At 40.5% G+C, this 115,343-nt stretch carries 113 protein-coding genes, 2 tRNA genes and 1 other RNA gene (2 of these 116 cut by a window edge); 73 read left to right on the top strand and 43 right to left on the bottom strand.

Translation table 11 applies throughout. The features are described 5' to 3' along the window. Positions 1 to 4,196, bottom strand: partial view of a hypothetical protein gene (locus HY817_01170; GenBank protein ID MBI4835849.1) — the 5' portion only. 724 nt of this gene lie to the left of the window's left edge; the window shows 4,196 of its 4,920 coding nt (coding positions 1-4,196); the start codon lies at positions 4,194 to 4,196; the stop codon falls past the left edge of the window. 203 nt (positions 4,197 to 4,399) lie between these two features. Between HY817_01170 and HY817_01165 the strand changes: the two genes are divergently transcribed. Beyond that, positions 4,400 to 7,108: a cation-transporting P-type ATPase gene (locus HY817_01165; protein ID MBI4835848.1), complete on the top strand. Its 2,709-nt coding sequence runs from the start codon at positions 4,400 to 4,402 to the stop codon at positions 7,106 to 7,108. Here the strand turns inward: HY817_01165 and HY817_01160 are convergent. Further along, positions 7,097 to 8,005, bottom strand: a complete 909-nt coding sequence (locus HY817_01160; GenBank protein MBI4835847.1) for a hypothetical protein — start codon at positions 8,003 to 8,005, stop codon at positions 7,097 to 7,099. The genes HY817_01165 and HY817_01160 overlap by 12 nt on opposite strands. Positions 8,006 to 8,027: 22 nt before the next feature. Continuing rightward, positions 8,028 to 9,479, bottom strand: a complete 1,452-nt coding sequence (locus HY817_01155; protein MBI4835846.1) for a hypothetical protein — start codon at positions 9,477 to 9,479, stop codon at positions 8,028 to 8,030. Positions 9,480 to 9,640: 161 nt separating this feature from the next. Here HY817_01155 and HY817_01150 point away from each other — a divergent pair, with 161 nt between their 5' ends. From HY817_01150 to rplT, 7 genes are all read left to right on the top strand, one after another. Continuing rightward, positions 9,641 to 11,950 (top strand): hypothetical protein, encoded by a 2,310-nt coding sequence (locus tag HY817_01150; GenBank protein MBI4835845.1) that lies wholly within the window; start codon positions 9,641 to 9,643, stop codon positions 11,948 to 11,950. Between the two features lie 9 nt (positions 11,951 to 11,959). After that, positions 11,960 to 12,982: a PEGA domain-containing protein gene (locus HY817_01145; GenBank protein ID MBI4835844.1), complete on the top strand. Its 1,023-nt coding sequence runs from the start codon at positions 11,960 to 11,962 to the stop codon at positions 12,980 to 12,982. Between the two features lie 2 nt (positions 12,983 to 12,984). After that, positions 12,985 to 13,947: a PEGA domain-containing protein gene (locus tag HY817_01140; GenBank protein MBI4835843.1), complete on the top strand. Its 963-nt coding sequence runs from the start codon at positions 12,985 to 12,987 to the stop codon at positions 13,945 to 13,947. 7 nt (positions 13,948 to 13,954) lie between these two features. Beyond that, positions 13,955 to 15,115: a hypothetical protein gene (locus HY817_01135; protein MBI4835842.1), complete on the top strand. Its 1,161-nt coding sequence runs from the start codon at positions 13,955 to 13,957 to the stop codon at positions 15,113 to 15,115. Positions 15,116 to 15,195: 80 nt separating this feature from the next. Next, a complete protein-coding gene (locus HY817_01130) occupies positions 15,196 to 15,672 on the top strand; it encodes a translation initiation factor IF-3 (GenBank protein MBI4835841.1) in 477 nt (158 codons plus the stop codon). A 142-nt stretch (positions 15,673 to 15,814) separates the two neighbouring features. Then, positions 15,815 to 16,018 (top strand): 50S ribosomal protein L35, encoded by a 204-nt coding sequence (locus HY817_01125; protein ID MBI4835840.1) that lies wholly within the window; start codon positions 15,815 to 15,817, stop codon positions 16,016 to 16,018. A 3-nt stretch (positions 16,019 to 16,021) separates the two neighbouring features. Continuing rightward, entirely contained in the window at positions 16,022 to 16,360 is a 339-nt protein-coding gene (rplT, locus tag HY817_01120) for a 50S ribosomal protein L20 (protein MBI4835839.1), read from the top strand. Here rplT and HY817_01115 read toward each other — a convergent pair. Both HY817_01115 and mfd read right to left on the bottom strand, forming a co-directional pair. After that, positions 16,357 to 16,899 carry an N-6 DNA methylase gene (locus tag HY817_01115; protein ID MBI4835838.1) on the bottom strand — a complete coding sequence of 181 codons (543 nt, stop codon included), beginning with the start codon at positions 16,897 to 16,899 and terminating at the stop codon, positions 16,357 to 16,359. The genes rplT and HY817_01115 overlap by 4 nt on opposite strands. Before the next feature lie 3 nt (positions 16,900 to 16,902). Beyond that, positions 16,903 to 20,112, bottom strand: a complete 3,210-nt coding sequence (gene mfd / locus HY817_01110) for a transcription-repair coupling factor (GenBank protein ID MBI4835837.1) — start codon at positions 20,110 to 20,112, stop codon at positions 16,903 to 16,905. A gap of 253 nt (positions 20,113 to 20,365) precedes the next feature. Between mfd and HY817_01105 the strand changes: the two genes are divergently transcribed. From HY817_01105 to HY817_01090, 4 genes are all read left to right on the top strand, one after another. Further along, the gene (locus tag HY817_01105) at positions 20,366 to 21,379 is read left to right on the top strand and encodes a rod shape-determining protein (GenBank protein MBI4835836.1); all 1,014 of its coding nucleotides are present in this window, start codon (positions 20,366 to 20,368) and stop codon (positions 21,377 to 21,379) included. Position 21,380: 1 nt separating this feature from the next. Next, positions 21,381 to 22,628, top strand: coding sequence for a hypothetical protein (locus tag HY817_01100; protein MBI4835835.1), 1,248 nt, complete (start codon positions 21,381 to 21,383; stop codon positions 22,626 to 22,628). After that, on the top strand, positions 22,615 to 23,331 hold the full coding sequence (locus tag HY817_01095; protein MBI4835834.1) for a hypothetical protein: 717 nt from the start codon (positions 22,615 to 22,617) through the stop codon (positions 23,329 to 23,331). The genes HY817_01100 and HY817_01095 overlap by 14 nt, the downstream gene beginning before the upstream one ends. A 17-nt stretch (positions 23,332 to 23,348) precedes the next feature. Beyond that, a tRNA-Arg gene (locus HY817_01090) sits at positions 23,349 to 23,423 on the top strand. A 180-nt stretch (positions 23,424 to 23,603) separates the two neighbouring features. Here the strand turns inward: HY817_01090 and HY817_01085 are convergent. Beyond that, positions 23,604 to 25,043, bottom strand: a complete 1,440-nt coding sequence (locus HY817_01085; protein MBI4835833.1) for a phospholipid carrier-dependent glycosyltransferase — start codon at positions 25,041 to 25,043, stop codon at positions 23,604 to 23,606. Between the two features lie 23 nt (positions 25,044 to 25,066). Next, positions 25,067 to 25,458, bottom strand: an RNA gene (gene rnpB / locus HY817_01080) — RNase P RNA component class A. Positions 25,459 to 25,532: 74 nt separating this feature from the next. On the opposite strand from rnpB, the gene HY817_01075 reads away from it, so the two are divergent. After that, complete coding sequence (locus HY817_01075; GenBank protein MBI4835832.1) at positions 25,533 to 26,543, top strand: PrsW family intramembrane metalloprotease; 1,011 nt, start codon at positions 25,533 to 25,535, stop codon at positions 26,541 to 26,543. Between the two features lie 160 nt (positions 26,544 to 26,703). Here HY817_01075 and tgt read toward each other — a convergent pair whose 3' ends face one another. The 4 genes from tgt to HY817_01055 form a co-directional block, all read right to left on the bottom strand. After that, complete coding sequence (gene tgt, locus HY817_01070) at positions 26,704 to 27,825, bottom strand: tRNA guanosine(34) transglycosylase Tgt (protein MBI4835831.1); 1,122 nt, start codon at positions 27,823 to 27,825, stop codon at positions 26,704 to 26,706. After that, positions 27,818 to 28,348, bottom strand: a complete 531-nt coding sequence (locus HY817_01065; GenBank protein ID MBI4835830.1) for a PRC-barrel domain-containing protein — start codon at positions 28,346 to 28,348, stop codon at positions 27,818 to 27,820. The genes tgt and HY817_01065 overlap by 8 nt, the downstream gene beginning before the upstream one ends. 76 nt (positions 28,349 to 28,424) lie before the next feature. After that, complete coding sequence (locus tag HY817_01060; GenBank protein MBI4835829.1) at positions 28,425 to 29,069, bottom strand: ComF family protein; 645 nt, start codon at positions 29,067 to 29,069, stop codon at positions 28,425 to 28,427. A 91-nt stretch (positions 29,070 to 29,160) separates the two neighbouring features. Next, positions 29,161 to 30,843 (bottom strand): tRNA uridine(34) 5-carboxymethylaminomethyl modification radical SAM/GNAT enzyme Elp3, encoded by a 1,683-nt coding sequence (locus HY817_01055; GenBank protein ID MBI4835828.1) that lies wholly within the window; start codon positions 30,841 to 30,843, stop codon positions 29,161 to 29,163. Here HY817_01055 and HY817_01050 point away from each other — a divergent pair, their 5' ends adjacent. After that, positions 30,844 to 31,509: a class I SAM-dependent methyltransferase gene (locus tag HY817_01050; protein MBI4835827.1), complete on the top strand. Its 666-nt coding sequence runs from the start codon at positions 30,844 to 30,846 to the stop codon at positions 31,507 to 31,509. It abuts the gene before it with no gap. Here HY817_01050 and HY817_01045 read toward each other — a convergent pair. Next, complete coding sequence (locus HY817_01045) at positions 31,504 to 33,681, bottom strand: bifunctional (p)ppGpp synthetase/guanosine-3',5'-bis(diphosphate) 3'-pyrophosphohydrolase (protein MBI4835826.1); 2,178 nt, start codon at positions 33,679 to 33,681, stop codon at positions 31,504 to 31,506. The genes HY817_01050 and HY817_01045 overlap by 6 nt on opposite strands. 43 nt (positions 33,682 to 33,724) lie before the next feature. Here HY817_01045 and HY817_01040 point away from each other — a divergent pair, with 43 nt between their 5' ends. Further along, complete coding sequence (locus HY817_01040) at positions 33,725 to 34,366, top strand: hypothetical protein (protein MBI4835825.1); 642 nt, start codon at positions 33,725 to 33,727, stop codon at positions 34,364 to 34,366. Here the strand turns inward: HY817_01040 and HY817_01035 are convergent. From HY817_01035 to HY817_00980, 12 genes are all read right to left on the bottom strand, one after another. After that, positions 34,355 to 34,957 (bottom strand): hypothetical protein, encoded by a 603-nt coding sequence (locus HY817_01035; GenBank protein MBI4835824.1) that lies wholly within the window; start codon positions 34,955 to 34,957, stop codon positions 34,355 to 34,357. The genes HY817_01040 and HY817_01035 overlap by 12 nt on opposite strands. A 4-nt stretch (positions 34,958 to 34,961) precedes the next feature. Beyond that, a complete protein-coding gene (locus tag HY817_01030) occupies positions 34,962 to 36,053 on the bottom strand; it encodes a hypothetical protein (GenBank protein MBI4835823.1) in 1,092 nt (363 codons plus the stop codon). Then, a complete protein-coding gene (locus HY817_01025) occupies positions 36,043 to 36,432 on the bottom strand; it encodes a hypothetical protein (GenBank protein ID MBI4835822.1) in 390 nt (129 codons plus the stop codon). The genes HY817_01030 and HY817_01025 overlap by 11 nt, the downstream gene beginning before the upstream one ends. A gap of 4 nt (positions 36,433 to 36,436) precedes the next feature. Beyond that, a complete protein-coding gene (locus tag HY817_01020; protein MBI4835821.1) occupies positions 36,437 to 37,315 on the bottom strand; it encodes a hypothetical protein in 879 nt (292 codons plus the stop codon). 6 nt (positions 37,316 to 37,321) lie between these two features. Continuing rightward, on the bottom strand, positions 37,322 to 37,684 hold the full coding sequence (locus HY817_01015; protein ID MBI4835820.1) for a hypothetical protein: 363 nt from the start codon (positions 37,682 to 37,684) through the stop codon (positions 37,322 to 37,324). A gap of 4 nt (positions 37,685 to 37,688) precedes the next feature. Next, complete coding sequence (locus HY817_01010) at positions 37,689 to 38,246, bottom strand: hypothetical protein (protein ID MBI4835819.1); 558 nt, start codon at positions 38,244 to 38,246, stop codon at positions 37,689 to 37,691. A gap of 42 nt (positions 38,247 to 38,288) precedes the next feature. Further along, complete coding sequence (locus HY817_01005) at positions 38,289 to 40,403, bottom strand: PKD domain-containing protein (GenBank protein ID MBI4835818.1); 2,115 nt, start codon at positions 40,401 to 40,403, stop codon at positions 38,289 to 38,291. 12 nt (positions 40,404 to 40,415) lie between these two features. Continuing rightward, complete coding sequence (locus HY817_01000; protein ID MBI4835817.1) at positions 40,416 to 43,424, bottom strand: PKD domain-containing protein; 3,009 nt, start codon at positions 43,422 to 43,424, stop codon at positions 40,416 to 40,418. Positions 43,425 to 43,433: 9 nt separating this feature from the next. Next, the gene (locus tag HY817_00995) at positions 43,434 to 44,096 is read right to left on the bottom strand and encodes a hypothetical protein (protein MBI4835816.1); all 663 of its coding nucleotides are present in this window, start codon (positions 44,094 to 44,096) and stop codon (positions 43,434 to 43,436) included. An 83-nt stretch (positions 44,097 to 44,179) separates the two neighbouring features. Beyond that, complete coding sequence (locus tag HY817_00990; GenBank protein ID MBI4835815.1) at positions 44,180 to 44,785, bottom strand: hypothetical protein; 606 nt, start codon at positions 44,783 to 44,785, stop codon at positions 44,180 to 44,182. 3 nt (positions 44,786 to 44,788) lie between these two features. Beyond that, complete coding sequence (locus HY817_00985; GenBank protein ID MBI4835814.1) at positions 44,789 to 45,100, bottom strand: hypothetical protein; 312 nt, start codon at positions 45,098 to 45,100, stop codon at positions 44,789 to 44,791. A 17-nt stretch (positions 45,101 to 45,117) separates the two neighbouring features. Then, complete coding sequence (locus HY817_00980; protein MBI4835813.1) at positions 45,118 to 45,930, bottom strand: MBL fold metallo-hydrolase; 813 nt, start codon at positions 45,928 to 45,930, stop codon at positions 45,118 to 45,120. Between the two features lie 105 nt (positions 45,931 to 46,035). Here HY817_00980 and HY817_00975 point away from each other — a divergent pair, with 105 nt between their 5' ends. The 4 genes from HY817_00975 to HY817_00960 all read left to right on the top strand — a co-directional run bounded on the left by HY817_00975 (position 46,036) and on the right by HY817_00960 (position 50,057). Continuing rightward, positions 46,036 to 47,031, top strand: coding sequence for a mechanosensitive ion channel (locus HY817_00975; protein MBI4835812.1), 996 nt, complete (start codon positions 46,036 to 46,038; stop codon positions 47,029 to 47,031). Between the two features lie 57 nt (positions 47,032 to 47,088). After that, on the top strand, positions 47,089 to 47,394 hold the full coding sequence (locus HY817_00970; protein MBI4835811.1) for a ferredoxin: 306 nt from the start codon (positions 47,089 to 47,091) through the stop codon (positions 47,392 to 47,394). Positions 47,395 to 47,495: 101 nt separating this feature from the next. Further along, entirely contained in the window at positions 47,496 to 49,271 is a 1,776-nt protein-coding gene (locus HY817_00965) for an S-layer homology domain-containing protein (GenBank protein ID MBI4835810.1), read from the top strand. Between the two features lie 3 nt (positions 49,272 to 49,274). After that, positions 49,275 to 50,057, top strand: coding sequence for a bifunctional 5,10-methylenetetrahydrofolate dehydrogenase/5,10-methenyltetrahydrofolate cyclohydrolase (locus tag HY817_00960; protein ID MBI4835809.1), 783 nt, complete (start codon positions 49,275 to 49,277; stop codon positions 50,055 to 50,057). Position 50,058: 1 nt separating this feature from the next. Here HY817_00960 and HY817_00955 read toward each other — a convergent pair whose 3' ends face one another. From HY817_00955 to HY817_00930, 6 genes are read right to left on the bottom strand one after another with little or no spacing between them, the layout of a single operon-like run. Next, complete coding sequence (locus HY817_00955) at positions 50,059 to 50,565, bottom strand: hypothetical protein (protein ID MBI4835808.1); 507 nt, start codon at positions 50,563 to 50,565, stop codon at positions 50,059 to 50,061. Positions 50,566 to 50,604: 39 nt separating this feature from the next. Then, entirely contained in the window at positions 50,605 to 51,786 is a 1,182-nt protein-coding gene (locus HY817_00950) for a glycosyltransferase (protein MBI4835807.1), read from the bottom strand. After that, on the bottom strand, positions 51,774 to 52,625 hold the full coding sequence (locus HY817_00945; GenBank protein ID MBI4835806.1) for an aminoglycoside phosphotransferase family protein: 852 nt from the start codon (positions 52,623 to 52,625) through the stop codon (positions 51,774 to 51,776). The genes HY817_00950 and HY817_00945 overlap by 13 nt, the downstream gene beginning before the upstream one ends. Continuing rightward, positions 52,597 to 53,190, bottom strand: coding sequence for a histidine phosphatase family protein (locus tag HY817_00940; GenBank protein MBI4835805.1), 594 nt, complete (start codon positions 53,188 to 53,190; stop codon positions 52,597 to 52,599). Before HY817_00940 ends, HY817_00945 begins: the two co-directional genes overlap by 29 nt. Further along, positions 53,187 to 54,761, bottom strand: a complete 1,575-nt coding sequence (locus HY817_00935; GenBank protein ID MBI4835804.1) for an NTP transferase domain-containing protein — start codon at positions 54,759 to 54,761, stop codon at positions 53,187 to 53,189. Before HY817_00935 ends, HY817_00940 begins: the two co-directional genes overlap by 4 nt. Then, on the bottom strand, positions 54,758 to 56,038 hold the full coding sequence (locus tag HY817_00930) for a hypothetical protein (protein ID MBI4835803.1): 1,281 nt from the start codon (positions 56,036 to 56,038) through the stop codon (positions 54,758 to 54,760). The genes HY817_00935 and HY817_00930 overlap by 4 nt, the downstream gene beginning before the upstream one ends. A 141-nt stretch (positions 56,039 to 56,179) precedes the next feature. Between HY817_00930 and HY817_00925 the strand changes: the two genes are divergently transcribed. Both HY817_00925 and HY817_00920 read left to right on the top strand, forming a co-directional pair. Further along, positions 56,180 to 56,256, top strand: a tRNA-Arg gene (locus HY817_00925). Between the two features lie 122 nt (positions 56,257 to 56,378). Beyond that, positions 56,379 to 57,224 carry a class I SAM-dependent methyltransferase gene (locus HY817_00920; protein ID MBI4835802.1) on the top strand — a complete coding sequence of 282 codons (846 nt, stop codon included), beginning with the start codon at positions 56,379 to 56,381 and terminating at the stop codon, positions 57,222 to 57,224. On the opposite strand, the gene HY817_00915 is transcribed toward HY817_00920, so the two are convergent. Both HY817_00915 and HY817_00910 read right to left on the bottom strand, forming a co-directional pair. Beyond that, positions 57,221 to 58,723 (bottom strand): adenylosuccinate synthetase, encoded by a 1,503-nt coding sequence (locus HY817_00915; GenBank protein ID MBI4835801.1) that lies wholly within the window; start codon positions 58,721 to 58,723, stop codon positions 57,221 to 57,223. The two genes, HY817_00920 and HY817_00915, sit on opposite strands and share 4 nt — an antisense overlap. Before the next feature lie 126 nt (positions 58,724 to 58,849). Beyond that, positions 58,850 to 59,056 carry a hypothetical protein gene (locus HY817_00910; GenBank protein MBI4835800.1) on the bottom strand — a complete coding sequence of 69 codons (207 nt, stop codon included), beginning with the start codon at positions 59,054 to 59,056 and terminating at the stop codon, positions 58,850 to 58,852. A gap of 90 nt (positions 59,057 to 59,146) precedes the next feature. On the opposite strand from HY817_00910, the gene HY817_00905 reads away from it, so the two are divergent. Both HY817_00905 and HY817_00900 read left to right on the top strand, forming a co-directional pair. After that, positions 59,147 to 60,034 carry a hypothetical protein gene (locus tag HY817_00905; protein ID MBI4835799.1) on the top strand — a complete coding sequence of 296 codons (888 nt, stop codon included), beginning with the start codon at positions 59,147 to 59,149 and terminating at the stop codon, positions 60,032 to 60,034. A gap of 58 nt (positions 60,035 to 60,092) precedes the next feature. Next, the gene (locus tag HY817_00900; protein MBI4835798.1) at positions 60,093 to 60,761 is read left to right on the top strand and encodes a hypothetical protein; all 669 of its coding nucleotides are present in this window, start codon (positions 60,093 to 60,095) and stop codon (positions 60,759 to 60,761) included. A 37-nt stretch (positions 60,762 to 60,798) separates the two neighbouring features. Here the strand turns inward: HY817_00900 and HY817_00895 are convergent, their stop codons facing one another. Then, positions 60,799 to 61,473, bottom strand: a complete 675-nt coding sequence (locus HY817_00895; GenBank protein ID MBI4835797.1) for a hypothetical protein — start codon at positions 61,471 to 61,473, stop codon at positions 60,799 to 60,801. Positions 61,474 to 61,582: 109 nt separating this feature from the next. Here HY817_00895 and trxA point away from each other — a divergent pair, with 109 nt between their 5' ends. Continuing rightward, a complete protein-coding gene (gene trxA / locus HY817_00890; GenBank protein MBI4835796.1) occupies positions 61,583 to 61,909 on the top strand; it encodes a thioredoxin in 327 nt (108 codons plus the stop codon). Here the strand turns inward: trxA and miaA are convergent. Further along, a complete protein-coding gene (gene miaA / locus HY817_00885) occupies positions 61,884 to 62,801 on the bottom strand; it encodes a tRNA (adenosine(37)-N6)-dimethylallyltransferase MiaA (protein MBI4835795.1) in 918 nt (305 codons plus the stop codon). The two genes, trxA and miaA, sit on opposite strands and share 26 nt — an antisense overlap. Next, positions 62,774 to 64,066 (bottom strand): tRNA (N6-isopentenyl adenosine(37)-C2)-methylthiotransferase MiaB, encoded by a 1,293-nt coding sequence (miaB, locus tag HY817_00880; protein MBI4835794.1) that lies wholly within the window; start codon positions 64,064 to 64,066, stop codon positions 62,774 to 62,776. Before miaB ends, miaA begins: the two co-directional genes overlap by 28 nt. Positions 64,067 to 64,255: 189 nt before the next feature. Between miaB and HY817_00875 the strand changes: the two genes are divergently transcribed. After that, positions 64,256 to 64,504, top strand: a complete 249-nt coding sequence (locus HY817_00875) for a hypothetical protein (GenBank protein ID MBI4835793.1) — start codon at positions 64,256 to 64,258, stop codon at positions 64,502 to 64,504. 6 nt (positions 64,505 to 64,510) lie between these two features. Further along, entirely contained in the window at positions 64,511 to 67,036 is a 2,526-nt protein-coding gene (locus tag HY817_00870) for an SMC family ATPase (protein ID MBI4835792.1), read from the top strand. Here HY817_00870 and HY817_00865 read toward each other — a convergent pair whose 3' ends face one another. Continuing rightward, positions 67,037 to 72,889 carry an Ig-like domain-containing protein gene (locus HY817_00865; protein MBI4835791.1) on the bottom strand — a complete coding sequence of 1,951 codons (5,853 nt, stop codon included), beginning with the start codon at positions 72,887 to 72,889 and terminating at the stop codon, positions 67,037 to 67,039. Positions 72,890 to 73,019: 130 nt separating this feature from the next. Between HY817_00865 and HY817_00860 the strand changes: the two genes are divergently transcribed. The 4 genes from HY817_00860 (at position 73,020) to HY817_00845 (ending at position 76,756) form a co-directional block, all read left to right on the top strand. Continuing rightward, entirely contained in the window at positions 73,020 to 74,042 is a 1,023-nt protein-coding gene (locus HY817_00860) for a polysaccharide pyruvyl transferase family protein (GenBank protein MBI4835790.1), read from the top strand. Positions 74,043 to 74,133: 91 nt separating this feature from the next. Continuing rightward, positions 74,134 to 75,213, top strand: a complete 1,080-nt coding sequence (locus tag HY817_00855) for an SH3 domain-containing protein (GenBank protein ID MBI4835789.1) — start codon at positions 74,134 to 74,136, stop codon at positions 75,211 to 75,213. After that, on the top strand, positions 75,210 to 75,473 hold the full coding sequence (locus HY817_00850; protein ID MBI4835788.1) for a DUF1653 domain-containing protein: 264 nt from the start codon (positions 75,210 to 75,212) through the stop codon (positions 75,471 to 75,473). The genes HY817_00855 and HY817_00850 overlap by 4 nt, the downstream gene beginning before the upstream one ends. A 5-nt stretch (positions 75,474 to 75,478) precedes the next feature. Then, on the top strand, positions 75,479 to 76,756 hold the full coding sequence (locus HY817_00845) for an NAD(P)/FAD-dependent oxidoreductase (GenBank protein ID MBI4835787.1): 1,278 nt from the start codon (positions 75,479 to 75,481) through the stop codon (positions 76,754 to 76,756). A gap of 12 nt (positions 76,757 to 76,768) precedes the next feature. Here HY817_00845 and HY817_00840 read toward each other — a convergent pair whose 3' ends face one another. Next, on the bottom strand, positions 76,769 to 78,169 hold the full coding sequence (locus HY817_00840) for a peptidoglycan-binding protein (GenBank protein ID MBI4835786.1): 1,401 nt from the start codon (positions 78,167 to 78,169) through the stop codon (positions 76,769 to 76,771). A gap of 204 nt (positions 78,170 to 78,373) precedes the next feature. Here HY817_00840 and HY817_00835 point away from each other — a divergent pair, with 204 nt between their 5' ends. The 40 genes from HY817_00835 to rpsI all read left to right on the top strand — a co-directional run bounded on the left by HY817_00835 (position 78,374) and on the right by rpsI (position 107,629). Then, the gene (locus HY817_00835; protein ID MBI4835785.1) at positions 78,374 to 81,877 is read left to right on the top strand and encodes a DNA-directed RNA polymerase subunit beta; all 3,504 of its coding nucleotides are present in this window, start codon (positions 78,374 to 78,376) and stop codon (positions 81,875 to 81,877) included. A gap of 37 nt (positions 81,878 to 81,914) precedes the next feature. Then, positions 81,915 to 85,787 (top strand): DNA-directed RNA polymerase subunit beta', encoded by a 3,873-nt coding sequence (gene rpoC / locus HY817_00830; protein MBI4835784.1) that lies wholly within the window; start codon positions 81,915 to 81,917, stop codon positions 85,785 to 85,787. A gap of 44 nt (positions 85,788 to 85,831) precedes the next feature. Then, positions 85,832 to 86,248: a 30S ribosomal protein S12 gene (gene rpsL, locus HY817_00825; protein MBI4835783.1), complete on the top strand. Its 417-nt coding sequence runs from the start codon at positions 85,832 to 85,834 to the stop codon at positions 86,246 to 86,248. A gap of 6 nt (positions 86,249 to 86,254) precedes the next feature. Then, positions 86,255 to 86,686 carry a 30S ribosomal protein S7 gene (gene rpsG / locus HY817_00820; GenBank protein ID MBI4835782.1) on the top strand — a complete coding sequence of 144 codons (432 nt, stop codon included), beginning with the start codon at positions 86,255 to 86,257 and terminating at the stop codon, positions 86,684 to 86,686. Positions 86,687 to 86,705: 19 nt separating this feature from the next. Beyond that, positions 86,706 to 87,374 (top strand): NYN domain-containing protein, encoded by a 669-nt coding sequence (locus HY817_00815; GenBank protein ID MBI4835781.1) that lies wholly within the window; start codon positions 86,706 to 86,708, stop codon positions 87,372 to 87,374. Between the two features lie 61 nt (positions 87,375 to 87,435). Continuing rightward, positions 87,436 to 87,852 carry a hypothetical protein gene (locus tag HY817_00810; protein MBI4835780.1) on the top strand — a complete coding sequence of 139 codons (417 nt, stop codon included), beginning with the start codon at positions 87,436 to 87,438 and terminating at the stop codon, positions 87,850 to 87,852. Positions 87,853 to 87,995: 143 nt separating this feature from the next. Beyond that, positions 87,996 to 90,065 carry an elongation factor G gene (gene fusA, locus HY817_00805; protein ID MBI4835779.1) on the top strand — a complete coding sequence of 690 codons (2,070 nt, stop codon included), beginning with the start codon at positions 87,996 to 87,998 and terminating at the stop codon, positions 90,063 to 90,065. Positions 90,066 to 90,252: 187 nt separating this feature from the next. After that, positions 90,253 to 91,452: an elongation factor Tu gene (tuf, locus tag HY817_00800; protein MBI4835778.1), complete on the top strand. Its 1,200-nt coding sequence runs from the start codon at positions 90,253 to 90,255 to the stop codon at positions 91,450 to 91,452. Between the two features lie 19 nt (positions 91,453 to 91,471). Next, the gene (rpsJ, locus tag HY817_00795) at positions 91,472 to 91,798 is read left to right on the top strand and encodes a 30S ribosomal protein S10 (protein MBI4835777.1); all 327 of its coding nucleotides are present in this window, start codon (positions 91,472 to 91,474) and stop codon (positions 91,796 to 91,798) included. A gap of 41 nt (positions 91,799 to 91,839) precedes the next feature. Next, positions 91,840 to 92,424: a 50S ribosomal protein L3 gene (gene rplC / locus HY817_00790; protein ID MBI4835776.1), complete on the top strand. Its 585-nt coding sequence runs from the start codon at positions 91,840 to 91,842 to the stop codon at positions 92,422 to 92,424. Positions 92,425 to 92,441: 17 nt separating this feature from the next. Further along, positions 92,442 to 93,257 (top strand): 50S ribosomal protein L4, encoded by an 816-nt coding sequence (gene rplD, locus HY817_00785; protein MBI4835775.1) that lies wholly within the window; start codon positions 92,442 to 92,444, stop codon positions 93,255 to 93,257. A gap of 2 nt (positions 93,258 to 93,259) precedes the next feature. Further along, entirely contained in the window at positions 93,260 to 93,547 is a 288-nt protein-coding gene (locus HY817_00780; GenBank protein ID MBI4835774.1) for a 50S ribosomal protein L23, read from the top strand. A 20-nt stretch (positions 93,548 to 93,567) separates the two neighbouring features. After that, entirely contained in the window at positions 93,568 to 94,413 is an 846-nt protein-coding gene (rplB, locus tag HY817_00775; GenBank protein ID MBI4835773.1) for a 50S ribosomal protein L2, read from the top strand. Between the two features lie 7 nt (positions 94,414 to 94,420). Next, positions 94,421 to 94,711 carry a 30S ribosomal protein S19 gene (gene rpsS, locus HY817_00770; protein ID MBI4835772.1) on the top strand — a complete coding sequence of 97 codons (291 nt, stop codon included), beginning with the start codon at positions 94,421 to 94,423 and terminating at the stop codon, positions 94,709 to 94,711. Between the two features lie 9 nt (positions 94,712 to 94,720). After that, a complete protein-coding gene (rplV, locus tag HY817_00765; protein MBI4835771.1) occupies positions 94,721 to 95,050 on the top strand; it encodes a 50S ribosomal protein L22 in 330 nt (109 codons plus the stop codon). 10 nt (positions 95,051 to 95,060) lie between these two features. Beyond that, on the top strand, positions 95,061 to 95,768 hold the full coding sequence (rpsC, locus tag HY817_00760; GenBank protein ID MBI4835770.1) for a 30S ribosomal protein S3: 708 nt from the start codon (positions 95,061 to 95,063) through the stop codon (positions 95,766 to 95,768). 62 nt (positions 95,769 to 95,830) lie between these two features. Next, positions 95,831 to 96,238, top strand: a complete 408-nt coding sequence (rplP, locus tag HY817_00755; protein MBI4835769.1) for a 50S ribosomal protein L16 — start codon at positions 95,831 to 95,833, stop codon at positions 96,236 to 96,238. Between the two features lie 3 nt (positions 96,239 to 96,241). Continuing rightward, the gene (gene rpmC, locus HY817_00750; GenBank protein MBI4835768.1) at positions 96,242 to 96,436 is read left to right on the top strand and encodes a 50S ribosomal protein L29; all 195 of its coding nucleotides are present in this window, start codon (positions 96,242 to 96,244) and stop codon (positions 96,434 to 96,436) included. Beyond that, positions 96,433 to 96,837, top strand: a complete 405-nt coding sequence (rpsQ, locus tag HY817_00745; protein MBI4835767.1) for a 30S ribosomal protein S17 — start codon at positions 96,433 to 96,435, stop codon at positions 96,835 to 96,837. Before rpmC ends, rpsQ begins: the two co-directional genes overlap by 4 nt. Positions 96,838 to 96,846: 9 nt before the next feature. Beyond that, entirely contained in the window at positions 96,847 to 97,215 is a 369-nt protein-coding gene (rplN, locus tag HY817_00740) for a 50S ribosomal protein L14 (protein MBI4835766.1), read from the top strand. A 10-nt stretch (positions 97,216 to 97,225) separates the two neighbouring features. Further along, positions 97,226 to 97,531 carry a 50S ribosomal protein L24 gene (gene rplX, locus HY817_00735; protein MBI4835765.1) on the top strand — a complete coding sequence of 102 codons (306 nt, stop codon included), beginning with the start codon at positions 97,226 to 97,228 and terminating at the stop codon, positions 97,529 to 97,531. Positions 97,532 to 97,539: 8 nt separating this feature from the next. After that, complete coding sequence (gene rplE / locus HY817_00730; GenBank protein MBI4835764.1) at positions 97,540 to 98,094, top strand: 50S ribosomal protein L5; 555 nt, start codon at positions 97,540 to 97,542, stop codon at positions 98,092 to 98,094. 5 nt (positions 98,095 to 98,099) lie between these two features. After that, positions 98,100 to 98,324 (top strand): type Z 30S ribosomal protein S14, encoded by a 225-nt coding sequence (locus tag HY817_00725; protein MBI4835763.1) that lies wholly within the window; start codon positions 98,100 to 98,102, stop codon positions 98,322 to 98,324. 11 nt (positions 98,325 to 98,335) lie between these two features. Continuing rightward, complete coding sequence (rpsH, locus tag HY817_00720) at positions 98,336 to 98,722, top strand: 30S ribosomal protein S8 (GenBank protein MBI4835762.1); 387 nt, start codon at positions 98,336 to 98,338, stop codon at positions 98,720 to 98,722. 19 nt (positions 98,723 to 98,741) lie between these two features. After that, on the top strand, positions 98,742 to 99,278 hold the full coding sequence (gene rplF / locus HY817_00715) for a 50S ribosomal protein L6 (protein MBI4835761.1): 537 nt from the start codon (positions 98,742 to 98,744) through the stop codon (positions 99,276 to 99,278). 5 nt (positions 99,279 to 99,283) lie between these two features. Then, entirely contained in the window at positions 99,284 to 99,628 is a 345-nt protein-coding gene (locus HY817_00710) for a 50S ribosomal protein L18 (GenBank protein ID MBI4835760.1), read from the top strand. Between the two features lie 16 nt (positions 99,629 to 99,644). Next, positions 99,645 to 100,148 carry a 30S ribosomal protein S5 gene (gene rpsE, locus HY817_00705; protein MBI4835759.1) on the top strand — a complete coding sequence of 168 codons (504 nt, stop codon included), beginning with the start codon at positions 99,645 to 99,647 and terminating at the stop codon, positions 100,146 to 100,148. 27 nt (positions 100,149 to 100,175) lie between these two features. Further along, positions 100,176 to 100,616 (top strand): 50S ribosomal protein L15, encoded by a 441-nt coding sequence (gene rplO, locus HY817_00700; protein MBI4835758.1) that lies wholly within the window; start codon positions 100,176 to 100,178, stop codon positions 100,614 to 100,616. Positions 100,617 to 100,626: 10 nt separating this feature from the next. Beyond that, a complete protein-coding gene (gene secY, locus HY817_00695) occupies positions 100,627 to 101,937 on the top strand; it encodes a preprotein translocase subunit SecY (GenBank protein MBI4835757.1) in 1,311 nt (436 codons plus the stop codon). 110 nt (positions 101,938 to 102,047) lie between these two features. Beyond that, entirely contained in the window at positions 102,048 to 102,737 is a 690-nt protein-coding gene (locus HY817_00690) for a nucleoside monophosphate kinase (protein ID MBI4835756.1), read from the top strand. Further along, the gene (gene map, locus HY817_00685) at positions 102,734 to 103,477 is read left to right on the top strand and encodes a type I methionyl aminopeptidase (GenBank protein MBI4835755.1); all 744 of its coding nucleotides are present in this window, start codon (positions 102,734 to 102,736) and stop codon (positions 103,475 to 103,477) included. The genes HY817_00690 and map overlap by 4 nt, the downstream gene beginning before the upstream one ends. Positions 103,478 to 103,592: 115 nt before the next feature. Beyond that, complete coding sequence (gene infA, locus HY817_00680; protein ID MBI4835754.1) at positions 103,593 to 103,835, top strand: translation initiation factor IF-1; 243 nt, start codon at positions 103,593 to 103,595, stop codon at positions 103,833 to 103,835. Between the two features lie 5 nt (positions 103,836 to 103,840). Continuing rightward, a complete protein-coding gene (gene rpmJ, locus HY817_00675) occupies positions 103,841 to 103,957 on the top strand; it encodes a 50S ribosomal protein L36 (protein ID MBI4835753.1) in 117 nt (38 codons plus the stop codon). 25 nt (positions 103,958 to 103,982) lie between these two features. Further along, positions 103,983 to 104,366: a 30S ribosomal protein S13 gene (gene rpsM, locus HY817_00670; protein MBI4835752.1), complete on the top strand. Its 384-nt coding sequence runs from the start codon at positions 103,983 to 103,985 to the stop codon at positions 104,364 to 104,366. A gap of 20 nt (positions 104,367 to 104,386) precedes the next feature. Continuing rightward, the gene (rpsK, locus tag HY817_00665) at positions 104,387 to 104,815 is read left to right on the top strand and encodes a 30S ribosomal protein S11 (protein MBI4835751.1); all 429 of its coding nucleotides are present in this window, start codon (positions 104,387 to 104,389) and stop codon (positions 104,813 to 104,815) included. A 21-nt stretch (positions 104,816 to 104,836) separates the two neighbouring features. Next, complete coding sequence (rpsD, locus tag HY817_00660; GenBank protein ID MBI4835750.1) at positions 104,837 to 105,460, top strand: 30S ribosomal protein S4; 624 nt, start codon at positions 104,837 to 104,839, stop codon at positions 105,458 to 105,460. Positions 105,461 to 105,481: 21 nt separating this feature from the next. Further along, complete coding sequence (locus tag HY817_00655) at positions 105,482 to 106,411, top strand: DNA-directed RNA polymerase subunit alpha (protein MBI4835749.1); 930 nt, start codon at positions 105,482 to 105,484, stop codon at positions 106,409 to 106,411. Positions 106,412 to 106,416: 5 nt separating this feature from the next. Continuing rightward, entirely contained in the window at positions 106,417 to 106,773 is a 357-nt protein-coding gene (rplQ, locus tag HY817_00650; GenBank protein MBI4835748.1) for a 50S ribosomal protein L17, read from the top strand. A gap of 14 nt (positions 106,774 to 106,787) precedes the next feature. Beyond that, positions 106,788 to 107,222 carry a 50S ribosomal protein L13 gene (gene rplM / locus HY817_00645; protein ID MBI4835747.1) on the top strand — a complete coding sequence of 145 codons (435 nt, stop codon included), beginning with the start codon at positions 106,788 to 106,790 and terminating at the stop codon, positions 107,220 to 107,222. Positions 107,223 to 107,230: 8 nt separating this feature from the next. Further along, a complete protein-coding gene (gene rpsI, locus HY817_00640) occupies positions 107,231 to 107,629 on the top strand; it encodes a 30S ribosomal protein S9 (protein MBI4835746.1) in 399 nt (132 codons plus the stop codon). A gap of 50 nt (positions 107,630 to 107,679) precedes the next feature. On the opposite strand, the gene HY817_00635 is transcribed toward rpsI, so the two are convergent. The 5 genes from HY817_00635 to HY817_00615 form a co-directional block, all read right to left on the bottom strand. Then, complete coding sequence (locus HY817_00635) at positions 107,680 to 108,192, bottom strand: hypothetical protein (GenBank protein ID MBI4835745.1); 513 nt, start codon at positions 108,190 to 108,192, stop codon at positions 107,680 to 107,682. A gap of 132 nt (positions 108,193 to 108,324) precedes the next feature. Next, entirely contained in the window at positions 108,325 to 109,368 is a 1,044-nt protein-coding gene (gene queA, locus HY817_00630; GenBank protein MBI4835744.1) for a tRNA preQ1(34) S-adenosylmethionine ribosyltransferase-isomerase QueA, read from the bottom strand. After that, on the bottom strand, positions 109,293 to 110,105 hold the full coding sequence (rsmA, locus tag HY817_00625; GenBank protein ID MBI4835743.1) for a ribosomal RNA small subunit methyltransferase A: 813 nt from the start codon (positions 110,103 to 110,105) through the stop codon (positions 109,293 to 109,295). Before rsmA ends, queA begins: the two co-directional genes overlap by 76 nt. A gap of 2 nt (positions 110,106 to 110,107) precedes the next feature. Continuing rightward, positions 110,108 to 111,451, bottom strand: a complete 1,344-nt coding sequence (locus tag HY817_00620) for a tetratricopeptide repeat protein (GenBank protein ID MBI4835742.1) — start codon at positions 111,449 to 111,451, stop codon at positions 110,108 to 110,110. 122 nt (positions 111,452 to 111,573) lie between these two features. After that, positions 111,574 to 112,794, bottom strand: coding sequence for an Ig-like domain-containing protein (locus HY817_00615; GenBank protein ID MBI4835741.1), 1,221 nt, complete (start codon positions 112,792 to 112,794; stop codon positions 111,574 to 111,576). 148 nt (positions 112,795 to 112,942) lie between these two features. Between HY817_00615 and mnmA the strand changes: the two genes are divergently transcribed. After that, positions 112,943 to 114,013: a tRNA 2-thiouridine(34) synthase MnmA gene (gene mnmA / locus HY817_00610; protein ID MBI4835740.1), complete on the top strand. Its 1,071-nt coding sequence runs from the start codon at positions 112,943 to 112,945 to the stop codon at positions 114,011 to 114,013. Here mnmA and HY817_00605 read toward each other — a convergent pair. Further along, positions 114,010 to 114,900: a hypothetical protein gene (locus tag HY817_00605; protein MBI4835739.1), complete on the bottom strand. Its 891-nt coding sequence runs from the start codon at positions 114,898 to 114,900 to the stop codon at positions 114,010 to 114,012. The two genes, mnmA and HY817_00605, sit on opposite strands and share 4 nt — an antisense overlap. Before the next feature lie 92 nt (positions 114,901 to 114,992). Between HY817_00605 and HY817_00600 the strand changes: the two genes are divergently transcribed. Together HY817_00600 and HY817_00595 are read left to right on the top strand one after the other, a co-directional pair. Then, positions 114,993 to 115,193: a hypothetical protein gene (locus HY817_00600; protein ID MBI4835738.1), complete on the top strand. Its 201-nt coding sequence runs from the start codon at positions 114,993 to 114,995 to the stop codon at positions 115,191 to 115,193. Continuing rightward, positions 115,190 to 115,343, top strand: partial view of a PH domain-containing protein gene (locus tag HY817_00595; GenBank protein ID MBI4835737.1) — the start only. Its footprint extends 455 nt past the window's final position; only the first 154 of its 609 coding nucleotides appear in the window; it begins with the start codon at positions 115,190 to 115,192; its stop codon lies off the right edge, out of view. The genes HY817_00600 and HY817_00595 overlap by 4 nt, the downstream gene beginning before the upstream one ends.

Genomic DNA, 115,343 nt, shown 5'->3' with positions numbered 1-115,343 from the left:
GATTGCATCGCTTCTGCGTAGGTATCATGATTGGCAAAAAAACCTAATCTCTTAGCCGCACCAAAAACACCACCGCGGCCATCTTTGCCCTGAATATAATTGTTAAATATACCCTTATCTTTTAACTGTACACCGAACATACTCATGGATTGCCCAGCGACTTCTTTATTCATTAATCGCCAGTCATCAGCAGAAATATTCATATTGTCTGCCAGCGCCAATAAAAGCTGTTGAAAAGCTAAGCCAGTACCTTCATCATCAGTACCATCACGACGCTTCACCCATGAAATAGTGCCATCATCATTCACCACTCTTCTCTTGTTAGATACACGCCCAGAAGCTAATGCCTTGGAAATAAGTCCCATAAATTCTGGCACCTGTTGTCTTTCTCTAGCATTGATAACATTTTCTAAGTTCTTACCAGTTTCACCGGTAGTACTAATTTCTTGTGCTTTTTTGCCTTTCTTATTGGCAATAGCAGCAAGATTAGTTTCTTGCATACGCTCCAGGGCTGAATCCGCCTCTTCTTCACGCACACCATTAGCCAGTTCCAATGATTTGATATTATCTCGCAAACTTTTCCCATTCTCCATTATTTTATCCAAATCCAAGGCGCCACGTGAAGCCAAAATACGGGCCCGAGCCATTAAAGATTGTGAATCGCCTTTACCAATAGACTCATCTAACAATTTGCTTTGAATTCTTCTAGTGTCATAGAGATTGGACTCCAGCTTTTCAGTCTCAGAAATTTGGCCTTCACGATGTTGAGCCAAAATTGAACGAAACTTTTCACCACGACGAGTAAAACGGCCGCCAGAGAGATAAGCTGCAGCACTCAATTGAGAACGCTTGCGTCTATCCTCAGCGCCCTTTTTCAGATCTTCAGCAATATTTTTCACACCACCACCGACATTTGACGGTAAGGCTAGTACATGCCCAGCACCTCTAGTAAGCCACGCTAGTCCTCTACCCACTCTACCACTACCTCTTACATTCTCTAAACGATTACCAACTAAGCCTAATACTTTGGAAGGTGCACCAATACCCCACTTAGCAGCAAACTTTGCTCCAGCCAAAGGATTGGAGCCTAAACCTGCCACTCTATCAATAAGACCTTGAGCATAATCACCTTTGGCTGCAGTGAAGACACCTGCGTAAACCATAGCAATAATAAACAATAACTTAAGATAATCAGCCATGGTTTGAAAGCCAGCGGGACCAAGTGTTGAACCTGCTACCGCGCCAGGAGTAGTGACTGTCTCACTAAAAATTTGTGGCACCACACTATCAGCAGCTAGTACAGCTAAAGTAAGGAAGAAGGCCACCCCAACATGCAAAGTAGCATATTTGAAAAACTTACCTTGCCATTGACTGACCACACTCGAAGTAAATGGGAATAAATTACCCACTACATATAAGGGGGAAGTTATAGCCAAAGCCCAGAGTATCACTATACGGATAGTAAAGGTGATCGCTAAGGCCAAGAAACCAAAGAGAATCATTATCCCCATTAGGAGCAAGGCCATATTGGCTAAAAAGAAGTCTACTTGATTGCCCGGACGGTTAGCATCATTTTGATCGATATAACGCTGCATATCTTCAAATTTGAGTCCTTGCGCCAAGCGACAAAGAATACTGCCTTGTTTTACATTATTAGGAATACTAATTAAACGCCAACTATTTGCCGAGTTTTGGGCAGGTGTATATTGAGAACATTGAGCACTTCCACCCGCACCATGTGGTCCCATACCGCCCACCTGATAAACACCAGCTTCTACCACATTAGCAGCATCGATCACAATACCAACAAAAAGACGAGAAAAGTTTACTGCGATGACAATCAAGATTAATTTGGGCAAAATAGTCTTGATGGCATAATTATTGATTTGGTATTGAACGATATTTGCTACTGCGACGATTAACAAAGCTAAAATAAAGAAGAGATTGACGAAATCTCTAATCGCCTTCCACATCGTGATCACGAAACTAGAAGTGGTAAAACCGGTATAACTCAATACTGCTTGGAATAAACTCATCACCATCGCCGCTAGCCAAAAGACGAATTTAATTAATAAGGCTACTAAAACATTGATAAAGGCTAAAATTGAATTGAGTAAAGAATTCCCCGTATCCCGACCATCATCTGGTAAATTAGCATCCCGATTAGCAGCAGCTCCTTCATTTCTATCATTCAAAGTGAGACATACCGGATTGGCATTACAAGCATCAATTCGCGCAATCAATTGGCTCAAAGCTGTTCTTACTGACTCAGAGCGACGCATCTTGAAAGGTTCGGCACTGCCCGCTAAGGTCATAGTGAAGTTATTTCTACTTGTTCTATCTTGAGGTTTATGTGCTTTATTGGTGTCAGAGTGATCTACATAATCTTTTTCATGCTCTAGACATCTTTTCCAGGCTGGGAAATTTTCTTTGTTGATAGTGTCAAAGAACACGTTTGGTGAGCAGGCATTGGTAACTGCAGCCAAAAAAGGATCAGTAAATATAGTAGCCCAAGCGCCAGTGCCTGGCCGATCTTCTACTAACAAGCTCAAATCACCAGTTCTATGCTCAACAGCATTAGGATAATTGGGGTCGTGACTAGCCACTGCCATGTAATACCAAGCAAAGAGCATGGTATCTTTATTATTGGTGATAGTACGATTGATATAATCATTCATTTGCTCCAGCACATTTTTTCTACTTTGAGCCGCAGTACGATTAATTTGCGCTAATTGTGATTGAAATGCCGCTCTACCAGTAGCAACTGCAGTACTTGGTGGAGGAGGTGTTGGTAGTGGGCGATCTAGGTAGGTAGTGGATCTTTCAATCAATTTTCTATTTACCGCCATTAATTGGTACAAAATTGGTTTCTTAACTGCATCATCAAAATTGGATCGATAGCCGATAGTGGCATTGAGAGAAGTTGCTACTTGATCAGGATTTTCTGTGTCATAAACAAAATCTGAGCTATCGGTATAGCCATCATTAATGGTTTCATCTAGATAATCCTCTAGACGGTAATCAAATCTATTTTGAGCTAGAGGATCATATCCTTCAGCCAACTGAATATAGTCCGTACTAGCCATAAAAGTGCGCAATATGGTTTTCTGTTCAGCTGACCAAGTTCTGTATTGAGCTGCCAATTCAACTGTTGCTGGTTGTAATACCTCACGGACAAATTGACCAGCCCTTTCTAAAGTAGGGATGTTTCTATCATAACAATTGGCCACCTGTGTGACATATTCATCTGTTCGAGTACCAGACGTTGTTGATGTCACCTGAGCATCCCCTTGACAGGCTTGCATCATATTTTCTATCGGACCATTACCAAAGCCACGATCATAGTTTTGTTCATAAAAGCCTGTAAGATCAACATATTGACTACTATTGACTGTCTGCACAGCACTGGCAGGAGGATTCTGTAAATATGTTTTTAATGTGCCAAACAAACTTCTTGTTTGCTCAGCAAGAGCTGCATCATTGCTCATACTATCGGCCAAGACCCAAAGCAGGGCTGCGCTGAAACCTCTTACTAGATAAGGTTTTTCATCATTATTTAATATGTCTGCTCTAGTACATCTAGGGGTATCGCCATCTCGACTTGGCCCATAAAGAGCCAAACCTGCATAAGGACTTGGTAACGAATCGGTATTGGTACTAGAACCGCCAGGTGGAATGTTTAATAAAGTACATAAGTAGCCTCCATTAGATCCACTTAAGAAAGTACCGATTTCCTGAGCACCATCCATACCACCACTTTCTTCCCGTAAATAGATGTCAATGATGCGATCTTGGGTAGCATTATTTGGGGTAGAGCTACCATAGACATATGGCTTACTAATAAAGTCCCCTGGCAGTTCATAACCAGGCCCAGTAGTACCATGATTATCAAAAAATGTTTCTAATTTATTTCTAATAGCATTATTCCATCTGGTGCGCTCACTACCATTATCGAGAGCATTGCTGGGATTGTTCAAACAAGCTTTTATTTGTGCCCAGGTAACTTCATTATCGTCGTCAGTACAATCTTCAAAAAAATCATGGAAGCTTGGTGAAGAAGCATCGGCTTGAGGAACTTTGAAACTTTCAAAGATAAAAGATCCTTGACTGATCAAGCCACTTATCAGCACCAGCATCACCAATACAGTACTAAAGAGCCTTACAAAATACGAAAGTGGTCTGGGGGAGGAAACCATAATTTTTTGAACTTCATATCATTCTAAAACATTTTACGATGAGAAGCAATGGAGTAAGAGCAATTCTGAATGCTGAATTCTGAATGCGGAATGTACACTGAAGAAAACTAGGTGTTGAGCATCATTATCAATACCAAAGTCACAAAACAGCCTAGCTAACGCCTTTTATTCAGAATTCAGCATTCTTAATTCAGAATTGTACTATGTCCTCTTTTTCCCAACTTTCTCCCGCACAAGCACTGACTCAATTACGCAGCCTACGCCAAGGGATTACCAATGAAGAAGCGAGGCAAAGGCTGATTCAGTATGGTCCCAATGTGCTCAAAAAGGTAGGCAAAAAGGCCGCCTGGCAGAAATTTGTTGAGCAGTTCAGTGATCCGATGATTATTTTGATGATAGTTGCTGGATTACTCGCCTGGTTTTTGGGTAGTACACGGGATGCAGTGATACTACTTGGCATAGTTTTGATTAATGCCATTATTGGCTTCATACAAGAGTATAAGGCGGAAAATGTCATCGCCTCTTTACAATCATTTTTGACTCCCCAAGCCAAAGTGATGAGAAAGGGCCAACAATTGGAGATTCCGGCAGCAGAGCTCGTGCCCGGTGATATTGTTCTCCTCAGCGAAGGTGATGCTGTGCCAGCGGATATCCGTTTGCTGACAATAAATAATTTAGCCACCAATGATTTTTCTCTCACTGGTGAATCTAATCCTAAAACAAAGTTTATTCATGAGCTGAGTAAATTAGAACCTCTTGGCCGACAAGATAATCAAGTATATTTGGGCACTACTATCGCACGCGGTAATGGTTGTGGCGTAGTATATGCCACCGGCATGTTTACAGAAATTGGTAAAATCGCTGCAATTACTGCTGAAGTAGGCAATGATGCTTCTCCTCTACAAAAAGAAATCGCCAATATTGCCGTCCGTCTAACTATATTATCTCTTAGCTTGGCAGGGATCATATTTAGCCTCAATCTTTTACAGAACAATCCGGTACAGGCGAGCTTATTAGCAGCCTTAGGTATCGCTGCTGCTATGGTTCCGCAAGGTTTACCAGCACAATTGTCAGTAACCTTTTCTCTGGGCGCATCTCGCTTAGCTGCACAAAAAGCCATCGTAAAGCAGCTTTATTCAGTGGAGACACTAGGCTCTACCACCATTATTTGTTCTGATAAAACTGGCACTATCACTACTAATGAAATGACGGTGCAGCATATTTGGCAAGACGGTAAAGATTATGCCGTAGATGGTATTGGTTATGAGCCCAAAGGAACAATCGCCAAAGGCTCTAGTATAGATGAAAAACTTCTGCTCAGTGGCGCCTTGGCAGCAACAGGCAATATCGCTGAACCAGACGAGAAACATCGGCATTGGTATGCTTTGGGAGATCCAACAGAATCAGCTTTGGTCACATTGGCTCGTAAGGCTGGTATCGATGTAAATAAGGTGCGAAGGGATTGGCAAGAAGTACAACAATATCCCTTCGACTCAGTACGAAAAATGATGAGCTCAGTACGCAAAGTACCGGGCACAAAGAGTAAATACATTGTTTTTCTCAAAGGATCTTTACCTGCAGTATTAGCTATTTCCAAGCTTACAATCGCAAAGCAAAAATCCATTAAAGAAGCAAGCAATACTTATACCGAGCAATGTTTACGCGTCTTGGGCATGGCTTATCGTGAGATCGATGGCAAAGAATTAGCTAATTTAACTATGGCTACCGTAGAGCAAGGCATGAAGTTTTTGGGTTTTGTCGCCATGGTTGATCCCCCACGAGTTGGTGTGCGAGATGCCATAGCTCAGGCTCGAGCAGCGCATTTGCGCACTTTCATAATTACCGGCGATCAAGCAGAAACTGCTAAGGCAATCGCTAAGAATATTGGCTTAGACCAAAATCAAGCCTTAACTATTGTCAATGGTGATGAATTGCCTCAATTAAGTGATGCTGAGCTGAAAGAAAAATTAGTTTTACCAGCAATTATTTTTGCTCGTACCAGTCCTGAAGACAAATTGAGGATTGTGAAATTGCTTCGTGAACAAGGAAATGTTGTGGCCGTGACCGGAGATGGTGTCAACGACGCTCCAGCTCTCAAGCAAGCTGATATTGGTGTTGCTATGGGTAGAATCGGCACTGATGTGGCTAAGGAGGCAGCGGAAATTGTGTTAACTGATGATAGCTATGTCACATTGGTAACTGCTATCAAAGAAGGCCGAACAATTTTTACCAATCTGAGAAAGACCCTGTTCTCTACTCTTTCCAGTAATTGTGGTGAATTAACAGCAGTATTAGCAAGCGCCGTGCTTTATATTTTTGGCTATCCGGCTGCTATTTTTGCCATTCATATTTTACTCGTTGATTTAGTAGGTGAAATGTTGCCCTTGATGGCACTTACCTTTGATCCTGCTCCTAATGATTTGATGCGCAGAAAGCCACGATCACTCAATGATCATTTCCTTACGATCAAAAACATTTTAGATGTAGGTTATGCTGGATTATTCATGGGAGGCATAGCGGTATTTAATTTTCTTTGGTTCTTGGATAGAGCTAATTACACTCCAGGAACAGTACTTACTTTAGACAACCCTTTTTATTTAAGAGCACTAACACTGACTTATGTCACTATTATGTTAGGTCAGTTTGCTAACATTTTATCCCGGAGACATGAAACTGAAAGCATATTTAGTCGCTATTTCTGGAGTAATCCTAAACTGCTTGGCGCAATCATAATGTCGCTTGGCCTGATGTGCTTGGTAATCTACACTCCATTTTTACAACCATATTTAAGAACAGCCAATCTGCATTTTTCAGACTGGCTGTATGGCTGTTTAGGCTTTGTGGGTATGGTAGCTGCTCATGAACTACGCAAGCTATGGCGTAGAAGAAAACTAAGCAAACTATCTACCTGATCTAGCTCGTAGTTCTGCTTCTTCAGCAGTAGTAATGGGTGATTGAGCTAGTAAACCTGGACGGGTGCAAATAGACACAATATCCAAGGCCTCAGCTGGATGCTCACGCTTATAGTCAGACCATGAAGTTAATTCAAAGATACGTGATGCTAAGTTACGAGCAGGCACCATTTCGCCTTTGCGCCATAAACATAATACTATGTTTGATAAATGGCCTGGTTCGGAAATTTGATTGTCTAAATTACTATTTACAAATCCAACCCAATTCATATCAGGATTAGGTTGACCCTGAGCAGCCCCTGAAAAATCGCTTAAAGCCAAAGTAGAAATATCTGCGCGGGCAATCTGTAATGCTCTCATGATTTTTGCCAGTTTGGCACTATCAGTTAAGTCACTCGCCGCGACGGCCAAGTTGGGCACCTCTAATCTCATTTGTTGCTTCGCTGGATCAGTAAGTAGTGGACTTTGTAAGATATCATTCATTGTCCCAACATACTGAAAATTAATATCTTGATGCGCTTCTCCAGTCGCCAATTGAGCTTCAATAGCACGAATTAAACGCTCAGCCGTGTCAGCCCATGCCATAGTTTGCTTGCCATGTTCCCAAATAGCACTGGGACTGTTTGCAGCTGCTTCACGTGCATCAGCTCGCCGCCTGTCTGTACTTGTTTGAACAGATGTATCAGAGCTACTAGTGCCGATGCGTGACACTCCTTCTGTAAAAGCCACATAACCCGTGGCTACTAATGCGCCAACACCCAAAACTTTCCAAAAGTTTCCTCGTACTGCATCCCGGGTTCTACGCCAAGCGGCTGAGGGCGCGCTGGGAGCCGAAGTGGGTGCAGATGGAGCGCTTGAAGGGCTTGCATTACCTTGCCCAGACCAAATATCAGCCATAAAAGTATTTAAAAAGGTTTAATTAAGGATTTCCTCCGCCAGTTTGCCCAGTGCTGCCCGGTGGAGCCGGTGTTACTGGAGGTTGTGGTGGTGTGGGAGCAGGCGAAACGGGTGGCTGTTGTGGAGCAATTGGAGGACTTCCTGGTTGCATATTAATATTAACACCTTGTTGAGCCACCCTTTGTGCTGCAGCACCAAAAGCCACTGCTTGTGAAGCAGCAGCCACATCACGCAAACTGGCTGCCCCACCAGCTCCAAGTAATGAATTTGCTGCTATCATACTGGTAAGTTGATCGGTACCTGCTCCAGGGAACACTCTCTTTAATGCATCTAATCTTACCTCCATTGATGCCGCCTCACCTTTGGCCTGTTCTAATACAGTAGCTGCATGTTGAGTAGCAACAAGAGTCTCACCCCTTTCAACTTCTAATTGTCTAGCTTTCATTATGGCCTCTGTCCTTTTTGCTGCTAAGTTTGCTGGCTCTGACAAAGTGTTAATCACAACCGTATAATTGACGCCAGTGGCATTCCGAAGAGCCACTAAAGCTGGATGCTCATTGATCATAGTAGCAATAGCCGGCAAGGCACCGGTTACCGCGTGATAATCAAGCGCCTGCCCGCCTGGTAGACCAGGAATATTACTTGATCGTAGAGCACCAAATACGCTCTCAAATACTGCATCAAGCAAATTGGTAACCATTTTTTTCACATCTGCCTTATTGTTAATGTTAAAGGCTACCGCTGCTCGTGCAGGATCAGTGACCGGCAACTCTACGGTATACGTAAGTGGATGTTGAATACCATTAATATCGACCTGATGTGTTCGACTGATCGATTCATTAGTCAAATTGAGATAGTCATCAGGACCGACTTTTACTGTGCGTTGAAACCATCTGAAACGATAGGAAACTCCCTCTTGGAATACTTTCACGTGTTCAATAGCATCAGTAATCCTAGTATTTAATGTACTAATATGAGCAAGCATAGTTTGTATACGCTGTGCCGGTGGGGTATTAGGAGCAACATTCGGCGTAGCAGTAGCCGGCAAAACTCTCCCACGAGTGGGGCGCAAGAAAACATTTTCAATCACCCACACCTTCATATCGGTAGGACTAAGCATATGCCATTCCATCCCTTTCCATGCATACAAACCTGCCAGAGCAACTGCTGTTAAAGTACCATAGCCAGCAATTTCTCCCATGCTTGCTTCGCATCCTTGTAAACCGACTGAGGCTAGACCAAGCATTACCGCCTGGAGTTTTCTGTGTGCATCAGAATCAAGCACTGCTGGGACTTGTAAGTTTTGGCCCATCATGGCCAATCCCCTCGCCTCTTCCGGGCTCTCTAGAGCAGCTCTCAAGTCATCTCTTTGTGATCCTACTGCATTACGAGCCTCAGCAATTTCTAAGGGAGCAAAAGCTTTAGGAATATCATTTCTTTGTTTGGCAGGAAAACTCTCATTCGGTGCAGACATTGGCAATAGGTTTAAATACGCTTCAATCAATACTAACAAACAAAAAGCCTCACTGTCAACAACTACTAATAAGCGATTTTCAGCTCTCATTTTTCGTGTCTTTTGGATCTACTTGTGTTATAAACGGCAGGGAGAGAATATTCTTTTTGTAGTAGAAATGTATGTTTCTTAATTCAAGACGAATGCGTGGTTTAGGAATGCTAAGCTTAAGCATTTTCATCACAGCTTCATTACTTTTATCATTTTCACCTCAAGTCGAAGCTCAAAGTGGCGGTACACGCTGTACCACTAGCGGACAAACATTATTTTTGCATTTCAATTATCAACCAGTCCCTAATAGTACTTATCCTGAGAATAAAGCTGTAATTTACATTCCCAAAGAAGCACAATGTGCTGGTGAATTTCCTCTCTACATCCACTTTCATGGTGACAATAAATATTCTGATGGTATCAGTCCTTTTTATTTACCGCCTAGTGAAATTGTTCATTATACCGAGACACGACGAGATGGCACTACTACTATTCATGAGCAACATGGTTCAAGCAGATTCCAACGTGCCATAGAAGCTGCTATGCATAATGCTCGGGTACCAGGCATGATTTTTGTTTTACCAGCCAATGCTCATCCTACTTCAAATTGGACGGGAATGACTGGTACCAGTATAAAGACAGCTGTTCAGGCTGCATTGGCCAGCAACAGTGCTACTAGCGGACTTAATATCCGATTGAGTAACGACACGATTATTTCTGGTCACTCTGGAGCTGGTTGTCATGGTGATGATAGTGCTTTGATCAAAGCCAGAGACCTAAATCCTAAAGCGGTAGGGGTTATTGACACTTGCACATCTATTTATCCTCAGATTAGCACTACCTATCCCCGAGCTACTATTTTGTATTATGCCGCTGACATGGCTTATACTGGTGCTTCTTTTGCTAATAACCAAGAGAGTGGAGGGTATCATAATGTATTACCTGCTGGCTTTCAAAATTTAGCTAGCTGTGATGCCCAAATTTTCTTCACGCCTCACAATCCACAAGTCAGACAGAGAGATAGTACTCCCCACTATGGCACTCAAAATACCCACTTTAAACAGTATTGGGACAATCCCCAGTTACCATGCGCTAAACATTCAAGTAACCCTTGGTATGCTTTATTCGCTACTGAGATTGATCACGCCACGGCTGCTGGCCTGGGTGTACAGACATTGTTAAGCCTGGTGTATTCGGAAAATACGCCTCAGCAGACTAGTGGCACTGCTACAACTGGAAGTAACTTTGTTCCTACTCAAGGCAGCGCTGGTACTCAAACAAACACTGCAGGAGGAGTCCGAGTCAGTGCTCCAGTTGCTGGTGGAACAGTACCTTTGGAAGTCGGGATCAATGGCATTACCAGTATTGAAGGTAACAATCAGGGATATATTGTGAATTATACTCGCATTCTTTTCCTCTATGCTGCAGGTATAGCAGGCTCTTTGGCTCTTCTAGTACTGATCGGAGCTGGCTTGATAATTATTTTGGGCGGGAAAAGTGATCAGGCAAAACAGCTGATTATTGGTAGCATCAGTGGTTTGGCCCTATTGGCAACTAGTGGCTGGATTTTGTATCTCATCAATCCCTGTTTTTTTACTTTTAGTGCTAATCCTGTATGTACTCCTCGTGGCCCAGCAGCTGTTCGTTTTCAATTTGCCCCAGGAACAAATGGGACACCACTCAACAGTCAATTCAATCTCAATGGCACACCTCCCGGAGCCCCGCAAAGACAGTGTAACAACGGTGTCTGTGATATTATTTTGCCTGTTGAATTTATCGCGCAAGGTTCAGCACCAAGAGAGTGTGAATTCGATAATATTTGTGCTCAGAATCCTAATGCCGGTACTGATACTGCTGGCGAAAATCGCAAATGGGGAGGAGTAAGTTGTGGTGTCACTTCTTTTGCGATTGCTTATCGCTATGTAAGCGGTAACACTACAGCAGTGAGAGATATATTACGAGATATGATAAATAATTATTATCGTTGCGGTATTCACGGTAGCAACGATCGCAGCAGTATCGGTGGCTATGATGCTGTGTCGGCTCCGCGTACTTTTGACGATATCCTTTGTGCTTATGTGCTCGGTACTGGAGGGAATCCTAGTAAATTAACCAATATTCTGCGGACCCAATTAAACGCTCATGGGTCACATTCAGTACAGCTGACTCCAGAAACCATTTTCCGTGAGTTATCTGAGGGGCACCCTATGGTAGTAGGAGGTGCGATCAGTAGAGCACGCAATAGTGGCTTTGTATCTCATGCGCACTTTACTGTCGTGGTTGGTATCCAGGGTTACAATGAAAGCACCAAACAATTCACTAATTTGCTGATTCATGATGTTGCTCATAATGGCGGTGACAATAGCATTATGACTTGGGATAATTTCACTTCTCTACAAAGTTCCAATCACTATAAAACTGGTTACGCAGTAGCAATGTAATCTTTTTCTATGCTCAAAAAGTTCCTTCTCATTGGCTTACCTTTAATCTTCGTGATTAGTGCCATTTTGACCTGGAATCAATTTAATATGCCACCATCTAATTTAGTTGCACCAACTGGACCGAGCGCTTTACCTAGCACCCTAAAAGTAACACCGCAAATAATAGAACAGCCCAAAGAGGTAACTATTATTTCCACCCCTCAAGGTGCCAGTATTAGCATTGATGGCAAAGCAGTTGGCGAAGCACCTTTAAAATATACTTTTCCAGCAATTAAGGAGTATCGAATTGAAGCAAAAAAGATGGGATATATTACTTTGGTACTCAAGTATACCCCCACAGATACGAGCTTACGTTTGCAATTAGCGAGTGAAGCTTTGGTGGTAACACCAACTATTAGCATAGGAAACAGCACCCCCACCCCCCGCATTTTCTCTACTTCTTCGCCTATACAGACTTCTACTCCTATGGCAACAGCCGTACCTTTTCCCAATCCCCCCTCATTACAAATAATCTCTCAACCCAATAGCACTTTTTTCTATAATGTCCCAAGCACTAGCAGCACACCATCAAACACATCGTCTCCTCAAATTTCTCCCTCCCCCATTCCCACTCCTAATGTAGCTACTACAGTACCAACAGCATCATCGACAAACGCACAAGCCACCATACCCAATCAAGCTCAAATAGCGCACTATCAAAGATTGATTGCTACCTATTCTGGTATCCATGATTACGGCCCCGATGATCTTATCGAGGAAGGTACAGCTAATGAAGAAGGTATCGTGATTAGTGGCAATCATTTTTATCCTGCTTCAACTATGGTTGCCTCAGCTTATCCTTTACGCTTTATCAATGATAGTGGCGATAGCTGTACTTTAACTGCTAGTGGCAGTAGAGGTGAGTTTCACGTTGGCAGCCTCAATGCGAGAGAAAATTTATTATTTTCTGCTGCTATTGGTACCGATGAAGGTATTCAATTCTGGTGTGCAGAAAAACCACTGATCAAAACCACTGTAGTATTTTTACCTTAGCGATGAAAAAAGTACTGATTATTTTGCTAGTTTTATTACTTATTGGCTCAGGAATATTTTTCTGGAGTAGAAGGAATAATTCAGTTCAGAATTTAGAAATCAGAGATCAGAATTTGATTAAAAATAATGATGTTATACCTATCGCCCAAGCTCCCATTACTATAGTCACTAATCCCATAGGAGCAACTATTAAACTTGATGGCAATGAGGAGGGAAAGACTCCACTCTCATTAAGTAATTTGGTAAAGGAGAGCTATCGTCTGGAAATCCAAAAAGATGGCTATCAGACTATAGTGGCAACACTTTTTCCGCGAGAAAATAAAGGTTTTATTAGCCTTGCTTTGACACCAATAACACCAACACAGTCATCGGTCCCCATTGCTATAGTTTCAAGCAAGCCGACGAGCATATCTCACTCTGATCAACCGAGTACAGAAGATATGCAAACTTATTTAAACACTTTGCTGGAAAACGATCCAAACATTCCTCTTGCTTTAGCCGGAAAAGTAAATGTGCCTCTAGGGTATCGCTTTCCAGATACTTTTGACTTAACAAAAAAAGTATATTTAGAAATTATTAAGCCCACTTTAGAACAGGATTCACTGAGCAAACAAATGCCCTTGCTAGCAAGAAGCTTTCTTTTTGCCCAGTTACGAGATCGATTTTATTATGATCCCCAAAATGGGGTAATTGTCAGTGCTGAAAAAAATCAATTTGCCATCAGCATTATCAATTTTGGCTTTTTCGATCCTACTCATATATCGCTTAATCAAGGTATGGAGCTAGTATGGTTCAATCAAAATAACAAAGCCTGTGAACTCCGTACTGATCCTAAATCGCCGCAAAAGATAAATCAGACCATCATGCCGCAAACGACATCAAGTATTCAGTTGGTCGAAAAAGGTATTTATCTATTCTTTTGCCAGGGCAATCCCGGTCCCCTACAAACTGTCACCGTATCTTAACTTTACTATGCAAAATAAGCATCAAATTATTATTGCTTTAGTGCCTGCATTAATTACCACTCTGGGGATTGGTGTTTTCCTTTTGTTTTTTAACTATACCTCAGTCACTTTTGAAGGTAGTGGCCCTTTTCAAGTACAAGTAAATGGTAGTACTTATCAAGATAGTAATGGTCAAATAAAGTTAGATCTGTATGCCAATAGCCATACTTTTCAAATTCATAAAGAAAACCATTTTGATCAAACTATTACTCAAGATCTCAGCTGGCGCCGTCCCCTACATATTCCTATCGAATTTATCTTTAAACCGATAATCACAGAAAAGTCGCTTTCATCATTATTCAAATATCCTCGCGATAGAGTATTTTCTGACAATCAATCGGAGAATTTGCTCTTCGCCAATTTTACCGAAAAGGATGCTCAATCTATTCCCAAACCCTTTAACCACATAGTATGGGCTAGAGATGGCTCAGAAGCTTGTCTTTTTGCTCCTCAAGCACCGACAGTGTCTGCACAACTCTGGAGTCGTGGAGTCACTCAAGCTTTGCCCACTGGGACTTTCAATTGTTTCGCTACCTCCAAGGGATTGCTGAGCGCTCAATTATTAGGAACCAGTTTGGCAGTAAACGGCACAAATATTTACCTGGATTTAGATACTGACTTTACCCTTTCCATCAGCGATAATAGTAAGTATGCATTACTGAGCAAAATGGTAACAATGGAAAACATGCTTAAAACTGATGTAATAGTTATTGAGATCGCTCAACAAGTTATCACATCTTTAGGTGTATTCCATTTGTCTGAACCTCCTCGTTTCGTCAGCGAAGAAAGCATAGCCATTAATTTAAACAATCAGATCAAAATCTTCTCTGCTCCTTTTGGCTCTGCTTTCGAACTTCCCCTGACCACATCCCTAATTACCAGCGCTTATGATGACAAAACGAATACCCTTTATTATCTTAGACGCGCTGAAGCTTGGGGCAGTTTCTGGCAAGATGGGGAAGAAACGACTTATCAGTTAGTAAGTAATCGTAATGGCAGTGAACATATACTTCACACCTTCCCCGCTGGCACGAGTATAGGCAAGGTGGAAATCGATGCTACTGGTAAGATGTTGGTATTGCTAAATAAAGATCGGTCACGAGTTTATCAAGTACAGCTAAAACCTTAGCAAGCTGGCTTGTTCTATGCTACTATTTTGGTGATCTTAACTTTTTTCATATTAAAAACGTTCGTATCAATGGCGCTATTGTGGGCCATGTCGAAGTGCGCTTGGTAGATAGTGAGAATGAGCTAATCGGTATTGTTCCTTTACCTAAAGCACTTAGTTTAGCACAGGAAGCTGGTTTAGATTTGGTTGAAATCGCGCCAATGGCCAAACCACCAGTATGTAAAATTATGGATTTTGGTAAATATATTTACCGACAGCAGAAACTAGAAAAGAAGCAAAAAAGTAAAAGTCCTAAGAATGAAATCAAAGGCATACGACTTGGACTTACCACTTCCCCTCATGACTTAGAAACCAAAGCCAATCAGACTAAAAGATTCTTGGAAAAGAATGCTAAAGTAAAAGTAACTCTGATGTTTCATGGTAGACAAATGAGTAGAAAAGAATTGGGTGAGGCAAAAGTCAATGAATTCCTTACTTATCTAGAAGGATTATATACTATTGAACAGGGCATTACTTTACAGGGAAAGTTGATGTCAATGATGATTAAGCCGCTCTAAAAAATTTTAGTTTTTGATTTCCCATTCCAGAGCGATGCCAAAAACGTCTCAATCTACATCTGGAATTTATCATTTAGAATCTAGAATTCTTGTTTGACAGCCTCCACCCATATCAGTACTATACCAGCGCTTATTTTTTGTTATGAAGCTCAAGTCATCCTCAACGGCTAAAAAACGAGTTGCGCGCACAGGCAGCAAAAAGAAAATCAAATTCATGCGTGAAAAGGCTGCAAAAAATCACCTTTTGAAAAATAAATCCAAGCGCCAAAAGAATTTAGATAATGGTGGTGCTGTGGTGGACCAAACCAATGTAAAAAGTTTACGTCGTTTATTACCTTATAGCTAGTTTATGCGTGTAAAACGTGGAGTGGCAGCGCATCATCGCCACAAAAAGTTACTCAAGAGTGTCAAAGGATACCGTGGCTTAAGCGGTAAGACTTTCAAAATGGCTCGACAAGCTTTTTTCAAAGCAGGTCAGCACTCATTCCTTGATCGTCGCAAACGCCGTCGCACTTTCCGCAGTTTGTGGATTCAACGTATCAATGCTGCTTGTCGTGAACACAATATGAGCTATTCTCAATTCATGTCTAAGTTGCGAGTAAAAGGTATTGTACTCAATCGCAAAATGCTCTCAGAAATGGCATTTACCGATGGCAGCGCTTTCAATCAGCTGATTAAATCGCTTTAAATCTTGTAGATAAAGATTGCAGCGAAATTCTTTTCTGGTACTGGTGGAATTTTTTCATCCCATTGCCATCCGGGAATTTCAAAGGCGTACGAGATAATCTTGGCGCCTTTTTTTAATTCTCGTTTATATTTATCTGCATTCCGCCCTAGAGGTTTATACAGCATATAACAGAACATCACATCTACTTCACTTAGATCTGCGTGGTCACTATTACGAAACCAAATTTTGATTCGGTTGCGAAATTTCCATGTTCTTATCTTTGCTAGAATATAAGCAATGAAAAATAATTCATAACCAATCCCCCTCACTTCCGGATGCATTTTACAAGCCGTTACCAGCATCCGGGCATCGCCACAGCCGGGATCCATTACCGTCATACCCTTTTTAAGTTTAGCAACTTTTACCATATGCTCTACTACTGGCTGAGGGGTAGGAATAAAAGGCGCACCAATTAGTAACACATAGACCGTGATCACTAACAATATTGCCCCTAATGCATACAATAAAGGCATGATAATGAGCTCGAGAGAAGTGGCCATGGGTTATTTTTTAACAATCACCAATGCATCGTCAAATGCCGCTGCAAAAGCACGAATATCGTCACATAGACGGCTAAACCAATCAATACCAAGCTCATCTTTTTTGATCTTTAACACTTGACCGGAAATCATCCAGCGGGGATTTTGTGCAAGTAGCTTCATGATTTCCCTCGGAGTAACTCTGGCCCCAAGTACCAATTCAATCCGTTTTTGACGCTCAATATAAGTTTCCTTGATAGCAATTAAGTTAGCCTTGGTAGCATGAATCTTCAACTCCAACACTTTCAACAAATTGCGGGTTTCTGTCGGTAATTCACCATATTTCTCTGCTAATTCTTTGGTTAATTCGGTTAAATTATCCAAGGTGTCGCAACTCGCCAGCTGTTGGTAATACTTAATTTTATCGATGTGATCGTCGATATAGGTATCAGGAATGTATGCAGTGACAGGTAATTCAATCAATGCCTCTTCTTTTGGTTTATTGATAAAGTCAATTTGACTCTTGCCTGACTTAAGATTTTCAACCGCTTGTTTCAATAAACGGGTAAAATGTGTCACGCCAATGGCGTTAATACTACCATGTTGCTTAGCACCCAAAATGTCCCCTGCCCCACGAATTTCTAAATCACGCATGGCAATTTGGAAGCCACTCCCCAGTTCAGATGCCTCCACAATTGCACGTAAACGTTTCTTCGCTGTGTCGTCTAGCTTCTGACTGTGATAGAGGAAGTATGCATATGCCTGTGTCTTACTCCGACCAACACGACCTCGTAATTGATATGCCTGTGCCAAACCTAGACGCTCAGCATTATCAACAATCAAGGTATTGGCATTAGGCAAGTCGATACCATTTTCAATAATAGTGGAACTAATCAGTACATCGTATTTATGATCTTTGAAGCTCAAAATACGATTTTCTAAATCCTCATTGGAGAGCTGGCCATGAGCCACAATGAAGCGCGCCTCTGGTACTAAGTTTTGTAACTTCTCTTTCATACTTTCAATGGTTTGCACTCTATTATGCAAAAAATATACCTGACCTTTACGCTCTAATTCACGCAGAATAGCTTCTCTAATAAATGACATACTAAAACGTCGCACCTCGGTAACTACCGGCAAGCGACCTGGTGGCGGCGTGGTGATAGTGGAAATATCACGCAGACCAGATAAACTCATGTTGAGAGTTCGAGGAATAGGAGTCGCTGTCAGCGTCAAAATATCCACACTATGTCTCAAGGCTTTTAACTTTTCTTTTTGTTTCACACCGAAACGTTGTTCCTCATCAATTACTACCAAACCCAGATCTTTGAATTTTACATCTTCCTGAAAAAGCCGATGAGTACCAATAATGATGTCAACTTCTCCTTTTTTCAATTTCTCCAAAGTCTTTTTTTGTTCTGCGGGGCCATTGAAACGAGATATCATAGCAACACGGACACCAAAGGGGTCCATTCTTTTAGTAAAAGAGCGACAGTGTTGATCAGCCAAGATAGTGATTGGTGCCAAAATAGCAACTTGTTTACCACTAAGGAATGCTTTAAAAGCAGCCCTCATGGCAATCTCAGTCTTACCAAATCCCACATCCCCGCATAATAAACGATCCATGGGGCGTTCTTTTTCCATATCACGTTTAATTTCTTCGATCGCTTTCAATTGTCCCGGCGTTTCTACATAACCAAAGCTAGCATCGAATGCGCTCATTTTTGCCTCATCATTACTATGGGCGAAACCTTTTGCTGTTTCCCGAAGGGCATACAATTCCAATAGTTCTTTGGCAATCACTAAACTCTCTTTGCGCGCTTCAGAAGTAACACGATTCCAATCACCAGAACCCAATCTAGTGAGTGGCGGTGCATGCTCGCCAGTAGCCCCAATGTATTTATTTACTTTATCAGCTTGCTCGACAGGAACAAACAATTTGTCTCCCTTGGCATAATCAAGCTGTAGATATTCACGTGTAGTATTATCCACAGTTTTTTGAATAGTTCCCTGGAAAAGTGCCAAGCCATGATCGATATGCACGACCAAATCGCCGGGATTAAGACTTGCTAAAAACGCTGCATCTACCTGAGATTGGGTATACTTTTTGGGTTTTTGGAATTGACCAAATATCTCTTGATCTGTAATAACTAAGAGTTTTGTTAGGCTATTTTGAAATGCTTCAGGAAATTGTAATGATTGTGAACTAAAGCTATCTACTGCACTTTTGTTTAGCTTTTTCTCAACTAAACGGATACGTTTAATATCACTATCCGAAAACCCCTGATCTACCAATAATTGCCAAATCTTTTCGGCATCAGAAGTAAAAATTACTATTTGCCAAGCTTCTTTTACTTTTTGTTTTAAATTGGTAGTAAATTCTAAAGGATTATGGAAACGCAATACTGAAGTACAGTGTAAATCTTTACTCCCAGTCTTTTTACTGATGTCTTCTGCAAAAGGCAAAAAGTTAACTACTGCGCTATTAGCTGGAATGGCTGGCGTGAGACTCAATTCATCCAAAACAACGACACTTTGAGTTAAATAGTCTTTTAAAAAGGCGTTATAACCACGAGTGTCGACTGGGAATATATCTATACTATCATAAACATCTCCTTTTTCCTGAGTAGCCGGATTGAAGGACATGATAGATTCAACCTCATCATCAAATAGTTCTATCCGCAGAGGGGTTTCACGATTGACCGGGAAAATATCAATAATTCCTCCCCTTTTCACATAAAATCCCTGATCCACAATCAAACCACTAGCTAATTGGTAACCACTATCAATTAATTTATTGAAAAATTGGACAAAATGAATTTTTTTACCTTTTCTCAAACTTATCTTGGCTTGTTCAATATCATAAGGCGTAGGCAACTTTAAGTCAGCAAACACTTCTGGAGTCGTTACGACAAAAGGTTTTTTGCCCTGATGGATAAGAGCAACCAAACGCATCACTTGTAGATGATGATTGCCCAATAAGGTATCCGATCCCAGAAAGAAGAAATGCGGGACTTCCCAAAGCACACCATCTGAAGCGAGGCGTTCTAACATGGCCGGATCATCAGCTAGCCAGAGCACAGCACGATCTAACAATGTACTAATATGAAACATTGTTAGTATTTTGCTGGCAGAACTAGCAGCACCGGTAAAATGCAATACTTTCCCACTGGACAGCTCCGCGGCATACTCTTTGGCCGGCAAAGTTGTCAGTGCACAAACAGGCAATGACATGAATACTTTAAAAACAGCTGTGCGAAAGGAAGCACACCCTTACTATAAACATCTTCCGTATTTACTGCAAGAATGAAATACCATATCCTGCATGGGGAAATTCTGAATTCAGCATTCTGAGTTCGGAATATACACTGCAGTAAATTTTGTGATTTGACTACATGTTTGACACTATTCATTAAACTACATACCAAAAAGCAGCGTAGCTTCCTGCATCAATTCACCATTCAGAATTCCTAATTCAGAATTATTTATGTTTCTTAGTAAGAAAATTGCCATTGATTTAGGCACTACCAATACCAGAGTACATATGGAAGGCAGAGGCATTATTGCTCAAGAACCTTCTATTGTTGCTGTTTCGGAGCAGAAGAGAATTTTAGCAATTGGTGAAGAGGCCAAAGTGATGATTGGTAGAACGCCAGAAATGATTAAGGCCCATCAACCTTTGCAGGATGGGGCTATTGCTGATTATCGGGTAACGGAAGGATTATTACGCCACTTTATTAATAAAGCTGCCGGACGCTTTCGATTTTTCAACCCTCAGGTAATGATTTCTGTATCGGCGGGTATTACTAGCACAGAAAGGCGTGCTGTAATTGATGCTGCTATTTCAGCCGGTGCTCATGAAGCATTCTTGATCAAACATCCATTAGCAGCAGCTATTGGCGCTAATATTCCCATTGCTGAGCCAGTAGGTAACTTTATTGTTGATATTGGTGGTGGGACTACCGAAGTCGCGGTAATTTCTTTAGGTGGTATTGTCGTTTCAGAGTCAGTACGAGTTGGAGGCAATAAGTTAGATCAAAGTATAGCCGAGCATATCCGTAAACAATATGGTCTTTCTATTGGTCCCCGCACGGCAGAGGAAGTAAAAATTACTGTAGGGAGTGCAATCCCCATGAAGGAGGTTTTGCGAATGAATATTCGTGGCCGCGATTTGGTAACCGGTTTACCAAAAGTGATTGAGGTACATACTGGAGATGTGGTGAAGGCAATTGCTGATGAATTGGAAAAAATTATCTTGGCAATCAAAAAGGTGCTGGAACAAACCCCACCAGAATTAAGCGCTGATATTATCGACCATGGCATCGTGCTAAGTGGCGGTGGTGCCCAATTAAGAAATCTGGCGGAATTGATTAGCCATCACACTGGGGTACCGACAGTAGTCGTGGATGAACCAACGCTTTGTGTGGTTCGCGGTGTGGCGGTAGCTCTAGAGAATCTCGACTCTTATAAACGCAGTTTGATTGGTAGCAAATATCGCTAATATGAAGCGACTTTTTTTCTTCCTTACTTGTTTATTACTTGGATTACTCCCGTGGCATGCATTTTTAAAAACATGGTTAGCAAGTGTTTTTTTAGGTAGCAACGCTGATTACCTTCCTGTCAGTAGCAATATCTTAAGTCTTTGGAAAGAAATCCTTTTGCTTATTCTTTTCATTGGCCTAGCATGGTCCGTACGAAAAGTATTGCAAGATATTATTAAAGAGCATTGGTTCACTTTGTTAAGTATTTATCTTATCAGTTTATTGCTATTTGGCACTCTCTTTGTAGCCAATTTCCCCGCATTTATTTTAGGTTTGCGCACTGATGCCCTCTTCGCGCTTGCCTTATTAGTTGGTTTTTTAGGAGGAAATTATTTTGGCAAAGAGAAAATTGCTCATTTTCTCAAGATCACACTCTGGTCTTTATTAACATCTTTTGTGTTATTCTTAACTATATGGTTCGTATTTCCCAATATGGGAATATGGTTCGGTTACAGCCCATATCAAAGTTCGTATGTTGATGATAAACCGTTACCTGTATATCATTGTCTTTTTGTCGGTGAGCATTGCATACCCCGCTTACAAGCTAGTTTTTCTGGGCCTAATCAAACTGGTAGTCTAGCAATTTTATTGGGTGGCATCTTGGTAATTCTGGGCTTACCTTGGTGGCTATTAGTAATCCCAGCACTTGGTTTAATCCTTACCTTTTCTCGCTCAGCCTTTATTGGTGCTGCCCTTGGTAGTCTATTTAGTATTCCTAAAAAATGGCTTTTATGGAGCGGAAGTACGCTATTATTTATTTTATCAAGCATGTTTGTTGTGTATCCGGATGTAATTACTCACGGGCTCTCATCCTCTGAACACTGGCACAAAACTGTTGCCGGCCTACAACGTATCAGTGAGCAGCCATTAGGTTCTGGTTTGGGATCTGCCGGACCAGTGTCCAGGCGATTACTGGGTGAAGCTAATGCTCTCATCAGTGAAAATTGGTATTTACAAATTGGCGAAGAAGCCGGAATCATGGCATTTATATTGCTTCTCACTTTTACCATCTATATAGTGCTGTTGTTGCTCAGGAGTAAGACACATTTGTCTCGGATAATGGGTGCAGTATTATTAGCCACTTCCGTACAAGCATTATTTCTTCATCTCTGGGAAGACAGCGTAGTAACAATACTAATTTGGTTCTGGGTAGGCATTGCCTTATGCTACAATATAAATGATCATTCAAAAGATTATGCAAAACACTGAATCATCCTTCGGGCCACGTAAGTTTGAAGGAGTAACTGTTTTTTATCGTTTACTGGCAGGTATCGTCGGCGGAATTGCCGGCGGCTTGATTATTTTAATTGGCGTTATTTTGGCTAATTCACTTTTTCAGGCCCTAGCTGATCCTACAGCAGCAGTATCACCATTCGCGATATTCATGGGCATCAGTGTACTTTTTATTGCTGGTTTGATCGGCAATGGGATGAGTGTTTTCTTAATGAGTTTATGCGATCAAGATAAATATCAAAATCCCTATAGCGGCCTGCTGCAAGTAGCAATGATCAATATTTTTATTTTTGTTCTCTGTATCCCAGCCTACTTTTTAGCCAGAACAATAGATATTAACTACATGATGCTTGTTGCTCTGGTGCAAATAGTAACCTCTGCTCTGGCATCAATGCTAGCCTTTAATGCTGTTACGGTACGAGCTAATGAGTTCGTGATCGATATTTATGGAGGCTTTATCAGTATTTTATTTGGTTTAGGGATAGCAGCGATAGTAGCACTAATGAGCAGCACACCAGCTCCCCTTTTCTTTGGTCTACCTATTATTATCTGGTTTAGTATTGGCTTTTTCGGAGGCCTAACAGAGTTCTTCTATTATCAACTGTATCGTCATACTGGGGTAGATTTATTGGAAACTAGTGAGGATGATTACACTGACGAGGAGTTCGACAAAAAATAGTTGCCCTACTTACATCTGACCCTGTAGTTCAATGGATAGAACAAGGCACTCCTAAGGCCTAGATAGAAGTTCGATTCTTCTCAGGGTCACCAGCCTGCGCTCGGAGAGCTTCGGCTGGCGGAGCCATCTCTGAAGGTTAGTTTGATATGTCTGCTTGTTCGCAGATAATGCTCTCCGCTGAGTGAGCGCAGTGCTAGGCTGCTGAAGTGTTAATACACGCAGGCACGCCATGTTTTTAGAGAATCTTCAACAATCAACAACAGTTCATCATGTTAGGTTCTCCAGCTGGGAAACCATAGTACTTTAGGAATATACCAGGCTGGAATTGGAGTAGCTGTGAGTACAGGATAGGCCAAGAAAAACCACACGGCTGCTAGTACCAACAATACTGGCACGGCTATTTTACCAGATGGCTTTTTGTACCACTCCCACAAATTCAAGGCCAACAAAACTTGCCATACGATTGCCACCCCCATGAAGTAATAGAGGAATGATACGCGACCAATAAATAGCCACGGTAAATACATGACAATACTACTAAGAAGCAAAGCCCATTGCCATGATTTCTTGGGCCAGATGAAAAAGAACGTGATCAAGAATGAAACAAATGAACACCACCAAATAATAGGATTGCCTATAGCGGCAATTAGTCGCACCCAACAACTACCGTCACTGGTACAAACACTTAAAGGAGTCTGGGTAAGGAGATCTCGGGCTGGAGTAAAGGTTATGGGATCTACTTGTTCATAGTAATAAAGTAATGGACGTAGCATCAGTGGCCAGCTCCACCAAGTAGAACCATAAGGATGGGAATCCTTGAGATTTTTATTGAATAGAAAAGATTGATCATGCCATTGATAAAGCTTATCCCAATAAGAATGCGTTGGCTGATTCACATCGATAGCTAATTGTTGCCAATTGTTTGTTTCACCAATGAAGCTAAACAGATAGGTACTGACGGCCAAGATCAGAGCTGCCAAAACAGCAATCAGCCCCCTTGGTTTATGAATCTTTTGGAAATGGAAAAGCAACCAGAAAAAGCACAAAATAAGAGCTGCCATACCGAGCCACTTCACCGACATAGCCAAACCAGATAACACTCCAGCTAACAGCAAGTACCCTACTTGCCTAAAAACTTTGCGTTGCTTTAAGGCAAGCACACAAGCAAGAAAAGCGGCAAAAACAAAAAAATACATAATCCCATCCATAAGTCCTGTACGACCATAAACAAAAAGCAAACTATCAGTACTAACCAGTAACAAGGCGAAAAAAGCTGCTTGATATGATTTGGTAATATGCCAAGCCAGTTGCCAAATTACTAACAGAAACCCCATGCCAAAAAGATATGGCATAAAGCGCCAACTGAAGGAAAAGTTACCGAGAATGGTAGGAATAATGCGGGTAAAATAGTCTGTAGCACCAGCACCTGCCACAGCCAAGCTATAGTCAGCAGACTGATTATAACCAAATAACCATTCAGAGAGTGCTATTAACCACTTTGCTAAAGGTGGATGAATATCAAAAAAAGGCTGACCGGCAAGATAGCGTTGAGCAAAATAAGGAAAATGCACCTCATCAAATACAGGCATTTGGGGCGAGGACAAAAAAAGCGCTCTTAATATTGCTGCTAAAACTAATAAAGCACAGCCACCAAGATACCAAGGATTCTGGGCCTGCCACCAAGTTTTCATCGCCTCACGCCACCTCCTCATTTGTGATTTGTAATTTGTAATTCTTGATGCTTCTATGGTAAGCCGGATTCTGTTTCCTGCTCGCCCTTACGGGCTACAGAATGACTATTATCTATCTAGCCCCAACTTTGCAGTTGGGATCAAGCAGTGGGTGAAAAAAGACCTGCTAAGCGAAGTGATCCTTTTTCCACCATCCCACCTTGCAGCCCATAGGGTTTACCCACACTTCCTGTTCACACAGGATGTTCTACCTGAGGCAGACTTTTCACCTTTCCCCTGCATTTTGACAACACAGGGTAGTATTGTCTCTGTGGTACTTTCCCTACCTGACCCTTTACATATACGGTCAGATGATTCCCGTTAGGAATTATGGTGCTTAGCTGCTGTCCGGACTTTCCTCTCGCCTAGGCGAGCAATAGTCTGTCCAATAGAAGCAGGGTGATTGTACGAAGATAACCTGTAGTTGTCCATATCTTTATCATGTATAATAAGTAATGAACAGAAACAAAAATGCCCGCACTCAGCACAGCTTTTCAGGATTTTTTCACTTGGTCATACAGCTTGCTAGCTTGGATTGGGAGTCATCCAGGATTATTGGTGCTGCTTGGTACTGGAGCACTGATACCTGCACTGTTTTGGCTGTGGCTCTATTATCGCCAGGTTTTCATGGACAAAGAAGATAGCCGCCAAATGGCTATCACTTTTATTTTTGGCATGTTTGCAGTATTACCAGTATTGGGTATCAATTATTTACTGAAGAGCTTTCTCAATTTTGATTTAAGCCAATTTGTAGACCAAGCTACCATTGCCAATCACATTCCTTTAATTGCCTTAGGATTTATCTTTATGGGTGCATTAGAGGAATATGCTAAGTTTTTTATTATTAGAAGCGTTAATGATCATCAGGTTGCTTTCAACCGTATCGTGGATGGAATCGAGTATGCTGTAGCTGGAGCTCTAGGCTTCGCTTATATTGAAAATATCGCTTACTTTACTGTAGCTGCTGAGAACTTTGCCCCTGATGGACTAAACAACTTTTGGCTACTCATGAGTAATATGAGCTTTGTCCAAGTGGTAGCGGCCCGAAACTTCGGCACTATGCTTGTACATACCTTATTTTCTGGATTTCTAGGTTATTATTATGGTCGGGCTAAAATTATTGGATTAGAAGCAGAAATAAGCGAGAAAAAAAAGCTTCGCCAGTATTTACTTTTTGAAGGAGTCAAAACTCGAGTCCATAGACTAAAAATGCTCTGGCAAAAAAGGACATTTCCTTTACCAAGAAGTGTTCATATCCGTCAGGAAGAATTAATTGCAGAAGGATTGCTAGTAGCAGTAGTACTACACGCAACTTACAATATTTTCCTCCATCTCGATGTCAGCTTTCTCATCGCGCCAATGATCATAGCAGAATTTGCCATCATCATGCATGAGCTGCATGTAGACAAGAACTTAAAAGTATACGATCTCGAAAAAGAAGCCCGCAGTGAGATTAGGAAAGAACTACAGAAGAAATTCTGAATGCTGAATTCTGAATTCGGAATGGACAATAGAGCAAAAGTTATTGCACAAGCCATAAGGTATGCCCTTTTTTAGTTAGACTAAAAGGGGCACAGCTTCCTGCTTTAATTCAGCACTCAGCCGTCATCCTGAGCTCGCCGAAGGACCGCATTCAGAATTCTTAACTTCCCATATACTTATATTTGCTCGTAAATGCTTCCTTTTTTTGTAGAAAGGTACCATCCATAATAGAACTTCTGATAGTGCGAATTTGTTCAAAGAGAAAGTGCATGTTGTGCAAGCTACACAATCTTGCTCCTAAAATTTCATTCTCCACTATTAGGTGGCGTAAGTAACTAAGAGAATAATTCTTGCAGGTATAACAATTACAGGCTTGATCAATAGGCTGATCACTCAAGCGGTATGCGTTGCGGCGTACATCCACCCTACCGATTGGTGAAAAGACTCCTCCATGTCTGCCAATACGGGTCGGCAAGACACAATCAAACATATCAACCCCACGATGCACAGCTTCCCACAAGTCTTCTGGTGACCCCAAACCCATGAGATAATGGGGTTTATTGCTTGGCAAGTGAGGAGCCAGTGTATCTAATACTCTATAAGTGATGTCTTTGGGTTCGCCTACTGCTAAACCGCCAATCGCAACCCCAGGCAAATTGAATCGTTCGACAAATTGGGCGGACTCGATACGCAAATCATCGTAAGTTACGCCCTGAATAATAGGAAATAGAGCCTGATCACCTGGTCTCTTTTGCGCTTGCACGCAGCGCTCCAACCAACGATGCGTACGCTCCATGGCTGCTCGAGCGTACTCCTTATCTGCCTTACCAGGAGCACATTCATCGAAAGCCATAATTATATCAGCTCCAATATTTGCTTCCACTTGCATCACTCGTTCTGGAGTAAAGTAATGCTTTGAACCATCATGAATTGATTGAAATTCCACTCCATCTTCATCAATTTTGCGTATTTTTTTTAAACTAAACACCTGGAAACCACCAGAATCGGTCAGAATCGGCTTATCCCAGTGACTCCAACCATGCAAGCCGCCTCTTTCAGCTAAAAATTCATCTCCAGGGCGCAAAAAAAGATGATACGTATTACCTAAAATAATCTCTGCACCAACAGCTACTAATTCCTCAGGAGTAAAAGTCTTTACTGTACCTTTGGTACCTACGGGCATAAAGATTGGTGTCCGGATCTCACCGTGAGGGGTAGTGAAAATTCCAGTCCGAGCATAGGAACCTTTGACTGGGGCACTCAAAATACTAAAATCAAACATAGTTGGTTGCAGGTAAAATGACAGGACTAGTCTGCTCTGTCTCTACTTTCTTTTCTAGATCATCGACAAATATGGTTTCATTTTCCACTTTATTAATAGCACTAAGCGGAATGATTAGTTCATGAGCAATGGGTTTGAGAAGATAATTTTTTATCATGATTTGAGTAATCTGGCCGGTGTTCATGTCAAAAGTAAAATCACTTACTTTGCCTAGCATCACCCCATCCAATGTCTTACAATGTGCTCCTTTTAGATTGAAGAAGCGTGCCAAAACCTCTTGCAAACGAATCAAATCAGAGGCTTCGCTCAAGGCTGATTCTGATTGCACATACCAACCATTACTAATCTCTTGAATGTCTTGCCAAAGAATTATTTTTTTGTGAGTAAGGCCAAATCGTACCCACAAAGCAACAATTTGGAAATTTTGCCATTCAATAATAAATTGATAGGGTAAAGCAATAATAGTTTCGGTAGCTACACTAATAACAGGCAAATGAAATGTAGTGGAATAATTTTTTTTCATAGGCAACTTCTAACCAATGATAAAGTAACATAAAATTAAGCAAGACGTCAGAAAATAGATCCTGAACAACATGGCACTATGTACCTCTTTGTAAGACTAGTGCATCTATGTGAGAAAAACCAATTTGGCGCAGCAGAGCCGCACATTCTTGCAGAGTTGAACCGGTAGTTAAAATATCATCGATCAAAACAATACGATAATCGCATTGATGGAGAAACTTATTAGTGATATTGGGCATAAATGCTCTTTTCACGTTCTGTTGTCTTGCCACCCTGTTTAAACCAACTTGGGTACGAGTATTCTTGGTACGAATCAGTAGTTGTTGGCATATGTCGGGAGATTGTTCAACTAACATGTCTAGTAATTCTTTAGTTTGATCAAAACCACGATCCCGCAATCTTTGGCGATGAATGGGCACCGGCACACAAAGTGTTCTTTCTGTAGTGCCAAATGCTTCACTATAAGCAGCAAGAATTAACTTTTTTAAATATTCTCCAGCCCCATACCAACGTCTATATTTCCAGGCATAGAGTAAGCGACTGATGGTATGGGAATAATCATAGCAGCTAATAAAAACCTGATTCAAACTAGGTAATATCACTGCATGCACTTGAGTATGGAAATGTTTGTTGAAGTATTGCTGGCAACTTTCGCATAGCCAATGCGAAACTTTATTACAGTGAACACAACGAGGTGGAAAAACTAGATCCCAAACAGACATAGATCGATACCTGAATCAATCTTAGATAGATAGCGAAATAAAAATGAAAAGACAACTAAACATGGGCCCCCAGGGGCAAACATTATTGCTCCTATATTTTTTTCACCATATATGTACCCTCAAGTTCATATCCTAACTTTCGATAGTATCCTCTAACTCCTACACCGCTAATCACAGCTATCTTTTTGATTTTTTCCCGCTGTAATATTTGTTCCACTTTATCCATCATCATACGACCAAAGCCAATATGTTGAGCAGCCCCACTACGTCTTTCTTCCAAAGGAACAGCTTCACCATAGGTATGAACTTCGCGAATCAGTGCGCTATCGGTAAGTTCACGAATAAAATGTTTTTTCCCTGCCAATGTGTGATAGGGAATACGCAAACGCAAATGGGCATACAATATTGATCTATCTTTTGACTCTATACTAATAAAATATTCTTTTCCCTGAGAGGCAATATATTCTTCAACAAATAACTCAGCCTGGGTAATATCATGCGCACGATCACGCACTTCTCGACACCGAATACACCGGCATATATACCCTTTTTTCTTCATTGCTGCTTGTACTAACTCACGGAAGTTGGTGTAGTGACTACCATCCAAAATATTGGGCTGGGGAATATCTCTTCCTAAACGCACAATTCGTACCCAATAGGGCACATTTTTCTTTACCTCAGTCAGCATATTAATCAACTCTTCATCTGAGTAGGTGTGATACTCTCCCCTATCAAACCAATCTTTCAGCTCAGCATCAATGGTGACAACACAAGGATATATTTTGATTTGATCCGGTCTAAAATCGCTATCATTCCAGAGAATTTCGTACATTTCTTGGTCACGCTTTAAATCACTACCAGGAAGATTGGGCATGGTGTGATAATGCAGTTTAAAACCTGCTTCCTTAAGTAAAAATGTGGCTTCCTTAGCCTCCTTATTGCCATGTCCTCGTTTAGTTAATAAATTCACATCGTCATATACACTTTGCACACCTATTTCAATCCTTGTGCCACCTAATTTTCTCAGATGAATCACTTCATTTTCAGTCACATAGTCTGGCCTGGTTTCAAATGTAATACCGATACACCGAATAGCTGCAGATTCATTTTTTAACATTTCTGCTGGCAATGAGGTATGAACTTTAATACTGGAATCAAAACGTTTGGTAAAACGCTTGGGATTCTCTCTCATCACGACAAATTCATTCATCGCTTTTAACGCCTTGCGCACTACGCTGGCCTGATATGATCTAGGCAAAAATGAGAAAGTGCCCCCCATAACGATTAAGTCTACTTTCTCCACAGTGTGACCTGCGGTAGACATTGCATAAAGACGTTTTGCTACTTGCCGATAACTATCCCAATTGACAGTAATAGCCCGCATCACAGCAGGCTCATTGGAATTATAACTCTTGGGCACACCAGCTTCTGTGGGACAATAAACGCACTTACCAGGACAAGGATAAGGTTTGGTAAGTACTGGGATAGGTGCCACTCCTGACAATGTTCTGATCGCACTCTTCTTCAAGGTTTTATTAATCCAGTCATGTCGTCCCAATTTACCTTTTTCTACTAAATCTCGGTATACAGCCAAAATAATAGTTTGAGCTGGACATGGCACCTGAAACTTGCGCGCAGCTTCACGTTTCCACTTGTCTATTCTGATTCGATCAGTGACTTCTTCAGAAATAATTTTTTGCAAGACAAATGCGGCTGCTTCATAGAGCGCTGGCGTCATTTTCTGGTATTCTTTTTGGGGTACAATAGCTGACATATGAATGATTACAAAACAGATTTACGCAATATCTACAACACTATAGCCGATCACTTCTCAAAAACAAGAAGTTTCATTTGGCCGGAGCTGAAAGCTTTTTTACCATATATTCCTGAACAAAGCCATGTGATTGATATCGGCTGTGGCAATGGCAGACTAATAGAGCTCTTAGCAAGCAAATCATGCACCTACTTGGGAATTGATCAGGCAGAAGACTTATTGTATGAGGCTAAACAAAAATGGCCTAATTATACTTTCGAAAGAGCAGATATGACACTATATCATTATGGCAGTAACCGTTTTGATTGCGCTTTTTTCATTGCCAGCTTACACCATCTAGCAAGCAATGAAGAACAAATCAAGGTATTGAAACGCGTTCATAGAGCACTCAACCCTCAAGGCAAGTTATTTATTACAGTATGGAATATGTGGCAAGCAAAATACCGCAAGTATATTATGAAATCTCCTTATCATCATAGTTATGTACCCTATACGGCTCAAGAAAATAAACAGCAAAGATTTTACTATGCATTCACCAAAACAGAATTAATTACTACCTGTAAAAAAAGCGGCTTTCGTATTATTGAAGCTTGGTACAGCAATAAAGAAGCTATAGTAGCACGCTCTGAAGCGAGAAATTTATGTATTATTGCAGAGAAATTATAGACTTTGTGCTTCGACCATTTGATAAGCCCGCAGAACCCCTGTTATGGACAATATAGAATCTAGCACTGCGGTAATTTGATCAACACTGACTATTTCCACCACCATTTCATCTCGCACATTGCCGAGCTCATCTCGAGGGTGAATACGCAAGTTTACCACATTGACATTATAACGAGCTAATTCTTGGAGAATGTCACGCAGTAGACCAACCCTATCTTGTGCTTCAATAATAACCATTACATGGTACTTCGTCACAGCATTAGGGTGCAGCCAACTAGCATGAACCAATCTATCTAAAGCAAGATTTTTAACACAACGACAGTCTGTGGTATGAACGGTTACTCCACGACCACGAGTAATGTACCCAATAATTGGTGCGGGAGGAGTAGGAAGACAACATTTAGCGTAGGTAATCATTACATCTCGTTCACCTTGAATGTAAACTTGAGGCTTTTCTACCTCATCATTGCGAACAGTGGCAACAACTTTACCATGTAACAATTCTTGTTCAGAAAAAAGCTTTTTTAGAACGGTTCTTTGGGAAATTTCCCCCTCACCAATAGCCACTAATAAGTCTTCAAAACTCTTATAAGAAGTAAATGTTTGGAGCAAATCGTTCTTTTTTGCTTCATTCAGGTCGCTGACTTTCCCTTTACCAAAAAAGGCCAATTCCCTTTCCAGTAATTCTAATCCGGAATGCATATTGGCATCACGATCTTGACGTCGAAACCAAGCCTTGATTCGGCTTCGCGCTCGTACCGTTGCTGCTACTCGTAGCCAATCACGTTTAGGGCCAATAATATTTTTGGTAGTGAGTACCTCTATCACATCTCCAGTTTTTAGCGGAGTCTCCAGACGAACAATTTTGCCGTTCACTTTAGCCCCCTGACAGCGATAGCCAACATTACTATGCACAGCGAAGGCAAAGTCAATAGCATTAGCTCCTTCAGGCAAATCCTTCACTTCTCCTCGTGGGGTAAAAACAAAAATACGTTGGTTAAATAAATCAACCTTTACTCCTTCAATGAATTCTTTATTATCATGAATATTCTCTTGCAAATCTTTTAATCGTGCTAACCAGGCCATATTTTTTTCATTGACAGCTTTGCTGCCACCTTGATCTTTATATGCCCAATGAGCGGCAAAACCCAACTCAGCTTGCTCATGCATAGATTTAGTACGAATCTGAAACTCAATTAAATTTTCATCAACACCAAATACGGTGGTATGTAAGCTTTGGTAGCCATTAACTTTAGGCGCAGCAATATAGTCTTTAAATCTACCAGCCTTTGGTTTCCACATTTCATGAATAAGGCCAAGTACGGCATAACAGTCACTAACCTTATCTACTATGACTCGAATAGCAAATAAATCATAAATTTCTGACAAAGTCTTTTGTTTGCGTTCCATTTTCCGAAAAATAGAATACAAATGCTTGGCTCTACCATAAACTTCAAAATTAGTAATTTGCAGTTTGCTAACAATTTGTTCACCAAGAGCATCTTTCATCTCTTTGACTAATTCATCACGCTCAAATTGGCCTAAAGAAAGCTCTTTAGTCAATTTGTAAAATTGCAGCGGATATAAATGACGAAAACAGAGATCCTCTAATTCCCATTTAAAAGACCAGATTCCCAGCCGATCAGCTAAAGGGGCATAGATTTCCATAGTTTCCAGGGCAATGCGCACTCTTTTCTCTGGAGCTACAGCCGTCAATGTTCTCATATTGTGCAACCTATCAGCCAATTTGATAATAACTACTCGAAGATCCTGGGAGAGAGTAAGGAACATTTTGCGCAGGCAATCAACCTGATACTGTTCCATATTAAGCACATATTTTACTTTCGAAAGTTTAGTTACTCCTTCCACTAGATGACTGACATCTTCCCCAAATTGAGCAGCGACATCCTCAATAGAGACACTCGTATCTTCAGGAACATCGTGTAGTAAAGCTGCAATAATAGTAGCATCATCAACTTTCAACTCAGCCAATAGCATTGCAACAGCTAATGGATGGGTCACATAGGGCTCACCCGATTTACGGAACTGACCATTATGAGCTTGCTCAGCAAATAGATAAGCTTCTTGTATTTTGGCCAGATTGGAGTTCTGATTAAAACTCTTACAGAGCTCAAGCAAATAATTGATATTGGTATCCAAAGTTTTTTTCATTTTTTTTACTCTATATTGAGATTAACTTAACTTTTTTGTAGCTATGTTTCACACTGGCAACCTACATGCTTGCTCAATCTCCCAATTACTAAATTGGGCGTTAGCAGACCCTTCAGCTCAGGAATTTTCTGTTGAGATACTATATCTCTTAGCACAAAATCCTTCTCCTGAACATATTGTAGCAATAACCCAAGTGAACTTAAAACAGGCCCAACAAATTGCGGCCATTTTTACCTTAGGAAAAAAGTTGTTTGCCCAAAGCAAACCATACATTACCAAGATTAACTCACCACTTGCCGCCTACATGCATCTCAACGCAATGATCCCATTAGAACAAGAAATGATCAGAGCCCTATATCTCGATAATCAACTACACTTAATCCATGATCAAATTATTGCCTTGGGTAATTTAAACACTGCTTACACTGACCTAAAAGATATTTTAAGACCAGGATTAATCACCAATGCCTATACTTTTATTCTCGCCCACAATCATCCCAGTGGTGACCATATCGCCAGTAGCGAGGACCAAGAACTGACCCAAAAAGTTGCCAATGCCGGACATAATTTGGGAATTTCATTGCAAGATCATCTAATCATCACTAACAAGGGCTTTCTTAGCTTAAGGCAAAGCCATGCATACCTGTTTGGGATCGCGCCAAGTAGATCTCCTCTAGAAGCCTAAAAATCTCAAAGCAATGGTCACCCCACTCCAAGCAAGTAGTACAATGACAAAACCAAGGAGCAGATTAAAAATATTATTCTTTGCTTGACCAATACCATCAGCCTTTCCTTGAGCCAAGAAGAGTTGCAAGCTGGCGAAAATCAATCCAGCAATACCAACTAAGGCAATAAAATTCAAAGCGTTATTGATCACTCGAGTAATAATAGGTTCTAACCCCTCATTGCCTGGCAGACCATGATTAGCTGGGGTAGCAATATTTAGAAAGCCGCCTGAGCCCGTGTTAGAACTTTGATTATTTGGTTGACCATACACAGATGGTGCTGTAGTAGCACCAGTAGCGCCTCCTGGCAGCCCACCTGGTCCCGTTACAGCACCAGCAGCTCCCCCTGGCAAACCTCCTGGGGCACTAATAGCCCCTTGCCCACCACCTCCAGGCAAATTTTGGACATTAGGAATTGTTGGAGAACCAGGCACATTGGGTGCGGAAACAGCTCCAGCACCTCCACCACCAGGCAGATTGGGAAGATTTTGAGCAAAAGCAAAACTAGAAGTGCAAAGCAATAATACTAAGATAATAAAGATCTTTCTCATAAGTTTAGCGCGCATTAGTAAGAATATTATTGAGAATAGTGATGATACTAAGTGCCGCTACAGCTAGTACTATCGCGATGATAGAATAGAGAATCATATCCTTTGCTTGCTTGAGTTTTCCTGAATCGCCTTGTGCCATAATATAATTATATCCAGCCCAAGTAATGAGTAGTACCATTACAGCTACCATCCAAGGGAGTAATTTACGGACCAATAAATCAAAAAGAAAATTCACAAAGCTACTGATGCTAGGATTGCTGCCTCGAGCAAAAGCTGGGGCAAAAACGTCTTGCTCAGAAGGAGGCACAATACGTTGATAAATTGGCCGTGAATCAACTCCTGAGTTTGTCGAACCTGTTGTATTTGTTGGACCAACTGGACTTTCAGTACGACCTTGACGATTTGGACTGTCAGCGAGATTTGCTCTGCTAGAACTATCCACAGGATCTCCGCGATTATGACCTGCTAGTAATTCACGCTCACGATGACAAGGATGAGAACTAGCACTGGTTCGCGTTCTTAATTCTTCGATTGTTGTGGGCGCAGCGCGACCAAATTGCCAACGTGCAGCACCATTATCTTCAGCCATTAAGCACTCGAAATAGCTATCAAACTTAGCCTTCAAAGCTGGCTCATTGGAATAATAAATACCAAAACTCTGAGTGACGCCATCTTCTAATGCCCCTCTGCGCACGCTGGCAATTAATGGTGGATAGCCTACGTTCGGTTGACCAATAATAGATTGTAAATATGTAGCTAATGTAGCTTTTTCTGCATTGCAGGGATGGTTGTTATCATTATCAATCACTTCAACTAATCTTTCTCTAGTAGTTACTTCATTACCACCAACATGATACTGCCAGTTTTTTTGGCCGTTGTGGCCTGCCCAATCTCTATTCAGACAAGCATTAAGTGCCTCTAAGCGTGTATTTACTTCACTGCGGGCATTAATGTCTCTAATATTAGCAATCGCTGATATTCTGAGCCCATTCACATAATCATCCACAGCAGCAGCAAATGCAGTATTAGTACTAATACCTAAAAGGACCAAAGCTGTCAGAAGGCATTTACCATACTTTTTCATATTATGCTGCATAAAAAAGACGAGTAACGAATATAATTACCAAATAGGCCATAGAGGCTAAAACTAAACCAACAAAGGTGAGAATTACGACTTGTTTTGCCTTACCAATTCGACCATTATCCCCTCCTGCTGTCATATACAGCACGCCACCATACATCAAAGATGCTACCGCGATAGTCGCCAAGATACCGGAAACATAATTAATCACATTATTGATTAAACGATCAATAGTCACCGCACCGAAGCTGGAAAATGGTGTTACATTTACATAGTCTGGTCCACGATAGATAGTGGTGTTGCCACTTTGAGCAAACACTAGTGGGACAAAACAAAAAAAGATCAAAAAAACAAAAATGGTGGCAAAAAAATTCTGGAAAGGGAGTTTCTTCATACTATTAAAAAGGAATTTGTAATGTGCCACCACCAGGGCCACTTTGTAACTCTACTGGACCAATAGGGATGCGAATATTTGTATTTATTGCTGAGCCAACATCAAGCGCGGTATTTACAATGGCATAAACACCAAAAATAATTAGCATAGCAACAACTGCTTCCCATACGATCTTTTTACCTTTATCTACTTTAGCCTGTTCACCATTGGCAGTGATATAAACAAAACCGCCATACATGACAAATATCATAGCTGCAAATCCTAAAAAGCTGAGCAGAAATGCCGTGACACCACCAAAGCCTCCTTGGATAGTAGTGGCCCGGCTAATATTGCCTTTATATGCAGTCCCATATTGAGCAGAGTTGAGACCAACTTGTCCTTGGCTAGTGTTGATAAAACCACCGAATGCTCCACTATTATTCGGACTAGAAGATGCAGATGAAGAGGACGAGGCACTTGAGCTAGCAGTTGTGCTGGGGGAAGCCGAGCTTGTTGAGCTAGCAATATTTGAGGCTTGTTGTTGACTGGCACATTGTTGAATAATTCTATCCTTCTCACTACTACTTAAACTATTCTGATTTTCTGGCAAAGCTTGATCATAAGCAGTGAGACCACAACTAATAAAGCTGGCAGCAATAAAATAGCGCTCGCCTTCACAGTGTAACCGATTATCAAAACTTGCACGGTCACTAGAGCCATTACCCAATCTCTGGATACAAGCAGCTATGTTAGTTTGAACACTTTCTGAGTTATTCGCTGAATTATTCTGGGCATACAATGGTGTGGCACTCAAATTGATTGACACAGATACAGTTATTATCACTAAACCAACTAACTTGGTTAGCAATGATTTGATTCCCATATTAGTACTAATTTTTTTCATATACTTCTACAAGGATATACCAACACCAATACCCACACCCGAACGGCCAGGGGCTACTCCCCCAACCCAAGGTGTACCAAAAGTTCCAATCAAAGTGGCAACAATAGCAAAAGCTAAAATGATAATTACAAAACCGACAGCAGCTCCAATCAAAATAGTACGGCCACTTTTAAATTGCTCGCCATTGCCGGCTGCAGTTAACATTTTTACTCCACCAAGAATCATAATCACCAAAGCTACTAAACCTAAAAAGCTTAGAATGATATTCAAATAAAAAACCCCAACAGCTTCAACTGTTTGTGATGAAAGCAAACCAGAACCAGCTGGATAATTAGGCAATAAAGCGGAAAGCAAGTAGGTAGTAGGCATAGAATTAGAAAATATTACCAATTAGCCGACCAATACCTGTACCCACACCAAAGTTCAAACCTTGCCCACTACTATTAAGACAGATTCCCCGCTGAACATTCACACACTCATTCACTCCCGGACGTGTGGCTGTAATAATGGTCGCAACAATAGCAAAAGAAATTACTATCAAGAAAAAACCAACAATTGCCGATGTCATAATACCCTTAGATTTTTTGATTTTACCAGAATCTCCCATAGCGATCACATATTGATAACCACCATAGACAATCATACCCAACACAATCAAACCTAGAAAATCTAACACAAAATTAATAACACTAACGACATACGATTCAGCAGTAGGATAAACTGGGACTGTAAATGCAGGAGGCAGTGCAGGCCTGGGATTGGTGTTTGGCCCGAAGTGAAGGTAAGGATTGGTACTATTAGTATCTAGGCCTCCTAGTTGTGTTGTGCCTGCAGAACTAGGTACTGCACTCGTCGCGGCAAATATGTTGGTGGATAGCAAACACACTATACAAAGTGCTAGAGCTAGACGCTTTAAAACAAATCCGATCACAAGCATTACTTAATCAAGATAGTATAGCACAAAACTGGAATATTATTCTACTGTCACTTGCAATGTCGCCTCATCAACTTGGCCAGCAATATCAGTCACTTTCAATACCACATTATAGCGGCCAGGTTGATTGAATATATGTTCCACAGTACGACCCAAACCAGTGGTCCCATCATCAAAATTCCACTGAAAATCAGTAATACTACCTGTTGAACCAGAAGCATTAAAAAGAATATTTAATGGAGCTGTTCCGCGTGATCTGCTGGCTTCGATTTGAGCAACTGGTGCAGCAACTCTGACTGCCACAACCACTGTTTGGGTATTAGTTTGATTGGCAATATCACGAGCAGTAAGGCTGACCGTGTATACCCCCGGTGAATTGTATGTATGCGAGATCCTTGCATTGCCTATTACCTTTGCTCCATCACCAAAATCCCACTCATAAGCAATAATATTACCGTTACTGGAGCGAGAGCCAGAAGCATCAAAAGCAATTGTAAAAGGAACATTGCCTGATGGTGTCGGTGGATTGCTGGTAATTTGGATAATTGGTTTCTCTAAAGTTGGCGGCTTTACTTGCACACTCATCATGGCCGGAGCACTCTTTTGATTATCATTGTCGGTCACTACCAAGGTGATACTAAAAGTACCTGCTCTAGTAAAGGTATGTGTTACACGTTGTCCAGATACTTTTTCAGTATTATCACCGAAGTCCCATTCATATGCTACAATAGAGCCATCTGGGTCGCGTGAAGTCTCAGCATTAAAGCTGACTTGAAAAGGAAAGACTCCCTCTAAACTGCCTCGCTCTGGAGCCCTAGGTTCCGTGATCATAGCAGCTTGGGGACCTTGTTTGGGATTGCCCACGATTACTTCTATATTTTCTTCTGAGACATTGTTATCATCATCTTTCAATCTAACAGTTATCTTGTAAGTACCTGTTTGGGCAAAGGAATGATTCACCGTTTTACCAGACTCGGATTGGTCACCATCTCCATACTCCCAATCAAAACTAACTATTTGACCATCATCAGTAGAGTCAGCAGCACTAAAACGAACCGCTAGTGGTTTTTCACCACGAATTACTTTTTTCCCTTCTACTTCAACCAAAGGTGGATTAGTAGAAAGTTTAATTACCGGAGCATTCAATGGAGGACCGACAGTAATAGTTATCGGAAATTCGGTAGTATCGAAGTTGTTGTCTGTTAATGTCAGCACTGCAGTATAGGGACCCTCTTTTTTATATTCATGTTCAGCTATCAAAGTATTCACAGGTTCACTATCATCACCAAATTTCCATTGCTGATTTACTATTTGACCATTAGGATCCTTTGAAGCGCTACCATCGAATTTTACTTTAAGTGGTGCCGGTCCAGTAGATTTGTCTACGGTCACTATAGCTTGGGGACGAATATTATTAATGACTACGACTGTGCTCGCTTGGACATTTTCCCCTTGGGCGTCTGTAGCTGTAACAGTAACAATGAATCTGCCTTCTTGAGTAAACTCATGGGCAAGAGTCGGACCAGTACCAGTAGTGCCGTCACCAAAGTCCCATTGTAAAAATTTACCTTGTAGGGCGAGGTTGGAAGTAGCAAATTTTACTGAGAACGGTGCTGGTGCCGTAAGCATTGCTGGTTCAGTAGTTATTTTGAAACCAGTCTCTATTGGTTTACGCTGAGGTAAAGAAACATTTCCTAAGAGAATAGTAAAAATGATCCACAATACAGCTGTAATTATTAAGGCAACGCCAGAGCGAATTAACAATCTTCTCGCCTTTCGTACTTGATTAGGTTCTCCTAGAGCAGCCAATTGCATAAATATGCCGATCACCAACAAAACAATGGTAACGACAAAGCTAATACCAAAAACCACATTAACTACTCGAGAAAGCAAAGCACGAATATCTGTATCTAAACCAAATGCTGAGAGTAAGTTATTACCACTGCCACTGAGAGCAGCAACAAATAAGGCAATAACGAAGATTAAAATGAAGCCTAATGCGATAAAGACTAAAATGCGTCTAGCATTTTGCTCCCCAGGTGTGCGAAGAGTGCGTCTGGCCCCAGTTTCTTTGACTGCAAAGCGTTCTTTCACTTGATTTTGCGCAGCTTCTTTGCGTGAAGGTGGAAAGTCTTGTGAGGGATCATTATCCATACTATAGAAATGTTATTGGGTCACTGTCACGGTTTGCTCAGCACTAATGCTCTCTTCACCGTCACGTGATTGAGTTTTCAGCTTCACTTTATATGTTCCCGCTTTTTTGTAAATATGCGCAGCCTTAGCTTGTGATGACACGGTTGTTTGATCATCACCAAACTCAAAAAGATATTCAACAATAGTACTATCTGGATCTGTAGAGCTACTGGCATCAAATTGCACCGTAAGTGGCGCAGGACCAGAAAGTGGACTCGCTACAAAACGAGCTTGAGCTGGAATTCCTTTTACCACCGCGGGTACTTGAATCCGACTAATTTTACTTGCTTCCGTATCAGTAATAGTAAGAGTAACATTATATGTACCATTTTTAGTGTATTGATGAGTCACGCGAGTACCAGTAGTCAAAGGAGATTCATCGCCAAAATCCCAAGAATATTCTAGATTATTAGACAGTCCCGCAGCATTGACTGATTGGCTAGCATCAAAAGTAAATAAGGTACTAACATTCCCGGTCAATGGGAAGCTAGGTGTGTAAAACACGCTAGCAATTGGCGTTGCACCATCGCCAATATGTACTGGATAAGCAGAAATAGCCTCTTCACCTTCACGGTTTTTTACCTTTAAAGTAGTAACATAACGTCCTGGTCTATTATATGTATGGGTCTTTTCTTCAACACCCTGAACAATTTGATTACTGGTTTCTATTGGAGAACCATCACCAAAATCCCAAATAAATTGCGTAATACTATTGGTGTCTGGTCTAGTTGCTAAACTGCGGAAACCACCGCCGACAAAAGTAACGGCCAAAGGCGCCTTACCAATAGCGCGAGAACCTTCTTTGATTTGGATAGTGGAGACTAGTAAAGAACCAATCGCAACATCTTTTTTGGCTTCACTGGTAAGACCAGCACTGTCACTGACTTGTAACTTTACGGTACTCAATCCGACTTTATCTAATGTCCGTTTTATTTCAGGACTTCTACTCCCAGTAATTTCGAATATGCCATCATTATCGAAATCCCAACTAAATGATAGGATATCGTTTTTGTCTGGATCAGATGAACCTTGGGCATTGAAGAGAACAGAATTAGGAATATAAGGATCATAAGAAAAATCAAAAGTTGCTTGTGGTGGACTTGATGCGATAAAGAAATCTTCAGCTACTCTACCACTGACACCACCTAGATTAGTATTCACCTGAAGTGAAACTTGATACTTACCAGGTTTCGGAAAGCTATACACAAAACTCTTTTCTTGACTGGTAAATACTAGTTCATTGGCTGCCGATACAATACGCCACTCATATTTTACAATGGATCCTTGAGGAGCCGCCGAAGAGGCCGCATCAAAACGAACTTGAGCGGCAGTGGTTAACTCTTTGTCTGCAAAAAAATCAAAATCGGCTGTAGGAGTAGAGCTGTCATTAAGAATAATAGTTTTAAGCACCTGACCAACATTTCTAGCCTCATCGGTGATCTTTAAGCTCACAGTATAAATACCGGGTTTCTCATAGGAATGACTCACTTTTTCTTTAGCATTGAGCTGATTTTGATTTTGGATCACCACCGGGCTACCATCGCCAAAATCCCACTCTGCTGATAAAAGTTGCGTACGTGCATTAAAACCAGGCACCAGAGCACCACTGCTCTCTTGAGCAGTAAAATCAAGTACGGTTGGTCCAAATATATTTTGGGTAAAAAACTTTTTCTTAGCATGTGACCAGCTCGTTTGGGTTACTGATCGCACTTGCAATCGAATGTCTGGAGGAGAAGCGATAACACGAATTTTTCTTTTAGTTACTCCTGTTAATTGACCATTTTCAGCGCGAAGAGCTAAATCATATGAACCAGGAACAGCATAACTATGAGTAATCACTCCATTATCCACTCCGCTATCCTGCTTACCGTCACCAAAATCCCAAACAAGCTTCAACTTAGCTCCTGGTGATGGATCATATGATGATATGCCCGACAAGGTAAGAGGCTCATTGGCAGTCAAAACTAATTCTTCTGGTACCGGCCCCAACAAAGAGTCTTTATCAGAAATAATTACTGCTACGGGAATTACTGGTACCACCTTCACTTCACTGGTGACAGCAGAAAAGCCTGATGGTCCTTTCACCATTAATTTCACTAAGTAGGTTGCCGCTTTGGTATATGTGTGAGAAACAAATGGACCAAAGGCAAAAGTTCCGTCACCGAAATCCCAAAAGTGATTAGCAGCCGGAATAGTACCTAAGGCATCAGAAGAACCAGAGGCATCAAAATTAATTACTTGGTAAGTAGAATTTGTTGCTTTGGCAGCCTGATTGCTTTTGAGATCTGCTTTAATAGTTCCCGAACCTTCGCGATTGGTAAACAATCCTTGTAATGATTGATATAAAAATACTGCTGCCTCCATTTGAGTTTGATATTCGGCAACATTGATATTGCCATTAGTAGACAAGGCCACTGAGCCAATGGCAATAATATTGTCGCCAATACTTTGTAAACTCTGACCAATAAGAGACATACTAGGAAAGAAAAACTGGCCAGTACCTTGATTAACATCATGCAAAGTGCTTGCTGCCAGAACTAAAGATTCAGCTAACAAATGGATGCCAAAGCCGCTAACAATCATGGCGTGCTCCAGTGGAATTACCTGTTGTCGCGCATTCATATCATCCCCCAACTTTTTCAAGGCCGCTCCATAAGTAGAAATTACTTGAGCCACATCAGTCTTTTCTGGTTCCACCTTGAGAATATAATCAGCCACTTGAAGCAAATAAGCACTAGTACTCAAAAACCATTGTGCTTGAGCATCCATGTTACTGCGCACATAGGTGAGCTGCTCACTAAGCAATGATTGGGTATTTGGTCCCGGGTTTGTGGTTGTCTGGGGTAACTGCGTATTGGTTCCACTAATTTGACTACCAGGCGGCAGTAATTGTGGCACTGCCACAGGATCGCTGGCAGCAAGCGCTACTGCTGGGGCAAAAGCAAGTATCGTTATTATTATTTTTGTCAGCAATTGCTGCATGAAAGAAGATTAGAGACGAAACCCAACGGCAAAGCCTAGATTGACAGCTCCTCCAGGAAAACCTGGGAAGCCACGTTCTCTACCAATACCGACAAATCCTTCACTTACTTGTGGCCCAATACCAGCAATCAAGGTGTTGGTAGCTGCATAAGAAAGAGCAATTACTACCACACCGATTACCGCGTACATAATAGTTTGTTTACCCTTTTTTGTCATTTCTGGATCTCCCGCTGATGCAAGGTAACGAAAACCACCATAAACGAGCATCAAAAACGCAATCAAACCAACAAAACCTAAAAAGAAGTTAATAATTTGCACTATTAACGGTTCTAACTGAGGATTATTAGCTTGCAATACTGTTCCTTGAGGGACATGAATACCATAATTACTAAACTGACCTAAATTAAGCCCCGGCACACCACCACCAAGTCGCCCCGATGCGCCCGCAGCCGCACCGGCGATACCACCAGCAAGAGCACCGACACCAGCCCCGATCAGAGATCCAAGGCGTTGGTTACCAGCAGCTCTACCAATCAATCCTCCAACACCAGCACCCAGGGCACCACCTGCAGCCGCGCCAGCCAAGCCACCACCAATACCGCCAACTACATCACTAATAGAATCAGCATGAACCTGTTCGGCATTAAAAGGCAAAATCAAAGTGAAGCTCATAGTTATCAGAAGCAGAATGGATGCTAGTACTTTGCGCAACATAGAGAGATTAATTAAAGATTGTGTTGAATTTTAAAGATTTTTTACAAACCTATTCCCACACCCACACCGACATTGATACCAGCGCCTGTTTGCGGTGATTCTGTGCTTTCTCCACCAGTAACCGCAACAGACACAATGGTATAGGCAAATATCGCTACCAATATACCAATAATTGAACTCCAAATCGCTTTTGTTGCTTTACTCACCTGGCCAGAATCGCCACGAGCTGTCATATACATATATCCACCATATACGAGATATATTACTGCCACACTTCCGATCAAAGCTAAAAGAAAGTTAGTGATACTAATAATAATTAGATTAGCGCCACCAATATTAATCCCTCGAGCAGGATCAAAGACAGCACCAATGCTTTCACCCAAGGCAATAACCATTAAACCAACTACAGCAAAGGTCAGGCTGTCCTTAGCTTTCTTTATGGTGCCATCATCACCACGGGCAGTGATATAAAAGTAACCAGCAATTACTATATAAAGGATAGCCACTGAACCTGCGATGCTTTGTAAAGTACGAATAATAAACAAAAAGAAATTAGAGGCTTCGGTAATTTGGGGCACGCCACTGATATCAGAAGGCAGTGGAATTGCATATACTTGAGGAATCAGCTGGAAAAGAAATTTATACATAAATTAACGAGCTAAGCGAGGTAATTCTCCGGTAACTACACGCACAACAAGGAACGATAAAGTGACAACTATGATGCCAGCAACGGCCCCAAATATCTTTGTCTTTCCTTTCTGTTTGGTTTCAACATCCCAGCCCCAGATGTATTGACTAGCCCCAATAAAGACAAAGAGAATGGCTACACCACCAGCTAACCCCAAAAGGAAATCGATCGCATAGTGGACCAGAGTGGCGACATCACCAAGGTTGGGGTCATCCAAGATATAGTCACCTTGGTTCGGCGTCAATGTCGTAGCTGCTAAGTAAAGCCAACTCATAAATTTAGTAATTCATATTATTGTAACAAAAATTTTCCCATCGTACCAACTTCATCGCTGCGATAAACTGCTCCGAAACCACATAAGCGGTATAAAGTAGCCCTATTTGGATGGCCGTAACGATTATTTCTGCCGACACTAATAAACATTTCTTGCGCATTAACTAACTGTAAAAAAGGATAGGTAGAGCTAGTTTTACTACCATGATGCCCCACTTTTAAACAATTTGATTGCAAACTTTTACCATAATAATTGCCTAATAACCCTTCTAACTCTTTTTCCATATCACCACTGAATAAACACTTACTTTCTCCTTGCTCAACCTGGAGCACAATGGAAGCATTATTAATATTAGCAAATGCCAGTTTAGCCAAAGAAGCAAAAGGGAAAAGAATATTAATTGTTATATCATCTATAACCAAATCTTCATCTGCCTGTGCCCTAATCAATAGGATGTTCTTGGTAACAGCGATGTTTTTTACTTTTTCATAATTAATGCTTTTATAATCGACATCGGTGAGCATAAAAGCTCCGATACGATAATGTTTAGTTAAAGCTAATACCCCGTCGATGTGATCAGCATGAGGATGGGTAAAAATGATTAGATCTAAAGTAGACTGAAAAGGAGGTAAGTATTTAGCCAAAGGTGCCAAGATATTCTGTTGAGGCCCAGCATCAATAAGAATTGTGTGCCCTCGAGATGTTACAATAAGGGTAGCGTCTCCCTGAGCAACGTCTAGAAAGTATATTCTGGTTTGGTTGGATATAGGATATAAGCCATACAACATTCCCAAAACGAACAAATGAAAACAAATAATGAGTTTCGCCATGAAGATCAAAATAACCGAATACAAATTGTAGCAACAAAATAATGAAACCTCCGTTTTGCGACATTGAAAGTGAATGTGGTATGATGTAACTGAAACAAAAATAATATGGCAACTTCCACAGTCTCTGATGTTCAAAGTCAAACTTCAGATAATGTAATAAGCTTCGTGAGTGCGGTAGTGAATAAAATACCAGCACTATTTTTGGCAATCTTAGTTTTCTTTGCTGCTTTTTTGTTAGCAAAAATCGTGAAAGCATGGGCACAACGTTCAGTTCTCAAATCTGGAAGCAATGAGGGGGCTATGAATATAGTGGGGAAAACAGCTTACATAGGCACTATTGTATTAGGACTTACAGTTGCTCTAAAAATACTGGAGATTGATATCAGCTTCATTGTGGCAGCAATGGGTTTCGGTTTGGGTTTTGCCATGAAAGACATTTTGGAAAACTATTTCTCTGGGGTATTAATTCTTGTCCAAAAACCGTTTAGTGTTGGTGACACAATTAAAGCCGGCGAATATGTAGGCAAAGTAGAGGAGATTGAAGCTCGTGCTACTTTTTTACGTGTTTTTGACGGTCAAAGAGTAATTATCCCCAATTCCAATATGATTTCTGGTGCCGTAATCAACTATTCCTCTTTCCCTGAAAGAAGAGTGAATGTTGATTTCAGTGTTTCCTATGATGCTAATTTACAGACAGTAAGTGAGCTGATTCTGCAATTGATGAAGAGTCATCCCAAAATCATGCAGGAACCATCCCCAAATGTGACTATTAAAGGTTTTGGTAATAGCAATATTGATCTGCAAGCTCACTTCTGGGTAGATAGAAGTCAAGCGAATTGGATAAAACTAAATACCGAAATAAAAAGACGGATCAAAGAAACATTGGATCAGAATGGTATTGGAGTCTCTTACCAAGTAGTCACACTTAATGTTAATAATCATGATTCGGGAGATATCTATAATGTCATGAACAGTCATGTTCCTGAAAGAAAACCCCAAGTTGAAATGGCCATCCCCCCTTCTACCCCAGCGATAGAAAATGAGAGTAGTATGCATCTAGAGCCAATAGCTAGCAATGAGAACCCTAGTGTGCAGGGTTAGGGTGGCATAAAAAAATGTTTTTGCTTAGAATGCTGACGCTATTTGAGCTTATTTTCTATGTCACAAAATCAATCCCAAACACCAGCAGGGCAAAATAACGCCAATCCTTTAATTAAACGCCGCGTCGGAAAGTATATTATTGAGATTGTCCGCAATAAATGTATTAGCGTCGCCAATTGCGTAGCAATAGCACCTGATGTATTCGCCCTGGATGAAGAGCAGATAGCGATACTTCTCGACGCTGATCCCAAAAGTAATTTATACACAAGTGATGATGAAACGATACTGATGTCAGCCAGAAGTTGTCCTACCCAAGCCATTATTGTCTATGATGCAGAAACTGGACAGCAACTTTTTCCATAAGACACGAAAAATGTAACAATCAAGGTAAGATGGCGTAGTTGATATAGCAACGGCAGATCATTGTGCTACAATGGCGCCAACTTACTATTAAAGTTCATGGTATGAAACAATCTCGCAAGTGGAGTTCAGCAATAGCAGCAATCGCCTTATTCTTGGTAAGCGCCACGCCAACAAGTGCCATGATATTAATTCCCACATTAATACCAGATTTTGGCGCATTATTGACACCATCCGTTATCGCTTCTAGTCCCACTGACAATGAACGTATCGTAATGGATTTTCTCCATACTCCGTCAGAAGTGGTACCAGTTATTAGTGTGATGTTTAATGAGAAGATGAAAGCTGCCAGCACGCCAGCTGCTGCAGTGAACGTTTATAATGATACTGATGGTTTAGTAGTAATACCTGCTAGCGTTACTATCACAGATAATATGCTTTATATAGAAACCGGCGGCTTAAGAGTAGGACGTTCCTACACCGTTACCGTAAGATCTGAACAAATTATGAGTCTTGCTAGCGGTTTACATCCAGCTGACTATATATTTCATTTTAAGATCGACCGAGCTACTTTAGGTGGTGGATTTCCTCCTTCTATGAGTGAACCATCGACTTCACTGAGTGTAGAGAAGACAACACTTACTCCTTCTGTTTCGATGTCAGGTGTATCTTCTGGATCTGCTAAGTACCGCATCAGTATTTCCAATATGGGAGGCTATGATTTATCAAATGTCACCGTAAAAGATACATTACCCGTTGGCTTCAGCTTTGATTCCATGGTTAGTGGTGCCACTGCTTCAGTGAGTGGAACACGAATAGTTACATTTACGCTTTCAGGTACCTTAGCCAGGGGAGATACAACGTCATTTGAATATCGCGTCATCATTGATGGTAGCAACAATTCTTCTGGAGAGAGAATAGTGCCTGCTGGAACCTATAATAATTCTGTCTGGGTGTCAGGTGAATTTACTCCAAGCGGAGATAGAGTTGGTGAATTTACCAATCCAGTAACTACGGCTGCAGATCAAAATTCTGAAAATGATGAAAATGTGACTATTACTAGACCTTTTGTTCTTCCTACTTTCATTACTCCAAGCATCCCCTTCCTCCCCACTCTTTTCCCAACAGTGACGTCTTCCCCTTCTTTAACTTCAACACCAACAGTAACAGCATCCCCTTCTTCAACCCCAACAGTTACCGCTCTTCCTACAGTAGCTCCTAGCACGCTGCCATTTTCTCATCCTAGCACAGATCCGCTGACTTGCTTGAGACTTAATGGTGCAACTGCAATGAGCTTCAGCGATGTTAATTCTACTGAAATTCAAGCCCCTTATGTGCAATTTCTCAATACCACAGTTTTTACTGCTAATCCCGAATTACGTCTTTCACAAGGCTATGGCAATGGATTGTTTGGTATGAACAACACACTTACTCGTTTTGAGTTAACCAAAATGGCATTAGGAGCAAACTGTATCAATTATGTTAGTAGTCCAGCACCAAATCGCTTCTTCACTGATGTACCTCAAGATGATTCAGCAATGTCCTTAGTAATTGGCAAAGCTAAGGCATTAGGTATTGTGCAAGGTATTGGAGATAGATTCTATCCTAATAGACCAGTTAGTTATGGTGAAATGGTGAAGATCCTCATCGGCTCTGGTGTTTATTTTGATCACGGCACCCCTACTACAGTTTTGGCACATACCCTAACTGGTATCAATGATGAGGGATTTAGACAATATGCTGAGTTTAGTGCCCGAATGAATTTGGTCAACCTAGGCAGTGGCAATTCTTTCCCCCAAAATGATTCCGTGCAAAGACGTTTTATGGCACAAGCTGTTGCTCGTTATATAGCTTGGCTCAAAAATATTTCTATTTTATAGTCAATGTCAGCTCAGATCATTGATGGTAAAAAACTAGCCCAGGAATTGAAAGATCAATTACGCTCAGCCTCTCCCCATGGAGGGCTGGGCGTTGTTTTAATTGGTGAAAATCCTGCTTCATTAATTTATATCAAACAAAAAGAGAAACTTGCGCAAGAACTTTCAATTCCATTTGAATTACTGCATATCCGCGAATGGAAAGATATCGAGGAACTGAAAGAAAAAGTGCTACACTTTGGTAACCAAGAGAAGCTGGCTGGAGTGATTGTTCAAATGCCTTTACCAGAAAGGCTACCAGTAGAAGAGTTTCTGGATTGCATCCCCATTGAAAAGGATGTTGATGGTTTAAAAAGGGCTTCTCCTTTTATACCCGCAACAGCACGAGGCGTAATGTATGCGTTGAAGAGCACAAAACAACTACTTACAGGTAAACATGCTGTTATTATTGGCAGATCAAAATTGGTGGGACGGCCCTTGATTGATTTACTTTTGGCAGAGAATTGCACCGTGACGATTGCTCATTCTTATACTCAAGACTTGCCCTTTATTACCCAATCTGCAGATATTCTCATAGCTGCAGTCGGTAAAGCAGGTTTGATCAATGGTGATATGGTAAAAGACAGTGTCATTGCAATTGATGTGGGTATCAATCGTCAAGCTGACAAAATTGTAGGAGATATAAGTTTCACTGAAGTAAGTGAAAAAGCAAGCTTTATCACTCCAGTACCTGGTGGTATTGGCCCTTTAACAGTAGCTTTTTTGATGGCTAATGTTCTGCACCAATAGTCTAATTTTGTAATGCTGACTGAGCAAATCGAGCACTGCCAATAGCATCCAATATTTCGTTCAATCTTAGTGTGGCTGATGATTCTTGAAGTGCGTTTCCTTGGCCAGAATCGGCTTCAAGTGAAGTAGATACTGATCCCTTTACGTTACCTTCGGCATCAACTCTAAATTTCAACTCTCTTTCAGGATTAAGAGAATTGACCTCATAAGAGCGATCCCGATTACGTCGAATTTCAATAGTACTATGAAAGGGTAGGGCAACAATCATGATGTCATTCATCATTAAAATCCGTTCAATCTTAGCCGCAGAATGCATAGCAGTAACAGCTACCCGTTCGGCAGCCACAGGGAACGAAGATAGAGCAGACGCTAGACTTAAACGTGTATCCTGCTTAACGACCATTACTTCTCGGTCATGGGGATTAAGAGTAGCGAGTACAAACCGTCTGGCATCAAGCCTCTCGAGATCACGTTCTATACGGATAGCCCCATCTAAGGAAGAATTCATTTTGTGTTTGATAATCATTTAATTATACGCTTTTATTCTTCACTTAGAAATACTATTTACTCTTTCAGTTTTATATTTTTCTAAATTGATGGGAAATAATAAAACTTTGATCAAGAAAAAGAGGAATTGGGCTAGTCTTAATCCATATCCCAAAATATGTTTAAAAGCATTCAATAGCGACAGTTGTTGCGCCAGAACTAAGTTAATAATCACTTGAATTAGGAAAATAACTGGTAATGACCAGCTATTTCTTGCTAGAGCGATGGGTAATATGAGAATGCTATAAAATTCAGCTAAATAAATACCATACCAACCTAAGCCATAGCATATGTGGGCAAGTGTGAGTCTGAGCTGAGACTTCTTAGCCAAAGCAAAGTAGGAGAAAACTCCTTTAAATATAGGAATGATTTGCTGGAAAGCATTAGTCATATTTGGTGGCGCCTGAACTAAGGTAAAAAAGGGTAAAGAAGAGTAGTGTAAGCCATTCAAATATAATTGGTACCGCAATGGAATATCATCTATTGGTTCAGGAAACTGATCAATCTTCTGCCACAATTGTGGTTTTACAAGCATTGTTGCTCCCATCGGATAGTGCCAAAAGATGGTATCGCTAAGGGCTGCTGCATATTCAAAAACTAACATGCGCTCTTGATGGTGAAGCATCAGTGATTGAACCAAGAAAGATCGTGATGATTGTGGTTTGGGTAAAAAAGAAAAAAGCAGAGCCTTTTCGTGGTTTTGGATATAGGCAAGGGCCTTAGGCCAATCTTCAAGTGCAATACGGGCATCGCAATCAAAACAGACCAAAATAGGCAAGCTACCATGACTTTGCGCCCTTATATAATCTAAGGCCACATTAAGTTGAGTTGCTTTGGTACCTTTAAGATTATGGGAATGAATAATCTTCATTCGTTCTGCATACTTTGAGCCCTGACAGTAGTGGCCAATTATTTCTGCGGTGGTAGGTCTCTGAGTTTCTTTGTCAGTAGCTACAAATAGTAATGATATATTTGCATAATGAGCTAAGAATTGTTCATAATAGCTGATAGTTTCTCGAATTATTATCTGTTCATTATATACCGGGAAGACAAATACATATGAGTTTCGTCGAGCAGAGCGACAGTGAGGAATCTTTTTCACTTTGTGCAAAGCGACATATAACGAAATCCCCAAAACAGCTAGTCGATAGAGATAGGCTGGTAGTAATATCAAAGCATCCATTGTTCCAAGTAGTTAAATGCTGCATCTTTGTAGGGATAACCTTCTTGATGCCCACGATAAGCAAAGTACGAGATTGAACCGAGACATTCATAGACAATAGCAGCAATAAGTTTGCGCTGCTCATCAACTGTTACTTGTCGAGCAAAATAACATTCTAAAAGTTTACCGCTGGCGTAAGCGTTACCCTTTAAGGCTCGCCATGTTAACTTTGCTAGATCAAATATTCCATCTCCTCGGTAAGCACGCTCAAAATCAATCACCGCATATGGCTGAGGCAAGTAAGGATGATATAACAAGTTTCCCAAATGCATATCGCCATGGACCAGCTGATCTGATCGGTAGTGAACACTATTCCAACAATCTTTAACTTCCTCAGCTGCTTTGGCTGCAATACATTTTTCACCTGAAGACAAAGTGTCAGTAAAAACGATATTTTTTGCAAACAGGGCTAGCCTAGTATGCAAATCGACACGTTGCAAAGTTCTTATACTTCTTTCTTGATGTAGCGACCGGAGCACAACTGCCAATTCTACTAATCTTTGTTCATCATTAGCTATTTCGATATGCTCTCCTGGCACTTTATCTAGCAAAAGAGTGGTTATAGCTTCGGCATCAACTAAAATCTTGGGCACGCGAAATTGACCTGGAGGAAGATGGTTAAAAGCTTTCAGAACAGCCCTTTCTGTTCGGTAGTTTTCTAAAGAGGCATATGATTTAACATATACGGGTGCCTGATCTTTGCATCCTTGCAATACTGTATTTTGAAAAGTATTTGCTTTACCGGTTACTTTGACCGCTGGAAAAGCGGTGCTAATAGCACTCAGCGATGGCAAGGGCATGGTACTTATGCTTATGATCTAAAAAGTAATGGGTTAGGGAACAGTAAGGAACTTTCAAGGCAACCACTTCCCGATCAATCCCTTTCATATAAGCAATTGCTGCTCGAATAACATTCTCATGAGTAACTAAGCCAATATGCTGATACTGGTTACCACGCATAACTTTTTGTATAAAAGCACCAACCCTTTTTTTGACATCATCTAAACTCTCACCATCATTGTGATGAAAGTAGTACGGATCCTTTCGGTACGCTTCATCTATATGTACTGGTACTTGAGAGATTAAATAACCTGACATTGCCCCAAAGTCTTGTTCTTTAATAGTTTCAGTAACAATCTGAGGGATTGATTTATCGATATTCAAAATCTGAGCAGTTTCTTGAGCGCGACTATTACTGCTGATATATAGAACTTCCAAGGGAATACCTTGGACTTTTCTTGCTAAGGCTTGAGCCTGGGCTATACCTTTGGCAGTAAGAGGTGCATCTCCCCTACCCCCCATCAATCTTTGCTCGAGATTGGCCACAGTCTCACCGTGACGAAATAAGTACAAATGTTTTGTCATAATTGTTGATTAAGTAAATAAAGGCCCTGTAAGAAAAATTGCGCACGTAAAGATTTATTTGTATAGCATCGACACATGCTCAAGAAACACAATCCTTCTATCCAGAGAACGTCATCAAGAGATATTTGGTACTTTTTAATAAGTTGATCAATAAGGAGCACGCAATTCCATGGATCGGAAGGATAGGAAAGTACATATTCTTGCGTAGCTACTTTTTGGAACAAGGAAAGGCCTCGCTTAATATATTCATATCCACCATGGAAAGAGTGGAGGAACTTGGCAATGTCATAACGGATATCACCATAGATAGAATATTGATCTCCCCACATACCACGAGGATCAACTAGTAAGAAGAAGTGACTCACAGGATCATAAAGAATATTGGCCAAGTGAAAATCACCGTGGATATGAGCCATACGCGCTGTCTTGGCTAAATGAATTGCTCTTTTCAAAATAGCTGTACGTAACAGAGGCCAACCATAAATCTTGTGATTGTTCAGCTTAACATCATCAATAGTAGCCCATTCAGGCATGGTTTCTTCTACTAACAAGACCACTCTCTCACCATACATCCAATTAGTTTGTGCTTGAGCGTCAGAACAATAGACTTTTCCAGTATAAAAGGACTCAGCCATGTGATGCCATAAACCAGCATTGATATGCTGTATTGCCAGCACATTCATAGGCTCATAAAGGCCGTAATAAGCCAGAGATCTGAGTGGACAATAGGCAGTTTCTAATTTGTGTCTTGTCGCTCCAATTAGTCGAGGAAAAGATTGAGGACTTCGGGTATGGCGATAAAAGTACTGTTCTGCAGCAAAACTTTTACTATGAGAGCATTTGATAACTGATTGCCCAGCCCGAAACACCTTTACTTTTTTTTGGGTACAAAAAGCTTCTTCAACACTGTGCAAATGTTGAATTTGGCCAGCATCTTGCCAGTCACTACGAAGCTGAGCATATATGCTAGTACTTTGTATATACTTGCCAATTACTGCACTGATATCTAGCGCTTTAGGTACAGCTGCCAAAGCACCAAGAAAAAGTTGGGCATCAGAGAAAAAGTATACGCCAGCTATCGCCTCCTGCAATTGACTGTGTGCAGGCTTATCGTATAGAGCACGTAGCACTCGATCCTGAGATATTTCGGCCATGCACCAGTCTTGAGTACTATTTACTATTCCAGTCAGGACAAAACTATTGGCAAAGTCTTTTTCTACAAACACTTTCTGTAGAAGAGTATCTGCTAAGTGAATACCTATCTGATCGGCATCATTAAGCTCACTGCTAGCTTTTTTTATCGCATCTAATAAACCATTAGGAGTTTCTTGCTCTACCAAAACAATAGGGAAACAGCTGGAAAAAGATTGTATTAAGCTGGTGAAACGAGCTCTAGTATGAGGAGGAATAATGATCACAATCCGGTACCACTTTGTCCGCCTATACAAAGCTAATATTTTGGCAATAAGTGGTTCATCTCCCAAGGGGATAAGACCTTTGGGATAATAGGTATTCAAAGGACTTAAGCGCGTGGCTAAGCCGGCAGTTGGAATAACAAGTATTCTTTTCATATACTGCCCCTTAATGACGCAAGAATATGCTTAGCACATGCCAATAAAGTAAACGTGGGATTGAAAAGGCCATTGCTAGGAAATACAGCGGTGGACGCGATAGATATATTGGGCCAATTATGCAGTTGCAAGTTTTCATTAACCATTTCTGGAAAAGTGACTCCTCCAGTCAGGTGTCCAGCGAAGTAAAAAGGGAAATGACGATTCAAAAGAACTAGGCGATTATCAGTCAAAAATTGCGTACGAATGTAGGACATAATCACTTTTCTCTGCCTACGAAAGGTGCTCAAAAATATCGGACTAGGATTAATTTGCCTATAATCTCTGCCCCTAACTTTTAGACATGAGCCTAGTAATGGAGGGAGATTGTAAACCACTACCAGTCGCATAAAATGGTCGGTAAATTCTTGTCCTGAAAGTATTTTTAGTCGGATTCGTGTTCGTTCAATTAAACTCTCGATTGGCGGAGCAACGTGAAACTCAAGTCTGAACGGAATTCCTTGATATTGCCTATCTTGATAGCAAAATGCGGGTATGGTTGTGCGAGGAACTACTGTTTTAGGTAAAAGTATCCCCAATGATGTTTGGGCATGATCAGAAAAGTATCTACCCAAGGCATCGTGTGGCCTAATGCGGTTGAAGGCATACGTTCTCAGCAAAAGTGCAATACTGCCCGGGACATGACAGGCAATAATAAAGTGCTTTGCTTTGATGCTTATCTTTTTGCCATGTTTATCAGTACCAACTAGTTCAGATATTTTGTCATTGCTTACCACAAAGTATTGGGCATGTAAGTACTCAGAGGCATCGTGGCTAAAGGGCCAAAGTAGTTGATGATCCTTTTTATACTTTTCGAAATCTTCCCGATACTGAAAAGCAGTATCAACGTTCTCAGGCTGCCTTCCCCAGAAGTAGTGCATCTGACTTTCAGGGAAAATGCTTTCTAAAGTATTGGTAAACCCCTTATATCTAGCGCTTGAATAAAACGAAGCAAAATTAACTAGCTTAAGTTCGCGTAATAATTCTGTTTGATAAAGTTGATACTGATCTTTATGAAATGGAAACGACTTGAGATCTTTTGTACTTAGAAAAGATATTAGACCACTTGCATAGGCTTGCCATGTATCTTTTGGTCCAAGATATTGTTCAACTTTATATTCACCTTTTGATTGGTATTGAGGGTTTTGGCCACTAACCCAAAGAATACTTTTGTGACGCAAATGCCAAGCAATATATTTCCCTGCAATACCGCTACCTATGATGCAAATGTCATACATACAAGATCTTTACCTAGACTATAGGGTAAAGAGATTTAGGATGATTACCTAGCAAAAAAAGATTAAAGATTTCTAATTATTCATCACTTTTTAATATGTTGACTCTCCGATAAATTCCAGTATGCTAGGCATGTTTTATATGTATCCGTAGCTCAGCTGGATAGAGCGCAACCCTGCGGAGGTTGAGGCCAGAGGTTCGAATCCTCTCGGATACACCAGCCTGCGCTTGCAGCTTCGGCTGGCGGGGCCAGACCTGATAGATAAATACGATACTAGACCTAATTGTAACTTTCTAAATTGATTGCTACTTTTGTCGTGATAGATTTTAGCTGTTGCTAGCATGTCTTTTTCGGTTAAGTTTTTATTGTTTCTCAATCGCTTCTTTAAAGGCCGCCCCCATCCGTTTAATATGCGTGCTCAGCAGAAGCTGGCTTATTATGATTATGAACGGGAAAGCGCTCCTTTGGTATTTAAAAGTTTTGAAAAAGTACTAGGAGAAAAGTTTTGGATAGAAAAGAGCGTGATGGACTTTGGCTGTGGTGCTGGAGGAAAGTCTCATTGGCTCAAGCTGCATGGTGCGGCAAATGTGATTGGTTTAGACACTTCAAAAACGCTTATTGAACAAGCAAAAGAACGAACAAAAGGTGAACAGGGATTAGAGTTTATCGAAGGAGATATTACCAAACCTAGCTTTATTGAGAACAATAGCATTGATATTGTGATTGCTAATGATGTTTTTGAACATGTCAGCAATCCTCAGAATATGCTGAAAGAAGCTGAGAGAATTTTGCGTCCAGCAGGATTGCTATGTATTAATTTCGAGCCCTATTACCATTTCTTGGGGCATCATATGTGGGACGCCATCCATATCCCCTGGGCACATGTGTTTTTTGCCGAGACAACTTTAATTGCTGCTTATAAACACCTGGTTCAGGACTTGCCTGATGGCCAAGAAAGAATTGATTTTCGTATTAGTAGAAATGCTCAAGGCCAAGAATATGTTGGTTATCTCAATCATATTACGTTGACTCAAGCAGATAAGATCTTCAAAGAAAGCAACTTTTCTCTTGAACACTATGTAATAGAAAAGTTTGAGAAACCGATTCTGCGCAACTTAGCAACAATGACAAAGTTGCGGGAATTTCTCACTAAAAAGCTAATTGTAGTACTACGCAAAAAAGCTTAAGCAGCCCAATCTAATAATTGATCCCTACCTGGTCCCACGCCAACAGCGCTAATGCTCGCTCTAGTTTTTTCTGCTATCGCTCGAACAAAAGCTTGGGCCTGGAGAGGCAAGTCTGCACTATTAGTGATCCCCGAAATATCTTTCAAGAAACGTGGATGGAGCTCTAACCGAGACACTACCTGGCGAAGCTCTGATTCAGTAGTTGGCTCATAATCAATCTCCTCACCACCTAGTTCATACCCAGCAATTACAGGAATATCACCATGCCACAACTCAGCACCACTAAAATCCGCTAAGCGATCAAGCTTGGTGATAACTATGTCATCTATACCATGAATGGCCACGTCTTGCTGCAATTTGTGGACATTTAATGGTGCCAAACGTCTTGGTCTACCGGTAGTAGCACCATATTCATCTCCTAGCATACGCAAAGCAATACCAACCTCCATAGGATTTTTAGATCTAAGCAAAGTAGCAATTTGATAGCGAGCCTGCTCTACCACTCTGCCAGGTACCGGATCTGCTGCACAGTACTTTTCAGATTCTTCTCCACCGAATTCGCCAACGAATGGGCCATTTCCCACTCTAGATGCAATTGCCTTGATCACTCCAGTAACAGTACCCATAAACTGGGGTGCTACATCCATACCTACTAAAACAGCCCCCGGTCCTGCATTACTTGAGGTGACATAAGGATGAACCCCGTAGGTAACATCAATACCTATGGCTTGAGCTCCCTCTCCAAGTACTCTTTTCCCTTTCGCTAATTGGGAATTCATCCAGCCAGCATTTCTTTCCAACCAGCCTTGGCGAGACATCACTTTTACTGATTCTATAAAACTATCAATATCGCTTAATACTTGCTTTTCTACTGCTTCCAGAGCAAAGTCAGGTGATAATTCTTTCAAAGATTCTTGTTTACGACAATAAAGAATAAATAAGGCCTGGTACTTTTCTAAAATAGCAATTTTAAGCGCAGACCAACGTTGATGTAGTAAGTTTTTTACTCTTTGAGGATCACTCAATACGTCAGATACACGTAAATTCGTAAGACCCAATTCATCACTGCGCATCACTTTACCTGTATAGGCCTGTCCAATTCCATTACCTGTAGTGCCGATTGCTGCACCAGTTAATTTGTCTTCTAAAACATGTAAGGGTGTCACTGTGGTCGCTAATACAGAAATATGCAATCTATCCCCTACTTCAATGTCGTTAGCTCTTAGATCAGCAATTTCTGCTAGCACTTTGATCGGATTTACTACACAACCTGAACCGATATAAAGCTCTTTGTCAGGATAAACTACACCTGAAGGCAATGCATGTACTACAATTTTTCTACCATCTTTGAGCACTAAGGTATGTCCAGCATTGCTACCTCCATTACCTCTGCCGCAAATTTCGTACCCTCGAGCACGTTTATGAACCACACGCCCTTTGCCCTCGTCTCCCCAACCTAAACCAACAATACAGTCAGCGCTCCCTCTTGCTAAAGACATATTTTGTAATCAAAGGAGCGTATAGTAAAGTTCTTTATGCAATTAGGCAATACTAAAAACACTAAAAAGCAAGCACCTACTGAGAGCCCCTTACTTTTTAGTGTTGATCGGCAATACACACAAACTCTAAGCAGCGTCGCGGCTACGATATACTCCTGACTTTGCTTGAGCTTCAGGCGCTGGTGGTGCAACATGTAAGCCTGCAAGACGTGCGCGAACTCCAACTCTAGCAGGATTCAATTGAGCTGCCAATTCTTCTTCACTTGCTAAAACTCCAGCCATTTCTACTAGATCCCCTGGCTCGCTTTCTTTTAAATTTTCAACTCTAGACATATAGTATTTTTTAATGTCATCCCCATTGTACTCACCCCCCTTGCTTTTTGCAAGTAATGATTGTAATTTACTATCCCTCATTTTTTAATTATGGCAAGGTTCGATCCCGTTAAGATTGGTGGAGTAGAATATGAACATCTGCGAGAAATTTGCGTTAATCCAAAAGCACAAACCACTTTTTTTGATGCATGTGGGCAAGAAAGTAGACGTCTGGCTGAAGAGGTAAGTCAAATACGTATTCGAGACCTTTTAGAAAAACGCTTACGAGCTGAGAGAAATATCGATGTACGCAGTATGGAAAGAGCGGCAATTATGTTTGACACAGCACGACCATCATTAGCAATTAAACTAGATGCAGATAGTCAGCAAAGAAAAGTGGAGTTGGTAGGAGAATTAGAGTTATTAGTAGAGCATTTACTTTTAGCAGCAAAAGCTAGAGCAGCATTGACAGAAGTGCTGAGACCTGAGTTGGCAGTGAAAACAGCCGATAGATTGCCTCATATATCTGCTATATATGGCGCCGCTCTTATGGTCACAACAAATAGAGCAATCTTTCATGATGCAGAAATCCCAGTCCAAGCACGCATACCAAGCTCACCAGTTAGACAACCGAGAAAACGTGGTCATGTAATGATTGATCTGAATTCAGTAGAATTTATTCGCATGCAAACGGTTAATAAACTCTATCGTTTAATTAATGCTTATTTAGCATACGGCGAAAAGCAAGTTCAAAATGCTATCACCAATGAAAAAGCAGATAAAGATTTCCTTGCTAAAGTACAAAAAGTGTTTACAGAGCTACTAAAACCAAGCTTAGCCGATCAGACAAGCCATTTCTCGCATCAACATTTGGCACTATTGCATGGCACATTCGTTGAGCTAACAACCAGATTACTAGAGCACCCTCATATCCCTCTGTTACATCAGCTCACAGCACTGGAAGAAATTGCTAAAGAGACAGCTTTACCCCGAGCTTAATTTGCTTATAATCTGAGCATATATTATTACTGCTAAGTCCTACTTACGCAGCTACATTATGTATGTCCAGCATCAGCTACAATCAATGATTACTATCGTAAAAGTTTGGTATCAGCTGATACTAAAGACCAGTTTCTTTAGCATCATTGGCATCTTAATTGGTGGCACTATTCTCAACGTACAAGAAGGCTCTCTATTCGCCTTTGATCTTGCTCTTTTTTATTTGTATTGGTCTTTGGTAATCCCCTTATGGCTACTAGGACAACATTGGGTTAGTTTAATTCCAGTAGCATTTACTTACCAAAGTGACATTGTGCCATTATCCAATACTTTGGGAGTTTATATTATTTTGTTCTCACTAATTATAAACTTGCTTCTTTTGATCTATCACGGACCTAAAGTCATTTTCACTCTTTACTTTTTCTTTACAGGGCAAGCTAATCCGATAGGAAGCTCGATTCAGCTGACCAAGAGTCGGTATGTTTATTTGGCCTTGCGTATCGGCTTAATAGTACTGCCTTGTTTGCTCATCCAAAGTATATTACCTATTGTGACAAATGCGGTTATACAGCTATTTGTTCCTCTTTATAGTGAGATTTATATCGCCACATCATCGTATGGGCAAATCCTAAGTTCAATAGTAGCCACTTTATTCACTAGTATTATTACTACTGTTTATTTTTATCACCTGTGGCAAGAAGAAATTCATTTACAAAAAAAGAGCTAATAGAAATTATTAGCTCTTTTTTCATTACCTACTTAATTTAGCGACTGTAATTGTAGTAACGAATATTGATTTCTGTCAGACCACTTTGCTTTTCGAATTCAATGAAGACACGATCATCATTAGTGCCTTGTAGTTTTTGTAATTCAATATGACTTTTATCAGAACCGTTTGCCTGACCTTTTACCTTCCATTCCCCAGCTGCAGATGTTTTGGCTAAACTACGATAGAAATCGCCTACTGTTTTCAGTGTGTCCATAGTCAGATACGTCAAACGCAAATCAATTGGGTCCATAGATTGGAATGAAGCACCAGAAAGTTTTCCATTAGTATAATTGAAACTTTTTACACTATCTGGCACCCCCTCAGGGAAATCGACGCTTTCTAATTCTTGAAAATCACGAGCTGCTTGGGCTCGGGCAAATTCTTCAAAGGAATTAACGATACCACTCACAGCACTAGGGTTGGTAATTGTACCATCAGGACCTACAGCCTGGCCGAGTTGGCCAAGAGCATTTAGTCCCTGGAGTGCTGAATTCAGATCACTATTCGGTAAGTTTGTCGGCAAACCGGCTAGTGGATTATTCAGAATATTAGGTAGTGCAACTGGCGGAGATGGTGGTGTGGGTACTGCTGGTGACAAACTACAAGCAGCTAATACTAGAACTCCGAATATCGGTAACAGCAGCTTTGCCTTAGAAAAAGAAGTGTGCATAAACAAGCAAATTGGTTAATACAAAAGTATTGTAGCATATTATTTTCTACTCCCTATACTTCGGCTAGAGAGAACATGTATAGTATGTGAGCAATTAATTTCTGCAACTATGGTAGTTCATATTACTGATCAAAATTTTGGCCAAGAAGTTGAACAATATCAAGGTATTGTTTTAATCGATTTCTATGCTGCCTGGTGCGGTCCCTGCAAAATGCAAACTCCGATTGTTGAAGCTCTGGCGGAAAAATACCAGGAGCAAATAAAGGTGGCAAAGCTTGATGTCGATGAAGCAGGTATCACTGCTGGTAAATTTGGCATTTCCAGCATTCCTACACTTTTGTTCATACAAAATGGCAAAGAAGTAGAACGCTTTATTGGTTTACGACAACCTGCTGAATTGGAAGCAAAAATCAGTCAGTTACAGAAAGCCAAATAATTTCTTTGTTTCGTTTCCACCAGGTCATTTGCCTTTTGGCATAAGCACAGGTATCGCGAATGACCTGGTCTTTCATTGCCTGCAAAGAATATTCGCCATTTAAATAGCGAATCACTTGTCTATAGCCAATGCCCGTTAAAGCATTGGGAATGATTGGACAAGTCTTCTGAAGTCGCTGAACTTCCTTTATTAGGCCATCAGCCAACTGTTTTTCCACCCTGGCAGCAATTCGTGCACGTAGTAACTTTTTGTCAATTGCCAAGCCTAAAAGTAAATAAGGATATTTGCTAGTTCCTCTTTTTTTTTGTTGCCATAACCAAGCTCCAGTTTGATCATAATATTCTAATACCCTCATAAGACGCACGCTGTTTTGCCAATCAATAATATGTTGTGCCTGAGGATTCAGCGTCATTAGTCGATCTTGTAATTGGACCAATGGCCAATTACGGTAATTAGCAACTTTTTTCCCTTCACTACCGGGTAACTGATAATTATATACCAAGCCATCAATATAAAGCATGGTGCCACCGACAAGCAGGGGCACATGGGTGTTAGCAAATACTTTTTCTATTGCTTCATTGGCTTTGGGTAAATAATCTGCCAAAGTAAAATTATCCTCTGGAGACACAATATCAATGAGATGATGGGGCACTTGCTGAAGTTCAGCAGCTTGAGGTTTGGCAGTACCAATATCCATGCCTCTATATACTAGCCGAGAATCCGCTGAGACAATTTCTAAAGGAAACTTTTTTGCCAATTCGCAAGCCAGACTTGTTTTCCCTGAAGCAGTAGGTCCCAAAAGTACTAATAGAGATTGTGGCTCTTTCTTCAATTGAGTCTCTATATATTGACTCGCCTGCTCCACTATACTTTCTCGCCACGAAGTACCCATGTCAAAGCTTCATTAATCTTTACCGTTACAATATCTCCGATCTGCACACCTTCAGCCGGCAGCTCAACATATTTAAAATGTTGTGAGCGTCCTGATGCTGTATCATTTTTTACCCTATCAACCAAGACGCTTACACTTGTACCTAAATACACCTTATTTTTTTCTTCGGCAATTTCTTCTTGCAAGGCATGTAATTCACGAAATCTTCTTTTCTTTTCCTCTTTTGATATATCATCATTCATCTTGTAGGCCAATGAGTGCGGTCGAGGTGAATACATACCTATGTATACTAAATCAAATTGGGCCTTACGATAGATATCCAGAGTATCTTGAAACTCCTCTTTAGTCTCACCGCAGAAACCTACGATAATGTCAGTACTGATAGTAATGCCAGGCACTGCCTCATGAAACTTTTTCACCAGCTCCAAGAAACTTTCTTTAGTATAAAAACGATTCATACGACGCAGTACCGTAGATGAACCTGACTGTACAGGTAAGTGGATCGTGGGACAGAGATTGGCAATCGTAGCATGAGCCTGAATAACATCATCTTTCATATCTTTGGGATGAGGAGACGTGTAGAATATGCGCTCAATGCCTGGAATTTTGGCAACTTGATGCAGTAAATAGGCAAAACTTGCCGATTTACCATCCTCTTTCGCACCTCGGAAACTGTTTACGTTTTGACCCAAGAGCGTCACCTCCTTGGCACCTTTAGCAGCAAACGAAGTAATTTCAGCAATGATATCTTTTACTGGGCGACTACGTTCTCTCCCTCGGGTAAATGGCACGATACAAAAGCTACAAAAATTATTGCAACCAGTCATGATCGGTACATATACTTGAAAATTATTTTTTACTTTTGGGATTATATTTAGATAATCATTATATTCACTGACATTCAGATCAACCCCCATCAACTCAGCTAACTTTCCTGGTAATGTGGGCAATTCCTCAATAGAAAAGGTGATATCAACCTCAGGAAGCTTTTGTTTAAAGTTGTAGCCTTTATGAGAAACCATACACCCGGTAACACCAATAACCATGTTGGGATTTTGTTTCTTCATTGCTTGCCATTTTTCTCTACTACCCAAAATTCGATCCTCAGATTTCTGACGTACTGAGCAAGTATTATAAATAACGACATCAGCCTCACTCTCTTTTGCAGCTTGAGCAAAATTTAGGCTTTCTAACACTGCTGAGATCCGTTCTGAGTCGGAAACATTCATCTGACAGCCAAAAGTTGTAATGTGATATTTTCGCATAAGGAAGACCAATAAGAACGGGACCAAAATAGCATGGCACAAGGTAAAGAGCAAAATACCAAGTATTGTCAAAACAATTCCCAGCTAAAGATAACCAGAGACCACTAGGAGCAAGTTGTAAAGACCTTGTCGATAGGTGGGCTAGGTTTCAGTTTATCCCATGCTATAGTTAAATCTTATAAAGTTCCTATGCTCGTTTCCCAAGTTGCCCAATCCATTTCACAATATCTGACATTTGCTTCTGTCGAGCGAATTGAGGATAGTCAGGCTTTGCTTAAATTAGATGGCACTGGCGAGACGGTTTATTGGCCACTTAGTCATTTGCCTGCCCATATAGAAACTGGCATGCAAATTAGTATTCAATTTGGTGATGAGAAACTCCTCAAACAAGAAAGAGATATGATCGCTCATAATGTACTTCAGCAATTAATGCAGTAAGCATCAATGCATCCTAAAAATCTTTATCTCAAAAACTTCTTAAGTTATGGAGAAAAAGGTGTAGATATCGATTTCAGTCGATATCATACCTTATTGTTTTTAGGTGCCAATGGTGCTGGGAAAAGCTCCATTTTGGATGCAATGCTATGGGCAATTTGGGGAAAAACACGAGCTGGAGGAGATACGGAAATTATGCATAGTGGCAGTACTGATATGGAAGTACGCCTGGATTTGGTAATTCGCGACCATACTTACCGAATTATTCGCAAAAAGAGTAAAAAGGGCAAAGGATTTGTCTCAATCTTGGAATTACAAAGTCTTACTGAGCCAATCACAGTACTTACTGACGCTACCATTAGTGCGACCCAAGAGAGAATCAATGAACTGATTGGTATTGATTATGACCTTTTGATTAGTTCAGCTTTTTTAAGGCAAGGTGACGCTCAAGAGTTTACCCAAAAATCTCCTAGCAAGAGAAAAGAACTTTTGGCAACAATTTTGAATCTTGAACGCTATGTTCAGTGGCATGAAATAAGCAAGAATCAGCTACGTGAAGCCGAAAGCAAACAGCAGGCGATAACTCAACAAAAACAGTATTTACTTGCTGAAAAAGGCAGAATCAGTAATGAAATCACTCAAATCGAAATTGCTTTGGGACAAATAAATCACACTCAGTTAACACTAGATAGTCGAAACTTGGATGAACAGATTAAAAGTATCGAAGCTGCCTTACAGATTAAACAAACTCAGGAAGAACAATTGCGTTATTTAGAGAATGCACATGCACAGTATGCTCAAAAGTTGGCAAGTACCAAAAGCAAAATACAAACTTTGGTGGAAAGAAGAAAACCACTACAAGCCCGGCTACCTGAAAAACATCCGGCACCAATAGACCATATTAAATTGCAAGCCCTTCATGATCAGGTTACCAAGCTACAGAAAGCAAAAATAGTTGAAGAACATGCTAAAGAGAAGCTGTCCTATATAGATCACCAACTTGAGCAGATACAGACACAAATCAATGGACAAAATGAAAAGTATAAACAGGAATATGAGAAATTAAAACATTCACCATTGATCATAGGTGAAACATCTGAACAATTGGCAGAAAAGTTGTTAGCAACAAAAAAAGCACATGAGACTTATGCTGCAGTTCAAAATCAATTGATTGCAATCAGTAGCCAAATCGGTGGCTTAGAACAAGAACTAAATCTGATCGTTCATCAGGGTAATCAAATTAAAGTAAAAAAGGAGCAACTTTTGGGATTAGGTGAATTATGTCCGCTTTGCGAACAAGGGGTAGATAGCCATCACAAAGAAACAATAGTCAAAAAGTATGATGAGGAGAGAAGTGATCTAGTTCAACATTACAATACGCTAAAGGAGCAAAATGATCAGTTATTAGCACAAAAAGTTATTTTATCTGAGCAGAGTATAGTGTTGCGAGAGCAGATTGAAGCGGGCGCTAAGCTGCAAGAAGCACAAAGTATTTTTCAGCAATTACAACAACTCACTGAAAGAAATAAAGAGATATTACTGAACTTCGAAGCACAAAAAGGTAAGTTGGCCCAAGAAAGAGATCTCCTCCAAGTTGAGATAAAGACAAATAAAGTATCCGACCAGGAATTAGCTCTTGTCCAACAGCAAAGAGATCAATTATTGGCTGACGATAGTTTGTATAGAGATTATCAAAATTATATACAAGAATTACAAGGAATAGATAAAGAAGTTTCGTTATTAACAGAGATGGAGCAAGGAGACAAAAAGGAATACGCCGCTCTAGATGAGAAATTACAAGAGCTAAAGATGATCCTAAGTAAAACCACTGTTGATAATGAAACTTTAAGAAAACTCCGATCGGATAAGGAAGTGATGCTCAAGAAACAAGCAGACCTATTACAACAAAAAAATCTAGCTCAACACTTAGGCAACGAAATAGACAGAATCGGCGAGCAGATCAAAGGCTTAGAAGAACAGCTCCACAACTTAAACATAGATCAAGATGTTTTAGGCCTATTAGTAGATGCCTTCGGTTATCGAGGAATACCAACAATGATCATTGAAGAAGCCATTCCTCGTCTAGAACAATATGCCAATGACATTTTAAGTTTTCTTTCCGACAATACCATGAGTATTCGTTTCAGCCTGACCAGAACAAGTAAAACTGACAAAGACACTCAAATTGAAACCTTGGACATTTTGATTGGAGACACCTTTGGTACTAGGACCTATGAACTTTTTAGTGGCGGCGAGGCTTTTCGCATTGATATTGCTTTGCGTTTGGCTTTGACCAAGCTCCTGACCGAAAGAAGTAATGAGCACGTTGACTTCCTGGTAATTGATGAAGGCTTTGGTTCCCAAGATGAAAGCGGTCGAGATCATATAGTGCAGATCCTGCACAAACTGGAAAAGTTTTTTAGCTTAATTATCATCATTACTCATGTCGATGAATTAAAGGAAACCTTTCCTGATCGATTGCTAATCAGAAAAGGTCCCTTGGGTTCCGAAGTGCTGGTCGATATGGAGGATTAATTAGGGGGTTACTATAACTTCTTTTGCCGCACTGGTACCAAATATATCCGGTGCATGCTGGACAAATGCTCGGGCAGGTCTAACTTGATAAGTGCCTGACACACCGGCTTTCGCTATATAATTTATTTGATAAACACCTTTACTGAGGAAACGGGCATAGGTAATCACTCGATCATCTTTCATCTCTTGATGAGTCCATGTCCAAGGCAATATCATATTTTGTAAGGTATTACGATCTAATTGTAAGGCTGTAATTTCATCAAGCAAATGTTGCTGCCAACGCGAGCTAGTTTGAAATACAAAGTTTTGCGCATTGAGGCCTGCCGGTAAAGGATCATCTACGGTGACCAAGTACTGATCATGGGGAACAATTACACTTAACCTCACGTATACATCCTGACCTTGATGAAAAGAGTGTAAAGGTGTTTTACCTTCTTTGTCTTCGAGAGCAAAATATTCACGATAGACATTAATTCCTTGAGTAAGTGGCATAGCAGCAACATTGCGCTCTTCATACTCTAACAAACCGGTATAATAGAGATTAGCATTACCTGTTTTTTGAATTAGCAAAGTATTTTCTTCACCAGCTAACTTTAGCTGTTGGGCAGAAAAAGAGACTTCACCAGCTCCATTTCCCTGGCCAATCTCTTTATCATTCAAAAGCACTTTCCAGGTGACAGCAGCACTGTTTTGTTGATTCAATTCATGAGCAACTAAAGTGTATAAAGATTTCGTAAAAATATCAGGACAAATATCATTATTTCGTGCTGATAGAACATAGCGCATAAGATCAGCAATAAGAGGATCATTGGCATTTGCTGTGGCTAACAACTGCAAAATTACTGTATTAGTATAGAGACCATTATTCACTGGATTGATGGTCACAAGTGGCACTCTATTGTCTTGGAAATGAGCTAATGTAGCAGTTTTTACCACTTTGTTTTTAATAGCTAACACTATAGATTGAGCCTGATCATCACGATGGAGATGCAATAGTGCCATTGCCAAATGCGCCTGGGAAGCTAACGACATTTCTGTCAATCGGTCCACGAGAGTCTGCGTAGGTAGAGTGCTCTCTCCTGCTTTAGCTAGAACAAAGGCAACATACGCCTTGTTGTCTAATGTTTCCCGCATTTGTGTTTCGGCAACTTTTCTAGCCTCATTGGTAAAACTCTTTTGGGCATTTTGGTCTAATTCTGTTGGCTGATTGAGATAGTCTACTAAATAATCTTTAGCCCGTTGAAGAATCTGACTATCAATTGTTATGTTTTGGCTACGAGCATGAGTAAGTACAGAAAAAACATAGGCACTCACATAAGGATTACTGTTACTTAATCCCGGGAAATAATTAAATCCACCATCATTTTGTTGATAGACATAAAGCCTTTGTACTAATTCAGCAGAGCGCTTTTCTTTTTCGATGGGAGTAAACTTATCGTCTAAAATCGTTACTAGCAATTGAGCAGCAATCACATCTGAAGAGCTATAAGGAAGCTCCTGGATATCAGTGGAAAACCTCATTGCCGTATCTTGTAATTGCGATGAGACCTTCACCGTTCCTTTGATACTTTCAACCACGGTGCCAACAGGGATAATGATCTGTTCTACGACAGCTTGTTCTCGTACAGTCCCACCAAAAGCAGTAGCCAATTGAATCGCTTGAGCGTAGACAGGAATAGTTTTTTCCACATTGTCATTATTGTTCTCTCCTTGTAAATGAAAAGTCAATTTTGCTAATGAGGGTTTGGCTGTAACCTTACTTTCCCAATATATTACCCTGCTACTTTGGGCCGGCAATTGAACATCTTGTATAGGATTACTGAGAATATCGATATTCTCAGTATCAAGACTTACTTTTACATTAGTATTTTTAACCGAAGTGTTATGAACTGTAGCACCTATTTTTATTCGATCGTTACTAGTAGCAAACTTAGGTAGTATCGGCTCAACAAAGACATCTTTTTTGCTCAATAAGGGTAGTGTAGCACTACCTACTGATGTGTCATCAGTAGCTCCAAAAACCCACACTTGCCAGGTAGTAATATTATCAGGAAGTGTAAACTTTATTTGCGCCTTACCTTCTTCATTTACTTGGATATGGGGGTTAAAGTAAGCGGTATCCTTAAATTGTTTTCTCTTTGCTAAAGCGGCTGCTCCATCACCTCCTTTACTTCCGCCCCCTTTTTTCACATCTATTCTCTTTATAAGAGTCACCAAACTATTAAAGGTATATACCGACAAAGACCTCTGTCCAAAAAAACGTTCAATTAGATTATCATCTCTTTGACCACTTAATGCCAATAAACTTTGATCCACCACGGCCACGGCAAAATCCCCTCGTACGGGCTTGCCATTGGCATCCTTAACAGTCAAATTCACTGTTGCAACGGATTGAGGTGTATACACAGAAGCATCAGATGATAAATCCAGATGTAATGCCTTAATGCTGGTATTGATCCGCAGATTAACATATCCCAGTTTGAAACCCGGAATATTATCCTTGCCATATCCTTTGACTGCTAAAAGTGAAACAAAAACGTTAGGCAAATATTCTGGCTTTAGTGGCAATTCGATTACTGTGGCTGTTGTGGAGATATCAATGATTCTTTTTTCGATGATACCATTCCGTTCAATAGTGAGGAGACCTTTGACACCTTCATAAGGCGATTTAACTAAAAGTTTTGCGGTCTCACCTATAGTGTATTCTTTCTTGTCGGGAATGATGTCCATTCGATCATTATTATCTCTTCCCCAATTAATATAAGTTTCACTATTGACCCAGACATTAGTGCCACTAACAACGGTGTGCCCTTTATTATCACTAGCTCTAACGCCCACATGATATTGGCCGCCTTCTGGAATAGAAAACACTAAATTAGTTTTGCCATCACTGCCGGTAGTGAAAGCAGTATTTTTAATTGCAGTATCTATGAATGAAGTATCGTAATAAAAGAAGCCATCCACTCCCTTTTTCTTTACAGTTTTATATTCGCGTTTATAGAGTGTTGCCTCACCACTGGTATGAGTACGTGCCGTTCCTTTCACATTTACACTCGCGATAGCAAAAGTAGCATTTTCTTTCTGCTCAACAACATATTGCTGATTGGCTATACCAAGATAAAAGTCACCTTTATGAACTATCACATTTTGACTTGAGTAAATCATCTCTTTGGTATTTGGATCCTCTACACCTACCTCAATATTCAGCATCTGGGACTCTTTCTCATCGGTAAAAGTGGTAGGTATAGTAAATTCAATTTCCCCTTGTTCATTGGTAGTTGTCGTTTTTTCTACCCATGGCTTCCCGGATCGACCTGTGGGATCACAGTACAAACACGCAGCTTCTATATCTGAGAATTGGTAACGATCATAGCCATCAGGATAGAAGAAATAGTCACTGGCATAGACGCGATATGACACTTTGGCAGTACTTAAAGGCATACCAAAGTAATAAGTCGCCTTGGCCTTTACATTAATTACCTCATCACGCACATATTCCTCCTTTGGAGTTTGTACCTCTACTTTAAAAAGAGGCTTTTTATATTCTTGTACTTGGAATGTAATATACTGCCTTTCATTAGCTATTTCTGTCTCTAAGGTGTAATTACCCAAAGATGCTGACACTGGCAAATTAACTGTATCACTAACAGTAGAATGACTATCAATCAGTAATTCTTTACTCCAAATTTCATCTCCTGTTGGATTAATTAACTTTGCTTTTACTTTTGTGGCATTGCTAAGAAGCTGATACGTATTATCTCTCTCCGTACGATATATTCCTTTGAAAAACACTTGCTGCCCGGGTAAGTACAGAGGACGATCAGTAGTGACGAAACCCCGCACCTTTTCTGCTGAAGAGCTCTGAGCAATATAAAAATTCCAGGCCTCAATTCCTTGACCCCAACTATAATCATTACCAGTGAGAGCGAAGTCGTCACCTTTCTGACCAATAGCCAAAAGAGATGGGAAGTTATAATAGCCATTTTCTTCTAGAGACAAACTGCTTGGCCATGGAAATGAAAATAGACCATCAGCATCAGTGGTTCCTTGGAGTAAAGTATTTTGAGCATCTTTAAAAAGAGTGATTTGCATCCCTGCTACTGGTAAGCCAGACTTCAGATCAGTGGCCCAAACCATTCCGCCAGTAGGATAAACTTTCAAAGTCAAAGCAGTCTTGCTTACCAAAAAAACTTGCCTTAAGTTGAGATTATCATGCCCCACTGCTTGAGCTCGCATCAGATAAACACCTGAGGTAGGTATTTTGCTGGTAATATCAACTGGAATTTCTACCACTTGATTCAAAGGATTGGGAGAGGAAATATCCCATGTACTCTGATTGTTTAACTCTATTCTGTTTGTAGACTCCCGTTTCAGCATTGGCCAAATATCAGCGACATTGATTTTCCCTAGGCTCAGCCGAACTTTCTCAACATTGATAGCTTGGAGAATTTGTTCATAGCGATCGCCGTAGCCATCAATCAGACCGAACTCCTGACGGCCGACAAAAGCAACATCTGCTGGAATAGGAGCAGTGTCGAATTTTAGAATAAAATCGAATGGCATTTTTTGTCCATATTGATCCACCCAATTCTGATTGAGAGTAACTACATAATGAGTTGATGGTAAAAAGTCACCACTAATAGTTAATGTTTGGTTTTCAGCGTATTCACTAAGATCATTAAATTGATTTTCAATTCTTGGTTCCACTTTAATAAAGCGGTCAATATCTTTGTCACTCATTGGGTTGGTAAATTGCATAGTCACCCCATAGCGGGCTGCGTCTTTGCTGCCTTCTTGCGGCTCAGTTTTTTCTACCAAAGGCAAACCGACGGTGCTAAAAGATAGGACAAAATCTTGCTCCAAAGCAAAGGTGCCATGAGCTGACTTTAGGCCCTTGTGTACTGTGGTAAGGAAACTAGTTTGATAAGGCAAAGGTTGCTGTGGAGTGAGCACCACTTTGGTCCCCTCTTCCTCTAAGCGTAAGGCAAAAGATACCTTCTGTCTCTTCTCAGTGATTTCCCAATCAATATTTTGTTCTAATGAATGCTGGTCTATAGCTTGATTAAAACGGATGATTACTTCTGTCTGTGGTCCTGCTTTTTCATAACCATTGGCAGGATAACTATATAATATGGTGGGATGTGCAGTATCAAAATGCCAAGAGTAATCTTCCTGGAGCGATAGGCCATATAAGTCCTGAAAAGATTTCGCAACTGTGACAGTATATGAAGTAGCAGGCTGCCATTGCTCAGGGGTAAACTGCAATGTATTGGTTCCTACCCATTGATACTTACCAGGTGTCGAAGGAGAGATATTTACTGGTGGCACAACAGGCATTTGAGTGAGGGTAGAGGCAGATATCATTGGCCTATCAAAAACAATTATCAAAGGGGCTGCCACATCTTGAATTTCGCCTTGGGGTAAATTCATTATCACTGTAGGAGGCCCTGATATTTCAAATCCTTGATAGAATGTTTCAGCAAGTTTTTTGCGTAAAATATCTTGAGCACTAGTATCTATCCATACTTGATATTGTTTTTTTTCTCCCCAATTTCCTGTTTGGGGGATAAAAACTAATGTGCTTCCTTCCCATTGGAAGGAACCTTCAATATAGGGGGTAATGTGAAAAGCGGCCTCCACTGAAGCTTTATCCATCCAACGTGAGAACGGAATACGTACTGGGGAGCTGTGATCGATCTTTTGGATTTGGCCAAGCACTAAATTATCACCACGAACTTGCGGTGGAGTCAAAAAGGAATATCCTACCATCGCTACTCCGACCAAAATAAATAAAGTGACAGCTCCAATAAGAAATTTATACCATACTGAAAGCTTTTTTTTTGCTTCGGCCATAAAATAGCAATTAAATTGAAAGTAGTTTTACGTGAACAGCATAGATCAGGTGATCAAAACATCAAGTGAGTGATGGTCCGGCTTGTTTTAAAATGATTGATATTTTACTTTATGAAAGCAAATAAATTTTATGCGCATTGCATTATTAGGCAGTTATGGAAGAGGAAATATCGGTGATGAAGCAATAGCACAAAGTATTCATGCCCAGATCAGGCATTTATTTCCTCAGTCAGAAACAGCCCTATTTAGTCATGATGTTACCAACAGTAAAGCACTCCATACAGAGTTTAGCCATATATTCCCCATGATTGCCACTGGTGCCCGGAGTTTCTATTGCCAATGGCGAACAAAAGTTTGGCACAAAAGTATTTCTTATTTAAAAAGTTGCGACTATATCGTTATTGGTGGGGGTGGTATCTTGCATGATCAAGAAATTGGCCAAAAGGGATTTAGTCCTCTCTTCATTTGGTGGCTGAGAACCTTATTATTCTCTTATTTCAAAAGGAAAATTATCATTTGGGCAGTTGGTGTAGGACCGATCAAAAACTCCCTTAGTGAACTTTGGCTAAAAGGTATTTTAAAGCGCGCTTTTTTAATTACTGTACGAGATCAACATTCTAGCGAATGGGCACAAAAACATACTCAAAAGCCAGTTACGATTGTTCCTGATCCAGTTTGGGGATATTTTTCTGCTCCAATTCACCATCCCAGTTCTACCATTTTGGGAATTAATATTCGAGAAAGTAAGCGGCTTACTTTTGATGAAGTTAAAAGGCAATTATTGCAAGCAGTTGACCAGATTCTCCAGAAGAAAACTATTACTGAAATCTGGCTTATTCCCTTTGCCCTACATCAACCTGATGACCGAGACATTCTCTCTCAATTACAGAGGACTTTGAATCAAGCTTTTAACCTGCCAGTTGCGCTCAAAGTTGAGCACACACCAGAGAAAGTATTTGCCTTGGTAAGCAGCTGTACACATTTTATAGCTATGCGATTTCATAGTTATATTTTTGCTATTTCCGCCCAAGTTCCTTGTACATTATTGAGTTACAGTAAAAAAACTGATGAAATTACCAAATACTCATTGAAGGAATATTTAAAGCACCAAGAGGACACCAAACAATTCTGGCTCAAAAAGCTTAGCATTTGACTCCAACAAACCACGCTTGTAGTGTTCCTCCTGATATTTTCATTCTATGCTCAAAACATTTCGCTCCCTTGTGATACTTTCCTGTGTGCTAATGCTTACAAGTAATGTGGCACTCGCCTCTTGTGGGTGTCACTTGGTGTTAAAAAATGCCAATGTCCGTTCGCTGCCAAGTGTACAAGGTAAAGTAATTGATGTGTTAGATAAAGGAATGCATGTAGAAGTATTAGAAGAAACAAATCAATGGTGCAAGATAGCCTATACGATGGACAAACCAGCCTATGTTTATTGTCCTTTATTAGAGCCGATAGCTAATGAAGAGCACCATGATAACTCTGAAGATACTGATTATGAAGGTTGGAATGATGGAGAAGATGACTATGGCTACAGTGATGATGAGCCAGATTACTTGAATACTGAATGGAATAATCTTTCAGCAGATGACACCCCTTGTAACGCTGTTACAGAAAGCTGCAGCTCAACTTTTAAAGCTAGCGTAACTGGTAATATGGTATCAGCTCAAGATGGCAATCTGGATATTAATCTTCATCTCAATGGAGCAATAGATTATAGCAACAAAGCGATAGCAGTGAATATTAATGGCTCAGGAGTTCATCAGGACATGAGTATTATGGGTGGTATGCAAATGATTATTAATCAGCAAGGGATGTTCTCCCGATTTGAAAATATGCAGGCAACTGGTAATCACGCTACTCCCTTTCCCCTACCTCAAAACCAATGGTTGAAATTGCCAGCAGAAGATAGCTTTCCTTTGGCAATGTTCTTACCAAGAGCAGGCAATCTGCCTGAGTTTGTTGAGTTATCATCAATAAGTACCTATTTAGAGACAGCGACAATCAATGGAAAAACATATTATCACTACTCCTTGAAAAATATGGACTTAGCTAACTTAGAAAACTTATTTACTGGCACTAGTAAAACCTTGGGTTCAATGCTAACTCCTCAACTTGACTACTGGGTGAATAGTGAGCAAGTACTTACTGAACTGCATGGAAAATTTCATTTACCAGCAGACGACATATTCGCAGGTGGCGAACTGGAAATCTCTATTTCCCTTGATACAGCCAATCCTAAAGTAACTATCACATCTCCGGCAGAAGCGGTGGAATTTAGAGGAGATTTTGACACACTTTTACCTGTTGATTTGCTATGAAAGACTCAGCATCTTTAGAACAAGAGCTCCTGCAAATCAGCCAAACTTTAAAGGCTGAAGATCAATACACCCATTATAAACATCCGGACAGAAAATATAAAATCATTAGCATCGCTTTTTTAGAAAGCAATGAAGAGCCGTGCGTAGTCTATCAGGCGCTTTATTCACCTTATGTAACGTGGATACGACCAGTTAGCAATTTTCTAGAAGAAGTGATTATTGAGGGGAAAAAGATCAAAAGATTTATCAAGACAAATTAACAATCATGGGCAAACAGTATGACGTAGTTATTTGTGGCGCAAGTTTCGGTGGCATCACTCTGGCACTCCATCTGGGCCGACATTTAAAGGTATTATTAATTGATCGCAAACCTGTTATTGGTAGTCAAGTAGAGTCTACCGGTTTAATTACTGAACATACACGGCAGATTTTTGCTCAGTTTTTTGATATTGATCGCTACATCACCAATCCCATCACCTCAATCGCGGTAATTGCCACCAATTTTAAAAATCACTTCATTTCAGAAACAGATCATAATTGGATTTATCAAACTGACACTAGAAATTTGGTCAGAGCATTAGCCGATTCTTTACCTGAAAATGTCACTGTTCTTACTGGTTGTTCATTACAAACATATCAACAAATTGGCGAAAGATTAACTATCAACTTAAAGCATAAAGATGCGCCCCTAACAGTAGAGACGAAGTTTTTAGTTGGCGCTGATGGCGGCCACTCAAAAGTTGCCGAATCGCATGATCGACTGAGCAAAAATAGACGATTTCTCTTTGGTATAGAACAAGTCTATTTAGGGGAAGTATTGCTTGGTAAAGAGCCGGAAAAAACCATTTATCATTTTTGGTTCGGAGAATTTTCTTTGGGTTATGGAGGCTGGCTTTCCCCCACTATTATTGATGGGAAAAAAGCATTTCGTATTGGGTTAGCAAAACTTTTTACTGATGAAATGAATCAAAGCGGGAAGCTCTTGCAAGAGTTTGTCCAAAAATTGCTTGCAGAAAAAATCATCGCCATTGATGCTGACAATACTAAACCGGTATTTGCCTTCGGCAGTGGCATTCCTATTGCCGGCCCTTTGAAAAAGATTATCGACAAGAATGTCATGTTAATTGGCGATGCTGCCGGCTTGTGTGGTGCATTTGCCGCTGACGGGATCAAAGGCGCAATAGTTTCAGGTATTGAAGGTGCCAAACTAATAGAGGAATATTTCCAGGGTAAGAGTTTACACTCAAAACAATTGCATGCAGCCGTCAACAATTATAATCAATTGATGGCATACTTTCACAAACAGTTACGTTATCGCTGGATTTGGGATCAAATGAAAAGAAATGATACATTCGACACTATGTTCAAAGTGATTGAAGCAGAGAAGAATAATTTTTTACAACAATTCTGTGATAGTAAGGACCGACGACGCAGTTTGATCTGGACCGTATTGAAGGCCAAACACTGCATTCGACTAGCTAAGTATAGTATTTTAGTACTCCGTGATATGATTCTTGGTAAACGAAAATCAGCTAGAAACTAAAGGACTACTATCTTAATTGCCTTTAGTCAAAGTGCCTTGTACTAGAGTGAATTGTTCGATGTAACGAATGAAAGTAGGACTCAAACTAATATCCATACCTAAACTCTGATCTAGCCTAGTAGCAGTTTTAAGCTCAAATGAACCTTCACTAGCTGCTGAAGCTAGCTGTACATGGTATTGGGATTGGAAGTCTTTTACTGCTTTTTCTGTTTGCTCACCATAGAAGTCAGTAATAGGACCAGTGTAAACCCCTATCTTTTGAAGCTTTTCTTGAAGGATTTTCACTTCAGTCCCCTTACTACCACGCTTAAGTACTAAAACAGGATCAGGCACGGTAGTCTTTTTGCCTAACAATACCGCTAACATTTGTTCACGCGTCTTTTCATCAAAGTTTCCGGCTCGAGTATCATCGGCTTTAGCAATTAACTTCTCAGCTAATTGGAAACGGACAATGGCGGCCTTGGTAGAAGGACCAAAGTAACCAGTAATGGTTGGTCCATCAAAGTAGCCTAGCAAACGTAAGTTTTCCTGTAATTTACTTACTTCTAATCCTTGGGCTCCATATTCTAAGGCAACCGTAATCACTTGACCGGAACCTGAGGCATCAGATTTGCCTTCAGGCGCTTCTTCAATTAACTCTTTAGTCTCAGGTTTCTGGCTAAGCAATGCCTGCCAGGTACGAGGACCTACTATGCCAGCACCATAACTCTCAGCATTAACGATAATCTTTTGTTGAATTTGAAAAGCAATCACCTGATTTTCTAGAGCCTTATCAAATTCACCAGTTAACGCTACCTTTAGTCCAATATTATTTAAGCTTTTGCGTAAAAACAACACATTTTCACCACTCTCGCCAAGACTGAGATTTTTGCGTCCACCGGAAAGCTTCTTTTCCCAGTATGAAGATGGCAAAGATGCTGGGGGTAAATTATATTTACCAATGCGCTCTTTAACTTCTGCAGGAACTGAACTGCCTGGTAAGTAAACTGTACAATTTGTGGTCCGTTTTCCCCAATTCAACGCTCTTGCTAAACCCTCATCCCCCTTTCCTACCCAAATATCAAAACGATTCCCCTTAATAGCCCCTCCACGGTCATGCACTTCGCCAACACCAAATCCGTGAATATCAACAATTGTACCAAAAGGATAGTCAGGAGGAGCTGCTACTAATCCTAGTTTCACTTTGGTACCATCGGCAGCGGTATCATCACCATTCATAGCAATATCGGCAGCCAAACTCCCTCTTTCGAAGTTTTTTTGTTCAGCAATTGGTTGGTAGTAGGCAGTAACTACACAATTTAAATTAGTCACCAAATCTGCCACTTCATCATTATCTGCAAAAGCGTGCTGGGGCACTAGAGAAAGTAGCAAATTAGCAATAATCAGCGCATGTATATATTTGTAATTGAACATATTTATTTGTGTTTTCCTTTCATTATATCAGGGATTGTGTCTCTTTTGCCTTCATACAGTGCACTTTTTGTTGACAGGGAAGTAATGTCTCACTATAGTCTCGATACTATCTGTTAGACTACCGGTAATTATGTTCCTGCCTAGTAGGGACCCGAGAACAGTCTTTTGCTCTGATTATTTTTATTTAATAAGTTCTCCACGCTTATGGCCCAATCTTTTACTGAGCGCAAGTACTTCACTCCAGCAGCAGATATTTTAGATTTGCCCAATTTGATTGAAATACAGCTCGATTCGTACCGTTGGTTCCTGGAAGAAGGTATCCAAGAATTATTGGAAGAAGTAAATCCTATTCAAGATTTTACCGGTAAAAATCTTGAGCTTCATTTTCTTAAACATATGTTGGATAAGCCAAAGTATGATGAAAAGGTGGCCAGGGAGAAAAATATCACTTATGAATCCCCCTTACGCTGTCAGGTGCAGCTAATTAATAAAGTCACCGGTGAAGTGAAAGAACAAGAGGTGTTTTTGGGCAATTTACCAATGATGACCCCCCGGGGGACATTCATTATCAATGGTGTAGAGCGCGTGGTAATTAGTCAGATTGTGCGCTCACCTGGTGTTATTTTTACCAAAGATGAAAACACTGGTTTCTTTGGCGCAAAAATCATTCCTAATCGGGGAGCGTGGTTAGAAATTGAAACTGGTAAAAAGGGTGTGATCACCGTAAAAGTTGATCGCAAAAGAAAGGTGCCGGTGACCGCTTTATTAAGAGCATTTGGCTTTGGCAAAGATAAGGATATTTTGGATTTATTCAAAGGTGCCAGTGAAGGAGCGGAAATTGATTTCGTTTTATCTACTCTAGAAAGAGACAGTACTAGTAATGAAGAAGAAGGATTGCAGGCTGTTTACAAACGTATTCGCCCAGGTGATTTAGCTACTTCAGAGAATGCTAAATCTCTATTACAATCTATGTTTTTTGATTATCGCCACTATGATATTGGTCGTGTGGGCAGATATAAGATCAACAAACGACTCGCAGTCAAAACATCAATAGACCGAGAGCATCGTGTTTTCCAAGTAGATGACCTGGTGCTTATTATCAAAGAAATTATTAGACTTAATAATACCCCAAGCGCAACAGAAGATGACATTGATCATTTAGGTAATCGCCGGGTCCGTCCAGTTGGTGAATTGGCGCAAAATAAGTTTCGCGTAGGTTTATTGCGTACTGAACGTATTTGTAAAGATCGCATGACAGTACTAGATCTAGAGACTGTGGTACCAACCCAGTTGATCAATGCTCGTCCTATTATTGCTGCCATGAGAGAATTTTTCGCCAGCTCTCAATTGTCTCAATTTATGGATCAAACCAATCCTTTGTCTGAGCTTGATCACAAACGACGTCTATCAGCCACTGGACCGGGAGGACTTACTCGTGAACGAGCATCATTTGACGTTCGTGATGTACATCGTACTCATTATGGCCGTATTTGTCCCATTGCCACTCCAGAAGGACCAAATATTGGTTTGGTAGTACATATGGCCACATATGCACGCATCAATGAGCATGGTTTCATTGAAACACCCTACCGTAAGGTAGCTAGTGTGGTGCCAAATAAAGAAAAAAATTTACTAGGCCGCACTCTTGGCGAAGCTATTTTTGATCCAAAAACGAAGAAAGAACTAATTGCTGATCGTTCTGTAATAGGTAAGAAAGAGCTTGCCATTTTGAGCAAATTAAAGGACTTAAAAGAAGTGCAAGTACGCCCTTTTGTCACTGAATTTGTTCAATACTATGATGCTGATGAAGAGACTGATTTTGTCGTATCGCAAGCTACCGCGTCATTAAATGACATGGGAGAATTCGTGGAGAATCGTGTTTCTGCACGTAGAGATGGTGAAGCTGCTTTGTATCATATCAAAGAGTTGACCCATATTGATATTGCTCCAAAACAAGTAGTGTCAGTATCTACCTCCCTTATTCCTTTCGTAGAACATGATGAAGGAGCTAGAGCTTTGATGGGATCAAATATGCAACGTCAAGCAGTGTCTTTGATTTTACCTGAGGCTCCAGTAGTTGGTACTGGTATGGAAGGTTTTGCTGCTGTTAATTCTCAACAAGTTGTTATCGCTGAAGACGATGGAGAGATTTCTTATGTAGATGCTACTCATATCACTATGATTACCAGTGCTGGTAAAAAAGTGACGTATGAACTCAATACATTTTCTCGCTCTAATCAAGGCACCTGTATTCATCAACGCCCTATTGTAGAAAAACATCAAAAAGTAAAAAAGGGTGATGTTCTGGCTGATGGCCCAGCAACTGACCAAGGAGAATTAGCTCTTGGCAGAAATCTACTAGTAGCTTATATGCCATGGCAAGGAGGAAATTTCGAAGATGCCATTCTTATTTCTGAAACAATAATTAAGAATGATTGTTATTCTTCAATTCATATTGAAGATTATCCTGTAGATGTTCGCGATACCAAGCTTGGACCTGAAGAAATTACTCGTGATATTCCTAATATTGGTGAAGATAAATTAAAAAATCTCGATGAAGATGGCATTATCCGAATTGGTGCTGAAGTAAAAGAAAGTGATATATTAGTTGGCAAATTGACACCCAAGGGTGAAACCGAATTAACGGCTGAAGAAAGATTATTACGAGCAATTTTCGGTGAGAAAGCACGTGAAGCGAAAGATAGTAGTTTACGAATGCCCGGAGGCAGCCAAGGTAAAGTGGTGGGCATTAAAGTTTTTTCTAGAGACAAAGGTGACGAATTACCAACTGGAGTAATTAAACAAGTGGTAGTTAGCGTGGCTCAAATTAAACGTTTGCAAGTTGGTGATAAATTAGCAGGCCGTCATGGAAATAAGGGTGTTATTTCTCGCATTGTAAAAATTGAGGACATGCCCTATCTCGCTGACGGAACACCAGTAGATATCGTGCTCAATCCCCTCGGTGTGGTGAGTCGTATGAACATTGGTCAATTACTAGAAGCCGAATTAGGTTGGGCGGCTCGTCAATTAGGATTCAAAGTGGCAACACCAGTATTAAACGGTATTTCTGAACAAACTATTCGTGACCTACAAGCAAAAGCAGGCATTACGAAAACAGGAAAAGTACAATTGTATGATGGTACCACTGGCGAACCGTTTGATAATGAAACATTGGTGGGCGTGACTTATATTATGAAGCTGTCACATCTGGTAGATGACAAGATTCATGCTCGTTCTATCGGACCATATTCATTGGTTACTCAACAACCGTTGGGAGGCAAAGCACAACATGGTGGCCAGAGATTTGGGGAAATGGAAGTATGGGCACTTGAGGCCTATGGTGCTGCCTATACTTTACAAGAAATGCTGACTATTAAATCAGATGATGTTGTCGGAAGATCAAAAGCTTATGAAGCAATTGTCAAAGGCGAGCCAATCAAGAAACCTCGCACACCAGAATCATTCAACGTATTGGTACGTGAGTTACAGAGTTTAGGTTTGAATGTTGATCTTTATAGCCGAGAACAGGTGCCTTCAGAAGACTTCAATTTCAATGAACTCTTAAGTGGTAATGTTGATGCATTCTTAGAAAGACAACAAGCAGCAAAAGTAACCGCTCATCATGAGCCAAGAGCTAGTAGCGAAGTACCAGCTGAAGCTCCAGCAGCAGCTCCTGTGCAAGCAAATACAGACACACCACAAGCATAATTTCAATCTTCTATTTTTATAACATTGCTTATAACTTATGGCACAATCATTTCATCGCCAAGACAAAAGCTACATTCCTCATGATTTCGATGCTATTGCAGTATCGGTAGCATCACCAGAGCAGATTCTCTCTTGGTCATATGGCGAAGTCACCAAGCCGGAAACTATTAATTATCGCACCCAGAAACCAGAGCGCGATGGGCTATTCTGCGAAAGAATATTTGGCCCTACCAAAAATTGGGAATGTTACTGTGGAAAATATAAAAAAGTCCGGTATAAAAATATCGTCTGTGATCGCTGTGGTGTAGAAGTTACCCGTTCATCAGTCCGTCGTGAACGCATGGGACATATTAAATTAGCTGTACCAGTAACTCATATTTGGTTTTTGCGTTCTACTCCTTCTCGTATTGGTTTGCTGCTCAATCTTTCAATCAAAACCCTCGAACAGGTAGTTTACTTTGCTAGTTACATCATTGAGGATGTGAATCAAGAAGCAAAAGCCTCTGCAGTTAAAGAGTTGGAACACGATTATCGCAATCGTAGCAAGCGCATGCAAGAAACTTACGAGCAGAAAGCAAATGAAATGCGTGTCCAAAAAGCAGCCGCTAAAGAGCTGCAGAAATATCAAGAAGAACAAGCAGAAGAATTGAGCCTACTCACAGAGAATTTTGAAAAGGCGCGAGAAGATCTTAAGAGTATTGAAAAGTACGCAGTGGTATCCGAATTGAAATATCGTGATTTATCCATGAAATTTGGTCATGTATTTCGCGCTGGTATCGGTGCTCAAGCAATCCGTGATGTAATCGAAAATATTGATTTAGTGAGTTTATTAAGAGAATTACGTGAAGAGTTAAAGAATGCTCAAGGGCAAAAGCGTAAAAAAATCAGTAAGCGTCTCATGCTAGTAGGAAATTTGATTAAATCTGGTATTCGTCCTGAATGGACAGTAATGACTATATTACCGGTAATTCCACCAGATATTCGTCCTATGGTTCCATTGGACGGTGGCCGCTATGCAGCCTCTGATCTCAATGATCTTTATCGTCGTATTATTAATCGCAACAATCGCCTGCGTCGTTTATTAGAGATCGGCGCACCAGAAGTTATTTGTCGCAATGAAAAGCGTATGTTGCAAGAAGCGGTAGACGCGTTGATCAACAATTCTGCGCGTGCGGGTCGTGCTGTAACCAAAACAGGATCTTCTCGATTACAATTGAAGAGTCTCTCCGACATGCTTAAGGGAAAACAAGGACGATTCCGTCAGAATCTGCTGGGCAAACGCGTTGACTATTCTGGTCGCTCTGTAATTGTAGTTGGTCCCAAATTGAAACTCCATCAGTGCGGATTACCAAAGAAAATGGCACTTGAGTTATTCAAACCATTTATTATTGGCAAATTAATTCAAAAAGGTCATGCCCACAATATTAAGAATGCCGAGAAACTAATTGAATGGGAACGCTCAGAAGTATGGGATGCTTTGGAAGAAATTACCCAAATGAATTATGTTCTTTTGAATCGTGCACCGACATTGCATCGTCTGGGTATTCAAGCTTTTCAACCAGTTCTCATTGAAGGCAAAGCTATTCAGCTGCATCCCCTTGTTTGTTCAGCATTCAACGCTGACTTCGATGGAGATCAAATGGCCGTACATCTTCCACTTTCTGTACAAGCACAGGAAGAAGCTCATGAAGTGATGCTATCTGCTAAAAATTTACTTAAGCCATCAGATGGTCAAGCCATCACCCCACCATCTCTTGATATGGTATTGGGTTGCTATTATCTCACTCAAGAAGGAAAGAAAGCATCTAAGATTGTATTTGGCACTATTCATGAAGCAATCACAGCCTATCGTCTCGGCTATGTAGGCTTACGAGACAAGATCAAGGCCCGAGTGAAAGATCAATTAGTGGACACCACGGTAGGACGTTTAATTTTTAACAGCTTTTTACCTGAAGAATTAGGATTCCAAAACAAGACCTTGAACAAAAAGGAATTGGGAGGATTAATTGGCGATTGTTATGAAAAGTGTGGCCCAGAAAAGACAAGTTTATTGGTTGACGAAATCAAACGAGTAGGATTTAAATTTGCCACCAAATCAGGAATTAGTTTGGCTGTGCATGATTTTCAGGTACCAGCCAAGAAACAAGAAGTGCTTGAGCAAGCTGGTGAATTGGTAACTGAAGTTATTCGTAAGTATCGCAAGGGTCTGCTTACTGATGAAGAACGCTATACTAATATTTTGAAGGTGTGGAAAAATGCTAAGGAAGATATTGCTAAGGAAATTACTAAAATCATTGATAAAGATGGCACAGTGTTCACCTTAATTGATTCTGGAGCCCGTGGTACTTGGAGTCAGATTACTCAGATTGCCGGTATGAAAGGACTGGTAGCTAATCCTGCCGGAAAGACAATTGAATTAAATATCAATTCCAACTTTATTGAAGGCTTCCACGTATTGGAGTACTTCATTGCCCAACATGGTGGACGTAAAGGTAAATCTGACACTGCACTAAAAACAGCCAATGCGGGTTATCTAACACGTCGTCTCGTTGATGCTGTACAAGATTTTGTGGTTAGAGAGATTGACTGTGGCACTAAAGGAATCAATCCAATAGCTATTGCCGAAGCGAAAAAAGCTGGTGAGAAACTAACCAATCGTATTTTTGGTCGTACATTGGCACAACCAATCACTAATCCCAAGACTGGTGAAGTACTTGCTGAAGCGGGTGATGAAATTGATTTAAACTTAGTACGCCTAATAGAGAAAGTAGATATTGATACCATTTTTATTCGCTCAGTAATCACTTGTGAGACAATAGATGGTGTGTGTCAACGATGTTACGGTAGAGATCTGGCTTACAATAAAACTGTGGAACTAGGTACTGCCGTTGGTATTATTGCTGCCCAAAGTATTGGTGAACCAGGTACCCAGCTAACCATGAGAACTTTCCACTCTGGAGGAGTTGCCGATGTAAAGGATATCACCCAAGGTCTTCCTCGTGTGGAAGAATTATTTGAGGCAAGAACGCCTAAGACACCAGCAGTGTTGGTAGAAATTGATGGAACAGTGAGCATTGAAAGAAGAACTAATCAAAATGCTGTTACCATTACTGCCAATAAATTAGGCAGTGATGTTTATGACATCGAGGGTTACACTGCTTTGGTAAAGGATGGAATGATAGTGAATCCTAAAGAGATCATTGCCAAGAACCAAAAAAATCAAGATGTTATTCGTGCTATCAATAGAGGCAAAGTGAAAGTATCTGGCACCAAACTTACCATTGCACATACTGAATTAGTAAAACGTGAATATGTTATTTCTGCTCGCTCCCCTCTTCGTGTACCAGAAGGAGCTAATGTGAAGGCCGGCAGCACACTCACTGATGGGCATTTGAACTTAGTAGATTTGATCAACCTCACCGATATTCTTACCGCTCAAAAGTACATCATCAATGAAGTGCAGAGCATTTATTCTGCCCAGGGACAAACTATCAATGACAAGCATATCGAAATTATTGTGCGCCAAATGTTTTCTAAGGCGCGCATCGTTGATAGTGGTGACTCAACCTATTTACCAGGACAAGTAGTTTCTTTCCTGCGTATTGGTAATGTGAATAAACAACTAGAAGAGCAAGGGAAACGACCAGCTCGCTTCGAACGTTTACTACTAGGTCTGATCCGTACTTCACTTACTACTGAAAGCTGGTTGTCTGCTGCTTCATTCCAAGAAACTATTCGTGTCTTGGTGGAGGCTGCTGTAACTAAAAAAGTAGATAATCTCCGCGGCCTCAAAGAGAATGTGATCATTGGACGACTGATCAAAGCAGGCAAAATCTATAAGGCTGAGTATGAAGGAAAGACCGTAGAACAACCGATTTTGAGTGAAGAAGAGATTGCAAGCCTAGCTTGACGGATTTACAACCTTTCGTTAATTTAACCCAGCTTACAAATATTATGCCAACAATTAATCAATTAATTCGCAAACCACGCAAGAAAGTGTGGGCAAAATCCAAGTCTCCTGCACTACAATTTGCCCGCAATGTTTTGAAAAAGGTGGATGTTCCCTTGAAACGTGGAGCACCACTGAAGCGTGGTGTTTGTACCAAAGTGACAACGATGACACCCAAGAAACCAAACTCAGCGATCCGAAAAATTGCTCGTGTGAAACTTAGTAATGGCCTAGAAGTAACAGCTTATATTCCTGGTGAAGGTCACAACTTGCAAGAGCACTCTGTAGTAATTATTCGTGGTGGCCGTGTGAAAGATCTTCCTGGTGTTCGCTACCATATTGTTCGCGGTAGCTTGGATACCTCTGGTGTAGATGCTCGTCGCCAAGGCAGAAGCAAATATGGTAATAAACGTCCTAAGTAATAGTGTATGAAAAAACGTGTTATAACTCTCAAAGACAAGCTCACCAACATGGTCATGATGCGCGGCAAGAAATCTCTTGCGGTAGACATTGTGAATCGTGCTTTCGCTAAAATTGGCGAACAAAAGAAAAATGCTGATGATATCTTTCACCTAGCATTTGAAAATGTTGCCCCATTAGTAGAAGTAAAAGCACGGCGTATTGGTGGTTCCAACTATCAAATTCCAATGGAAGTAAAACCAAACCGTCGCCAGACTTTGGCATTACGATGGATTATTGGTGCTGCCCGAGAACGAAAAGGTGATGATATGGCTGACAAATTAGCGGCTGAATTATTGGAAGCGAGCCAGAGCCAAGGTGGTGCTATCAAAAAACGTGATGACACGCATCGTATGGCAGAGGCAAACAAAGCATTTGCTCATTTTGCTAAATATTTTTAGACAACATTGCTGACTCAGCATGAAAAAAGGTACTCTACATTTAGTAGGTACCTTTTTTCATATTAGCTTTATGCCCCAAACCAATATTGCAGAAATTCTCCAAGGTAGAGTCAGCATTTTTATTGATTCTAGTAATGTTTTTTACATCAGTAAAAGATTACGAGTACGGATAGATTATGAAAAGGTTTTACAATTTTTCCGTAATTTTGATCAAGATGTGAAGTGCTACTTTTACTCTGCCTATCAGGAAGGGTATGAAAAACAAATGGAATACTTTGCCACTCTAGAAAAAGCGGGAATAGTGGTAAGAAAAAAACCTTTGAAGTTTATCACTACTCCCCGAACCACTAAAGGCACAAAACATCAAGATAAGACTAAAAAAAGTGATGCGCTAGAGCCAGAAGAAGAAGGCTTTTTTAAGGGCAATATGGATGTCGAATTAGCGATAGATGCTATTCGCATGATGTCTCAATATGATACCTTTGTCCTTTTTTCCGGAGATAGCGATTTTCATTCCCTACTTGCCTACTTAAAAGAACACGGGAAAAATGTAGTGGTAATATCTCACCCTGGTTTTGTGGCAGAAGAACTCACTGAGACAGCTCATTTTATTAATATAGGTGAATATCTTAGAAAAAAACGCCGAGATCAAACCATAAACAAACCATCTCACAGGACACGAGGTTGATGAGTTAAATCATTGACACAATAAGATTTTGCTGTGATATTGTGGTACTTTTTCAAAGTTTATGAGCATACGAGAGTTACTACCAGAATCAGTCATTGGCGAACACTCCCCTGATGAATTAGAACGACAACGATATGAACGCGCATTTAGCAGATTACCCAAAGAAGTGGTGGCCATGCTAAGAATAGGCATCAGACATGTATTAGGAGGAGACCGAAGTGGTAATTGGTTTAGAAACCAAGAAATTGGATTCACTATTGCATCATCCACACATCTGGCTACTATAACTGTAAGGGCCACAGGTCATATTGTAGCTACGGCTGAAAGTGCTGCAATTCCTACTATTACTTGCTTATTTGGCCATGTACCACCGAGAGTCCCTCGCGATACCATAGTAACAAATACTATCAGTAATGATTCCAGAGAAATCATTCCTTGTGCAGACGCATTAGTTAAGTTTGTTTCCCAGACTGAGTAATTAGATACTATCTAAAGTCTTACAAATCTTTCCCAAGAGTTAAATTGCCAACTTGCAGCTTTTCTTTTAGAATGCTCGCGCTTTATCGACTTTAAAAAGTTCAAAGCTTAATTAGTTATTATTTATTATTCATTTCTTAGTTTATGGCTGATCTCACGAAGCTACGTAATATTGGTATCATCGCCCACATTGATGCGGGTAAGACTACTGTCTCTGAGCGTATTCTTTTCTACACTGGCAAAACTTATAAAATCGGTGAAGTGCATGAAGGTGAGGCAACTATGGACTGGATGGAACAAGAGCGTGAACGTGGTATTACTATCACCTCAGCAGCCACCACTTGTGCTTGGAAAGGTATTCAGATCAACTTGATCGACACTCCGGGACACGTAGATTTTACTGTGGAGGTAGAGAGATCTTTGCGCGTACTTGATGGTGGTGTCGCAGTATTTGATGCTTCTCAAGGTGTCGAACCACAATCTGAGACAGTATGGCGCCAAGCTGATAAATATCACGTGCCTCGCATTGCCTTTGCCAACAAAATGGACAAAACTGGCGGGGACTTTTTTATGACCTTAGAATCTATCCACAAACGCTTAACGCCAAATGCTGTCGCTATCCAATATCCAATTGGTAAAGAAGGCGCATTTAAAGGAATAGTAGATTTGGTACAAATGAAGGCTTTCACCTTTGACGGCGAACATGGAGAAAATATAGTGGAAATGGAAATTCCCGCTGAGATTAAAGATGAAGTCACTTCCTACCGCGCCACCTTGGTAGAAAAAGTATCAGAACATGATGATGCTTTGATGGAAAAGTTTTTAGAGGGCGCTGAGCCTAGTACTGATGAAATCAAAGCAGCTTTGCGCAAGGCAACGGTTAGTGGCAAACTCTATCCTGTTCTTTGTGGTACAGCATTGCAAAACAAGGGTGTTCAATTAGTACTTGACGCTGTTATTGACTACCTTCCCTGTCCCTTAGATTTACCACCGATTCAAGCAACCACCCCTAAAGATGGTCAACCAGTAGAGATCAAACCCGATGATAAGGCAAACTTCTGTGGTTTAGCATTCAAAATCGCTAGTGATCCTTTTGTGGGGAAATTGATATTCTTCCGTGTCTATTCAGGTATATTAAAGTCCGGTAGTTATGTAATGAATTCATCTACTGGCAATAAAGAGCGCATTGGTCGCTTGGTGCAAATGCATGCAAATAGCAGACAAGAAATTGAAGAGGTACATGCTGGCGATATTGCAGCCGCAATTGGTCTAAAAGATACAGTAACAGGAAACACTCTTTGTGATCCCGATCACCCATTGCTACTTGAATCTATTAAATTCCCTGAACCAGTTATTCAAATTGCGATTGAACCAAAGACCAAGGCAGACCAAGACAAAATGGGTATTGCGCTCAGTCGTTTAGCTGAGGAAGATCCTACTTTCCGAGTATCTAGCAATGAAGAGACGGGCCAAACATTAATCGCGGGTATGGGAGAACTGCATTTGGAAATTATTGTGGATCGCATGAAAAGAGAATTCAAAGTTGAGGCAAATGTTGGTAAGCCTCAAGTGGCATATCGTGAAACCATTCAGAAGACCACTGAACAAGAGGGTAAATATATCAAACAAAGCGGTGGTCGCGGACAATACGGTCATGTATGGCTACGTCTTGATCCAGTAGAACCAGGAGTCGGTTACTCATTTGAGAGTGAAATTAAAGGTGGTATTATTCCTCAAGAGTTTATTCCAGCTATTGATAAAGGTATTCGTGAATCAATGAAAACCGGCGTGCTCGCTGGCTATCCAATGGTTGATGTTAAAGCAGCCGTATTTGATGGTTCTTATCATGATGTTGACTCATCTGAAGTTGCTTTCAAAGTTGCTGCCTCTATGGCATTCAAAGATGGTTGTAAGAGAGCAGATCCATGTTTGCTCGAACCAATCATGAGTGTAGAAGCAACCACACCAGAAGAATTTATGGGAGATATTATGGGCAATTTGAACTCTCGTCGTGGTCGTATTGAATCTATGGAAGATCGCGGTATGGCAAAAGTTATCCGCGCTAAAGTACCTTTGGCTAATATGTTCGGCTATGCCACTGACCTTCGCTCTATGAGCCAAGGTAGAGCCGCGTATAGTATGGAATTTTTTGCTTACGAAAAGGTCCCTCAGAATGCTGCTGAGTTGATTATTAAAGAGCGAACAGGAGCCTAGGTGAAAGAGCTAAAAGCTTAAAGCTAAGAGCTGAGAGTGATGCTAAATATCTTGGCTCTTAGCACTTAGCTCTAAGCTCTTCTAAAGATTGCTTTACAAACCAGATCTTTTCCGTTAAAGTCATGACGCTTTTTTCCAAGCAATTAGTTTTGTTTATAAAAATTTACTTTTAATCACTTTACGTTTTATGGCTGACAGCAATGTTTTCCAACGCACAAAACCTCATGTAAATGTAGGAACCATTGGTCACGTAGACCATGGCAAAACAACTCTTACCGCTGCTTTGACTGCTGTTGCAGAAAAGCAAGGTTGGGGTAAGGCAAAAGACTATAAGGACATTGCCAAGGGTGGTATTGAGCGTGACTCAAGCAAAACCGTAACTATTGCTACAGCCCATGTAGAGTATGAATCTGGCAAGCGTCACTATGCTCACGTTGACTGTCCTGGTCATGCTGATTATGTAAAGAACATGATCACCGGTGCTGCTCAAATGGATGGTGCGATTTTAGTAGTTTCTGCTGCCGATGGACCTATGCCACAAACTCGTGAGCATATTCTTTTGGCTAGTCAGGTTGGAGTGAAGAATATTGTAGTGTTCTTGAATAAGGTGGATTTGGTTGATGATCCTGAATTGTTGGATTTGATTGAGGTTGAAATCCGTGATCTGCTTACTAAATATAAATACGATGGAGCTAGTACTCCTATCGTTCGTGGTTCTGCTATCAAAGCACTCCAGAATCCTGGTGATGCTGAAGCGGCTGCACCAATTCTTAAATTACTTGAGACTTTGGACAGTGCCATTCCAGAACCAGTTCGTATTCTGGATAAACCATTTTTGATGTCAGTTGAGGATGTGTTCTCAATTAAAGGACGTGGAACTGTGGCAACAGGAAGAATTGAACAGGGTGTGGTAAAGGTAAATGAAGAAGTAGAAATTGTTGGTTTGCGTGACACTCGCAAAACTGTGGTTACCGGAGTTGAAATGTTCAAGAAACTTCTTGATCAAGGTCAAGCTGGAGATAATGTTGGCCTTCTACTTCGTGGTATTGAGCGTGAAGATATTGAACGTGGCCAGGTTTTGGCTAAGACTGGTAGTATTAAGCCTCATACTGAATTTGATGCAGAGGTATATATTTTGAGTAAAGATGAAGGTGGTCGTCATACTCCTTTCTTTAAGGGTTATAAGCCTCAATTTTACATCCGTACTACTGATGTTACTGGAGAAATTGAATTGCCAGCTGGTGTTGAAATGGTTATGCCTGGTGACAATATTCAGATGAAAGTTAAGTTGAGTGTGCCAGTTGCCATCGAAGATGGTGTTCGCTTTGCTATTCGTGAAGGTGGTCGTACAGTGGGTGCGGGTGTGGTAGCAAAGGTTACTAATTAATCGCTGAACAGAGTATTTTATGGCCCAGAGCAATAAACCCAAAATTCGGATCAAGGTAAGAGCATATGATCATCGTGTCATTGATGCTGCTGCTAAAGTAATTATTGAAACTGCAGAGAGAACTGGTGCATTAATTGCTGGTCCTATTCCTCTTCCTACTCGAATCAAAAAGTTTACCGTGCTCAAATCCACATTCGTGCATAAGAACGCTCGTGATCAGTTTGAAATTCGTACTCACAAAAGAATTATTGACATTACCGAAAGCACTTCAAAAACAATTGACGCTTTAAGTAGCATCACCCTCCCTGCGGGAGTTGAAATTGAAGTGAAGATGTTAGCAGCTTAAGCTTTATTGTTTAGGCTCATTTAACCGCTCTTATTTATTCTATGAAAGGTTTACTAGGCAAAAAAATTGGCATGGCCCAAATGGCTGATCAAGCTGGCAATCTCACATCCGTGACATTGGTAGAGATCGAGCCTAATACTGTTCTTCAGGTTAAAACTGCTGAAAAAGATGGTAAGGCAGCATTGGTGTTGGCTACCGGAGCGCGAAATAAGATGAAGAGAAATCCTTATGCTAGTTACTCATTTATTCGTGAGATTAGTTTTGCGAGCATAGATGGTATTGAGAAAGACTCACAATTAACTATTGAGATTTTTGCAGTGGGTGACACTGTAAATGTAACAGGTATTTCAAAAGGTAAAGGATTCCAAGGTGTGGTTAAACGCTATGGTTTCAAGGGTAACCCTGATTCTCATGGTCATGAAGATCATCGTGAACCTGGTGGTTTCGGTGGTCGTACTTGGCCAGGCCGTGTTGCCAAAGGAAGAAAATTACCAGGACATATGGGACTTGATACAGTAACTTTAAAGAAACTCCCTATTGTGGCTATGGATAAAGAAATGCGTATTTTAGCCATCAAAGGTCCCCTTCCCGGCGGTATTAATAGTTTTGTTAAGATCTGGCAGTAATCGGCCTTTATATCTATATGCTTAATATTCCAGTTTACAATTCGCAAGGCAAAGAGTTAACCAGCTTAGCTCTTCCTAAAAATATTTTTGGGCTCAAGGTGAATAAAAGTCTTCTTCATCTAGTAACTACTATTTTCTTGGGCAATCAGCGCAAGGGCACTGCCAAAGTTAAGACTCGTAGTGAAAGAAGAGGTGGCGGTAAAAAACCTTATGGTCAAAAAGGCACAGGTAATGCTCGTGCCGGCACTATTCGCAGTCCAATATGGCGCAAAGGTGGTCGTGTATTTGGCCCGACGGGTGAGCAAAATTATCATCGTGATTTACCTGCCAAGGTTCGGATCAAGTCATTGTTAATGGGGCTTTCAGCCAAAGCACAATCAGGTCATATTATTGGCCTTGAAGATATGGGTATAAGCTCCATCAGCACCAAGGCAGTTGTTACATTATTGAAGAGCCTTCCAGTTAGTCGCTCAATTTTATTGGTAGTACCAGAAAAAAATAAGAATGTAACACTATCTACCAGAAATATTTCTACCGTGACGACAAGAACATACAATAATATCAATACTCTAGACATTTTGAGTCATGACTTTATCCTACTTATTACGGAGGCACTCCCTCTGATCGAGAAAAAGTGGGGAAGTTATACATTTAAAGGTGTAATGGAAGATGAAGAGCTTGGTGCAGCATTGGCCAAAGCACAGACTATGAAAGAGAGCCAAGCAGAGAAAAAAACAGTTAAGAAAAGCACTAAAGCAAAAACTGCTAAGCCAAAGGTTGCTAGCAAAAAACCAGCTAAAAGCAGAGCCTCAACCAAATCATCTAAAGCATAAGTATGAACAAATTATATAATGTGCTCCTTACACCAGTAATTAGTGAAAAGAGCGTTTCTCAGTCCGCTGGCAATCATTACATTTTTTATGTAAACAAAGATGCCAACAAGATCGATGTTGCACAAGCTATTCATACCATCTATGGTGTAAGTCCAGTCAGTATCAAGATCCTACGCATGCCCAAGAAAATATCAGGCCGAGGTAGAGTGAAGAGAAAAGAAAGAAAGAAGGCTGTCATTGTTTTAAAAAAAGATGAAAAGCTCGATCTCAATAAAATGCAATTAGCTTAAAGTATTTAACCTACAAGTTTGTGCCAACACTCAGCTTTAAACCCACCACTCCCGGAAGACGCCATGGAAGCAAAGAAGATTTTTCTACTTTGACTCGTGATGTTAAGCCTGAAAAGAAATTACTGCAGCGCTTGAAAGAAAATGCTGGTCGTAATAATCAAGGTCGTATTACTGTCCGACACAGAGGCTCAGGCAGTCATCGTAAAATGTATCGTGTGATTGACTTCACAGGTAAGATGAATGTTCCTGGGGTAATCAAAACTATTGAATACGATCCTAATCGCAATGTCAGAATAGCTCTTGTGAACTATCGTGATGGTGACAAACGCTATATCCTTTTACCAGGAAAAGTGAAAGTAGGCTTTGAAATTCTTACTGCTGCCAAAGCACCAGTGCAACCAGGCAATCGTATGATGCTCAAAAACATTCCTGAAGGTGTTGATGTTTTTAATTTGGAGATATACCCAGGTAGAGGTGGTCAAGCAGTGCGTACAGCAGGAAGTAGTGCGAGACTAATGTCTTTAGAGGGAGAATATGCCCAAGTAAAAATGCCATCTGGCGAAATTCGTTTGTTCAATAAAGAATGTATGGCTACAGTAGGTATTTTAAGCAATCCTGAGTTTGTGAATGTGAAGATTGGTAAAGCAGGTCGCAATCGTTGGAAAGGTATCAGACCTACTGTTCGTGGAAAGGCAATGAATCCCAATGATCACCCTCATGGCGGTGGTGAAGGTAGAAATCCAATTGGTATGCCACATCCTAAGACACCTTGGGGTAAACCAGCTCTTGGTTGGAAAACTCGTAAGAATAAGCGAACTAATCGTTGGATTCTGAGAGATAGTCATGGTTTAGCTAAAGTAAAGTAAAAAGTTTATGTCTAGAAGTTCAAAAAAAGGTCCCTATGTAGATCCAAAGTTGCTCAAGAAGATTCAAGAGCTCAACAAGTCTAGCCAAAAAAAATTGGTTAAGACCTGGGCGAGAGATTCTAGTATTCATCCTGATATGGTTGGCCACTCAATCGCCGTACACAATGGCAAGACGCATGTACCTGTATTTGTTACTGAAGAAATGGTTGGTCACAAATTAGGTGAATTTGCTCCTACTAGGAAATTCACAAAACATGGTGGCAAATTACCTGGAGCAGCTGAAACCCCTAACGCATAATCAAGATATATGAAAGCCTATTCACGCTATTTACGAATCTCTCCTTACAAACTTCTAGTAGTTGCTGGAATAGTACAAGGTAAAGATGTTAACTATGCTTTGAACTTTTTGAAGTATTTACCCAAGAAAGGTGCAGGATTACTTTATAAAGTAATCAAATCTGCCGCTAGTAATGCAGAGAATAATTTCAAAGTGCCAGTCAAAAATCTTAAAGTAGAAAAAATAGTAGTCAACAAAGGGCCAGCACTCAAGCGTGGTCTAGCAGTATCTCGTGGCCGCTGGCATCCAATACTTAAGCGCACGTCATACGTAGCAGTAGAATTAGCAATGAAAGAATAACTATCGCTTTATGGGACAAAAAGTTCATCCATTTTCCTTCCGCTTGCCAGTAATCCGTAATTGGGCTTCAAACTGGTTTAGCTCTCGTAAGAAAGATTACGAGCAGTCTGTACAAGATGATATTAAGATCCGTCAGTATCTCAATAAGAAATTATCTGATGCTGGTGTTGCCAGTATTGATATTGCTCGCAACAATCAAAGCATTACAGTTACCATCCGCACGTCAAAACCCGGCGTAATCATTGGTAAAAGTGGTGCTAATATCGATCAACTTCGCGATGAGCTCAAGCGAGTAATGAATAAACCTATTGAGGTTAAAATTTTTGAAATTCGCAAGGCCAATACCACAGCGTCCTTAGTGGCCCAGAAGGTTGGTCATCAGTTAGAACGTCGAGTAGCTTATCGCCGCGCAATCAAAGGCGCAATTCAAGAGGCAATGGAAGATGGAGCGCTTGGTATCAAAATTGCTATCGGCGGTCGCCTCAACGGAGCTGATATCGCTCGACGGGAAAGTTTTAAAGAAGGCAATATTCCTCTTCACACTTTACGTGCCGATGTGGATTATGCTATTTATCACGCGCAAACAACTTATGGTGTAATTGGTATCAAGGTGTGGGTATATCGTGGTTTGGTATTCGATCGTGAAGCGGTGCTAGAAAACAGCGTACAAGAAGCTAAAGGTAGTAAGAAACCAGAGGAACAAAGTATCGCTGCATAATGCATTTGACTAACAAACTTTTTTACTTATAATGACAGGGCCTTAAACGGCCTATATATCATATGTTACAGCCTAAGAAGACTAAATATCGCAAGTGGCACAAAGACACATTGGCCGGCGCAGCCACCAATGGAACCACGTTATGTTTTGGGACATATGGACTCAAAACCATGACCAGAGGCAGAATTACTTCTCGCCAGTTGGAAGCAGCACGTCAAGCAATGACCCGTGCCGTGAAGCGTGGTGGTAAAATCTGGACTAGAGTATTTCCTCATAAACCTTTTACAAAAAAGGCACTTGAAGTTCCCATGGGTTCAGGTAAGGGAAATGTTGAGTTTTATGCAGCGGTAGTAAAACCTGGTCATATGATATTTGAAATTGATGGTGTGAGCAAAGAATTAGCTATGGAAGCATTTACTCTTGCCGGCCACAAATTGCCTATTAAATTTAAAATTGTAGAAAAATTCTAGTATATGTATACCCTTGCTGAACTTCGCAACCTTAGTGTGGTTGAACTAAATAAAGAGCTTCTTAAAGCTAAACAAGAAAAATTTCGTGTTAGTTTAGCCGTACGCACTGGTGCTGAAAAAAATACCAGTCTCGTTGACAAGGCTAGAAAGTATATTGCTAGCGTAGAAACTGTTCTTAATTCACCATCAAAAGTATGAGATTTAAAACTGGTGTCGTTGTCGGCACAAAAATGGCAAAGACAGTTACTGTCCTAGTGGATCGCTTAAAGGCTCATCCCAAATATAAGAAACAGTATAAAGTGAGTACCAAGTTTTATGCTCACAATGAGGACGCCACCATTAAGGTTGGTGATCTAGTTACGATTGTAGAAACCAGACCGTTAAGTAAATTGAAGCGTTGGCGTGTGATCTCTGAAAAAGAACAAAAAATATTGTTAAAAGAAAGTGAGAAACAATTAAAAGAGCAGAACAAAAAAGACGCCCAACATGTTTCCCAGAAAAAAGAATTTTTGCTTCCTTATAAGAAACGTACCAAGAAAGCGAAGAGTGAGGCAGCCCCTGCTCCAGTTCCAGCCTCAGAAAGTTCCCCTGCATCCTAATTACTGTTTATGATTCAACAACAAACGATTGTAAATGTCGCTGACAATACCGGAGCTAGAAGCCTTATGTGTATTAAGGTCTTAGGTTCTACCAAGGCTCGCTATGCACGTGTGGGGGATGTGATTATTGGGGCCGTAAAAGACGGATTGCCTAATGGTACAGTAAAAACTCATGAGATCGTAAAAGCTGTCGTAGTCCGTACTCGAAAAGAATATCGCCGCACAGATGGTTCTTATGTTCGCTTCGATGATAATGCAGTGGTCATTATTGGCGGTGATGGAGATCCTCGTGGCACTCGCATATTTGGCCCTGTAGCTCGAGAATTACGTGATCGGGGCTATATGAAAATCGTATCATTAGCGCCTGAAGTTGTTTAATCACAAGTCTATGAAAATCAAGAAAAATGATGTTATCATTGTCATTGCCGGAAAAGATAAAGGGAAAACAGGTAAAGTATTGCAAGCTTTCCCGAGATTAGATCAAATCTTGGTCGAAGGGATTAATTTGGTAACCCGTCATGTAAAGGCTCGCCAAAATATTCCTGGTGGTATTCTCAAAACCGAAAGACCAATTCATGTGTCTAATGTTATGTTGCTCGATCCAGAAAGTAAAAAACCAACTCGTATTGGTTATCGCTTTGAAGGAGAGAAAAAGGTACGCTATGCCAAGGTAAGCGGTGAAATTCTTTCTTAAATAAGTTTATGAAATTGAGTCAAATTTACTTAAAAACAGTTGTTCCTGCTCTACAAAAAGAGCTTGGAGAAAAAAATATTCTTGCCTTACCTCGTTTAAGCAAAATTGTGTTGAATGTTGGTATTGGTAGTATGTTCACCAAACAACAAATCAAAGATTTTACTAATATTGAGAAGGGAATTGCCTCAATCACCGGTCAAAAGCCAGTAATTATCAGAGCAAAAAAATCCGTCTCAAACTTTAAATTACGTGAGGGAACTCCTAATGGAATCAAGGTCACTCTTCGTGGGGAAATGATGTATGACTTTTTAAGCAAACTCATCAATATTGTTCTTCCTCGTGTACGTGATTTTCGAGGTGTGTCTGTACACAGTTTTGACCAAAACGGTAATTATTCTTTAGGACTAAAAGAAACAATGATGTTTCCGGAAATAAAAGTTGATGACGATTATCGCCCCTTTGGTTTAGAAATTACGGTGGGAATCAAAAATAGCGACGCCAAAAAATCTGAACTGTTATTAAGAAAATTTGGTTTTCCTTTTAAAGAAAAAGCTACTAACTAAAAATTATGGCAAGAACAGCACTATTAGTAAAAAATGCACGGCTACAAAGAAGAGTGGCAAATGCTCGCAAAGAAGGTCATCTTCCCAAATTATGGGTGAGGGCTTATAATCGCTGCAAAAAATGCGGTCGGGGTAAAAGTTATTTGAGACTATTTGGCCTATGTCGCATTTGTGTTCGAGAAATGGCTAATAAAGGTGAGTTGGCTGGAGTTCGTAAATCTTCATGGTAATCTAATTTTATATGCATAGTGATCTTATTTCTGACTTATTAACAAGAATCCGCAATGCCGGACGTGCTAGACAAAATAGTGTCAAAGCGCATTTTAGCAACATCTGTTTTGCTGTTGCCCAAATTCTAGCTAATGAAGGATATATCTCATCAGTTCAAAAAGGCAAAGATAAGGATGGTTTTGAGCAAATTGAAATTGAACTGAACAATAAAAAAAGAGACGTACATTTGAAAAGGATCAGTAAACCTGGACAGAGAATTTATGTGCCCACCAAACAATTACCTCAGGTACTCAATGGTCTGGGTATTGCTATCATTTCCACCTCAAAAGGTATTATGACCAATAAGGATGCTCAGGCTCAAGGATTAGGTGGTGAAGTTTTGTGTGAGGTTTGGTAATAAGTTTAAAAATTTTTGTATGTCACGTATTGGTAAAGTCCCACTTCCACTTCCTGCTCAAGTACAGTTACAAGTACAAAACAATGTATGTATTGTCAGCGGTCCCAAAGGAAGCTTACAATTCACTCTTCCCGCAGGCGTAACAATTTCAACCAAAGACAATATTGTCTTAGTAGAAATTGTTAATCAAGAACTTGCTGGCAGCCTACATGGTACTGTACGTACTCAATTAGGTAATATGGTTAAAGGTGTAGTTGACGGCTATCAAAAAGAATTAGAAATCCAAGGTGTGGGCTATCGTGTGAGTATGAAAGGGAAAAATCTCAATTTGAGCCTCGGTTTCTCACATGCTATTGAATTCCCAGCACCAGAAGGTATAGTCTTTTCTGTTCCCAATGAGACTCAAATTGTCATCACTGGAGTAGATAAAGCTCTTGTTGGCCGAACAGCTGCTACCATTAGACAAATGAAAAAGCCTGAACCCTATAAGGGCAAAGGTGTTCGTCTCAAGGGTGAATACGTTGCTCGTAAAGAAGGTAAAAAAGCTGCTAAATAATTAGTATGAATACGAAAAATTTTTCTCGACTCGCTCGTCGCAAACGCATTAAGGCTAAGCTGCTCAAAAGTAGTGATCTGCCTAGACTAGTGGTATACCGCAGTCTGAAATATATTTATGGTCAATTGATGAATGATCAAGATCATATTGTCATTGCCAGTTCCAGTGATTTAAGTGAAAAGATGAAGGGCACCAAAAGTGAACGCGCTTATGAAATTGGTAAAGTGCTAGGAGAAAAAATTCTCGCAAAAAAAATCCAGCGTATTGCTTTCGATCGCAATGGCTATCGTTACCATGGTAGAGTCAAGGCACTTGCTTCCGGCCTACGAGATGCTGGTCTTACATTTTAAAAGTTTTGATTGATTTATGAAAAAGAATAACTCTTCTCGCACACCTAGACCTCGAAGTGAATTTGATGAACAAGTCATCCAGGTAGATCGTGTTACTCGTGTAGTGGCTGGTGGTCGTAGAATGCGCTTTCGAGCCGCTGTTGTTGTTGGTAATCGCAAAGGGAAAGTTGGCTTAGGTATCGCAAAATCAGATGAAGTGGCAACTGCAGTAAAAAAAGCAGTCAACCAGGCGAAGAAGAATATGATCAATGTTGCTTTATTCAAAGACACCATTGCCCATCATGTCAAAAGTAAATTCAAAAGCTCAGTAGTAATCCTCATGCCTGCATATACTGGAACAGGTGTAATTGCAGGAGGTTCAGTACGCACTGTAGTAGAACTAGCTGGTATCAATAATATTTTGAGTAAGTCACACCGTTCTAACAATAAGATCAATACTGCATACGCAACTTTAAAAGCTTTAGCAGCTTTGCGTATGGTAGAAGAACCTGCTAAATCTGCTCAAGGTACGGAAAAATAATAATAGCGATTTTAATAAGTATATTTTATGTTACACACACTCGCTCCCCATCCCAAAGCTCGAAAAAATAAGAAGCGCGTCGGTCGTGGTGATGGCTCTGGTCACGGTAGTTTCTCTACTCGTGGCTGTAAGGGACAAAACTCACGTGCTGGTAGTAAATTCCGTCCTGGATTTGAAGGTAATCAAACTCCCTTAATTCAACGATTACCACAATTGCGTGGTTTTAATAATGTTAATAAAGTTTTTTTTCAGGTAGTAAATATCGCTGATTTGGATGGCTTGAAAAGTGAAAAAGTAACCATCGATGAACTAAAGAAAAGTGGCCTGATTAGCTCCACTAAGAAGAGAGTTAAGATTTTAGGTTATGGTGAGTTGAAGAAAAAGCTTCATATTGAAGCCCATGCATGTTCAGCACAAGCGAAAGAAGCAATTGAGAAAGCTGGTGGCACTATTGAGCTATTAAAATAAGCTTCCTATCATGAATTCCACGTGGCTTCATATCAAACAAATTTTTCACAGTAAAGAAATCCGCAGAAAGATTTTGTTTACTCTATTCATTGTTGCGCTTTTCCGTTTATTTGCTCATATACCGGTACCTGGTGTAAATGTTGATAGCATCCGTGGTCTGTTGGAAAACAATCAATTATTAGGCACATTTAGTTTATTGACCGGAGGCGGACTAGAGAGATTCTCTATTATGTTGATGGGAATTTCTCCTTATATCACCGCATCTATTATTGTTCAATTGCTCGCAGTTATTGTTCCTTCCCTCGAGAATTTATCTAAAGAAGGTGATGCTGGTCGAGAAAAAATCAATCGATATACTCGTTTTCTTACCGTACCTTTAGGTTTTCTTCAGGCTTACGGTATGATTCGCTTATTGGATTTAAATCTGACTGGTGATCAGGCACCGATCATAGCTGATGCTTCTTGGGGAAATATGCTTTTTATTATGCTAGCTGTTACTGCTGGTACTATGGTGGCTATGTGGCTTGGTGAACTTATTTCAGAAAAAGGCATTGGTAACGGTATATCCGTCTTAATTTTCGCTAACATTTTGGCTGGTATCCCACTCATTCTTGGTCCTGCCTTGGATCTTACTCAAGTTGATGCTTCTTATCTTCTCCCTTTGCTGGGCATATTGGTGTTCACAGTAGCGCTTACTATACTGATTATACTTATTACTGAAGCACAAAGACTTATTCCCATTACCCATGCAGGTCTGCAAGCTCGAGGTACAGCAGGAAGTTCCACTCTCCCCCTTCGTATCAATCAAGCTGGTATGGTGCCAATTATTTTTGCTGTTTCTTTCATTTCATTTCCTTCTTTAATTGCTGCTTTCTTTCAAAATGCTCGAACGCCATGGTTAGCTGAGACAGCTAAATGGTTAGTAAATAATTTCAATGCTAATAATTGGCTTTATTTATCTCTCTATTTTCTACTAGTTATCGCCTTCACATTCTTTTACGTATCAATTACTTTCAATGCGGACCAAGTAGCAGAAAACTTACAAAAGCGTGGTAGCTATATTCCTGGCATTCGTCCAGGTAGTGAAACAGCACACTATTTAAGAAGTGTATCTCAAAAGATCACCCTTTTAGGCGCAATTTTCTTAGGCTTTGTCGCAGTCATGCCAATGTTAGCTCAAGTAATTGGTTCTCAATTACAGACTAATGTACCATTACTCATTTCCGGTGCTGGCTTAATTATTATCGTAGGAGTGGTATTAGAAATCGTGCGTCAAATCAATGCTCAATTGATGATGCAAGATTATGAGAAGCTCTATTAGAGAGTTTATAAGTCGATAACCAAAAGTTAGATTACATCTCATTGGATGGAGGCTTTATGTTTTTTTTGCTATGGTCTGAGTGACCATTTAGATTTTCGCTTTTAGATTTCATGGATATATTACTATTCGGCATTCAAGGTTCTGGTAAAGGCACCCAAGCAAAGGCTTTAGCTTTAGCATTAAATTTTCCTATTTTTGAGGCTGGCGCAGAGCTGCGTTCCTTAGCTACCAAAGATACACCTGCAGGTAACGAGATTCGTTCCATAATCAACAAAGGTGGCTTGGTGCCTCCTGGTATTATTTTACTTAGAATTGCTGACTTCTTAGATAATGCCGCAGCAATCCAAGGGGTGATCTTTGACGGAGTACCCAGAAGTTATGATCAGGCGGTAAGCTTTGATGAGATGATCACACAAAAACATCGAGAAAGCTTAGCTATTAATATCGAGCTTGATGAAGATGAGGCAATAACTAGATTAGAAAAAAGACGGATTTGTAGTAAATGTAATGCTATCTTTCTCCCCGATTATCAAAATACTATTTGTAATTTATGCGGTGGCTTACTTATTCATCGAGCTGACGATAATCCCGAATCGATAAAAGTACGCTTCGCAAAATACAAACAGGAAACATTGCCGGTGATTGATCACTATAGAAAACAGGGAAAAGTGCTAACAGTGGATGGTAATCAAGCAGTTATGGATGTGACCAAGGATATCTTCAATCAATTATCCCCTCTTTTAAAATTAAAAACCAAGCAGAGTAACAAATTATTAGCTGATCTAATAAAAGCATCATGAATATGATAAAAACTAATGCTGAAATTGCCATTATGGCTGAAGCTGGTAAGAAACTTCGTTTTGTTTTGGAAAAGCTTCGAGTCGCTGTAAAGCCAGGTATTACCACACTAAGCCTTGATGCTTTAGCAGAACAACTCATCAAAGAGCAAGGAGCCCAGGTGTCATTCAAAGGATATAACGGTTATCCTTACACACTTTGTACTTCGGTAAATGATGAAGTAGTACATACTTTTCCTAGTGAAAGGATACTATTAGAAGGCGATATTATCAGTTTAGATTTAGGCTTGATTTGGCAAGGTTGGCAATCCGATTCGGCGATTACTGTACCAGTTGGTAAAATTAGTGCTGAGGCACAAAGATTATTGCAAGTAACTGAAGAGGCATTATGGCAAGGGATTAAACAAATAAAACCAGGCAATACTATTGGTGACATTGGCGCGGCTATTCAAAAATATGCAGAACAAGCGGGGCTTGGTGTGGTGAGAGATTTAACTGGACATGGCATTGGTCGAAAATTACACGAGCCCCCTGCTGTTCCCAACTTTGGCAAAGCACACCAAGGGCTGCGCCTACAAAAGGGCATGGTGCTAGCTGTTGAGCCGATGCTTACCCTGGGTGACTGTGCAGTAGATATAGACGATGTGAACTGGACAGTGAAAACTTGTGACGGCTCTCTATCCGCCCAATTTGAACACACTATTGCTATTACTGAAAAAGGACATCAGGTATTAACGGCATAATTGGGATATTTTGCCTGTCAAGAAGCCATTTCTACAGTTGCGCAAGAAAGACTTGCAGAAACAGAACATCTAGTGTAGATTCTTAACGCTTTTTAAAGCCCACTTTTATAGTTCAATGGCTAAAGATGTAATTCAGGTAGAAGGCGTTGTAATTGAAGCATTGCCCAATGCCACTTTCTACGTAGAGGTTGCCTTTCCTGGTAAAGCAGGTGGAGAACCTCAAAAGCAAGTGATATTGGCGCATGTGTCAGGCAAAATACGTCAGAACTTCATTCGCATCTTACCTGGAGATATAGTGGCTATTGAGCTAAGTCCTTACGATTTAAAGAAAGGACGCATTACCTTTCGAAAGAAATAATCATTATGAAAGTTCGCGCCTCTGTAAAAAAAATTTGTCGTGACTGTATGGTAGTCAAAAGGAATGGCATTGTGCGCATTATCTGTAAAAAGAATAAGCGCCATAAGCAACGACAAGGTTAATCTTTCATTTTTAAAGTTACTCTCCATGTCTGTCCGTATTGCCGGCATCAACCTTAATGAGAATAAAAACATTGAAATAGCATTGCTATCTGTTTATGGTCTGGGTAGATCATTGAGCAATAAAATTCTTAATGACCTCAAAATAAGTCCTTTAACCAAAGTAAAGGATTTAACCGAGAAAGAGTTGAATGCAATTCGTGCTGCCATATCCACTATTCCTGTAGAAGGTGACTTGCGTAGAACTGTTTCTCAAAATATTAAGCGCTTGCAAGACATCGGATCATACCGCGGAGACAGACATAAGAAACGCTTACCACTAAGAGGGCAGCGTACCCGCACTAATGCCAGAACCAAAAGAGGAAAAAGAGTTACTATGGGTAGTGGTAGAGTCGCACTTACTAAGACTTAAAGATTTAAATTTGTCTATTTATGGCCGATAAAAAGGAAATTCCTCAGAAACAAGAAGAGACTGAAGCGCCTCAAAAAAAGGTAAAGAAGCGCATTTTGCGTAATGTACCAGAAGGTGAAATTCATATCCGTGCTACCTACAATAACACGCTCATCACTGCCTGTGATTTAGAGGGTAATGTATTAGCTTGGACAAGTTCTGGAGCTGCGGGTTTCAAAGGGTCTAGAAAGCCAACACCTTATGCGTCATCTGTAGCGGCAGCAAATTTGGCTACCAAGCTGAAAAATTTTGGTTTTACTAAAGCCCACGTTTATATCCGTGGAGTTGGTAGTGGCCGTGAACAGTCAGTAAGAGCACTTCAAGCAAATGGCATTTCTATTGTATCTATTCGCGACGTTACTCCTGTTCCCCACAATGGCTGCAGACAGAAAAAACCACGTCGCGTATAACAATTAAACTATTATATTCTCATGAGAACAACATCAGGACCCAAATGTCGTCTTTGTCGCAGAGAAGGTTATAAACTTTTTCTCAAAGGGGCAAAATGTTTATCTGCTAAATGTCCAGTGACAATTAGACCCTATGCACCAGGTATGCATGGTAAAGAGGGTGGTAGAAAATTATCTGAGTATGGTAAGCAGTTAAGATTTAAACAATCAGCAAAAAGAATTTATGGTCTTAGTGAAGCTCAACTACGTAATGCCTACGATACGGCAGCTAGTCAGAAGGGCTCTACTGGTAATTTCTTAGTAAGTATTTTGGAGATGCGCTTAGATTCAGTCGTGTTTCGCTCTGGTATTGCACCATCTCCAAACTTTGCCCGCCAGATTATCAGTCATGGTCATGTGAAGGTAAATGGTCGCACAGTAAAGACAGCTTCTCGCGTACTCACCCCAGAAGACATCTTTGAAATTAATCTCAAAGATTTAGAAACAGCCATTGCTGACCAAAAAACTTTAAAAGTACAATTGCCTAGCTGGCTCAAATTTGATGCAAAAACAGGTAAAGGGCAAATTATCAGCATGCCTTCAAATGAAGACTTAGAAAAAGTAAATATCAACAGCAAGGCAATCGTAGAGTTCTATTCACGTTAATATTATTTATTTACCAAGCTCATGATCAACTTCGAACTTACCAAAGTTACCAGTCAATCATTGGGAGATAATCGCAGTTTGATTACTCTAAGTCCTCTTCCCTCAGGCTACGGCATGACCATTGGTAATGCCCTACGTAGAGTTATTTTATCTTCTATACCAGGAGGGGCTGTCACAGCCGTTAGAATCAAAGGAGTTACTCATGAATTCAGTACCGTAACTGGTGTAAAAGAAAGCGCCATTGATATTATTTTAAATTTGAAACTATTAAGAGTGAAAAAAAGTTCTTCTGGACCTGCTTTGCTCACCTTAAAGGCAAATAAAGAGGGGAAAATTACTGCTGCTCAAATCAAAACTCCTGCTGAAGTAGAGATTATCAATAATGACTTAATTATCTGTACCTTAGAAAAGGGCCACAGTATCGAAATGGAATTGCGAGTGGAAAATGGTATTGGTTATCTTCCTAGCAATGCCCGTGATCGTCGTGAAGTCGAAGCTGACATGATTATGATTGATGCCCTGTTCTCTCCTGTTACTAAAGTGCGTTATGAAGTTTCCAATGCTCGTGTTGGTCAAATGACAGACCTGGATAAACTAGATATTGAAGTTGCTACCGACGGTACTATTAGTCCTCAAGAAGTAGTGATTATGGCAGCTCGTATTCTGCGCCAATATATGACTTTGTTTGATGGTGAAGCAGCAAATGCTACTAAGGCATCTGCGACTCAATCAAAGGCCGAGCCTAAACACGAGAAAAAGTATACGCCAATTGAAGCACTAAAAATTTCTCAACGCTCTGAAAATGCTTTAATCAACAATGGCATTGGTTCAGTAGAAGAGCTCCTTACCTATACCGAAAAACAACTCAGTAATTTACGTGGATTTGGTAAAAAAGGAATTACTGAAGTAGTGAAAGCCCTAAACAAAATGGGATTACATTTAAGTGAATAATTTTTATGCGACATAATCGTAAAAGAGTCCTACTCAGCCGCCCCACAAAAGTTCGTGAAGCCCTAATGCGTAATTTAGCAACCTCTTTGGTTTTGCATGATCGCATTGTGACTACCACTGCAAAAGCACGCATCTTGAAAGTTTTTATTGAAAAATTAGTCACTATTGCTAAAAAAGATGATCAAGTTACTGCAATTAGAAAACTAAATGCAGTGTTCTATGATGAAAAAGCGACACGCAGAATGTTGGAAGTGATTAAACCTCAGATGAGCTCAAGAAGTTCTGGTTTTGTCCGTTTACGAAAGAAACTTCCCCGAGTCACTGACGCAGCTCCCCAAATAGAAGTATCATTTGTTTCTTAAAGCTCATTTCTGTTATGAAGAAGACCTCTGTTATCAAATCCCATCAAGAACCTGAAGCTAAGTGGCATCTAGTCGATGCTAATGGCAAAATTTTAGGGCGATTAGCAAGTAAAATTGCTTTCATGCTTCGCGGCAAGCATCGTCCCCAATTCACTCCTCATGCCTTGCATGGAGATTACATAGTTGTGATCAACTGTGAAAAAGTTAAAGTGACTGGTAATAAACTTACCCAGAAAATGTACTATAATCATAGTCAGTATATGGGTAACCTTTATCAGGCAAGCCTCAAAGAAATATTGGCAAAAGATCCTGAAAGAGTAATCAAAGACGCCGTACGTCGTATGTTACCCAAAACACGATTAGGAGACGCCATGCTTGCTCATCTCAAAATAGTTGCTGGTGAAGAGCATCCTTATATTGCCCAAAAGCCACAATCTCTAACTCTCTAGTTTAGTATATGACAGCCAAAGAATATTTTTACGCTAACGGTCATCGCAAAACTTCAACAGCAAAAGTTCGTTTATTTGCTAAAGGCGCAGGAAAAATTACTATCAATGAAAAACCTCTTGAAGAGTATCTAAAGACACCAGCTCAATTCCAAGCCGTATGGGCACCGCTCAAAGCTGTAGGGATGGAAAAGGTTACTGATGTAACTATCTTCGTTCATGGTGGTGGTTTAATGAGCCAAGCTGGAGCCATTTCTCATGGCATTGCTCGCTCCCTGACCACTATGGACCTTGCTTTACGTCCAGTATTAAAGAAGGCCGGCTTCCTTACTCGTGATCCTCGTATGAAGGAAAGAAAGAAACCAGGTTTGAAGAGAGCTCGTCGTGCACCTCAGTGGAGTAAACGTTAGTTTCCACTCTAATCAAAATTGTAGATCTAAAAAAAACAAGCTTAGGGAATCTAAGCTTGTTTTTTTCTATGTTGCTCAATAGCTGCTACAGCACTGGCAATATCAGTATCCGCTGGCAATAATCCAGACTTGATAGCTCGCTGAATATGAGGTACATACGAGTCAGCTGGACTATCCTTATCATCCAGATCTGCCAACTCTTTAACTAATCCCGCATCAAAAGTAGCAGGTGACAACACTAACCCTGCAGCTAGAGCAGCTAAACCATCGGCTACTAAGCCAGGACCAACACCAATTGCACTTTGTCTTCTTATCTGCTTTCTCATAAGCTCAATGGAAGCACCAATCAAAGCTTTTGTTGTAGCAAGAACCCACGCTTCTTGTGCGGCTACAGAGGCTGATCTTAACTGAGTTATTTGTGCCACCTCATTTCTAATATGCGCAGTAAGTGCATTTCGTCCACTCTCAGACTCAGGCGTGGAATATTCAGGCAATTGTCTATAATACTTTTCCATTTCAGCTGCTAACCTGTTAAATTGAGTAAATTGTGGTCCTTCAGTCATATGATTTAAATAAATATTCTTAGTATTGTACCATTAAATAACTACGAAGACACCCCCAGCGCAGCGGTGAAGCCTAACTGAATTCTCTATGCATAAGATTCCACTCCTCTCCTACATCTAGTCTAGAAATAATCAGACTATCATCATTGCATCACCAAAACTGAAGAATCGATACTTTTGTTCAACTGCTTCTGTATAAATTCTCTGCAGTTCTTCTAGACCGACAATACTTGCGACCAATACTAATAATGTAGATTCTGATGTGTGAAAATTGGTTATGAGCATATCCACTGCTTGGAGCTGTCTGCCGGGGTACAAATATAATGATGTTGTCCCATGGTATGGCTGAAAGTTATTGTTTCTGAAGCAACTTTCTAACGTCCTCAGACTAGTGGTACCAATAGCACAAATCTTTTTTCCTGCTTTTTTCCATGCATTTAGCGCGTTTGCTGTTGGTCCTGACAATTCAATATATTCTTCATGAATAGAATGATTTCTAATGTCTGCTTCTTGAATCGGTTTAAATGTCCCTAATCCCACGTGCAAACAAACTTCATAGCAAGGATGAGCGTTTGCTAGTTTTCGCCACAAACTCTCGGTAAAGTGCAAACCCGCAGTCGGTGCAGCTGATGAACCTATTTGATTAGCATATACTGTTTGGTAGTCGCCTTGCGTGGCTTTTGAGCCAGCCAGGTAAGGTGGCAATGGCAACTGGCCAAAGCGTTGAAAAAACTCTTCTGGATTAGTTTGTTGCCAGTCTAAAAGACAAACACCATCATCTTTGCTAATTAATTCTGCTTCCGAACCATCAACGAATCTAATATGCTGCCCTTGATGAACTCGTCTACCAGGTCGCATTAATGTTTCCCATAGTGAATCTTCTCGATTACGAACAAATAATATTTCCACTTCGCTATTTCCCTCTACTTTTTGAGCAAAAGTGCGGGCTAGAAACACTTTGGAAGTATTTGCAACCAACGCAATTTCAGGACCTAAAAGATCCGGTAACTGATAAAAATAGTGATGCTGTATTTTTTTCGTCTTTCGATAATAAACCAATAACCTAGCCTGATCTCTGGGTTCGACTGGTTCTTTGGCGATCAACTCTTCGGGGATGGTGAAGTTGTAATTTGCCAATTGGTATATGGCAGGAATGTTTGTACTATCTTTTCCCATGTGGCTAAGTTTAATTTGCTGGGACGAATACGGGGATCAATATTGAGCCCCTGCAGCATATCGATGACCTGCTCACGAGACAAGCCTACTTGTTGGCGAATAGTAGCCTGCACCTGCTTTCTGCTACCCTGGAAACAGGGACGTAAAAATCGGAAAAATGAATCAGTATCGACAGTAAGGACTGGAGACATATGTTGAACAATCCGAATCACTGCGGATTCAACTTGAGGAGGCGGTGTGAACGCCCCTTTGCCTACCTGGCGCACAATAGTTGCCTTACCAAATACTTGCACCGCTAAAGACAATAAAGAACTTTCTGAGCTAATTATTTTGGCTGCAACCTCTTTTTGAATCAATAATACTAAAAGTTTTGGTTGATGATTAAATATATGAAGAAACAAACGGAGAATAGTACCAGTAAGATAATACGGAATATTGGCAATCACTTTATATGGCCCCAATGGTGGCTTGGCATCAAGTACCGATTGCTTTTCTATAGTTAGATTCGCATGTATTTTTGCCAACTGATCTAATATGGGAAAACATTCATTATCAATTTCATATGCAATCACTTGCTTTGCCAGCTTTACCAATTCTTCTGTGAGAATGCCCTGTCCAGCTCCAATCTCTAATACTATATCTTCGGGCTCGATTTGTCCGGCTTTCACGATATCCGTCAATACTTTACGATCATGTAAAAAATGTTGGCCGAGATACTTTTTTGCTATGACCGACATGTTTAAGGTATGGGATTAAAAACAGCACCAGTACTGCCTTCAGGAACCTGAGTTACTAAACTTTGTAGATTTGCTCGAGCTGCTCTAGCGATAGAGCCTTGTTTGTCATATGAAACAGCCTTTTCATAATTTACTTTTGCTTGGATCAAATCATTTTGGCTGCGGTAGTAATTACCCAAATTTAAGTAAGTGGCAGCTAAAGTTATATCCAGTGAAATAGACTTTTCTAAGGCTAATTTTGCTTCAGTGAAGTTGCCTAAAGCTAATTGGGCCCAACCAACTAGATTGTGCGCCATTGCATTTTGAGGGAGTCGGCTTATGGCCTGATTGGCAACGAGTAAGGCCTCTTCGGGACGTGCCAATTTATCAATTAGTATCCACACTGGTCGAATATATAAATCAATATACTGAGAACCTTCCAGGCTATCAAACGCCGTTTTATATTCAGTCACCGCTTGCTCAAAATTATTCATAGTTAAATAGGCATCCCCCATTTTTTCATGTGGTTTGAATGTCGGCCGATAACCTTTATTCAAAGAGAGCTGAAAAGCACCAATTGCTTTATTGAAATTCTGCTGGTAGAGATGAGCCACACCCAGCCAATAATAGACTTCTGGTCGATCATTAGGTAAAGCTTTAGATAATATATTAACTGCTTTCTCATAGTTACCCTTAATCAGATAAGCAGCACCTAGTAAAGTATTGATATCTGTATAGTCAGCTACTTTGTTCTGAACATATTCCAATTTACCAATAGCCAAGTCCACTTCTCCAATTACTAATAATTGCTTAGCCAATAAAGTTGCTAAGAATTCGGATCGGGCATCTTGGTATGTATCGAATAGAGCATAGGTATCAGTAATCTTTTGAATGTTGGCATTTATTTTCGCATCAACATTTGGCAATGACTTTATGGCATTAAAGGCATTTTCAGTTTGGCTACGATCGCCAAAATAAGTAGCCATCAAACCGTTGTAATAGAGAGCTACTGGATCATTTTGATCCGCTTGCTTAAAGGCATTTTGTGCCTCTGGGAATTTAGCTAGGGAAATAAAGTTTTTTCCTTGTTTAATGTAAGGATCTTTACTGTCCTTTCCAGGTGTAGAACTTTCAGCCAATATCACTAACTTTTCCGGTGGTCTTTTTACTGGAGTAGGTGTACTCGAAACTGCCTTTACCGCTACTGTTGGCTTTACTTCAGGCAACTCATCTAATGAAGCAGGCACAGATGACACAGTTGCTTGTGGAGTTTCAACCACTGGCTCAGTAACCCAATATTGGCTAGCACCATAAGCGATACCAGCCACCACACAAGCAGACCCAATAAAAAATAGTATCCTAGACATAATAAAGAGGAAGCAAAAGGATTATAAAGGAAGCAGAATACAATGCAAAATATAACTCTTGAGAGCGGCCTTGCTATACCGTCTCAAGAGTTGTAACTTGATTTTTAATTGTGTGTCTCTGATTATTTTTTCACTACGCTAGTCTGGCGACGTAGTCCTAGATATAAAGAACTGATCAAAGCTAGAGCGACTGCCAAGGACAATGATGCTGCTGGACCAACTTGATTGAGAGTGTTAGGCGCAGGAATTGGCTTTGGTGTAGCAGTAGAACGAGTCGTGGGGGTGGGGGTGGCGGTAGCAGAAGGTGAAGATGCTGATGCAAGTATAGTAGTAACTTGAGATGTAGTAGATACCGACGCATCTGATTCCAACCTAGCAATGATGCTAATGGATCCAGCCTGTGTGCCTGCTGTCAGAGTAGCCACTGCTTGCCCCTGAGCATCTGTGGAAAGGCTTACTGGAGTAATGGTAGCATTACCAATCAAAGATAGTTGTAGTTTGGTATTAGCTACAGCCAAGCCCTGTTTATCTTTAAGTGACACCTTCACTTGCGCTTTATCTTTACCATCAGCTTTCAGCATAGTTTTATCTATAGTCATACTAATAACAGGCTTGGCTACCGGTGCGGCTGAAGGAGCTTGAGTTGGTGATGGTAATGGTGTTGGTGTTGTGGTAGCGGTAGGACTGCTTGTTGGCTGAACGGTTGCTGTTGCCGTAGGACTAGCGCTAGCAGTAGCTGCTCTAATAATATATTCTCCATTGGTTACCTCACCCAAGACTTGAGCATCATCACTTGAACGATAGATTTTGGTTAATTGAATGCCTGCAGTGCCAGTAGTCTCAAAACGGACTGTGGGAGTACCAACCTTTAGTGCCTTAAAGTTAATCAGCACTAATTTTCCTGGTTGACCACTAGTTTTGTAATACTTTTCTTCACTAAGAGCGATTTTTGAATATTGGATAGTACCAGCACGAGCATCTACTGGTGAAGTCGACAATAGTACTTCAAACAAATCACCATCTTTTATTTGTGTGCCCGCTCGTTCAAGGTCACCATCTTGTACCTCCAGTAGAGTAGGATCATATTTTAATCTAAAATCAACTTGGCTTACAGATAAGCCTTGCGTATCAAGTAATACTTGAATAGGAATAATTGCTCCAACTGCATAAGATCCACTTTCTGGAGAAAGGATTAATTTGGCCTTGGCATCAGGATTTACTGTTTGGGCAGCAGCGCTAGAAGGTATCATTACCGCAACAGCAGTAATACCTGCAGTCAGTAACGCAGCTATTTTATACATTACGAAACTTTTTTGAGAAGAAAATGCTTGAGCACTTAACATAAAAATATGGTTATTAGTATTTGTTATACTTTGAGTATTCCTACTATTATATCAGAATTTGTTTTCTTTGCCCTCAGATTGTATTGTCTTTAGCGAAAAACATTGCCAATTACTACGTTTTACTATTATTCAGCTTAGCATTGTATTTATGAAAATTGCCGTAGCAATGTCAGGGGGAGTAGATTCATCAGTTACTGCAGCATTAATTAAACAAAAAAATCCTGATTTGGTATTCGGTATTTTTATGAAAAATTGGTCGAGCCCTGAAGAGGAGAAAAATAGCACCTGTACATGGATACAAGATCGTCGAGACGCATTAACTGTAGCAGCACAATTGGACATCCCCTTTAAAACAATTGATTGCGAAGCTCAATACCGCCAGCATGTTCTTGAATATTTCTATCAAGAATATGCTGCTGGTAGAACACCCAACCCCGATATTCTGTGTAATCGTTTCATGAAGTTTGATTTGATGTGGCAAGAAGCAGCTAAATTAGGTGCAGAAAAGATGGCCACTGGACACTATGCACGTGTATGTGAAGATGGTGAAGGAACATTTCATCTCCTTAAAGGCAAAGATACCAAAAAAGACCAAAGTTATTTTCTATGCCGACTGACACAAGAACAGTTAAGCCATTCACTTTTCCCTCTAGGAGAGATGACTAAAGAAGAAGTGCGTGCCCTAGCAGAACAATTTGGCCTAAGTACAGCTCAAAAAAAAGATAGCCAAGGTATCTGCTTCATTGGAAAAGTAGATTTGAAAGACTTTTTGTATTATCGCTTGCCGGCACAAACAGGTTCGGTACTCGATCTAGCAGGAAAACCTATTGGCAAACACGACGGCGCCCATACATATACTATTGGTCAAAGACATGGATTTACTATCCAAAATCACTCATCATCGTCCGAGCCGTGGTTTGTGGTCAATATTGATACAACCCAAAACACTATCACTGTCGCCCAAGGAAAAGATAATCCAGCGCTTTTTAGTAATTCATTAAGGGCAAGCGACTTCCATTGGATTAATCAAACTCCGGCATTGCCACTTCCTTGTTCAGCAAAAGTCCGTTATCGCCAACCAGATCAAGCATGTACCATTATGCGAAATGGCGAGATACACTTTGCCATTGCCCAGAGAGCAATTACACCAGGCCAAACTATTGCTTTTTATCGAGACGATGAGTGTTTAGGCGCAGCTACTATAGAACAAGCACTTTAATTCTTTTGCCGTAAAAATGCTCTGATCATCTGTTCTGTGGGCATACCCTTTCTCGCTCCCAAATGCTGCAACTTTAAGCATGCGGCCGCTTGACCAAATAGAATAGCATCTTCAACATTCCCATTATGCAAATAGTGGTGAAGAAAGGCTCCATGGAACACATCTCCCGCTCCCGTAGTATCAGTTACTTTGCAAGGGAAAGCGGGAAAAGAACGAAGGGTGGCATCCGGCATTAGTAATTTCACACCTTTTTCGCCTTCAGTAGAGATTATCACCTTGGCTTTAGGCGCAAGTTTTTTGAACGCGGATAACGACTGTATTCTTAACTTTCCTGGAAACTCTGCTGAAGTAATCAGTATATCAATATATGGTAAGAGCTTTTCTATACCAGGGGTACAATGTCCCCCATCCAAAGATACTAATACTTTCTTTTTTTGTGCCGCTTGGCCTAGAATTAGGGCAGCATTAATATGATGTCCATCTAAATGGATCAAATCAATTGTAGACCAAGGAATGGCGTCAATATTTCCCGAAAAGAGTCGACCTTCTAACTGATAATTGCCAATAATAGTTCTCTGACCTGATGCTGTCACTAATATTGAGGATAGTGACGATGGAACTTGAGAAATTGTTTGAATGAAATTAGTTTGTACCTCATAGGCGTTTAACTCTTTGACAATCATTTCTCCAATAGGATCAGCGCCAACAGCTGAATACGCCAAGCAGGTATTGCCCAGACGGGCTAGCATCACTAGAGCATTCATAGCGGATCCCCCTCCTTGTAATTCAGCATGTTTAGACTGAGATTTCGTATTGGGCCTAGGGAAAGTTTCTATTACCTGCAAATAGTCCATAGTGGCATTTCCCAAACCTAATATTGTTTTCATTTCGCGATCCTTTAAATAGTTATCTTTTCATTCTAACATACTTTTGCAGTACTTAAGTAGGTTTTGATACACTGCCTACGAATTGATTGTATATGTACCTTCTCACCATTTTATCTAGCTTGGCTGTTTTAGTATTATTCGCTGTGCATAGTCTATCTGCAGTGCAACTCTATAAACAAAAAGCTCTTGGACCTCATGCTGTTCCTAGTATTATCGTATTTAGCGGTTTGTGGGTTTTGGGATTTATAGCAGCATTGATCAATTTTATTGCCTATTTATCGACTATTTCATGAGCTATAATCAATATCACTTTGCCGGCCAAGGGCGCGATGAAAAAATTCTTTTCTATTCACATCGACATCCCCTACGTCTTTTGGGAAGAATACTCGAACAATTATTTGTTTATCTAGGAGCAGCCACTATTCTAGGCTTTCTGGGATATT

This window comes from Candidatus Abawacabacteria bacterium, from assembly GCA_016207805.1.
GTDB lineage: Bacteria > Patescibacteriota > Gracilibacteria > RBG-16-42-10 > RBG-16-42-10 > JACQZO01.
Note: the sequence above shows the minus strand (reverse complement) of the source record. Positions and strands in the feature narration are given on the sequence as shown.

What these genes read in the sequence shown, in the direction of transcription:
- rpoC (MBI4835784.1), top strand. Translation starts at nt 81,915, where the DNA reads ATGGCACAATCATTTCATCGCCAAGACAAAAGCTACATTCCTCATGAT.
- HY817_00900 (MBI4835798.1), top strand. Translation starts at nt 60,093, where the DNA reads ATGTATGTCCAGCATCAGCTACAATCAATGATTACTATCGTAAAAGTT.
- HY817_01020 (MBI4835821.1), bottom strand. Translation starts at nt 37,315, where the DNA reads ATGAAAAAAATTAGTACTAATATGGGAATCAAATCATTGCTAACCAAG.
- queA (MBI4835744.1), bottom strand. Translation starts at nt 109,368, where the DNA reads ATGGGAAAAGATAGTACAAACATTCCTGCCATATACCAATTGGCAAAT.
- rplD (MBI4835775.1), top strand. Translation starts at nt 92,442, where the DNA reads ATGCTTAATATTCCAGTTTACAATTCGCAAGGCAAAGAGTTAACCAGC.
- HY817_00995 (MBI4835816.1), bottom strand. Translation starts at nt 44,096, where the DNA reads ATGAGCTTCACTTTGATTTTGCCTTTTAATGCCGAACAGGTTCATGCT.
- rpsJ (MBI4835777.1), top strand. Translation starts at nt 91,472, where the DNA reads ATGGCCCAGAGCAATAAACCCAAAATTCGGATCAAGGTAAGAGCATAT.
- HY817_00865 (MBI4835791.1), bottom strand. Translation starts at nt 72,889, where the DNA reads ATGGCCGAAGCAAAAAAAAAGCTTTCAGTATGGTATAAATTTCTTATT.
- HY817_00710 (MBI4835760.1), top strand. Translation starts at nt 99,284, where the DNA reads ATGAATACGAAAAATTTTTCTCGACTCGCTCGTCGCAAACGCATTAAG.
- HY817_00955 (MBI4835808.1), bottom strand. Translation starts at nt 50,565, where the DNA reads ATGAATTCTTCCTTAGATGGGGCTATCCGTATAGAACGTGATCTCGAG.
- HY817_01125 (MBI4835840.1), top strand. Translation starts at nt 15,815, where the DNA reads ATGAAGCTCAAGTCATCCTCAACGGCTAAAAAACGAGTTGCGCGCACA.
- HY817_00940 (MBI4835805.1), bottom strand. Translation starts at nt 53,190, where the DNA reads ATGACAAAACATTTGTACTTATTTCGTCACGGTGAGACTGTGGCCAAT.
- HY817_00870 (MBI4835792.1), top strand. Translation starts at nt 64,511, where the DNA reads ATGCATCCTAAAAATCTTTATCTCAAAAACTTCTTAAGTTATGGAGAA.
- rpsS (MBI4835772.1), top strand. Translation starts at nt 94,421, where the DNA reads ATGTCTAGAAGTTCAAAAAAAGGTCCCTATGTAGATCCAAAGTTGCTC.
- rpsG (MBI4835782.1), top strand. Translation starts at nt 86,255, where the DNA reads ATGAAAAAACGTGTTATAACTCTCAAAGACAAGCTCACCAACATGGTC.
- HY817_01045 (MBI4835826.1), bottom strand. Translation starts at nt 33,681, where the DNA reads ATGAAAAAAACTTTGGATACCAATATCAATTATTTGCTTGAGCTCTGT.
- HY817_00635 (MBI4835745.1), bottom strand. Translation starts at nt 108,192, where the DNA reads ATGACTGAAGGACCACAATTTACTCAATTTAACAGGTTAGCAGCTGAA.
- HY817_01025 (MBI4835822.1), bottom strand. Translation starts at nt 36,432, where the DNA reads ATGAAGAAACTCCCTTTCCAGAATTTTTTTGCCACCATTTTTGTTTTT.
- rpsC (MBI4835770.1), top strand. Translation starts at nt 95,061, where the DNA reads ATGGGACAAAAAGTTCATCCATTTTCCTTCCGCTTGCCAGTAATCCGT.
- HY817_00850 (MBI4835788.1), top strand. Translation starts at nt 75,210, where the DNA reads ATGAAAGACTCAGCATCTTTAGAACAAGAGCTCCTGCAAATCAGCCAA.
- rpmC (MBI4835768.1), top strand. Translation starts at nt 96,242, where the DNA reads ATGTATACCCTTGCTGAACTTCGCAACCTTAGTGTGGTTGAACTAAAT.
- HY817_00725 (MBI4835763.1), top strand. Translation starts at nt 98,100, where the DNA reads ATGGCAAGAACAGCACTATTAGTAAAAAATGCACGGCTACAAAGAAGA.
- HY817_01000 (MBI4835817.1), bottom strand. Translation starts at nt 43,424, where the DNA reads ATGCAGCAATTGCTGACAAAAATAATAATAACGATACTTGCTTTTGCC.
- HY817_00980 (MBI4835813.1), bottom strand. Translation starts at nt 45,930, where the DNA reads ATGGCGAAACTCATTATTTGTTTTCATTTGTTCGTTTTGGGAATGTTG.
- HY817_00960 (MBI4835809.1), top strand. Translation starts at nt 49,275, where the DNA reads ATGTCAGCTCAGATCATTGATGGTAAAAAACTAGCCCAGGAATTGAAA.
- map (MBI4835755.1), top strand. Translation starts at nt 102,734, where the DNA reads ATGAATATGATAAAAACTAATGCTGAAATTGCCATTATGGCTGAAGCT.
- HY817_01115 (MBI4835838.1), bottom strand. Translation starts at nt 16,899, where the DNA reads ATGGCCACTTCTCTCGAGCTCATTATCATGCCTTTATTGTATGCATTA.
- infA (MBI4835754.1), top strand. Translation starts at nt 103,593, where the DNA reads ATGGCTAAAGATGTAATTCAGGTAGAAGGCGTTGTAATTGAAGCATTG.
- HY817_00815 (MBI4835781.1), top strand. Translation starts at nt 86,706, where the DNA reads ATGAAAAAAGGTACTCTACATTTAGTAGGTACCTTTTTTCATATTAGC.
- HY817_00875 (MBI4835793.1), top strand. Translation starts at nt 64,256, where the DNA reads ATGCTCGTTTCCCAAGTTGCCCAATCCATTTCACAATATCTGACATTT.
- rplQ (MBI4835748.1), top strand. Translation starts at nt 106,417, where the DNA reads ATGCGACATAATCGTAAAAGAGTCCTACTCAGCCGCCCCACAAAAGTT.
- HY817_00985 (MBI4835814.1), bottom strand. Translation starts at nt 45,100, where the DNA reads ATGAGTTGGCTTTACTTAGCAGCTACGACATTGACGCCGAACCAAGGT.
- HY817_01135 (MBI4835842.1), top strand. Translation starts at nt 13,955, where the DNA reads ATGCAAAATAAGCATCAAATTATTATTGCTTTAGTGCCTGCATTAATT.
- HY817_01095 (MBI4835834.1), top strand. Translation starts at nt 22,615, where the DNA reads ATGCAAAACACTGAATCATCCTTCGGGCCACGTAAGTTTGAAGGAGTA.
- trxA (MBI4835796.1), top strand. Translation starts at nt 61,583, where the DNA reads ATGGTAGTTCATATTACTGATCAAAATTTTGGCCAAGAAGTTGAACAA.
- HY817_01060 (MBI4835829.1), bottom strand. Translation starts at nt 29,069, where the DNA reads ATGTCTGTTTGGGATCTAGTTTTTCCACCTCGTTGTGTTCACTGTAAT.
- HY817_01055 (MBI4835828.1), bottom strand. Translation starts at nt 30,843, where the DNA reads ATGTCAGCTATTGTACCCCAAAAAGAATACCAGAAAATGACGCCAGCG.
- secY (MBI4835757.1), top strand. Translation starts at nt 100,627, where the DNA reads ATGAATTCCACGTGGCTTCATATCAAACAAATTTTTCACAGTAAAGAA.
- HY817_01035 (MBI4835824.1), bottom strand. Translation starts at nt 34,957, where the DNA reads ATGAGAAAGATCTTTATTATCTTAGTATTATTGCTTTGCACTTCTAGT.
- HY817_00990 (MBI4835815.1), bottom strand. Translation starts at nt 44,785, where the DNA reads ATGTATAAATTTCTTTTCCAGCTGATTCCTCAAGTATATGCAATTCCA.
- HY817_00810 (MBI4835780.1), top strand. Translation starts at nt 87,436, where the DNA reads ATGAGCATACGAGAGTTACTACCAGAATCAGTCATTGGCGAACACTCC.
- rpsM (MBI4835752.1), top strand. Translation starts at nt 103,983, where the DNA reads ATGTCTGTCCGTATTGCCGGCATCAACCTTAATGAGAATAAAAACATT.
- HY817_00655 (MBI4835749.1), top strand. Translation starts at nt 105,482, where the DNA reads ATGATCAACTTCGAACTTACCAAAGTTACCAGTCAATCATTGGGAGAT.
- rplO (MBI4835758.1), top strand. Translation starts at nt 100,176, where the DNA reads ATGTTACACACACTCGCTCCCCATCCCAAAGCTCGAAAAAATAAGAAG.
- HY817_00915 (MBI4835801.1), bottom strand. Translation starts at nt 58,723, where the DNA reads ATGTCTTTAGCAAGAGGGAGCGCTGACTGTATTGTTGGTTTAGGTTGG.
- rpmJ (MBI4835753.1), top strand. Translation starts at nt 103,841, where the DNA reads ATGAAAGTTCGCGCCTCTGTAAAAAAAATTTGTCGTGACTGTATGGTA.
- rpsE (MBI4835759.1), top strand. Translation starts at nt 99,645, where the DNA reads ATGAAAAAGAATAACTCTTCTCGCACACCTAGACCTCGAAGTGAATTT.
- HY817_01040 (MBI4835825.1), top strand. Translation starts at nt 33,725, where the DNA reads ATGTTTCACACTGGCAACCTACATGCTTGCTCAATCTCCCAATTACTA.
- HY817_01065 (MBI4835830.1), bottom strand. Translation starts at nt 28,348, where the DNA reads ATGAAAAAAAATTATTCCACTACATTTCATTTGCCTGTTATTAGTGTA.
- HY817_01140 (MBI4835843.1), top strand. Translation starts at nt 12,985, where the DNA reads ATGAAAAAAGTACTGATTATTTTGCTAGTTTTATTACTTATTGGCTCA.
- mfd (MBI4835837.1), bottom strand. Translation starts at nt 20,112, where the DNA reads ATGTCATTGCCTGTTTGTGCACTGACAACTTTGCCGGCCAAAGAGTAT.
- rplN (MBI4835766.1), top strand. Translation starts at nt 96,847, where the DNA reads ATGATTCAACAACAAACGATTGTAAATGTCGCTGACAATACCGGAGCT.
- HY817_00905 (MBI4835799.1), top strand. Translation starts at nt 59,147, where the DNA reads ATGGCAAGGTTCGATCCCGTTAAGATTGGTGGAGTAGAATATGAACAT.
- HY817_00950 (MBI4835807.1), bottom strand. Translation starts at nt 51,786, where the DNA reads ATGGATGCTTTGATATTACTACCAGCCTATCTCTATCGACTAGCTGTT.
- HY817_01100 (MBI4835835.1), top strand. Translation starts at nt 21,381, where the DNA reads ATGAAGCGACTTTTTTTCTTCCTTACTTGTTTATTACTTGGATTACTC.
- rplE (MBI4835764.1), top strand. Translation starts at nt 97,540, where the DNA reads ATGAAATTGAGTCAAATTTACTTAAAAACAGTTGTTCCTGCTCTACAA.
- fusA (MBI4835779.1), top strand. Translation starts at nt 87,996, where the DNA reads ATGGCTGATCTCACGAAGCTACGTAATATTGGTATCATCGCCCACATT.
- rpsL (MBI4835783.1), top strand. Translation starts at nt 85,832, where the DNA reads ATGCCAACAATTAATCAATTAATTCGCAAACCACGCAAGAAAGTGTGG.
- HY817_01150 (MBI4835845.1), top strand. Translation starts at nt 9,641, where the DNA reads ATGTTTCTTAATTCAAGACGAATGCGTGGTTTAGGAATGCTAAGCTTA.
- HY817_01155 (MBI4835846.1), bottom strand. Translation starts at nt 9,479, where the DNA reads ATGTCTGCACCGAATGAGAGTTTTCCTGCCAAACAAAGAAATGATATT.
- HY817_00855 (MBI4835789.1), top strand. Translation starts at nt 74,134, where the DNA reads ATGCTTACAAGTAATGTGGCACTCGCCTCTTGTGGGTGTCACTTGGTG.
- HY817_00615 (MBI4835741.1), bottom strand. Translation starts at nt 112,794, where the DNA reads ATGTTAAGTGCTCAAGCATTTTCTTCTCAAAAAAGTTTCGTAATGTAT.
- HY817_00965 (MBI4835810.1), top strand. Translation starts at nt 47,496, where the DNA reads ATGAAACAATCTCGCAAGTGGAGTTCAGCAATAGCAGCAATCGCCTTA.
- tuf (MBI4835778.1), top strand. Translation starts at nt 90,253, where the DNA reads ATGGCTGACAGCAATGTTTTCCAACGCACAAAACCTCATGTAAATGTA.
- HY817_00620 (MBI4835742.1), bottom strand. Translation starts at nt 111,451, where the DNA reads ATGTCTAGGATACTATTTTTTATTGGGTCTGCTTGTGTGGTGGCTGGT.
- rpsD (MBI4835750.1), top strand. Translation starts at nt 104,837, where the DNA reads ATGAGAACAACATCAGGACCCAAATGTCGTCTTTGTCGCAGAGAAGGT.
- HY817_00600 (MBI4835738.1), top strand. Translation starts at nt 114,993, where the DNA reads ATGTACCTTCTCACCATTTTATCTAGCTTGGCTGTTTTAGTATTATTC.
- HY817_01075 (MBI4835832.1), top strand. Translation starts at nt 25,533, where the DNA reads ATGCCCGCACTCAGCACAGCTTTTCAGGATTTTTTCACTTGGTCATAC.
- HY817_00895 (MBI4835797.1), bottom strand. Translation starts at nt 61,473, where the DNA reads ATGCACACTTCTTTTTCTAAGGCAAAGCTGCTGTTACCGATATTCGGA.
- mnmA (MBI4835740.1), top strand. Translation starts at nt 112,943, where the DNA reads ATGAAAATTGCCGTAGCAATGTCAGGGGGAGTAGATTCATCAGTTACT.
- HY817_00945 (MBI4835806.1), bottom strand. Translation starts at nt 52,625, where the DNA reads ATGCCCTTGCCATCGCTGAGTGCTATTAGCACCGCTTTTCCAGCGGTC.
- HY817_00845 (MBI4835787.1), top strand. Translation starts at nt 75,479, where the DNA reads ATGGGCAAACAGTATGACGTAGTTATTTGTGGCGCAAGTTTCGGTGGC.
- HY817_00910 (MBI4835800.1), bottom strand. Translation starts at nt 59,056, where the DNA reads ATGTCTAGAGTTGAAAATTTAAAAGAAAGCGAGCCAGGGGATCTAGTA.
- HY817_01105 (MBI4835836.1), top strand. Translation starts at nt 20,366, where the DNA reads ATGTTTCTTAGTAAGAAAATTGCCATTGATTTAGGCACTACCAATACC.
- rplP (MBI4835769.1), top strand. Translation starts at nt 95,831, where the DNA reads ATGTTACAGCCTAAGAAGACTAAATATCGCAAGTGGCACAAAGACACA.
- rplC (MBI4835776.1), top strand. Translation starts at nt 91,840, where the DNA reads ATGAAAGGTTTACTAGGCAAAAAAATTGGCATGGCCCAAATGGCTGAT.
- HY817_01165 (MBI4835848.1), top strand. Translation starts at nt 4,400, where the DNA reads ATGTCCTCTTTTTCCCAACTTTCTCCCGCACAAGCACTGACTCAATTA.
- HY817_01145 (MBI4835844.1), top strand. Translation starts at nt 11,960, where the DNA reads ATGCTCAAAAAGTTCCTTCTCATTGGCTTACCTTTAATCTTCGTGATT.
- HY817_01005 (MBI4835818.1), bottom strand. Translation starts at nt 40,403, where the DNA reads ATGGATAATGATCCCTCACAAGACTTTCCACCTTCACGCAAAGAAGCT.
- HY817_00935 (MBI4835804.1), bottom strand. Translation starts at nt 54,761, where the DNA reads ATGAAAAGAATACTTGTTATTCCAACTGCCGGCTTAGCCACGCGCTTA.
- HY817_00975 (MBI4835812.1), top strand. Translation starts at nt 46,036, where the DNA reads ATGGCAACTTCCACAGTCTCTGATGTTCAAAGTCAAACTTCAGATAAT.
- rsmA (MBI4835743.1), bottom strand. Translation starts at nt 110,105, where the DNA reads ATGTCGGTCATAGCAAAAAAGTATCTCGGCCAACATTTTTTACATGAT.
- HY817_00970 (MBI4835811.1), top strand. Translation starts at nt 47,089, where the DNA reads ATGTCACAAAATCAATCCCAAACACCAGCAGGGCAAAATAACGCCAAT.
- tgt (MBI4835831.1), bottom strand. Translation starts at nt 27,825, where the DNA reads ATGTTTGATTTTAGTATTTTGAGTGCCCCAGTCAAAGGTTCCTATGCT.
- HY817_00780 (MBI4835774.1), top strand. Translation starts at nt 93,260, where the DNA reads ATGAACAAATTATATAATGTGCTCCTTACACCAGTAATTAGTGAAAAG.
- rpsQ (MBI4835767.1), top strand. Translation starts at nt 96,433, where the DNA reads ATGAGATTTAAAACTGGTGTCGTTGTCGGCACAAAAATGGCAAAGACA.
- rplM (MBI4835747.1), top strand. Translation starts at nt 106,788, where the DNA reads ATGAAGAAGACCTCTGTTATCAAATCCCATCAAGAACCTGAAGCTAAG.
- rpsH (MBI4835762.1), top strand. Translation starts at nt 98,336, where the DNA reads ATGCATAGTGATCTTATTTCTGACTTATTAACAAGAATCCGCAATGCC.
- HY817_00920 (MBI4835802.1), top strand. Translation starts at nt 56,379, where the DNA reads ATGTCTTTTTCGGTTAAGTTTTTATTGTTTCTCAATCGCTTCTTTAAA.
- HY817_00930 (MBI4835803.1), bottom strand. Translation starts at nt 56,038, where the DNA reads ATGTATGACATTTGCATCATAGGTAGCGGTATTGCAGGGAAATATATT.
- HY817_01030 (MBI4835823.1), bottom strand. Translation starts at nt 36,053, where the DNA reads ATGCAGCATAATATGAAAAAGTATGGTAAATGCCTTCTGACAGCTTTG.
- HY817_00605 (MBI4835739.1), bottom strand. Translation starts at nt 114,900, where the DNA reads ATGAAAACAATATTAGGTTTGGGAAATGCCACTATGGACTATTTGCAG.
- rplT (MBI4835839.1), top strand. Translation starts at nt 16,022, where the DNA reads ATGCGTGTAAAACGTGGAGTGGCAGCGCATCATCGCCACAAAAAGTTA.
- rpsI (MBI4835746.1), top strand. Translation starts at nt 107,231, where the DNA reads ATGACAGCCAAAGAATATTTTTACGCTAACGGTCATCGCAAAACTTCA.
- HY817_01015 (MBI4835820.1), bottom strand. Translation starts at nt 37,684, where the DNA reads ATGCCTACTACCTACTTGCTTTCCGCTTTATTGCCTAATTATCCAGCT.
- HY817_00835 (MBI4835785.1), top strand. Translation starts at nt 78,374, where the DNA reads ATGGCCCAATCTTTTACTGAGCGCAAGTACTTCACTCCAGCAGCAGAT.
- rplV (MBI4835771.1), top strand. Translation starts at nt 94,721, where the DNA reads ATGAAAGCCTATTCACGCTATTTACGAATCTCTCCTTACAAACTTCTA.
- miaB (MBI4835794.1), bottom strand. Translation starts at nt 64,066, where the DNA reads ATGCGAAAATATCACATTACAACTTTTGGCTGTCAGATGAATGTTTCC.
- HY817_00840 (MBI4835786.1), bottom strand. Translation starts at nt 78,169, where the DNA reads ATGTTCAATTACAAATATATACATGCGCTGATTATTGCTAATTTGCTA.
- rplF (MBI4835761.1), top strand. Translation starts at nt 98,742, where the DNA reads ATGTCACGTATTGGTAAAGTCCCACTTCCACTTCCTGCTCAAGTACAG.
- HY817_01160 (MBI4835847.1), bottom strand. Translation starts at nt 8,005, where the DNA reads ATGGCTGATATTTGGTCTGGGCAAGGTAATGCAAGCCCTTCAAGCGCT.
- HY817_01085 (MBI4835833.1), bottom strand. Translation starts at nt 25,043, where the DNA reads ATGAGGAGGTGGCGTGAGGCGATGAAAACTTGGTGGCAGGCCCAGAAT.
- miaA (MBI4835795.1), bottom strand. Translation starts at nt 62,801, where the DNA reads ATGGGTACTTCGTGGCGAGAAAGTATAGTGGAGCAGGCGAGTCAATAT.
- rplX (MBI4835765.1), top strand. Translation starts at nt 97,226, where the DNA reads ATGAAAATCAAGAAAAATGATGTTATCATTGTCATTGCCGGAAAAGAT.
- HY817_01050 (MBI4835827.1), top strand. Translation starts at nt 30,844, where the DNA reads ATGAATGATTACAAAACAGATTTACGCAATATCTACAACACTATAGCC.
- HY817_00860 (MBI4835790.1), top strand. Translation starts at nt 73,020, where the DNA reads ATGCGCATTGCATTATTAGGCAGTTATGGAAGAGGAAATATCGGTGAT.
- HY817_00690 (MBI4835756.1), top strand. Translation starts at nt 102,048, where the DNA reads ATGGATATATTACTATTCGGCATTCAAGGTTCTGGTAAAGGCACCCAA.
- rpsK (MBI4835751.1), top strand. Translation starts at nt 104,387, where the DNA reads ATGGCCGATAAAAAGGAAATTCCTCAGAAACAAGAAGAGACTGAAGCG.